We start from the raw sequence: 114,453 nt of genomic DNA, 5'->3' as shown, positions 1-114,453 counted from the left end.
CCGGTGTTCGCGGAGACGGCGTAAAAGACGGCGACGTGTTCTGCGGTGGTCATCGTGGCGAGGAAAGCCCGAACCGCATCTGACGGGCTAAGCCAGGTCCGCTGCTCGCGGGCGGAACCCGGTCGATGTTCGTAGCTGCCGATACGTACGGCGATGGTACTGATGCCAAATTTGTCCGCGTAGAGCCGGCACAGGGCTTCTCCCGCGACTTTCGAAACTCCGTAGAAGCCATCGGGACGGGGTGGCATGTCCGATGAGACCGGATCGCCGGCTGAGTACATACCCGTCAAACGGTTGCTGCTGGCGTAGACCACTCGAGGCACTCCGGCACGTCGGGCAGCCTCGAGAACGTGATACGTGCCGACGATATTCACCTCCGCCAAGTCATGGAAATCCGCCTCATCAGGAATTCCCCCGAGGTGGATCACGCCATCCGCGTTTTCGAACAGCTCCTCCAATGAGTTCAGGTCACTGAGATCCGCGGTGGCCACCACCTGCAGACATCCCGAACGACCGTTGACTTGTCCGGTGGACTTATCGTAGCTTTCAACGCACTGACAACGTTGTCTATGTGGGGATGGGCACGCGCGATGAAGGGCGACTTGGAAGAACAATGACTAAATTCACGATCAGTAGGATGCGGGCAGCGACGTCTGCATTGACGCTGGCGGGCCTGACGCTTTCGGGCATCATGGCCGGCGTGGCACCAGCCTCTGCAACACCCGGGGTGGGAAGTGAGGAGTTTCGACCTGCTTACCACTACACGCCAGCGAAAAATTGGATGAACGATCCCAATGGAATGGTTTTCCACAAGGGGGTTTATCACCTGTTCTACCAACACAATCCCTCCGGCAACACCTGGGGGAACATGTCGTGGGGTCACGCGACGTCGAAGGACCTGGTTCACTGGCAAGAGCAGCCCCTTGCACTGTCCACCGACGCGCAGGAGGATGTATTCTCCGGCAGCATTGTGGTGGATAAGGACAACACAACAGGCTTCGGGACCAAAGAAAACCCCGCCTTGGTGGCCATCTACACCAGCGCCTACAAGGAAGCTTCCCCGCATCGGGGCTTGCAGGCCCAGTCCCTGGCCTACAGCCTGGATGATGGCCAGACCTGGACCAAATACTCAGGAAACCCGGTGCTGAACCGCAATTCTGCCAACTTCCGGGACCCCAAGGTCTTCTGGTACGACAACCCGTCCGGCGGTGGCTACTGGGTCATGACCGTCGTCGAATCGCAGGATCACAAGGTGCTCCTCTACAAGTCCGGCAACCTCAAGGACTGGACTGCCCTGAGCGAATTCGGGCCGGCCAACGCTACCGGCGGCCAGTGGGAATGCCCTGACTTGTTCCCGCTGGCGGTGGATGGGGACAAGAACAACATCAAGTGGGTCATGGTGGTCAACATCAACCCCGGCGGTGTTGCGGGAGGATCGGCCGGTCAATACTTCGTGGGCAACTTTGACGGCACCACGTTCACCTCCGAAACCACCGAACCAGTGGCCGAGGTACCCGCCGGCACGGTCATGGCAGGCTTCAACGACGGCACCTACAACGGATGGACCATAAACAACGAACCAGGCAACTGGAAGAACGGTCCTTTCGGGGACGCTCCCGCGCCCGGATCCCTGCCCGGCCAGAGCCCGGTGACCGGATTCGGCGGAACAGGACTGATCAACTCATTCAACGACGGCGACTGGCCCCTGGGTTCCATGCAGTCACCAACCTTCACCGTGACCGACGACTACCTTAACTTCCTCATCGGCGGCGGTAAGCACCCCCGCGTCTCCGACAAGTTGGACAACACCCCGCCCCCGGGAGAGCTGAAGTTTGACGGCTTCGAGGTTCCCAATGGCACAACGCTGGCCGATGCAGGCTGGACGGGGACAGGCGACCTGACCCCCAATTACCAGCCGGCCACCAGCGGCGGGGACTTCTACATCGGCGCCAAGCGAATCAACACCTTCGAAACAGGCGCCGTACCCGGTGATGACCGCCAAGGCACCCTGACCTCCCCCGAGTTCCCCATCACCAAGGACTTCATGTCCATGCTGGTGGGAGGCGGCAACCGAACAGCGGACTCAGGCCAGACCCTGGCCGTCCAGTTGCTGGTCAACGGCAATGTAGTCCGCTCCCTGGCCGGTGATAACGCGGGATTGCTGAACTGGAAAGGCTGGGATGTCTCGGAGTTCGCCGGCGAGAAGGCACAGCTGCGAGTCGTTGACGAAGCTACCGGCGGGTGGGGCCACATGACTCTTGATCACGTCATGCTCACTGACACAGCCGCCGTCGCCAGGTCCGATGAAGAAACGGTGAACTTGGTTGTCAACGGACAAGTGGTCCGTACCGCTACCGGCAACGACAGCGAAAGCTTGGATTGGGCCTCGTGGGATACCAGGGAATTCGTTGGCCAGCAGGCACACATCAAGGTTGTCGACAACAACAGATTCGGATGGGGGCACATCCTCGCGGATGAGTTCACAGCCAGCTCCACAGCAGCGAAGTCCAAGCTGGAGTCTTATCACTGGCTGGACTACGGACGCGACTACTACGCGGCCGTTTCGTTCTCGAACATGCCCGACAACAAGCGGGTCATGCTGGGCTGGATGAACAACTGGGATTACGCCAACACCATCCCCACCAACCCCTGGCGCAGTGCCATGTCGTTGCCCCGGGAGGTGCAGCTGACGCAGACACCTGATGGACCACGCCTTGCCCAAAGCGTGGTCAAGCAGGTGGACAAGCTCGCGACAAAGCCCAGCTACACGGACAAGAAGGGCGGTGCCATCAAGGCCGGAACAACCCCGCTGCCCTCTGCCACTTCAGGTCAGGTCCAGCGCGTGGACATCACGTTCGCACCCGGCACGGCGAAAAAGTCAGGCATCACCGTACTGGGCGACGGCAACTCCTCCACCGCCATCGGCTATGACTCCATCACCGGTAAGGTCTTCGTTGACCGCACGACATCGGGAAACACCGCTTTCCACCCGACCTTCGCTTCAGTTGAGGACGCCCCTGTCGCACTGGACCAAAAGGGCAATGTCACCCTGCGGGTGTATGTAGACCGCTCATCGGTGGAAGTGTTCTCCGGCGACGGTCTCCGGACCATCACCGATCAAGTATTTCCGAACGCCGGCGCTGACCGGATGACCCTCTTTGCAGAGGGTGGAACAGCGCAACTGAAGTCCCTCACGGTGACCCCCATGGAAGGAGCAATGTTCCTTCCCGGAAAGAAGTAACGCACTACCCGTAGCGGGGGACGGCGGCCGGCTTTCGCCTGGCCGCCGCCCCTGCTTCTACGGTTGGATCAGTGGGTTCAGCCAGGTCAGGGCGGAACCGTCGCCCTCTATGTGATCGGCAAGTTCGGCGTTGAACTCCCGGCCGTAATCGGCCCCGATGTGCTCTTGGAAGGCCTGCTCGTCCCGGTACACCTCGAAGACGAAGTACTCCCGCGGGTTGGTTTCCCGCGTGTACGGCAGGAACATCACATTTCCCGGTTCGTTCCGGACGTGTTCCGTCAGCGTTGCCATCATTTCCGCGACCCGGGTTTCACTGCCTTCTTTGACGGTGAACTCTGCATACAGTGTCTTGGTCATGGCCAGTCCTTTGCTCGGTTGGTTTCGGATTGCTCAGCTATTTGCCTGCGTCAGCTTGGGGCCGGATTTCGCCGGAACCCCGCTCTATCAGTTCGGTTGGGATGACATACGTTTGGGCAGGGCTCTGGTCGCCATCGATCCTTGCAAGGATCCGCTCAGCCGCAAGCTTGCCGATGCGTTCGGGATGCTGGGCGATCACTGTGATCCCGGGGTCCATCATGTCGGCCAGGGTGAAATCATCAAATCCAATGAGGGCAACCTTGTGATGCAGTCCAAGGGCTTTCAGAGCCCGCATGGCCCCGAACGTCACCAAGTTCTGACTGGAAAATATCGCCGTCGGCGGGTTCTCTGAGGTAAGCAGCTCGTGAGCGGCCCGGCATGCGGTTTCCTCGTCATGCAGGTTTTCACGAACGGCGACCCCGGACGTGGAAACGCCTGCTTGTCCCACGCCATCCAGGAACCCTGTCCGGCGCCTCCCGGCAGTCTGAATATCAGTCCGGTCGCCAAGGTAAGCCAGCCGGGTATGCCCATGCTTGATGAGATGGGCCGCCGCCTTTGCCGCACCAATTTCGTTATCAGTCACTACCGCGTCGGCCTCAATGCCCGCGGGCTCACGGTCAACGAATACCAGTGGCAGATCGCGGGAGTGCTCCGGAATCATGTACGCCTGGCTCTTGGCGATGGTAGTCAGCACAAGCCCATCGACCCGGCGGCCCAGGAAAGCCGAAATGAGTTTCCTCTCCCGGTCGGGATCGTCATCCAGGCTTGCAGCGAAGACGGCAATGCCGCGCACAGCCAAGGCGTCTTCCATGGCCCTGTGGATCTCCCCACTGAATGGGTTGGAAACGCTCGGAAGCAGCAAGCCGATGGACTGGGTCTTGCGTCCGGAACGCTTCAGGCTGCCCGCCGTGATGTCCAGTTGGTACTGCAGCTGTTCCGTCGCCCGTATGACCCGCTGGCGGGTCGCCTCGGAGACGCCCGGCTCATCGTTCACGACGCGGGAAACTGTCTTAATCCCAACGCCCGCGAGATCGGCAACATTCTTCATGGTGGGGCGCTTGCGTCCGGAGTCGGACTGGTAACGATTAGACATCGTTGTCAACTTGCTGCTCCTCAACTCGATTAATACTTGACTCTATCGTGTGAGCTTGCTTACATGTTCCATGACAACGTTGTCAGCCGCAGAAATGCGCCGCCAACAGCCACAAAACCAGGAGTTTCAATGTTGAGTTCCAGAGTCACGCGGTCCACCCGGAACCGTCTTCTTGCCGTCGGCGCAGTCCTGACCCTCGGCACACTTAGCCTGACAGCCTGCGGAGGCAGCTCCTCCCCTTCATCCAGCGGAGGCTCCGACGAGAAGATCGGTGTTTCGCTGATCGTCAAGACCACCTCCAACCCGTTCTTCGTTTCCATGCAGGACGGCGCGAAGAAGGCCGCCGAGGCGGACGGCGTCGACCTTAAGCTTGCGGCCGGCAAGGCCGACGGCGACGAGGACACCCAGATCCAGGCCATTGAGAATGCGATCTCCAAGGGTGACAAGGGCATTCTGATTACCCCCAACGGCCCCTCGGTAGTGGATGCCCTGAAGAAGGCCAAGGACGCGGGCTTGTTCGTCATTGCGCTGGACACCCCGCCGGACCCGGCCGACGCCGCTGACATCACGTTTGCCACGGACAACTTCAACGCCGGAGAGCTCATCGGCAAGTGGACCGCCCAGCAACTGGCGGGCAAGAAAGCTGTCATCGCCCTCATCGATCTCTTTGACGACAAGGTGGTCTCGGTGGACTACAACCGCGACCAGGGCTTCCTGACCGGCCTCGGCATCGACACCGCGGATAAGAAGAAGAACGGCGACGAAGCCAAGACGGGAACGTATACGGGCGGCAAGGGCGGCGACTACGAAATCGTCGGCAGCCAGGCTTCCCAAGGAGCCGAAGACGGTGGACGTACCGCGATGGAGACCCTGCTGGCCAAGAACCCCAATGTCAACGTTGTCTACACGATCAACGAGCCCGCTGCCGCAGGTGCTTTCGAGGCCCTGAAGTCCGCGGGCAAGGAAAAGGACGTCCTGATCGTCTCCGTTGACGGCGGCTGCTCAGGTGTAAACAACGTCAAGTCCGGTGTGATCGGCGCAACGGCTCAGCAGTACCCGGTCAAAATGGCCGAGCTGGGCGTAAAAGCCATCGTAGATCTGGCAAAGACCGGCAAAAAGCCCGCCAACTCAGAGGGCCTTGACTTCTTCAACACCGGCGTCGAGCTCGTCACTGACAAGCCCGCAGACGGCGTGAAGAGCATCACCACCACCGAAGCATCCCAGATCTGCTGGGGCAAGTAACCCGTTCCTAGGCGGGGAGACGCTCCAACCAGCGTCTCCCCGCATGCCCAGCAGTTACAGAACATGGAAGTTCAGGAGCAACCCAAGTGACCCAGCAACAGACCGCCGGCCCCCCGAGCGCGGGGCATGCTGACCTGGCCGAGGAATTCCTCGACCGCCAGACGCCCCTCAGCAGAATCCGCAACCTCCTCCACCGATACCCAGCACTCAGCCCGGCTATTGTGCTGCTGATCGCCGTGGTGGTCTTCGGGCTCCTCAATGATCGCTTCCTGCGCGTTGAGAACCTGTCCCTGATTACTCAACAGGTTGCCGTGGTGGGCACCTTGGCGATCGCCCAGACGCTGATCATCCTCACAGCAGGCATTGACCTCTCCGTAGGCGCGGTCATGATCCTGTCCTCAATGGTGATCGCACAACTTGCGGTCAGCAACGGCATTCCAGGGCCTGTTGCGCTGCTGGCAGGCCTGGTCGTCGGCCTTGGTTCAGGAGCATTAAACGGCTTCCTGGTCACAAGATTCCGGCTGCCACCGTTCATCGTGACGCTGGGAACATTGAACATCTTCATCGCTCTGACGCTGCTCTACTCTGGCGGAAGCACCGTGCGCGGCTCCGCGATGCCAGGAATGCTCACCTGGCTGGGAAGCACCTTCCCGATCGGCCCCGTCCGGATCTCCACTGGTGTGGTCATGATGCTCCTCCTCTACGTGGCCGTAGCGTTCATTCTGGGCAAGACCGCCTGGGGACGGCACGTCTACGCCGTGGGCGATGACAAGGAAGCAGCCCGACTGGCCGGCATTCCCGTCAACCGCGTCCTGATGAGCGTGTACCTTGCTGCCGGTGCAGTCCTCGCCGTCGGCGCCTGGATCCAGATCGGCCGTACCAATGCCGCCAGCCCTAACGCCGGCGTCGACCTGAACCTGGACTCCATCACCGCCGTCGTGATTGGCGGCACCAGCCTCTTCGGCGGCCGTGGCTCCATCTGGGGCTCGCTTCTCGGAGCCCTGATCGTTGGCGTCTTCCGCAATGGCCTCTCCCTCGCTGGCCTGGACGTGCTCTACCAGACCCTCGCCGTAGGCATCTTGATCATCATTGCCGTGTCCGTCGATCAATGGATCCGAAAGGTCAAGTCATGACCACCACAGATTTTGAAGCCCCCCGCACCGAAACCCGCGAGCCCATCCTCAAGGCCAGGAACCTCGTCAAGACCTTCGGCCGCGTCGTCGGTCTCGACGGTGTCAGCTTGGACCTCTACCCCGGCGAGGTTCTGGCCATCATCGGCGACAACGGCGCCGGTAAGTCCACACTCATCAAATGCCTCACCGGCGCCGAAGTTCCCGACACCGGTGAACTCTTCGTCTCCGGACAGCAGGTTCACTTCAAACGGCCGCAGGACGCCCGCGTCCACGGCATCGAAACTGTTTACCAGAACCTGGCTGTTTCGCCGGCCCTCGATGTTGCCTCGAACCTGTTTCTCGGCCGGGAAGAGCGGCTCCCCGGACCGTTGGGAAGCCTGTTCCGAATCCTCGATACCAAGGGCATGCGCAGGAAAGCCAAGGAAGAGCTGAGCCGGCTTGGCATCTCCACTCTCCAGGACGTCACCGTGCCGGTCGAGAATCTCTCCGGTGGCCAGCGCCAAGCCGTCGCCGTTGCCCGTGCAGCGGCCTTCGGATCCAAGGTGGTGGTTCTCGACGAACCGACGGCTGCCTTGGGAGTCCGCGAATCCAACCAGGTGCTCCAGCTGGTCCGGGACCTCCGCGACCGAGGGCTGCCGGTCATCCTGATCAGCCACAACATGCCTCATGTGTTCGACGTTGCAGACCGCATCCACATCCAGCGCCTCGGCAAATGCGCGGCAACCATCACCCCGCAATCACACACAATGACCGACGCCGTCGCCATCATGACCGGCGCGGCCAAAGCCTAAGCGCCACACCGGGCCTTCCGTCCGGGCCTTCCGACCGGGCCTTCCGACCCAACGGAAACCCTATTCTCCGTCCGCAGACCTGCCAACAGGTCTGCGGACGGACCCATGCCTCCCCCGTCCCACCAGCAACCCGACGAAAGAACCGAGATGCACAACCTTCACCCAGGCGACTTTGCCCATAACCAACCGGACGTCCTCGTCATCGGCGAAGCCCTGGTCGATATTGTGAACACCCGGGAAGGAACCATCAGCTACCCTGGCGGTTCCCCCGCCAATGTCGCCTACGGCCTGGGCCGCCTCGGGGTACCGACCGGGCTCCTCACAGCGATCGGCGAGGACGAACACGGCACCGCCATCACCACCCACCTCCACAGCGCAGGTGTCCGGCTGCTTCCCGGATCAACATCCCTGGAGCGCACCGCCACGGCCACCGCAACGCTGGCAACGAACGGCTCGGCCAGCTACGAGTTCGACATCCGCTGGGAACTTGCACCCGTAGCACCGGCCACGATCCCGAAAGTCCTCCATACCGGATCCATCGCCACGTTCCTGGCCCCGGGAGCCGCTACTGTGCGCACGCTTCTGGAACAAAGCCACGACTCCTGCCTGGTCACCTACGACCCCAACATCCGCCCGGCCCTCCTTGGCAGCCATGCCGAAGCCAAGCAGATTTTCGAGGACCTGCTCCCCCTCACCGACGTCATCAAACTCAGTGACGAAGATGCGCACTGGTTGTACCCCGCATCCTCCCTGGACGACGTCGCCTCCCGACTCCTGAATCACGGGGCCCGGCTGGCCGTCATCACCCGAGGCGCTGAAGGTGCGCTCCTGGCCACACCCGGAGCACGCCTCAACGTCCCATCAGCGAAGACCCACGTTGCAGACACCATCGGCGCCGGCGACTCCTACATGGCGGCCCTCATCTTTGAACTGTTGGCCAGAGGCGAAAAGGCGTTTGCTTCACCAGCCCTCGAAAGCATCGGACAGACCGCAGCCTTGGCCGCAGCGATCACCGTCAGCCGGCCCGGCGCCAACCCCCCGACCTCCGACGAACTTCAAGCGCGTCTGGAAGGACTCAAACAGCAGCCGCTCGCTGCCGTATAGAACTCCCCATGGCACTGCTGCGGGACGACGCCTACGATGGCAGAGGACCGCTCGGTCCCTTCAGTCACTTTTTTGGGGAAAAGGACCTTACCCATGCCGTTGCCGCGACCTGCCGCCGACCATCCGTTCCACAGAACACGGCAGGGGGTGTGGGCCATCCTGGCGGCTGTCGCTTTGGTGGCCGCGGGTCTCTTCGCCGGGATCGCGCCCGCCTCGGCCGCGACCTACACCTTCAAGGGCGTGGTCAAGGGAAAACTGACAGCCACCGCAACGGCCACTGCGCTGGGCGACGTTTGGGTGGGTGCGTACACCAATGACGACCGGGCCGACTTCGTTGCCGGTGCGTGGTCTGCTCCCGATGGCTCCTACAGTTTCACGGTGCCGGCTTCCGGCAGCTACAAAATATGGACCACCTGCAGCAGCGGGCCCTGCTCCGCCACGTACGCCTCAGAGTGGAACTCGAACCAATCAAGCTCCTACGGTTCCACACCGGTTGCCGTTACCGATGCTGCCCCCACCACCACGTACAACCCGCAATTGGAAGCCTTCGGCAGCATGACCGGCCGGGTCACCAACAAGGCCGGCCAGCCGCTGACTGCGGTGTCCGTCTCAGCATCACCCAACAACGGCGGACAAGTGAGCAGCACCAAGCCGGACGCCAACGGCTACTTCACCCTCACCAAGATCCCGCCCAACCAGGCCTACATCAGCGTTCGGGATGAGTCGGGCCAGCGCCTCTACCTGGAGCAGTACTGGACCGGCACCGGCACCGTGGACACTTACACGGTTGCTACCGTCCCCGCCGGAGTCGCATGGACCAACGTGAACTTCGTCCTCAAGGATGAAACCCTCATGGAGGCCACTGTCGTCGACCCGGCGGGTGCGCCGATTGCCGACGTCGGCTATATCCCGTGGGTCTACAACGAGGCAACGGCAGCCTGGGAAGGGCCCCAGATGGGTCCGCTGACCTCAAATGCGCAGGGCAAGATCTACTGGCGCATGACAGTCGGCAAGAAGTACAAGCTCTGCGTTTCGGACACGGTCTACGAGGGCGCGCCCCGCGATAAGCGGTACAAAGCCGAGTGCTACGACAACACGCCCACCAAGGACACGGCAACCGTTCTGACAGCGACTTCTGCCGGCCAGCGGGTAAAGCTCACCATGCAGCTGGACGTAGCAGGGCTGTCGCTGACACCCGATAGGCCCTACGTTTACGGTTCAGCCCAGGCGGGACAGAAACTGACGGTCGATCCCGGCGTTTGGGGACCGGCTCCGGTGACCCTCGCCTACCAGTGGCAGCGCTCCAAGGATAATTCCGAACTACAGGACATCGCCGGCGCCACCACCACTGTCTACACCCCCACCGCGGCTGATGCCGGGTACGACATCTGGGCAAAAGTCACCGGAACCAAGACCGGATACGCCCCGCACACCACCTCGGTCCACGGCGGCAAATCCGGAGCCGAGGCTGTCACATCTTCCAAGCCCTTTACCCTCCTGGGCACGCCCAGCGCGGGGAACACCCTGACCGTTGACCACGGCACCTTGAACCCCGCCCCTGATTTTGGCCCGTATTACGACTGGTTCGTCAACGGTGTGCAGGACTACCGGACAAACGGGCCCACGTTCCTTCTGCAAACCTCCGACGCCGGCAAAAAAGTCACCGTACGACTCAGCGTCCACGACTGGCCGCTCCAGCCCTATTACGGCCAGGCCTCTGTCACTGTTGCGGCGGGCACGTTGACCGCTCCGGTTCCCACGGTGTCCGGAACGGCGAAGGTCGGTTCTGTCCTGACAGCTGTTCCCGGGACGTGGGGTCCTGCCCCTGTGACGTTGGCTTATCAGTGGTTCCGGAGCGGCGTCGCGATCGCCGGGGCTACGTCAGCTACCTACTCTCTGGCTGCCGCCGATCTGGGTAAGACCATGACCGTTCGGGTCACGGGCACCAAGGCCGGGTTTACGACTGCGGCGAAGACTTCCGCTGCGACTGCAGCCGTCGCGGCGGGCACCTTGACGGCACCGGTGCCGACGGTGTCCGGGACAGCGAAGGTTGGCTCTGTGCTCACGGCGGTTCCCGGGACGTGGGGACCTGCCCCCGTGACGCTCACCTACCAGTGGTTCCGGAGCGGCGTCGCGATCACCGGGGCCACGTCAGCTACGTACTCGTTGGCTGCCGCGGATTTGGGTAAGACCATGACCGTCCAGGTTACGGGCGGCAAGGCCGGGTTTAGGACGGCGGCGAAGACTTCCGCTGCAACTGCGGCCGTAGCGGTGGGAACGTTGACCGCGCCGGTGCCGACGGTGACCGGGACAGCGAAAGTTGGTTCGGTGTTGACGGCTGTTCCCGGAGCGTGGGGTCCTGCCCCTGTGACGCTGGCGTACCAGTGGTACCGGAGTGGCGTCGCGATCACCGGGGCCACGTCAGCTACGTACTCATTGGCTGCCGCGGATTTGGGTAAGACCATGACCGTTCGGGTCACGGGCTCAAAGAGCGGGTTTACGACGGCGGCGAAAACCTCCGCAGCCACTGCCGCCGTCTCGGTGGGAACGTTAACCGCGCCGGTGCCGACGGTGTCCGGGACGGCGAAAGTTGGTTCGGTCCTCACGGCTGTGCCAGGCGCGTGGGGTCCTGCCCCTGTGACGCTGGCGTACCAGTGGTACCGGAGCGGCGTCGCGATCACGGGCGCCACCTCAGCTACGTACTCATTGGCTGCCGCTGACCTGGGCAAGACCATGACCGTCCGGGTCACGGGCTCAAAGACCGGATTCACGACGGCGGCCAAGACTTCCGTAGCGACTGCTGCCGTGGCGGCGGGCACGCTGACCGGGCCCACTCCCACCGTCGCAGGCACGGCAACCGTGGGCAGCACGCTCACCGCGACACCCGGCGCCTGGGGTCCTGCCCCGGTGACGTTGACCTACCAGTGGTTCCGCGGAAGTACTGCCATTTCGGGCGCCACCGCCCAGACGTACAAACTGGTCGCCGCCGACAAGGGAAGTGCCATTAAAGTACGCGTGACAGGCACCAAGACTGCGTACACCGCACTGGCCCGCTACTCAGTTGCCACGGCCTTGATCGGCTGAGCATCAGCGTACCTAACTGACGTTAGTGACGGGATCCAAGAGACGACGACGGCGGCAGCACCGCCGTCGTCGTCTTCCTGTCGGGACTCGATCAAGGACCGCAAACCGTTTCAGGAGGCAGAGATGAACATGCCCGATGCTTCACGGCTCGCGCAGCTTGGAGACACACTCGCTCGATGGCAGGTGGATGGAGGCCCCGTCCACCTCCATCCTGGTGACCTCGGCTGGTATTCGCGGCTCGGTCCCGACGAGACGGCATCAGCGATACGGATCTGGGCGGACGGTGCGACACCGGCCGCCATCGGTCTTCTCGATGGCCCGCAGCTCCTTCGTCTGGCGATCGACCCGACGCGACGCGACGACGCCGGCCTTGCACGGCGGATCGCAGACTCGATCGAAGACCCTGAAGTCGGCGTATTCGCCTCCGGACAGGCGACGGTGGAGGCACGAGGCGCCAGCGCTCTGACGCGAATCCTGGGACAACGAGGCTGGCAAGAGGACGAACCGTGGATTCCATTGCGCTTGGATCTCTCCGCACCTGTCCAGCCGACCTGCACCCTGATCGAGACCATCGACGAGGACCGGGCCGGAGAATGGGTAGGAGTGCACTGGTCCGCGTTCCGGGGCACTCCACTCGATGATGTCGTGAGGCAGACGCTCGTCAACCGCTGGCTGGCGATGACCGCCGGGCCCTTCGCAGGGACATCGCGCAACCTCGTCGCCTTCGACGCGCAAGGCAGGGCGGTCGCGGTGACAACAGTATGGTCTGCCGGACCGGGGCGTCCCGGCCTTATCGAACCTATGGGCGTGCACCGGGACCATCGTGGGCGCGGTTACGGGGTGGAGATCACCCGTGCCGGAGCAGCAGTGCTGCGGGAGATGGGTTCATCCAGCGCCGTGGTGGCCGCCGAAGGGGCCAATACGGGCGCGTTGGCGACCTACCTCGCGGCCGGGTTCGTCCCTGCCACGCCTGTCGTGGACATGTCACGCGGTGAGCTTGAGCCACGCGCATAAAGCTGTCGGCGCAGCCAAGGGCCAGTGCGTGCAGCTCGTCGGGACCTGATGATTGCCAGTCCGACAACGCTGCCTGCTGCTCGGGATGGCGTATTTCGGCCTCAGGGGGTAGGAGTCCACTGCGGCGTCTACCGACGACATCCCGCATCCTCTCGGGACCCGAAGTGCGATACATTCGGTTGACGTCATCCTGCCGTCGATTGGAGCTCAACATGCTACCCGCAGCCAGCGTCTGGGCCTTCGCCCTTGCGGCGTTCGCGCTCATCGTCGTCCCGGGTCCAAGCGTGCTCTTCGTGATCGGACGCTCGCTCGCCCTCGGACGAAAGAGCGGCGTCCTAAGTGTGGTCGGCAATGCCCTTGGCATGCTCCCCGCCGTCGCCCTCGTGTCCCTCGGTGTGGGTTCCATCGTCGCTGAATCGATAATTGTCTTCACAGCCATCAAGTTCATCGGTGCTGCCTACCTGGTCTATCTCGGCATCCAGGCCTTTCGTCACCGCAACGACCACACCGACACCTCCTCCACAGCCAGGACTTCGCCGTCCTCTTTCCGGCTCCTACGCGAAGGATTCACGGTCGGCGTGACCAACCCCAAGACCATCGTCTTCTTTGTCGCAGTCCTGCCCCAATTCGTCGACTACGCCCACGGCGCCATCCCCCTCCAAATGGCGGCCCTCGGAATGATCTTTTTCACGATCGCCCTTGCCAGCGACACCATATGGGCCATGGCCGCAGGCACCGCGCGCACCTGGTTCGCCCGGAACCCAAAGCGCCTCGCCCGTATGAGCGCCGGCGGCGGCGTCATGATGATCGGCCTCGGCGGAAGTCTCGCCCTCACCGGCAACAAAACATAGGCAGCTCAAAGGGCACGGCTGGTCACGGTAGGCGTGCGCCAACGTGAACCCTTACTCCACCGTCACCATCACCGACGGCCAGCCCGAAGCTCCGTCAGGCACAGGGTCGGCGCGCTTTTCGGTCTGGGTTTCACCGGTGGCGTCGGTAGCCCGGGCCTTGACGTAGTGCATGCCGGGTGTGGCATCCCATTCGTAGGACCATTGGCGCCACGTGATGGTGGAGGCTTCGTCGGAGAGGGTTGCTTCCACCCAATCGCCGTCGTCAATCTGGACTTCCACCTTGGTGATTCCCCGGGTCTGGGCCCAAGCGGTGCCGCCCACAGCTACCTTCCCTGCTTTCAATTTCGCAAAGGACGTGGGTACGTCCACTCTTGCCATGGTTTTGATGGGGCCACGTTCCGACCAGCCGCGCTCCGTCCAGTAGGCCTTGCTGTCCGCGAAACGGGTGACCTCCAACTCCACTACCCACTTGGTGGCCGAGACGAATCCGTACAGTCCCGGAACCACCATGCGCACGGGGTATCCGTGCTCCACCGGAAGCGGCTCACCGTTCATGCCAATCGCCAGCATGGCATCGCGGTCATCCTGGAGGACCTCCAGAGGAGTGGAAGCGCTGAAGCCGTCGATGGAGCGTGAGAGCACCATGTCCGCGCCGTCCTTCGGCTTTGCCCTTTTCAAAACTTCGCGGATGGGTAGGCCCAGCCACTTGGCGTTTCCGGCAAGCTTTCCACCCACCGGGTTGGACACACAGGTGAGGGTGACGTGCGATTCGATCAGATCGGCGTCGAGCAGGTCCTGGAAGGTGAGGGTGACCTCTTCCTCAACCATTCCGTGCACCCGCAGTGACCAATCATTGACGTTGATCTCCGGGACGCTCAGCGCCGTATCAATCCGGTAGAAGTCGTTGTTCGGTGTCAGCCAGGGTAAGACTCCCGGAACCGGGGACTGGACACCCGCCGGCACAGGAGGCGCGGCCTTGATTGGCGCAGGCAGCCGGAGTGCATCCCGGGCCTGGGCGACATTGTTGCGAGCGGCACCCAGGAGCCGCCCACCGGTCGCCGCGATGCCGGCGGCGACGGCGGTGATCCCGGCCGCAGCAAAGAAGCGACGGCGGCTCGTGCCGGTTCCGCCTCCTTGGGTATCGACGTCGGCGGCTATGTCGGCAGGCGCTTCCGGCCATGCTTTCAACCCCCACAACGGCACAATGAGTCGGCGCAGGACGATCAGCCCGGAGATGGTTCCCAGGACGGAAGGGATGGCGTCGGCGGGTCCAACCCCGGCTCGAGTCAGGACGCTGGCAACAATTACCACGCCCATGAACAGCACACCCAGGACGCCCAAGGCCCACTTCCGGTAGGCCACTACACCCAGGACGCAGGCCAGCAGGACGATGGTCAGGCCCATGCCCACGAACAGTGCGGCCTTGTCATTAGTGCCGAACGTGGCGATCGCAAAGTCCTTCATCCACGACGGCGTGAAGTCGATGAACGTCGATCCCAGCGCAAACACCGGGGTTGCCCTGGCAGTGAAGAAGGCGCCGATCAGCTCGGCGACGGCGAGCACGACGGCGGCCGACACCACGCCTGCCAGCGCTGCCATGGTTTCGGGGCCTTTGGTCCGGAGTCCGAGCTTTTTCATGTCAGTGGTTCGTAGCGGCCGGGATCAGGGATGGGTGCCAGCAGCCTCCTGACACACAGGGGCACTTTGAACATCTGTTCATAATTTTCCTTGAACAGATGTTCAAGATGCACTAGCCTGCTTCGTATGACCCAAGCCACATTTTCCGATTCCGCCTCCACCCTTTTCATCAACGGCCGGTGGGAGCCGGCAGCGTCCGGCGCGGTGCGCGAGATCCACAACCCGGCCGACGGCGAACTGGTCGCCACGGTGTCCGAAGCCGACCGTGAAGACGCCGAGCGCGCCATTTCCGCAGCCCGCAAGGCGTTCGATTCCGGAGTTTGGGCGAACGTCCCCGCTCCTGAGCGCGGCGCGTTCCTGCTCAAGGTTGCCGCGGAACTGCGCGAACGCCGCGAGAAGTTTGCCCGCGCCGAATCGCTGGACACCGGCAAACGGATCATCGAAAGCCGCATCGACATCGATGACATCGCCGCCTGCTTCGAATATTTCGGACGCCTCGCCGGGCAGTCGGCGGGCCGGGTGGTCGACGCCGGGGACCCCGCCGTCGTCAGCAAAATCGTCTACGAACCCGTCGGAGTCTGCGGTTTGATCACGCCGTGGAATTACCCGCTGCTGCAGGCTGCGTGGAAGATCGCCCCCGCACTCGCCGCCGGTTGCACTTTCGTCCTGAAGCCTGCCGAACTGACCCCCTCCACCGCAATCCTGGCCATGCAGTTACTGCAGGACCTGGGCCTACCCGACGGCGTCGCCAACCTGGTGACCGGCCCCGGAGTAAAAGTGGGCGCACCGCTGTCGGAGCACCCGGACATTGACCTGGTTTCCTTCACCGGCGGCCTGGAAACCGGCAAGCGCATTGCCGCGGCCGCCGCCGGCACGGTAAAGAAGGTCGCGCTGGAACTCGGCGGAAAGAACCCCAACGTCGTCTTCGCTGACGCTGACTTCGAGGCCGCCGTCGACAATGCGCTGAACGGTGCCTTTGTGCACTCAGGCCAGGTCTGCTCCGCCGGGGCGCGGCTGGTGGTGGAGGAATCCATTGCCGAGCGTTTCGTCGACGAACTGGTCCGCAAGGCCAAGGACATCCGCCTCGGCGGCCCGTTCGATGAATCTGCCGAAACCGGACCGCTGATTTCAGCGGCACACCGGGAGAAAGTGGACGCCTACGTCCAGCGTGGTGTAGCCGAAGGCGCGCGGCTGCGGTGCGGCGGCGCGGCCCCCCAGGGCGAAAAGTTCGACGCCGGCTTCTACTACCAGCCCACCGTCCTGGACCGCGTCACCAGGGGAATGTCGGTAGTCATCGACGAAGCCTTTGGCCCGGTAGTAACAGTGGAAACCTTCCGCACCGAGGACGAAGCCGTGGCCACCGCCAACGACACCATCTACGGGCTGGCGGGTGCCGTCTGGACCCAGGATGCCGGCAAGGCCCAGCGGGTAGCGGGCCGCTTGCGGCACGGCACGATCTGGATCAACGACTACCACCCCTACCTTCCACAGGCCGAGTGGGGCGGCTTCGGCCAGTCCGGCGTCGGACGCGAACTCGGCCCCACCGGTCTGGGTGAGTACCAGGAAGCCAAGCACATCTACCAGAACACCAGCCCCCAGGTGACCGGCTGGTTCGCAGACCACGGCAAGGAGAAATAGATGCACGTTGACACCATTGAGAACCTCAGCGAGCGCGGGTTCGATTACGTCGTCATTGGCGGAGGATCTGCCGGAGCTGCCGTCGCCGCCCGGTTGAGCGAGGACCCTTCCGTCACCGTGGCCTTGGTGGAAGCGGGCCCGGATGACCGCAACCTGCCGGAGATCCTGCAGCTGGATCGTTGGATGGAGCTGCTGGAATCCGGCTACGACTGGGACTACCCTGTTGAGCCGCAGGAAAACGGCAACTCCTTCATGCGCCATGCCCGAGCCAAGGTCATGGGCGGCTGCTCCAGCCACAACTCCTGCATCGCGTTCTGGGCTCCCCGCGAAGACCTGGACGAATGGGAGTCAAAGTACGGCGCCACCGGCTGGAATGCTGCTGCCGCGTGGCCTTTGTACAAGCGCTTGGAAAGCAACGAGGACGCAGGTCCGGAAGCTCCACACCACGGACACGACGGCCCGGTGCACTTGATGAACGTTCCCCCACACGATCCTGCCGGCGTCGCGCTTCTTAATGCCTGTGAGCAGACCGGAATCCCCCGGGCAAAGTTCAATGACGGCACCACCGTGATCAACGGCGCCAACTTCTTCCAGATCAACCGCCGCTCGGACGGGACGCGTTCCTCCAGCTCGGTGTCCTACATCCACCCCATTGTGGATCGCGAGAACTTCACGCTGCTGACCGGCTTGCGGGCCCGCCAACTGGTGTTCGACGCGGACAAGCGCTGCACCGGCGTCGACGTCGTGGATTCGGCCTTCGGCCGCACGCACAGGCTGGACGCACATCGCGAGGTCATCCTGTCCACCGGTGCCATCGACTCGCCCAAGCTTCTTATGCTTTCGGGCATCGGCCCGGCCGAACACTTGGCCGCGCATGGCATCGAGGTCCTGGTGGATTCCCCAGGCGTCGGCGAGCACCTGCAGGACCACCCGGAAGGTGTGGTGCAGTTCGAAGCCAAGCAGCCCATGGTGCAGACCTCCACCCAATGGTGGGAAATCGGCATCTTCACTCCCACCGAAGAGGGCTTGGACCGCCCGGACCTGATGATGCACTACGGTTCCGTCCCCTTCGACATGAACACCCTGCGCTACGGCTACCCCACCACGGAGAACGGCTTCAGCCTGACTCCGAACGTTACCCACGCGCGTTCCCGCGGCACGGTTCGGCTGCGCAGCCGGGACTTCCGGGACAAGCCCATGGTGGACCCCCGCTACTTCACCGATCCCGACGGCCACGACATGCGCGTCATGGTGGCCGGCATCCGCAAGGCCCGGGAAATCGCGGCGCAGCCGGCCATGGCTGAATGGACCGGTCGGGAGCTCTCCCCTGGCATCGAAGCGCAGAGCGACGAAGAGTTGCAGGATTACATCCGCAAAACGCACAACACCGTGTACCACCCGGTCGGCACCGTCCGCATGGGACCAGTGAACGACGAAATGTCGCCCTTGGATCCCGAACTGCGGGTCAAGGGGGTGACCGGATTGCGTGTGGCCGATGCCTCCGTCATGCCGGAACACGTCACCGTCAACCCGAATATCACCGTGATGATGATCGGCGAGCGCTGCGCCGATTTCGTCAAGGCCGATCTCATCAACAGCCGAACGGAGGAATCCACGACGGCGGAAGCCGGCTTCAGCTTGTCTGTCGCCTGAACAGGCACCCTGTTTTTAGACCCACGCAACAAACAATGGGGGAAACAGCCGGAGGCACAGCGTGGTGCCCGGCCTTTGATTTCGACTGCGACCAATGGCGGCCGCAGGTTATCACCATTCGTGCACGTCTGAACTAGGAGTTCGCATGTCAGAACCCAGCAAATTAGGACCCTGCAAGAGCGATGCAAGCGGCATGGACGAGTTTGGCTATGCCCAAACCCTGGACCGCAGCATCGGTAAGTTCGCCAGCTTCGCCGCCGGCGTCAGCTATATCTCCATTCTCACCGGCGTTTTTCAACTGTTTTACTTCGGATTTTCGACGGCGGGACCCGCCTATGCCTGGTCGTGGCCCATCGTCTTCGTAGGCCAACTAATGGTCGCTTTGTGTTTCGCGGAATTGGCCGGGCGTTATCCGGTGGCCGGGTCGGTGTACAACTGGGCCAAGAGGCTCTCGACTGGAACGTGGGCCTGGCTGGCGGGCTGGTTGCTGCTGCTCTCCTCCATCATGGCTCTGGGTTCCGTTGCCTTGGCCCTCCAAATCACCCTCCCGCAAATCTGGAGCGGCTTCCAGCTGGTCGGCGACGGAACAGGGCCTTACGACTTCGCCGTCAACGGGGTCATCCTGGCCAGCATCATGATCGGTATTTCCACGCTGATCAACGCGTTCGGCGTGAAACTCATGACCATGATCAACAGCGTGGGCGTGTTCGTGGAACTGGTTGCGGCCGTCCTGCTCATTGCGGCGCTTCTCTGGCACTCCGTGCGGGGGCCGGAAGTCCTCCTTGATACCGCCGGATTCGGTGAAGAACATCCCTTGGGCTTCTTCGGAGTGTTCCTCATTGCTGCCATGGCTTCGGGGTACGTCATGTACGGCTTTGACACCGCCAGCTCCTTGGGCGAAGAAACCAAAGACCCCAAGAAGACTGCTCCCAGGGCGATCCTTCGCGCCGTCACGGCTTCCTTCCTTTTGGGAGGCCTACTCCTCCTCGGCGGAATCCTGGCCGCGCCCGATCTCTCCGATCCCAAGCTGGGGGCGGCTGACGGCGGACTGCAGTACATCGTGCTTTCAGTACTCGGCGGCCCGTTCGGCAAGGCCTTCCTGGCCTGCATCGTGGTAGCCGTAGTGGTCTGCACCCTCGCCGTCCATGCAGCAGCCATCCGGATGATGTTCGCCATGGCCAGGGACAACAACCTTCCCTTCAGCCGTCAGCTCAGCAAAGTGCACCCCACCCGGAAAACGCCCACCGTTGCTGCCATCGTCATCGGCATAGTTGCCGTCATCCCGCTGATCGTCAACATCTCCCAGCCGGCCATCTTCACTATTCTGTCCAGCATCAGCATCGTGCTGATCTACCTGTCCTACCTGCTGGTGACCGTGCCCATGCTGCGGCGCCGGTTCTTGAAGAAGTGGCCCCTGAAGGACGACGGATCAGAACCGGGATTCAGCCTCGGCAAATGGGGGCTGCCTGTGAACATCCTGGCCGTGCTGTGGGGCGGCGCCATGACGCTGAACCTCGTGTGGCCGCGGCCGGAGATTTACAACTCGGTGCCGCCGTTCGAGTGGTACCTGCAATGGGGAGGCGTGATCTTTGTTGGCACGGTCATCATCGGCGGGACGCTGCTCTACCGTCTCCGCATCAGGCACAAGACCGGGGTCCTGGCCGAGCACGCCGCCCTGGTCACTCCCGAGGACTCTCCCCAAGTGGTAACCCAGAACTCCTAGCCCGCTACTTAGACGAACGCCGATTTCCCTGTCACCGCGCGGGCCACGATCATGGAGTTGATCTCGTAACTGCCCTCGTAGGTGTACAGGATTTCGGCGTCGCCAAAGAGCTTGGCCATCTCATAGTCCGTGGTGATTCCGTTCCCGCCCAGCAGGGAACGGCCCATCGCAACTGAGGAACGCGCCAGCCGGGTAGTGGTGGCTTTGCACATGGCCGCCTGCACCATCTGGAGTTTCCCGGCCTGCTGGATCCGGGCGAGCTCGACCATCATGGACAACGACGCGTTGGCGTTGCCCAGAATGTCGGCAAGCTGCTGCTGGACCAGCTGGAAGCGAGCCAGCTCTTTGCCGAACTGCTTGCGTTCCAAAGCGTAAGAACGGGCAATATCAAAGGCTGCCAACTGAATCCCCGCAGCCTGCCACCCCACCCAGGCCCGGGAATCGCGCAACAGGTCATTGGCTCGGGAAAACTCAGTGGCCCCCGGCAGGAGGTTCTCCAACGGAATACGCACCTCGTCCAACACGATGTCCGCATTCTGCATGATGCGCAGGCCGATCTTGTTGGAGATCTTGGTGGCCGAGTAACCGGGGCGGTCCGTCTCCACAATGAAGCCCTTGATGTGGCCGTCGGATTCATCCCGTGCCCACACCAATGCGAAGTCGGCAATCGTCCCTGCCCCGATCCAGCGTTTGGCACCGCTGATGACCCATTCGCCGCCGTCGCGCCGCGCCGTCGTCGAAAGTCCTCCGGCGATGTCCGAGCCGTGATCCGGTTCGGTGAGGGCGAAGGCGCCAAGCTGGGTGAAAGCTTCCAACCCAGGCAGCCACCTGCGCTTCTGCTCAGGGGATCCAAGCTCGTCGATCATGCCCACGATGAGTTCATTGTGGATGCCCACCAGCGCCGAGAGTGAAACATCCGCCCGGGCCACCTCGGTGTACATGAGGCCCTTGAAGAGCTTGGTGGAGCCGTCTGTCTGGAGTCCACCGAGCCCGAACTTGGCCATGTCAGCCAGCAGCCCGAACGGGAACTCCTCCCGGTTCCAGTACTCGAGGCTGGCCGCCCGGATCCGCGTTTGCAGGAACTCCCTGATCTCCAAGTACCGCAAGCGCTCCCCGGCCGGGAGCAGGTCCACTACGTGCATCAAGTCCGCCTCCGGATAAGGAGGGAGGACGCGTTCTGGTGCCGCACCGCTGGTAACGGTGCCGGTAGCTTTGTCGTCGAGCATTAGACCCCTTCGTCATGTCCCGCACAGGCTCTTCCAAACCCTTGGATGTCCTAGTATATTGCAAGGTGATGTGGATCACTAGGCGGGATGTCCGGCAAAGGTGCCAGGGAAGCCCGAAGGCGAAAGGCGGACTATGACAGTCACAGAGGACTTCCGTGCGGCCCGCGACCGGCTGCTGGAACTGCGTGAGGACTACAAGCTGGCGCACGCCGAATTCGAGTGGCCGCGGTTTGAGGAGTTCAACTTCGCTTTGGACTGGTTCGACCAGATCGCGGCGGACCCGGCCCGGGGCAGCAAGCCCGCCTTGGTCATCGTGGAACAGGACGGGAGCTCCACCCGCCGCAGCTACAAGGACCTCGCGGAACGCTCATCCCAGGTAGCCAACTGGCTGCGGAGCCAGGGCGTCCAGCGTGGAGACCACATGATCATCATGCTCGGCAACCAGGTTGAACTGTGGGAACTCATGCTCGCCGGCATCAAACTCGGCATCGTCATGATCCCCACCACCACCCTCATGGGCGCCCGTGATCTCCAGGACCGCGTTGAACGTGGCGGTGCGGCCTGGGTGGCCGTCGGAAGTGCCAACATCGGCAAGTTCGCCGACGTCGAGGGTGAATACGCCCTGATCGAGGTCGGTTCGGAGAGAATCGACGCGGACGCCAAACAGTACGCAGATGCGTACGACGCCGGCACGGACTTTACGCCCGATGCCCCCACTAAAGCGGACGAGACACTGCTGCTCTACTTCACCTCCGGCACCACGTCACGGGCGAAGCTCGTGGAGCATACCCACACGTCCTACCCCGTGGGCCACTTGTCCACCATGTACTGGATCGGCCTGGAACCGGGCGACGTCCACCTGAATGTCGCCTCCCCCGGCTGGGCCAAACACGCCTGGTCCAACGTCTTCACGCCGTGGATCGCTGAGGCCACGGTCTTCATTTACAACTACCAGCGCTTTGACGCCGCCGCCCTCATGGAGCAAATGGGCCGCGAAGGCGTCACCAGTTTCTGCGCGCCTCCCACGGTGTGGCGCATGCTCATCCAGGCCGATCTTACGCAGCTCACCAGCCCGCCACGCAAAGTGGTCTCGGCTGGGGAGCCTCTGAATGCCGAAGTTATCGGGCAAGTGGAGAAAGCTTGGGGAGTCACCATCCGCGACGGCTTCGGCCAAACCGAATCCACGGTCCAGATCGCCAACACTCCGGCCCAGCCGGTGAAGATCGGCTCCATGGGCCGCCCGCTCCCGGGGTACGACGTCGTCCTGGTGGATCCGAACACCGGGACGGAAGCCAACGACGGCGAGCTCTGCTTGCGCTTGGACCCCCGGCCCGTGGGATTGATGAAGAGCTACTTCGGCGACGAAGATAAAACGGCCGATGCCTTCCGCGACGGCTACTATCACACGGGCGATATGGCGAGCCGGGACGCCGACGGCGTGATCACCTACGTCGGCCGGGACGACGACGTTTTCAAGTCCTCCGACTACCGCTTGTCCCCGTTCGAACTTGAAAGCGTCCTGATCGAACATCCCGCAGTGGCGGAGGCCGCCGTCGTGCCTTCACCTGACGCTGTGAAGCTGTCGGTTCCGAAGGCGTTTGTGGTTCTGGCTGCCGGCTACGAAGCCGGACCGGCAGTCGCGGAGGACATTCTGAAGTATTGCCGCGAGCATCTGGCACCGTTCAAACGCATCCGGCGGCTGGAATTCGGCGAGCTTCCCAAGACGATCTCCGGCAAGATCCGTCGTGTGGAACTGCGCGGCTCGGAAGTCGCCCGGCATGGTGCGGGGCCGCTGCCCTCCGGTTTGGGCGTGGAGTACACCGAGGAAGAGTTCCCGAATCTGAAAGACTAGCCACCCGGAAGATCAGGCCAACCAAGCAACCGAAGGAGGCCCATGGGCACGCCACTCCCCCGCGATCCCATCGCCGACGCCCAGCGCAACTGGGAGCGGCATGGCTGGGGCGACGTCGCCGCGCCCATGGCCGCCATCACCGCGATCATGCGGACGCAGCAGATCCTGCTGGCCCGCATCGAAACGGTCCTCAAACCGTTCGGGCTGACCTTTGCACGCTACGAGCTGCTGGCGCTGCTGAGTTTCGCCCGCAGCGGCGCGCTGCCTATGAACAAGGCCAGCGCGCTCCTGCAGGTACATCCCACCTCGGTGACCAACGCCGTCGACCGCTTGGAAAAAGCCGCCCTGGTAGCGCGTTCCCCGCATCCAACCGACGGACGCACCACCCTGATTGAGCTCACCGCCGAGGGCCGCACCCTCGCCAAGAAGGCGACGGCGGCACTCAACGCGGAGGTTTTCGGCAAGTCAGGCTTCGGGCACGACGACGTCGATCACCTCATTCGCGTGCTGGGCACCTTCCGCAGGGATGCCGGGGACTTCACCGAGGAGTAACGCCTCTGCCTTTCTATGTTCTGGAGGGTCGGTGCCCGGGCATGGGCGGGGCTTTCGATTGGTAGGTATGCCCAGTGGGCGTGCTGATTTCCAAGGTGTGCACGTCACCGGGCATGGCTTTGGTGCTCCAGCCGGGGCTTTCCTTGGTGTGGTTACAGGCTTCGCACAGGCCTGCACCATTCGCCAGGCTGGTTCTCCCTCCAGAACGCCAAGGAACCACATGGTCAATATGCCGGATGGGCGCATCGCAATACGGAGTCCGGCAACTATCGTCACGGGTTTCGATGAAGCGCCGGAGCCCACCCGCGAAGAGCCGGGCCTTGGAATCGGTGGCCAAGAGCTCCCCGGTAGCTGGCGCGGTGTAGAGCCGACGAAGCCATACGGTGAACTCTGCGCTCAGCGCCGCCGCGTGATCTTGGGTGGTTTGCCCTGACGCGAGCAGTTCCCTTCCCCATTCGGCGGGGACGATTCCGTAGCCCTTGAGCCGGGCTGGTTCGCTGTCACCCTGGAACAAGGTGCGGTCGGTCATAACGAGATCCAGGTTGATCCCCGAAATCCCGCCCGGGGTGCCCGTAATGCGTTCGGTCAAGGTGTCGGCCATGAGCTGGCCCCGACTTCGAGCATCCCCAGTGGAACGGGCCGAATCAGCCGCTCGAGTCAGCGCGGCGTAGACCGCTACTCCCTGGGCAACCGGAAGCAAGGCCGTCAGGTACGTCATGGTGTCCGGGGCAGGGCGCAGGCTGACAGTCCGTTCGGCGGCAGCACGGCTGGCCCGCCCGACTACCGACCGCGGATCCCGCCGATATGCGGCAGCTTTTGCGGCAGCAGTGATCGCTTTGTCGCCCTTGCCGTCAAAGGTCCCGGTGTCGGGGGCGAGCTCCTGGTCCACAGCACAACGGTCCTCGACAGACAGGCAGGCCGTTTCCTTAACAAGAAGCGTGGCACGCCATTCATTCAAGTGCCCCGATTTCAGGGCCGCCAAGGTGCGGGGCATCTCCGTGACAAGGGCTTTCGCCAAGCCCAGGAGGCGGGACCCACGGTTTGGTGACTCGCGCCGGGCCAACGCAACCTGCGCTCCCACGCCCTGGCCGCGCTCCGAGGAAGGGACCCCTGCCTCGGCCTGCTCCTGACGTTGAGCCAGATCAAACGCCACAGCAACCCGCGCCTGCAAAGCGGAGATCGCAGACTTCATCTCCTCCAGGACCCGCAACTGTTCGATCAGGTCGCTGCTAACAGTGCTGGCGGGCGCAGTGCCGGGCCGAACGGAATCCACAACGACGGGAGCGCGCCCGCGCGCCACCCCGGTGCCCGCCCGCCTCTCCCCACTTTGCTCCATGTCCTAACTCTGGCAGCAGGCACCGACAAAATAAGGTCAGCGTTCACAGGGGAGCCCCATAGCCTTTGCGCAGCAAGGGAGTCCCTCGGAGGACCTCCCTCAAGCGGGACTCCCTCCCCCGCTGTGAACCTGATGTTCTGGATCCATGACCACAACCTTTCCCACCGCCAAGACCCGGCGTCTGCCGTTGGTGACCTACGTCCTGGCAGCCGGAGTGTTCCTGATGGGAACCACCGAGTTCATTGTTGCGGGGATACTGCCGGAGATCGCCAGTGACCTAGGCACCTCCGTGGCAAGTGCGGGACTCATGATCACGGTGTTTGCTGTCGGCATGATCGTGGGCACTCCCACGATGTCCATCCTGACCCTCAAGCTGCCACGCCGGCTGACGCTGAGCCTCGCGCTGGTGGTGTTCTCTGTTGGTCACGTCATCGTGGCGCTCACCTCCGATTTCACGCTCATTCTTGGCGCACGTTTCCTGACGGCGTTGGCGACAGGCGCTTTCTGGGCGGTAGCCGCCGTCGTGGGTGCCAAAGCGGCAGGCGCTGCGGCAGCCTCGCGGGCGCTAGGGGTGGTGTTGGGCGGCGGGATGCTTGCCAACGTGGTGGGTGTTCCCCTTGGGGCGTTTGCCGGTCAGGTGATTGGCTGGCGGGGACCGTTCTGGATACTCGCTTGCCTGGCCCTGGTGGGTGCAGTTGCCGTGTACCGGTTGGTTGCCTCGGATCTTGTTTCCGGACCCACCCCGTCGGTGCGTGCTGAGCTGGCGAGTATGCGGGACTCGAGGGTTTGGCTTGTCCTGGCGGGCTGCGCGATGGTGTGCGGATCTTCCTTGGCCGCCTACACCTTCATCTCTCCGCTGCTCACCGAGAACACTGGGCTTGCCGCAGCCGCGGTTCCGCTGGTGCTGATGGCGTACGGCGTCGGGGCGTTCATCGGATCCACTCTGGGTGGCCACTTCGGGGCACACCACCCGTACCCGGCCCTGTTCATCTCAGCAGGCATGACATTCCTGGTTCTCGGTGCCCTCTTTCCGTTCTCCCACTACGCCGTGACGACAGTGGTCCTGATCTTCCTGCTGGGCCTCTTCGGCATGGCAACCAACCCGATACTGATCGGCAAGGCAGTTGGATACGCCGGGCATGCGCCAACCCTGGCCTCGGCGCTCAGCACATCGGCATTCAATCTGGGCACGGCAGTGGGTTCCTGGATGGCCGGCTTCGCACTGGAGTCCGCGCTGGGAGCCAGCGGTCCGGTGCTGGTGGGCACTGGGGTCGCCGCGCTCTACTTCCTGCCGCTCACGGTGCTGATGCTGAAGGATCGGAAGGAAGGTGCTTTGGCGTGAAGTGCAGCAGCACCGCTACAGGTCGTGACCATCGGTGAGGGAAGCCCGGCCATTCAGGACTTCCCGAGCGTGCTGCCACTGACCCTCACCATTGAAGAGTTCGCCGGCCGGGAACAGATCGCTGATCTCCTCGAGATTGGCCAATGACCGGGGGACACAGTGAACCTCAACACGCCAGCAACTGGGCCCCTCCCCCTAGGAGGAGAGTTGCGGCCATGCCGGCGGCGACATTTCCGGACTGGCTGGAAATCCACGCTAGCGGCCTGTAGACAGGTCAGAAACGGTCGTTTTTGAATGGAACGGCGTCTTCGCTGGCCGCCCACGATGCCAACAGCTGCAGACGCTCGGCCGACGGCGATCCGGGTTCTGCAGCGTAGATGGTCAGGGTCAATCCGGGTTCTGCGGCCATCTCCAGGCCCTCGAAGGCGAGCGTCATCTCGCCAACGATTGGGTGGTTGAACGTCTTGAACCCCGTGCCGTGATGGCGGACGTTGTGGGCGCCCCAGCGGGTGCGGAACTCCTCGCTGCGGGTGCTGAGTTCACCAATGAGATCGTGAAGCTCTTTGTTGTGCGGGTCGCGCCCAGCCTCTGTGCGCAGGATGGAAACGGTCACTTCCGCAAAGGCATCCCAGTCCGGGTAGAACTCGTGGGCACGATCATCCAGGAACGTAAACCGTGCGATGTTGGGTGCCTGGCCCGGCATGTCGTAACAGTCCTTGTAGAACGCCCGGGCCAACGGGTTCACGGCCAGCAGATCCATCCGGCCGTTCCGAACAAAGGCGGGACCTGCGGTGACAGCATCAAGCGCCCATTGCAGGCTCTGATGCGGCACGTAGGACTTGGCGCTGCGTCGCCTCGGCGGCCGCGCAACCGGACTGGCGGAGTGAGCGAGATCGAACAGATGGGCCCGTTCCGCGTCGTCCAAGCACAACGCCCGCGCCAGGCTTTCAAGCACTTGTGGCGATGCACCGCTGATGGCACCGCGCTCCAAACGGGTGTAATACTCAACGCTCAGTCCGGCAAGAGTGGCCACCTCACTGCGCCGCAATCCCTTGACCCGTCGATTCGAACCGGCCGGCAGCCCCACCTGCTCAGGGGTTACCTGGGCACGCCGGGAGATCAGGAATTCGCGTACTTCTGCCCGATTGTCCATACCTTCACCCTAGTTCCGGGCCGTCGCGCGAGGGAGTCCCTGAGAGAGCCTCCCCCGGCTTATGCAGGCTCGGCCTTCCGGCGGGACACCAACACGGGACTGTGGGCATGGTGAAGGACAGCGTGCGCCGTGGAACCAATGGTGCCCTTGATGACCCCGTGCCCTTTGGTCCCCACCACCGTCAGGCGTGCTCCTTGCGAAGCTTTGACCACAGCCCGAGAGAAGGAAGCATCCACCAGCAACTCTCCGGCCACCTCGATCCCGGGTGCTTTGTGGCGGGCCTGGCTCATGACGGAATCCAGGAGGGCTTCTGCGTCGGGATAGTCTTCAACGGGATCGCGCAACCGCCGGTACCCGGCAGGTTCGTGGAGCACATGCACGATCTTGAGGTCAGCCCCTGCTGCTTCAGCGAAATGGCACGCATCCTCAAGTGCTGTCGGTGATCCCGAGTCATCTACAGCCAGCAACACAAAGCCTTCAGGGTTGTCGTCCGCACGGATCACGGCCACTGGGCACTCTGCCGTTGCTGCCATCTCCAGGCTGACGGATCCCACCAGCAAACCCATGAACCCGCCCAGTCCCCGGCTTCCGAGCACCAACATCGCAGTGCCGGCCGAAACGTGGGCCAGGTGATCGCGGGGCATCCCGTGCAACAGGGTGGTGTGGACTTCCAGCTCGGGGACGGTCTCCTTGGCGAGAGCCGCACCTTCCTCCAGGACTTTCTGAGCGGCCCGTTCCAGACCGCTATCGGCAACCCCAGGAACGGGTCCCCTGTTGTGGGACAGCAGGACCCACAAGGAACAGTGCACTACGTGGAGGGAACAGTCCCGCAGGATCGCATGTTTAGCGGCCCACTGAACGGCACGGTGTGATTCTTCGGATCCGTCATAACCAACCACGATCGTCTTGGATGCACCCTCGTTCGTCATGGCCAGAGCCTACGCCGGCCCCGGGAACGGCACCATAGCGTCACGCCCACCGCCACAAGGCAGCACGCTGCTAGGCTCCGATGCTGACACTTCAGGAGGAAACACCGTGGGCTTTGCCGAAGAACTCAGGAACCAATCAGCCGGGGATTGGGACGCCGCCGTTAACCATCCATTCGTGGACCAACTGCTGGACGGGTCCCTTCCCGATGAGCAGCTGCGCCATTACCTGGTGCAGGATTACCAGTTCTGCGATGCCTTCACCGCTCTCTTGGGTCAAGCCGTAGCCTCGGCACCGTGGCTGCCTTCCCGACTGGTGTTCGCTGGTGTCCTCGGGGCCTTCGCATCCGACGAGAATACGTACTTCCAGGATTGCTTCAATGAACTGGACGTTCCGGAAACGGACAGGACAACACCAGCACTCGGGCCGGCCACACGCGATTTCGACGACCTGATGCGGAAGGCCCTCGCCACCCGCTCCTACCCGGAGGTCCTTGCTGTTCTGCTGGTTGCCGAATGGCTGTACGGAGATTGGGCCGCGCGCGCCGGAGACCCCACCCAGTGGCCCGCCGAACCCAAGCATGCCGAGTGGATCCGCCTCCACAACAACCCCGAGTACAACGCGTGGGTGACGTGGCTGCGCGACGAGTTCGACGCCGTCGAGCCTTCACTGCCTCAGGAGCGGAACCGCGTTGCTGCGGTCTTCGCGGAGGCAGTGCGGCTGGAGCGGGCGTTCTTCGACGCAACGCTGACCTCCGCCGCTGTCAGCTAGCCCTGCTTCCGGACGGTGTAACTGAGCTCCACCAAGCCTTGGTCGTAGCTGTTCACGTCCACGAGTTTCAGAAGGGCGGGGTCGTGTCCGGCGGGGAACACGCCCCTGCCGGCGCCCTGGCCTATCGGCATGACCACCAACCGGACCGCGTCCACCTCGCCTGCCGCGAAGAACGTCTGACCCAGGGACAAACTGCCCCATAGGACAATGTCCTTGGCGGACTCGCGCTTGATGCGGCGGATCGCCTCGATCGCGTCGCCGGATTCAACGTTCGACGGCGGGAAGTCGCCCCACGGGGCTTCCTTCAAGTGGCGCGAAAACACGTGGCGGCGCAGGCCATTCAGGGCTGGTGCGATGATCTCGCCCTCCGACGCGGGCGTCGGCCAGAACTCCACGAAGTATCTGTAGGTGTTGGCACCCAGAACCATGGCTTCCACGCTGCCAAGCCATTCGAGTTGGGCCCGGTCAAACTCGGCCGTTCCGCCTTCCAATAACTCGTAGGCCTTGAACTCGTTGTTGGTGTCGGCGGCGAAACCGTCGGCGGTCACAAAATCCTGCACGATCAGCTGTCCCATGACTCACTCCTCGACTGCGGGTGGTGGCCCGCAGGAGCCTACGCCGCGAAGTACGGGCGGACAACCCTTTGGCGGGTCTCCTGTTCATCGGAGCCACGGCAAGACTCCGGAGTTCCCGTCAGCTCGGTCCAGTGCCAGCTGTCAGGGCAGTCATCGTTGTCGCAAAATTGCCAGGTCATGGGGTCCCTCATTGTCGTCTGTTCGTGTGTCCATAGAAAGGACACGCGAGCAGCCGGAACGTGACGAGGGAAGGACCGTGAGCTGCGTCCTACTCAGCCTGCGGAGGTGAAGGCGAAGATCAGCGCCGAGCCCAGGGACAGGACTCCTATGCCGTAACCCACCACCAGAGCGGCAATGGCGAAGCCCCGTCCCCGTTCGCCGCGCTGCTGAATCTGGTTCAAGGCCACATGGCCTGCCCCAACGACGAAGACCGCGATGACGGCCATGCCCGCGAAAAACAGCCCGACGAGGGCAAGTACGGCCATGGCTGCGGCAACGAGGGCCTGCCGGTTGATCGGCTGGGTGGATGCTTCAGTGTGGTTAGCCTGAACGATCTCCGTTGACATGTTCTCTCCCCATTTGTAAGTGACCCGAGTCTATCCCCGACACTCCCGAAAACACGCGCAAATTACCGGTGTTTGAACTCCGGTTGGCGCTTCTCACTGAAGGCGGCCATGCCCTCCTTTTGGTCCTCGGTAGCGAAGAGCGAATGGAAAACTCTCCGTTCGAAGACAACCCCTTGGGACAGTCCCATCTCGAAGGCCGCGTTGACGGCTTCCTTTGCCACCATGGCGGCGGGCTTGGACTTGGACGCGATGACTTCTGCTGCCTTGACTGCTTCGTCGATGACCTCAGCGGCGGGAACCACCCTGGAGACCAAGCCGGACCGTTCGGCTTCGTCCGCATCCATGAACCGGCCCGTCAGGACCATGTCCATCGCTTTGGCCTTGCCCACGGCGCGGGTCAGCCGCTGAGAGCCGCCCATGCCCGGGATGACGCCCAGGTTGATCTCCGGCTGGCCAAACTTGGCGTTATCTCCGGCGATGATGAAATCGGCCATCATGGCCAGTTCGCAGCCACCACCCAAGGCAAAACCGGAAACCGCAGCTATGACTGGAATGCGCAGGCGGGTGAGGTCCTCCCACCGCCGGAACCAATCTGCCGCGTACATGTCCATGTAGCTGTTGGAAGACATTTCCTTGATGTCGGCCCCGGCTGCGAATGCCTTGGCGGATCCCGTGATCACCACGGCCCCCACTTCAGGGTCGGTATCCATGGCGGAAACTGCATCCACGAGCTCATTCATGAGTGCGGTGTTCAGCGCATTCAACGCCTCCGGCCGGTTCAGGGTCACCAGTCCAACCCGGCCCCGCCGTTCCACCACAATGTTCTGGTACTGCTCCGTCATGCTCTCCCTCTCCGCCAAGCCCAACAAATCACAACCACTCTGTTCCAACCTCTCACACGGACTTGTCCCGAATCTCCGTGATGATGCCGGAGAAGTCCCTGCCGGCGCCCTCGCCGGCAGCGAAGGCATCGTAGATTCGCGATGCCAACGGCCCCATCTCCGCCGCTACTCCTGTACTTTCCAACGCATTCAGTGCCAGGCGCAGGTCCTTGGCCATCAATGCTCCGGCGAAACCCGGCTGGTAGTCGCGGTTGGCGGGGCTGGTGGGTACCGGCCCCGGAACGGGGCAGTTGGTCGTGAGCGCCCAGCACTGCCCGGACGCGTTGGAGGCGACGTCGAACAACGCCTGATGCGTGAGGCCCAACTTCTCGCCCAACACGAAGGCCTCGGCAACAGCAATCATGGACACCCCCAGGATCATGTTGTTGCAGACCTTGGCGGCCTGCCCGGCACCGTGGTCCCCGCAGTGGACAATACGTTTGCCCATCAATTCCAGGATCGGCTGCACGGTCTCAAAATCCTCCGGAAGCGCACCCACCATGAACGTCAAGGTGCCCGCCTCGGCGCCCACCACGCCGCCTGAAACCGGGGCGTCAACGGACCGGTGACCCGCTGCCACGGCCAGCGCCGCGGCTTCCCGGGCTTCGTCCACATTGATGGTGGAGCAGTCCAGGAACAGGGTGTTCGGCTTCGCAACTGACAGCAGCCCCGGTCCTCCCACCCCACGGTAGGCATCCAGGACATGCTTGCCGCTGGGGAGCATGGTCAGCACCACGGCCGCTTCCGCTGCAGCCTCATGGGCGGAGGACGCCATGGGAATCCCGTGCGAGACAGCCGCTTCCACGGCCGCCGGAACGGGATCGTACCCAATAACGTCGTGTCCGGCCTTGATCAGGTTGGCCGCCATCGGCCCGCCCATGTGGCCGAGACCGAGGAAAGCGATGAGTCCCGTTTCCGGGCCTTGGATATCTGACATGGCTGCATTCTCTGTCATACCGTCTCCTTCGACTCGCTGCCCAGCCCGGCCAGACCCAGTTCCCGTTCGCCGAGCGGCTCAAAGTAGCCCTCGACGTCGGACGGCTGGACGTCAGCCAGGGCAGGCGGCTTCCATTGCGGATTCCTGTCCTTGTCCACTACCTGCGCGCGGATGCCCTCCCGGAAATCAGGACCGGCCAGGCAGCGAAGCCCCACGCGATACTCCTGATCCAAAGCCTCCTCCAGGGAAAGCCCCCGCACCCGTCGCAGCGATTCCAAGGCGACTTTCACCGATGTTGGAGACTTCGCCTCAATCGTGTCCGCCGCGGCAGCAGCTTCGGCCCCGGCAGAGCGCAGGCTCCGGACAATCTCTTCAGCGTCGTCATACACGTACGCGGCGTCGATCCATTCGCGCTGCGCCGCCAGTGCCGAGTCCGGCGCGGCTTGCGCGAAACGCCCGACGGCGGCTTCCGGCGTCGAGCCTTCCAGCGCTTCCGCCAGGGCCTGCAGGTTTTCGGACGGCACAAAGTGGTCCGCGAGTCCCAGGAACAACGCATCCGAGCCGGACAGGTGTGCTCCCGTCAGGGCCGCGTGGGTTCCCGCCTCCCCCGGCGAGCGCGACAGCAGTAGCGTTCCACCGACGTCGGGCACAAAACCGATGGTTGTTTCCGGCATGCCGGTACGCGTCCGTTCGGTGACCACGCGCACCGAGCCATGGGCCGAGATGCCAACGCCACCGCCCAAAACCAGCCCGTCCATGAACGCCACGTACGGTTTGGGATAGTCGGCAATCAACGAGTTCAGCCGGTACTCGTCCGCCCAGAACTCCGCAGTTTCGGTTCCACCGTGCAGCATGTCCTTGTAGATGGCCACAATGTCGCCGCCGGCACACAGCCCGCGGTCTCCCGCGCCGCGCACCAGAACGGTGGCAACGGCGTCGTCGTCGGCCCACTCCGTAAGCTGCCGGAACATGGCTTGCACCATTCCCGCATTCAGGGCGTTGACGGCTTTCGGACGGTTCAGGGTCACGATGCCCAGGTGGCCCCGACGCTCAAACAGAACTTCGTCTTCAGTCTCTGGAGTCCCCATCAGCTGCCCGCCGGCATGATGAAGCTGGCGCCTTGGCGGATGCCGGACGGCCAGCGCGACGTCACGGTCTTGGTCTTGGTGTAGAACCGGAACGCGTCGGCGCCGTGCTGGTTGAGATCGCCGAAGCCCGAGGCTTTCCAGCCGCCGAACGTGTAGTACGCAATCGGCACGGGAATCGGCACGTTGATGCCCACCATGCCCACCTCCACGCGGCTGGCGAAGTCGCGGGCGGAGTCGCCGTCGCGGGTGAAAATCGCGACGCCGTTGCCGAACTCGTGCTCGCTGCAGAGCCTGAGCGCTTCGTCGTAGTCAGCTGCGCGCAGCACGCTCAGGACAGGTCCGAAGATCTCTTCCTTGTAGATCTTCATGTCCTTGGTGACGTTGTCGAAGAGGGTGGGGCCAACCCAGAAGCCGCCGTCGTAGCCGTCCACGGTGAGTCCGCGGCCGTCGGTGACCAAGGTTGCTCCTTCGTCCACCCCGGACTGGATGTAGCCCTCAATGCGTTCCTTGGCAGAGGCTGCCACGACCGGCCCGAAGTCCGAGTCCTTGTCCAGGCTGTGGCCAACCCTCAGGTCCTTGACGCGCTGGGTCAGCTTGGCCACCAGGGCATCGGCAGTTTCTTGTCCCACCGGCACGGCTACGGAGATGGCCATGCAACGTTCACCCGCGGAACCGTACCCGGCACCAATCAGTGCGTCGGCTGCCATGTCCAGATCGGCGTCGGGCATGATCACCATGTGGTTCTTTGCCCCGCCGAAGCACTGTGCACGCTTGCCGTGCGCAGCTGCCGTGGCGTAGATGTACTGTGCGATGGGAGTTGAGCCCACAAAGCCGATGGCTTTCACGCGCGGATCTTCGAGCAGTGCGTCCACGGCTTCCTTGTCACCGTTGATGACGTTGAAGACGCCGTTGGGAACCCCGGCTTCGCTGTACAGCTCGGCCAGGCGAAGCGGAACCGACGGGTCCCGTTCCGAGGGCTTGAGGATGAAGGCGTTCCCGGCTGCGAGCGCCGGGCCGGACTTCCACAGCGGAATCATGGCCGGGAAGTTGAAGGGCGTGATGCCCGCGACCACACCGAGGGGCTGGCGGAGCGAGTGGACGTCGATCCCCTGTCCGGCGTTGTCCGAGAACTCGCCCTTAAGGAGGTGCGGTGCGCCGGCGGAGAACTCCACCACCTCGATGCCGCGCTGGATGTCGCCCTTGGCGTCCGCGAACGTCTTGCCATGCTCGGAGGACAGGAGCGTGGCGAGTTCGTCCATGTTCTCGTTGACCAGGTCCACGAACTTGAGCAGGATGCGTCCCCGGCGCTGCGGGTTCATGGCCGCCCATTCGAGCTGGCCCTTTTCGGCATTTGCGACGGCGTTGCGGACCTCGTCGGCGCTGGCCAGCGGAAGCCGGGCCTGGACTTCGCCCGTGCAGGGATCGTAGACATCGCTGAACCGGCCGGACGTGCCGTCGATCCTCTGGCCGTCTACGTAGTGTGAAAGCTCGCGCACCATGGTGGAATGCTCCTTTGCATCGTGAATGACTGCCGTGCCGCCGGGTGCTGGGACCACTGCGGGGAACACGTGACCAACTGTGATCCAGGTCATCTCTAAACCCGAATATACTCGGACTTCCTACTAATTTCCAGAGGGTTGTTTTGAGGGCGGATGGCTTCCTAGTGGACTTCCTTCATCCCCTTGTACGCTTCGAGTGCTTCCGCCCGGGTGGTTTTGAGGTCCACAATTTCCCCGGGGTATTCGGGCGTTCCGAATTCGGGGATCCAGTGGGCGATGTACTTCCCTTGGGGATCGAACTTAACCCGCTGGGCCTCAGGGTTGAAGATCCTGAAGAAGGGCGAGGCGTCTGCTCCGGAGCCGGCCACCCACTGCCAGTTGGCGGGATTCGACGCCGGATCTGCATCCACCAGGGTGTCCCAGAACCACTGCTCACCGAGCTGCCAATGGATACCCAGGTTCTTCACCAGGAAGCTGGCGGCCACCATGCGTACGCGGTTGTGCATCCAGCCGGTGTGCCATAACTGGCGTTGCCCGGCGTCCACCATGGGGAAACCTGTGCGGCCCTGCTGCCAGGCCCGGAACTCCTCCGGCGCACTGTCGTGGCCGGGATTTTTACCGTTCCCTCCGCTGCTGCCGGGCCACGCCCACGGGAAGCGATCAAACTCGGAGCGGAGGTTCGCGGTGGCGAGCTCCGGGTTGTGGAAATACTGGTGCCAGCAGAATTCACGCCACCCCAGCTCAGAAGCAAAGATCGAGGCGCTTTCGGACCGCTTGGAACCCAGGGCATGCCACACCTCAAACGGGCTCAGCTCACCCCACCGCAGGTAAGGCGACAGGCAGCTGCTCCCATCGGTATCCGGACGGTTCCGGCCCTCGCTGTAGTTAGAGAGCCCCTTCTCCACGAACGCAGCGAGACGCTGGTGGCCGGCAGCCGCTCCAGGCGTCCACATCCCGGCCAATCCCCCGGACCAGTCCGGATGGGTGGGCAGGAGATGCCAGGAGTCCAGCTTTTCATCGGCCGGCAGCTTGCCCGTGTAACCATGCCCCTTCGCGGGCACGGCCAACGGCTCGCGGAATTCCTGTGCGGACACCGTCCGCCAGAAAGGTGTGAAGACCTTGTATTGTCCACCCGTTTTGGTGGTCACGTTCCATGGCTCATGAAGCAGGGAAGCCTGAAAACTGGCTACGTGGAGCCCGGCCCCGCCCGCCCAGGTCTTGAGTCCGGCGTCGACCGTTCGCTCAGCCGCACCGTACCGGCGGTTCCAGTAGAGCGCGCCCGCACCAACCGCCGTCGCGGTTTCCTGCACTGCCTCCGCGGCGGGTCCGCGGCGGAGCAGCAGCGGTATGCCGAGTTTGTCCAGTTCTTCACGCAGCGCTGTCAGCGAATGGTGGAGCCACCACCGTGCGGCGCCGCCATGGGCGCGGATTCCCGGCGATTCTTCGTCGAGGACGAACAGGGCCACGGCTTCGCCGTCGTCAACGGCGGCCCGCAAGGCCGGATTGTCGGCGACCCTCAGGTCGTCCCGGAACCACACGATGGACGGTTTCATCAATTCCTTTCAGCGCACACCCCGGAAACAGGAACAGCCCATGCCCCCTCATGAAATCCTAGGGGCACGGGCTGGACGCAGGCTGTTGATTAAATCAGGCGATGGACGGAACAGCTTCCTCGGAGAAGTCGGAAAGAACCGGGCTGTTGGTTTCGGACTCGCTCCACAAAGGAACACTGTTCATGACGTAGTCCCTTGCGGCCGCACCCACCATGCTCATTCCGGGATAGATTCTGCGGCCGTTTTCCTTGATGGGCCTGAGACCTTCAAGGCCAAGGGCTGTCTTAAAAGCGGAGTCGGGAATGGGGATTTTACGTCCAAGAACACACCAGCTGATGTACAGGCCATAGAAAGTATCAAAATCCAAGCCGTTCTCAGTGTCGTCCTCAAACACCACGCAATCTCGGATAAAGCTGCTGATTTGGGTGTCGGTCATTACGGGGCCTCCGGCGTCGGAAGAAAAGCGGGCCGCCGGGCTGCATCAGCGAATGTCCTGTTCCCATTATAGACCCCTTATACCGCGGAGTAGCTGGAATACAGGTTAACTCTGGGTTGCGGACACGAATTTCCCCCACTCCGGACCGAGGCCCCGGACGGCTCTGGTGCCGGCACCCTCTCCAGCGTAGCGTCGACTATATCCACGCAAACGGCCGGTCCCCACAGCAGTCGCCGGCCACAGCAGCCGGAACAGCCAGTGGCAAGGAGCACCAAGTGGTTGGTTGGAATGCTGACACCGCGGCCGGGCCTTTGGGGTCGGGCACGGTCACTTTGGTGGAAGGTTCGTCCTTCTGTATTTCCTCCTCCAACGGAGACATCCATCCCGACCTGCCCCACGGCGTCTTCCATCTGGATACCCGCATTCTTTCGCGGTGGGAACTGACCATCAACGGCCAGGTGGTGGAGCCTTTGGCCGCCGAAATCCGGGAACCCTACCGCGCACTGTTCGCAGGCCGGGTTCCCCGCTCCGATGGCTATGCGGACAGCCCCCTTCTGGTGGAGAGACTCAGGGAAGTCGGGACGGGCATCTTTGAGGAAATCACAGTCCGCAACTACTCCAAGCACCCTGTGGAGTGCCAAATTCTCCTGACCGCCGAGTCGGATTTTGCGGACCTTTTTGAAGTGAAGGAAGCCCGCATCACCCGCGAATGGAAGGAAACCCGCGTCCCGGAGGGTGATTCCCTGGTGATCCGTGGAAAGTGGGAGGGAATCCGCAAGGGCGTGGTGATCCGGGCTGAGGGCGCCGGCGCAGGAGCCCGGGCATTGGGCTTCACGGCTAAGATTCCGTCCTCGGGGAGCTGGAGCACCCGCGTGAGTGTTGTTCCCGCCGGGGATGGCACAGGAATGCCGTTCGCCCACCCGTCCCGCGGCGACATGTCCCCCAGCGATCGCCGTCGGCAGGAATGGGTAGCCAAGATTCCCCGTCTGCAGGTGGGAAACCGTTCCATACAACGCACTCTCAGCCGCAGTTACGAAGACTTGGGGGCGCTGCGGATCCAGGACCCGGACCATCCGGACAGGGTGGTCGTGGCCGCCGGAGCACCGTGGTTCATGACGTTGTTCGGCCGGGACTCACTGTGGGCATCCGAGATGGCGTTGCCGGTTGACCCGTCGCTGGCGTTGGGGACCCTCCGTACCCTCGCTGACCGGCAAGGAAGGGTGGTGGACCCTGCCAGCGAGGAGGAGCCGGGGAAGATCCTGCATGAAGTCCGGCTCGATGTTTCCAGCAGCCTGGCCTTGGGCGGCAAGTCCGCGTACTACGGGAGCGTGGACGCCACTCCCCTTTTTGTGATTGTCCTGGGCTCCGTCAGCCGGTGGGGCTTCGCCAAAGACGTCATTTCGGAGCTGCTCCCCAACGCGGACCGTGCGCTTGACTGGATCAGGGACTACGGCGACCGCGATGGCGACGGTTTCGTGGAGTACGGGCGGCCCAACCAGCACGGGCTCATCAACCAGGGGTGGAAGGATTCCTGGGACGGCATCAACTTTGCCGATGGCACCATTGCTGAGCCACCGTTGGCGCTGTGCGAAGTCCAGGCGTACGTGCATGGCGCCTATATGGCGCGCGCCTGGATGGCGTACGACGACGGCGACCTCACCTTGGCGGCCGAACTCCGGGAACGCGCGGACCGCCTGAAAAAGAAGTTCAACGAAGAGTTCTGGCTCCCGGACAAGGGCTACTACGCGGTGGCATTGGATAAGGACAAACGGCCAGTGGACGCGTGTGCTTCGAACATGGGGCACTGCCTGTGGTTTGGCCTGGTGGATGAAGACAAGGCACCGCTGGTGGTGGAACGGTTGATGTCTCCGGAGATGTTCAGCGGATGGGGCGTCCGGACCCTGGCCTCGGACATGGGCGCCTACAACCCGGCCAGCTACCACAACGGGTCAGTGTGGCCGCACGACAATGCGCTGATAGCGGCAGGGCTGCTCCGCTACGGATTCGTGGAGGAAGCCCAGCGTATTGCCACTGCGCTTCTTGACGCTGCGGAGTCCTCGGGCGGAAGACTGCCGGAACTCTTCTGCGGCTTTCCCCGCGAACAGTTCAGGGAACCGGTACCTTACCCAACGGCGTGTTCCCCACAAGCCTGGGCCGCCACCACTCCCATCCAGTTGATCACCGGACTCATGCGGTACGACGCCCACATCTCCCTGGGAGGGCTCTGGCTGGACCCGGTCCTGCCGGCGTCCTTTGGCGACCTGCACATCAGCAACGCCCCCATGGGAAGCGGACGCATCACCATTGACATCGATGGCTCGTCGGCGCAGGTGGAGGGACTTCCCGAGGGCATGACCCTCCACCGCGCACAACGGCCGTGGATCACGGAGCTGGTGGAACGGGCGGAGCTTCGGCGGGCTGAACCCCTTAGCTAGGCATCGATCACCATGTCAGTGCGTGCCGTGGAGCAGCACGGCAGGAACTTGCCGGCGTCGATTTCCCGTGCCCGGATCCCGCCCTGATGGTTCATCTCGACCTCACCGGAAAGCTTGACGATCTTGCACGAGCCGCACATGCCTTCCTTGCAGTTGGCGCCGATCCTGACGCCGGCACGCTGGGCGGGGCCAAGAATGTGCTCGCTGGGGTCGACGCGTACATTAATGCCCGTGCGCATGAAGGACAGGGTGAGGCTGCCCGTTCCCACCGTGTCAAAGCTCGAGGCATCAGGAGTAACAGGCTCCTGCTCCACGTCCGCACCGCCGTCGGAGGCATCCGATCCGGACCCGTCCGGATCGGAAGTTTCCAGCGGCAGGCCCGTGGCCTTCAACGTTCCTCCTGCGTCGTAGCCGGGCTCGTAGAGTCCGAACGCCGTGGGCTGGCTTTCGTAGTAGTCCTCGGCGGAATCGGCGATCTCCTCCGCGATTTCCTCCGCAATATCGGCCGCCAGGGCGAGTTCCGCCTGATATTCGAGGATGGTCTGGCGGTCTCCGGTGAAGAATTCCATGTGGATGGAGGTGTCGTCGACGCCTACCTTCCCCAGGAGTTCGGTGGCCGTGTTCAGGTACCCTTCGGGGCCGCAGGCATAGACCTGCCGGCCGTTGGCATCGGGAGCCACCTGGTCCAGCATGGCCGCCGTCAGCCTTCCGCTGAGCCCTTCCCAGTCGTCGGGTTTGCCGCGATCGCCCAGGGAGTAGAAGACCTTGATGCGCGAGTCCACGGAGGCGATGTAGGCGAGCTCCTTGTTGAAGGCAAAGCCCTCGGCCGCCGCTCCGTGGTAGAGCACCACGACGTCGGCCTCCCCCGGCAGCGAGTGAATGGTCCGCACCATCGACATGATGGGCGTGATCCCCGCCCCAGCGGCCAAGAGCAGGTAGCGTGCCCGCCGGTCGGCGTCCGGCAAGTGGAACGCCCCCACCGGACCAAGCATCTCCAAAACAGTCCCTGGTTTGATGTTCTCGTGCACCCACGGTGAGACCAAGCCCGTGGGATCGCGCTTGACCGTGATGTCGAAGGTCCACGGTTTGGTGGGCGCGCTGGACAGAGAGTAGCTGCGGTCCGCCGGATCCTGGTCCTCGCCGTTCACGGGGAAGGCGACGTTCACGTACTGTCCAGCACGGAAAGCCAGGGGCGCACCGTCGGAGCGACGGAACACGAAGGTCATCATGCCGCCCACTTCGGGAACAATCTCAACGCATTCGGCCATGAACTCCTGCGGATGCCACGGGCCCAAAGCGCGGGCCGCGCTGGCCGGCCCCTCGGTGCTGCCCATCACCCTGTTCCACGGCATCTCAAGGCCGCGGATGCGATGTGGTTCCTGGACTACCGTCTCAGTGAGGAGTTCGGTCATGCCAAGTGCTCCTGGACACGCTGTACGTACCAGTTGATGAAGGCCTCCACCTGGTATTCGCTCTTCATGTAGGGGCCGGGCTCGTAGGCGGGGCTGCCGGCGCCCGTCTGGCACAACTCCACGAACGCCTTGTCCTGCAGGTTGGTCTGCTTCCAGGTGTAGGTGAGCTTTTCCAGGTCGTAGTCCACGCCTTCCACGGCGTCATCGGCCACCAGCCAGGTGGTGCGGACCAGTGACTGGTGTTCGTTGATGGGGAAGACACCGAAGGTGATGACGTGGTCGCTCTGGAAGTGGAACCAGCTGTTGGGCTGCAGGTGCATCGAGCAGCGGCCCAAACGGAAGTCCCGCAAGTCACCGAGCAGCTTCTTGGAAAGCCGGCGGCCATCGGGCGAGAATGACTCGCCCTCGCCGTCGAGCGATTCGCGTGAGATGCGGATTCCCGCAATGCGGGTATCGAGCTCCTCCACCACCTCGTAGGGAAGGCCGTAGCGGCGGCAACGCTCCTCCAGCGAGGCTTGTGCTTCCTTGTTACGGTCCCATACTTCTTCAAGGTGGGCCGGGATCAAGCCCTCCGTCAGGCCCCAGGTGGGGAAGAGGGAACAGGCCAGCTCAGGGTGGCCATCGCAGTGGTAGCACTCACGGTTGTTCTCCATGACGAGCTTCCAGTTGCCCTCTTCAACGATGTTCTGCTGGTAGGCAATCTTGGTCTTGGAGAGATCGTGGGGAGCAAGGTACGGTTCGAAGATTTTGGAAGTTTCGTCAAAATCTGCCGGCGGCTCGTCTGCGATGCAGACGAAGATGAGTCCGGCAACCACGCGGCTGTGAGCGCGCTTGAGGCCGAAGCAGCCCTTGTCGAACTTGGTCTCGCCCGGCGCCGAGGCGTGGATCAGGTTGCCCTCCGGGGAGTACGTCCAGGAGTGGTAGCCGCAGACCAGGTTTCCGGTTGACCCGGCGGGCTCGGTCAGGACACGGGCACCGCGGTGGCGGCAGACGTTGTGCAGGACGTTCACGCCACCGTCGTCATTGCGCAGCACGATCAGGGAGTAGGGACCATAGTCGACGGTGACGTAGTCGCCCGGCTCCGGCAATTCGGCGATGCTGCCGGCAAAGATCCAGTGCTGGCCAAAAATGGCTTCCATATCGATCTTGAAGATCGTGGCGTCGGTGTAGAACGGCGCATCGAGGGAATATCCCTTGCGCCGGAACTCGAACAAACCGCTGATCTCCGCCAGCTGCTCTGCAGGCAAGGATGAAGCGAGTTTTCCGCGTGAGTTGAGGGGCACGACTGGAGCAGACATATGTTTTCCTCCCGGGAGGCATGGGTCAGAGTGTGTTTCGTGGGGAGCACTGCTGCGTTGGGTGCGAGCGGCGTTGTCGAAAACCTTATAGTCATGAGATTAGGGATCATTGAAGCGCAACAAAAGCGCAAGATTCAGAAGATAACCGTGCACAATAGGTGCATGATCGATGCGAGGCTCATCACACTCAGGGTGTTTGCCCGCTGCGGCACCATTGGCGCCACAGCGGAGCTCACCGGTTACTCCCCGTCTGCCGTCTCCGCGCAGCTGCGGGAGCTCCAGCGCATGCTGGGAATGCAGCTGCTGACCAAGGATGGACGGGGCGTGCGACTGACCGCCACCGGCCGCTTTCTTGTGACTGGATCGGACACCCTCATTGCCGAATGGGAGAGCCTGCGAGCAGCAGCCATGGAGGCCGGCGACCAGGTGCAGTCACATTTCGGGCTGGGCGGATTCTCGACGGCTGCCGCGCAGTTGCTGGCGCCCTTGGCGGCCACCTTGCGCTCCACTCGCCCCTTGCTGGAGGTCCAAGTACTCGAGGCCAACCCGGCCCGCTGCTTCGACTTATTGGTGGCAGAACGAATCGATCTCGCGGTCATCGTCGCCATGCAGTCCGAAACCTACGGCGAGGACGATCCCCGGTTCGAACAGACCGTGCTGCTGGACGATCCCCTGGACGTGATCATTCCCGCTGATCATCCATTGGCACAGCGGGAAACAGTGACGCTCGAAGAGCTTGCCTCGGAACCCTGGATCACCGAAGCCGCCGGCTCCACCTACCACTCCCTCTTCACGGCAGCATTCACGGCGGTGGGGCTGACACCTCGGATTGCGCATGAGGCCGTTGAGTGGGAAACCCAAATAGCGTTCGTGGGAGCGGGGCTGGGCGTGGGCCTGCTGCCGCGACTGGCCCCCCTGCACAATACGGAGAACGTGGTTCGGCTGCGTATCACCGGCAAGGGTAAACCCACCCGCCGCATTATCGCTGCGGTGCGCAGGGGCAGTATCGCCTCACCACTCATCCAGGAGTCGCTCGGCATTCTTCAGGAGAGCGCTCATCGGATCCTCACGGCCCGCCCCGAGGACGACCGCTGACTTCCGCACCGGGCAGTGGCAGTTCAGGCCCAGACCTGGTAACCCGTGGATTTATCGAACAGCTTCCGGGTGGAGAGTCCCTCTGCCGCAATCCAGAGCACCGAATCATCATCGGCGGCTTGCTCCACCAGACCGGTGAGGACGTGATGGCCCGAAAGCCAAACCTCCACCGTGTGGCCGATCAGCTGGGACCAATCCATGCGGAGGCCACGGCCGTGAACGGTCTTGACCAGAGCAAGGTCCGTCATGGCCTTCACCAGCCGCGCTCTGCGAGGCGGTGGGGCTGAGGAATGTCGTCGACGTTGATGCCCACCATGGCTTCGCCCAAGCCGCGGGAGACCTTGGCGATGACATCGGGATCGTCGTGGAACGTGGTGGCCTTCACGACGGCGGCGGCGCGCTCTGCGGGGTTGCCCGACTTGAAGATCCCCGAGCCAACGAACACACCGTCGGCGCCGAGCTGCATCATCATCGCAGCATCAGCCGGGGTGGCGATGCCACCGGCGGTGAACAGCACCACGGGGAGCTTGCCGGTGGCGGCAACTTCCTTGACCAGCTCGTACGGGGCCTGCAACTCCTTGGCCGCAACATACAGCTCGTCCTCGGGAAGGGCGGCAAGCTTTGCAATCTCCGAACGGATCTTGCGCATGTGCCCGGTCGCGTTGGAAACATCACCGGTACCGGCCTCACCCTTGGAACGGATCATCGCCGCGCCCTCGTTGATACGACGCAACGCCTCACCCAGGTTGGTGGCACCACAGACGAACGGGACGGTGAAGTTCCACTTGTCGATGTGGTTGATGTAGTCCGCCGGGGTCAGGACCTCGGACTCGTCGATGTAGTCAACACCGAGGGACTGCAGGACCTGGGCTTCGACGAAGTGGCCGATGCGGGCCTTGGCCATGACCGGGATGGACACGGCGGCGATGATGGCATCGATCATGTCGGGATCGGACATGCGGGACACGCCGCCCTGGGCGCGGATATCGGCCGGGACACGTTCGAGCGCCATGACAGCCACGGCACCGGAATCCTCGGCGATGCGGGCCTGTTCGACGTTAACGACGTCCATGATGACGCCGCCCTTGAGCATCTCAGCCATGCCCCGCTTAACGCGGCTGCTGCCCATCAGCGGGATGTGTTCGAAGAGGAGGGGTCTTGTCGTCACGCGATACTCCAAGGGCTGAAGGCTGTGATTGCATCACAAGCGCCCGGATAGACCAGCGGCAACCGCGGAAGTCTGATATCCGGATGATATATTAGTTGGAGTGTTCAGTATGCAACCGGCCAACCAGAGAGTCAACAGCCGGGAAGGCGCAGGCGGCGCTAGGCCGCGAAAAGCGCCTGACGCACTGCCTGCTCAAACCCACTCACGTGAACCCGGGCCAACTCAGCCGCCTTCTCCTCATCGCCGTCAATAACAGCCCGGAGCAGATCCAGGTGTTCGCGCACGTGGTGCTCCAGATTGGGCAGCCGGTCCAGGACCATGCACCAGATCCGCGTGGCCAGGTTGTCATAGCGGATCAGGACGTCTTCAAGATGGGGATTCGCAGCAGCCGCGTAGATCCCCTGGTGGACACTGGCATCGAGCCGCAGCGTTTCCACTACCGAAGCAGCGCTGACATCGAAAGCTTCCACCGCCTGCATGACATCCCGCAGATGCTGCCTGGTGGCAGGTGAAGCAACCCGGGCCGCCCTTGCGGCAGCCAGTGGCTCCAACTGCGCCCGAATCTCGGAGATGAAAGCCAGGTCCGTTACTTCCACGCGGGTGGCGAACGTGCCCCGCCGCGGATAGGTGATGACCAGCCGGTCCAGTTCCAAACGCTTCAAGGCCTCGCGCACCGGCGTCCGGCCTATCTCCAGGTCCTTGGCAAGCTGATCGTCGTTGAGGAGGTCGCCGGGCTTGATGTCCAGCATCAGGAGGCGATCCCGGAGGCGTTCGTAGGCGAGGTCAGCCAAAGACTTCCTCGTGTCTTCGCCGGCGATTGCCAGAGTTCCAAAAGCCACAGCGCCATCCCCTTCTTCACAACCGAAAAACCTATTGACCTGCCTGAGTCACCAGTATACGCTGAATCCCAATCCTAATATATCAGTTCAGGACCCAGGAATATATCTAAAGGAGGCGACATGACCCTCATGGCGACAGACTCACCGGTAAGCACACTACCCACGCCCGAATTGCTCAAAGAAGAGCAAGCACAGAAGTTCGTACTCACATTGTCGTGCGTCGAACGCGCCGGGATCGTTCAGGCAGTCACCACCTTCCTGTTTGAGCGCGGCTTCAACATCGAAGAACACCAACAGTTCGACGACGGCCTCCGCCAGACATTGCACCTGCGGACCGCTTTCTCGGGCCCGCTGTCCTACTCGCCGGAACGGCTTGAAGAGGAGTTCAGCGCGATTGCCGACCGTTTCGAGATGAAGTTCAGCTTCCATGACCAGACCAAAAAGCGGGTCCTGGTGATGGTGTCCAAGTTTGGGCACTGCTTGAACGACCTCATCTTCCGCTGGCGCGGCGGCAGCCTTGGCGGCGACCTCGTCGTGGTTGTTTCCAACCACGAGACCCACCGGGCCATGGCTGAAGCCGCAGGCTTGCCTTTCGTCTACATTCCCGTCACCCCTGACACCAAGGCAGAGGCTGAACAGCGCCTTCTGGACCTGGTGGAGGAGTACAACGCGGACCTCGTGGTGCTGGCACGCTACATGCAGGTCCTCTCCGACGATCTTTGCCGCGCCCTTGAGGGCCGCGCCATCAACATCCACCACTCATTCCTGCCCGGCTTCAAGGGCGCCCGCCCCTACCACCAGGCCTATGACCGCGGCGTGAAGCTGGTGGGTGCCACTGCCCACTACGTCACCGCGGACCTGGACGAGGGACCGATCATCGAGCAGGAAGTCATCCGCGTCGATCACAGCTACGGCCCCACGACCCTCTCAACCGTGGGCCAGGATGCCGAAGCCCTGGCATTGTCCCGCGCCGTCAGGTGGCATTGCGAACACCGCGTGCTGCTGGACCAGACCAGCACCGTGGTTTTCCGCTAAGCCACCCGTCGCCCCAAACCCCACACAAACTTCAGCAGGAGAATCCCCATGGCATCCACGCCCCGCATTGTCATCATCGGAGCCGGGATCGTCGGCACCAACCTCGCCGACGAACTGGTCACCCGCGGATGGAACAACATCACTGTCCTGGACCAGGGACCCTTGAACATGCCCGGCGGCTCCACGTCCCACGCGCCGGGCCTGGTCTTCCAGACCAACCCGTCAAAGTCCATGGCCCTCTTTGCCAAGTACACGGTGGAAAAACTCCTGTCCCTCACCGAGGACGGCCAAAGCTGCTTCAACCAAGTGGGCGGCCTTGAAGTTGCCACGAATGAGACGCGCCTGGCTGACCTGAAACGCAAGCTCGGCTACGCACAATCGTGGGGCATCGACGGCAAGATCCTCACCCGCGAGGAATGCAAGGAGCTCTACCCCCTGATCAATGAGGAAGACATCCTGGGCGGCCTCCACGTTCCCACCGATGGCCTGGCGCTTGCCGCCCGCGCCGTGCAACTGCTCATCAAGCGCACCGAAGCTGCCGGCGTGAAGTACATCGGGAACACCGAGGTCACCGGAATTGAGCAGTCGAACCGCCGCGTAACCGGCGTCGAGACCGCCGAAGGCGTCATCCCGGCGGACATCGTGGTTTCCTGCGCCGGCTTCTGGGGCGCCAAGGTGGGCGAGTTGATCGGGATGTCCGTTCCGCTCCTGCCGCTGGCACACCAGTACGTCAAGACCACGCCGGTTCCCGCCCAAAAGGGCAAGAACGAACTGCCCAACGGCGCCCAGCTTCCCATCCTGCGCCACCAGGACCAGGACCTCTACTACCGCGAGCACGGCGACCGTTACGGCATCGGCTCCTACGCGCACCGCCCCATGCCGGTGGATCTGGATGAGCTGGGCAGCTACGAGCCAAGCAGCATCAGCGAGCACAACATGCCCTCCCGCCTGGACTTCACCCTGGAAGACTTCCTTCCCGCGTGGGAAGCAAGCAAGCAGATCCTGCCGGCACTGCGGGAAAGCGAGATCGAGGATGGCTTCAATGGCATCTTCTCCTTCACCCCGGACGGCGGCTCACTGGTGGGCGAGTCCAAGGAAGTGGACGGGTTCTTCGTGGCCGAGGCCGTGTGGGTTACCCACTCCGCCGGCATTGCCCGCGCCGTGGCCGAACTGCTGGTGGACGGAAAGTCGCAGATTGATCTGGGAGACTGCGACATCCACCGTTTCGAAGAGGTCCAGCTGACCCCCGAATACGTCAGCGAAACGTCCCAGCAGAACTTCGTGGAAATCTACGATGTGATGCACCCGCTCCAGCCCAAGCTCTCCCCCCGCAACCTTCGCGTCAGCCCCTTCCATGCCCGCCACAAGCAGTTGGGCGGCTACTTCCTGGAAGGCGCCGGCTGGGAGCGCCCGTACTGGTTCGAAGCCAACGCCGAGCTCCTCAAGGAAATGCCGGACGACTGGCAGCCCCCGGCCCGTGACGCTTGGTCTGGAATGTTCAGCTCGCCCATCGCCGCAGCCGAGGCCTGGAAGACCCGTACCGCAGTTGCCATGTATGACATGACGCCGCTGAAGCGCCTTGAAGTTTCCGGCCCGGGAGCCCTGAAGTTGCTGCAGGAACTGACCACCGGCGACTTGGCCAAGAAGCCCGGCGCGGTCACGTACACGCTCCTTCTGGACGAGGCCGGCGGCATCCGAAGCGACATCACGGTGGCCCGCCTCAGCGAAGACACCTTCCAGTTGGGCGCCAACGGCAACATCGACACCGCCTACTTCGAGCGCGCAGCCCGGCACCAGACCCAAAACGGCACCGCCGGCGACTGGGTCCAGGTCCGCGACACCACCGGCGGCACCTGCTGCATCGGTTTGTGGGGTCCGTTGGCCCGTGACCTCATCGGCACTGTCAGCAACGATGACTTCAGCAATGACGGCCTGAAGTACTTCCGCTCCAAGAAGGTCACTATTGGAGGCGTCACCGTCACCGCGATGCGCCTGTCTTACGTAGGCGAACTCGGCTGGGAGCTCTACACCAGCGCGGACAACGGGCAGCGCCTCTGGGATGCTTTGTGGAAGGCCGGCCAGCCGTTCGGCGTCATCGCCGCGGGACGTGCCGCCTTCAGCTCCCTGCGACTCGAAAAGGGCTACCGCTCCTGGGGCACGGACATGACCACCGAGCACGATCCCTATGAAGCGGGTCTTGCGTTTGCAGTGAAGATGACCAAGGAGAACTTCGTTGGCAAGGCCGCACTGGAAGGACGCACCGAGGAAGGCTCGGCCCGTCGCCTGCGCTGCCTGACGGTCGACGACGGCAGGAGCCTGGTGCTGGGCAAGGAACCGGTGTTCTATAAGGACCAAGCAGTGGGTTACGTGACCAGCGCCGCTTACGGTTACTCGGTCCGGAAGCCGATTGCCTACGCGTACCTGCCCGCTGCAGTATCAATCGGAGACTCCGTGGAAATCGAGTATTTCGGCCGCCGCATCCAGGCGACCGTGACCCAGGATCCGCTGTACGACCCCACCATGAGCAGGCTCCGCGGCTAACACCCCGAAGTTCGCCACCGCATGCGGCCCGGGCCCCTTCCTCCTTCGCGGCCGGGAGGGTCCGGGCCGCAGCTTTTGCCCCTCAGCCTTCTCCCCCAGTTCAGCCTTTCCCCAGTTCAGCCAGGACGGCACATGATCAGCTCAGAAACCATCAATGACTACCTTTCCCGGCTCGCCTCACGTCAGCCGACCCCCGGTGGCGGCGCAGCTGCGGCCCTGCATGCAGCACAGGGTGCTGCCTTGGTGGCCATGGTGGCCAGATACACCACAGGACCAAAATATGAGCAGCACGCGGCACTCGTCGCCAGGATCACCAGCGCAGCCGACCACTTGATCATTGAGGCATTGCGTCTGGCGGACGCCGACGAACACGCGTTCCAGTCCGTCATCGATTCCTACAAGCTGCCCTCCGACACCGAGCAGCTCAAGGCAACAAAGGCCGACGCCATCCGGGACGCCCTGGTCCAGGCCGCCCACACACCGGCCCAGCTCATCAAGGTTTCCGGTGAGGTGGTGGACCTCGCCACCGAACTTTTCGACGTGGCCAACCCCAACGTCATCAGCGACGTCGCAGCGGCAGCAGATGCAGCCCGCGCTGCCGCCACCACTGCCCGGGTCAACATCGACATCAACGTGGTGGCCATCAAAGACACCGCAGCCCGCACACGTTTAGCGGACCAGACGGATGGCCTTGAGGACAAAGTTGTCCTGGCCGCCGACTCCCTGGTCAAGCGTGTCCGCGAAAGGATCCTCTCATGACCACTGCAGTTCTTTCCGGCAAGGGACTCGCTTCCCTGATCCGGCAGCAAGCCCAGGACGAGGCCCGCAGCCTGGGCTCCGATGGAATGCGGCCCACCCTCGCTGTTGTGGTGGCTACGGAGGACGAGTCAACGCTCTGGTACGTCCGTTCGATCGAGCGTTCAGCAGAACGCGCAGGAATTGGATGCAGGATTGTTGATCTTGGCCACGACGCCAGCGAACAAGCATTGGCCAGTGTCCTGGCCGACCTCAGCGCGGAGCCGACCGTCCACGGCATCATCCTCCAAACTCCCCTGCCTGCCGCCGTTCGGGCAGACCGGTTGGTGGGGCTCATCTCCCCGGAGAAGGACATCGACGGCGCCAATCCCCTCAGCCTCGGCCGCCTGGCTGTTGGCCAACCGGCATTCGCGCCGGCTACCGCGCGGGCGGTGGTGGAACTGCTGGACCACTTCGAGATCCCGGTTGCGGGCCGGAACGTCACCGTCGTCGGACGTTCCGCCGTGGTGGGCAAGCCGCTGTCCCTGCTCCTGTTGGAGCGGGACGCGACCGTCACCATCTGCCATTCCAAGTCGGGACCGCTGGAACGCCATACCCGGCCCGCCGACGTCGTGGTTGTTGCCGCCGGGCGCACCGGGCTGCTGAAGGGCAGTGATGTCTCACCGGAGACGGTAGTGATCGACGTCGGAACAAACGTCCTGCCCGACGGTTCGCTGGTGGGAGACGTCGACGAAGCCAGTGTCACCGGAGTCGCCGCCGGCCTGAGTCCGGTTCCGGGCGGTGTGGGGTCGGTGACCACAGCACTGTTGCTGCTTCACACAGCGGAAGCCGCCCGGCAGCAGTCCCCCACCGCGCTGCTGACTGCTTCCAGTTCCCGGATCTGAAGGGTTTCCCATGCATTCCAAAGCTCCACGCGAGAACATTGATGAGTCGAAGCTGACCGTCAGCAAACCCAAGACCAAGGCCGTGGGCATCCCGGCTGTTGCCAATGCCTTAAAAATTTCGCTGGAACAGATGGGGCCGCTCCGCAGCGTCCAGACCCTGCTGGCAGTGAACCAGTTGGACGGGTTCGACTGCATGGGTTGCGCCTGGCCTGAGCATGAGAAGCGCAATGCCGCAGAATTCTGCGAGAACGGTGCCAAGGCCGTAGCCGAGGAAGCCACCCGCCGCCGCGTCACGCCGGAGTTCTTCGCTCAGCATTCCGTTGCCGAGCTCAAGACCCGCGATGATTTCTGGTTGGGCCAGCAAGGCCGGATTACCCATCCGATGTTCCTCGATGAAGGCGCAACGCATTACACACCCATCGGCTGGGATGCAGCGTATGACCTCATGGCCGAGGAGCTTCGGGGGATGGACCACCCCGATCAGGCGGTGTTTTACACCTCCGGCCGCACGTCCAATGAAGCAGCATTCGTGTACCAGTTGCTGGTTCGCGGCATTGGTACGAACAATCTCCCGGACTGTTCCAACATGTGCCACGAGTCCTCCGGCTCAGCGCTGGTGGAAACCATCGGCATTGGCAAGGGCTCTGTCAGCCTGACGGACCTGGAAACGGCGTCACTGATTTTTGTTGCAGGCCAGAACCCCGGCACCAACCACCCGCGTATGCTCAGTGCCCTGGAAAAGGCAAAGAAGAACGGCGCGGTCATCGTGTCCGTCAACCCCCTTCCCGAGGCCGGGCTCCTGCACTTCGAGAACCCGCAACATGTGGCCGGCATGATTCAAGGGACCCAGCTGACGGATGACTTCCTGCAGATCCGCGCCGGCGGGGACCAGGCCCTTTTCCAAGGTCTTGGCAAATATCTGGTGGAAGCCGAAGCCGCCGGACGGAACACCCCGGGACTGCAAACGGTGCTGGACCACAACTTCATTGAGAACCACACGGTGGGCCTCAACGACTACCTGCGTTTCCTGGAAAAGGTGGAGTGGGATGACATTGTGGAGGCATCGGGCCTGACTCTGGAGCAGATCCAGGCAACCGGAGAGCGGATGCTCGCATCCAACGCCACCATCGTGTGCTGGGCCATGGGACTGACCCAGCACAAGCATTCCGTTCCTACCCTCCGCGATGTGGTCAACGTCCTGCTGCTCCAGGGCAACATCGGCAAGCCCGGCGCAGGCGTCTGCCCGGTGCGCGGCCACTCCAACGTCCAAGGTGACCGAACCATGGGCATCTTCGAAAAAATGCCGGAGACGTTCCACGACCGGCTGGACCAGGAATTCGGGTTCCGCTCTCCGCGGGAGCACGGCTTTGACACCGTGGCAGCCATCCGGGCAATGCGCGACGGGAAAGTCCGTTTCTTCATGGGAATGGGCGGCAACTTCGTCCGGGCCGCCCCCGACTCGGAGGTTACCGAGCTGGCCTTGGCCAACACCCGGTTGAGTGTCCAGATCTCCACGAAACTGAACCACTCCCACTTGTCCACCGGACGCCGGGCATTGATCCTGCCCACTCTGGGACGCACCGAGAAAGATACCCAGCGCACAGGCGACCAACGGGTCACCGTGGAAGATTCCATGAGCGCCGTTCACGCATCACGGGGACGCCTCAAGCCCGCCAGTGACCACCTCCACTCCGAAGTGGCGATCGTCTGCAACCTTGCGGACAGGCTGTTCACAGACGGCCACCAACGCCTGCCCAACACACCGCAGGCCTCATGGCTGGCCATGCGGGACGACTACACCCTGATCCGGAAACACATCGAAGCCGTGTTTGACGGTTTTGAGGACTTCGAGGCGCGGATCCAGCATCCTGGCGGCTTTGTGCTCCCCCACCCGCCACGCGATGCCAGGAAGTTCGACACCGCGTCCGGGAAGGCGCACTTCACAGGCAACGAACTGGAGTTCATTAAGATCCCTCCCGGCCAGTTGGTCCTTCAAACCCTGCGCTCCCACGACCAGTACAACACCACCATTTACGGCAAGGACGACCGCTACCGCGGCATCCACGGTGGCCGTCGGGTGGTGTTGATCAACGCGGAGGACATCACCGAACTGGGATTTGCCGACGGGGACATGGTCCACTTGATCTCCGAATTCCAAGGAACGGACCGCCGGGCCGAGAACTTCCGTCTCGTGGCCTATTCGACGCCCAAGGGGTGCGCCGCCGCCTACTACCCGGAAACCAACGTCCTGGTGCCCCTCGATTCCGTAGCGGATACCAGTGGGACACCCACATCGAAGTCCGTGATCATCAGGCTGGAGAAAGCCTAGACAACGCTGTACAGCATGAGCTGTGTCACATAGGATGACTGATATATCTATAGACGTTCATCTGAATATCAGCTGTCCGGTTGTCCGTGAATGGTGCTTCGGTGGCCTGAAACCTGGGGAGGTATTTCTTCACCGAAGCACCACTTTCGGACCATTGGGCAGCATATTCCAGCACTAGCCAAAGAACAGGGAGTGACCATGTCAGGAAACAGAGCAGTCGCCTACAAGGAACCCGGTGTCGTGGAGATCATCGACACTGACTACCCAACGTTTGAGCTTAAAGACGGGCCGGGCGTCAACCCCGCAAACGTGGGGCGGAAAGTGCCACACGGCGCGATCCTCCGCACCGTGACCACCAACATCTGCGGTTCGGACCAGCACATGGTCCGTGGCCGCACCACAGCTCCACAGGACCTGGTGCTCGGCCACGAAATCACCGGCGAAGTGGTGGAGGTGGGACCAGACGTCGAGTTCATCAAGGTGGGTGACATCGTCTCGGTGCCGTTCAATATCTCCTGCGGCCGCTGCCGGAACTGCAAGGAGCAGAAGACCGGGATCTGCCTCAACGTCAACCCCGACCGCCCCGGCAGCGCCTACGGCTACGTGGACATGGGAGGCTGGGTGGGCGGCCAGGCAGAGTTTGTGCTGGTTCCCTACGCTGACTGGAACCTGCTGCGCTTCCCGGACCGCGATCAGGCGCTTGAGAAGATCATGGACTTGACCATGCTCTCCGACATCTTCCCCACGGGTTTCCATGGCGCCGTCACCGCCGGCGTCGGCGTGGGTTCCACGGTGTATGTCGCAGGTGCCGGGCCCGTGGGCCTTGCTGCCGCCGTCGGCGCCCAACTGCTGGGCGCCGCCGTCGTGATAGTGGGCGACATGAACGAAGACCGACTGGCGCAGGCGCGCTCCTTCGGCTGTGAAACCGTCAATGTGTCCAATGGCGACCCCAAGGAACAGATCGCGCAGATCCTCGGTGTTCCCGAGGTGGACTGTGGCGTGGATGCTGTGGGCTTCGAAGCCCGCGGTCACGGCAAGGACGCCTCCCACGAGGCCCCCGCCACCGTGCTGAACTCCCTCATGGACATCACGGCCGCCGGCGGATCCCTGGGCATCCCCGGGCTCTATGTCACCGGCGACCCGGGCGGAATCGACGAAGCCGCGAAGCACGGCTCCCTCTCGCTGTCCCTTGGTACCGGCTGGGCCAAGTCCTTGTCCTTCACCACTGGACAATGCCCGGTCATGAAGTACAACCGTCAGTTGATGATGGCCATCCTGCATGACAAGGTCCAGATCGCCAAGGCAGTCAACGCCCAGGCGATCCCGCTCGAGGACGCTCCCCGCGGCTACGCTGAATTCGACGCCGGAGCGGCAACAAAGTTCGTCCTGAACCCCAACGGTTACGTGAAGGCCTGATACACCACGGGCTCAGGACGCACCACGGGCACCGGGGACTGCGCGGCATCAGTACGGGAAGGCCGGGCAGTCCCCGGTATCTGCGTTAAAACAACAGCACCACCTCAGGAAGCGAAGATCATGCTGACTCAAGACGTCGCCGCCGGCACTTCCCTTTCCCGGCGGCACGCACCCACCTGGGCCGAAGCCCGCCATGTGGCCTACCACTGCGGCGGCCCGCTCCCTGCCTTGAGCGCCACTCTCCGTGAAGCTATCGGACGAACCCTGACCAGCGCAGTCACCGCACAACGGAATCTGCCCCACTACGCATCGTCAGCCATGGACGGCTGGGCCATCAACGGCAGCGGTCCATGGACCCTTACCTTGCCAGGGCGGCAACTCGACGCCGGAGAAGCCAGCGTCATTGCCACCGGCGGGCTCGTACCCACCGGCGCCACAGCAGTCCTGCGCAAGGAAAGCGGCCACGTCTCCGGGGACGGATCCGGCATCCAACGCCTCACACTGACTCCTGACGCGCCACCGGAAGAGGCACGTCCCGGCCGGCACATCCGTCCAGCCGGAGAAGAAGCCTTACGCGGCGACGTCCTGATTCCCGCCGGCACACTCCTCAACCCTGCGCACATCGCCCTGGCCGCCGTCGCGGGCCACGATGACCTCCAGGTGCAGCGCAAGCCGAGGGTCGCCGTCGTACTGACCGGTTCGGAAGTCGTGACCTCGGGCGAGCCGGAACCGGGACAGGTCCGCGACGCGTTCGGACCGCAACTGGATGCCGTCATCCTGCAGTTGGGCGCGGAGCCCGCCGGCCAGCTCAGGATTGGCGATTCGTATGAGGAATGGCTGGCAGCGTTGGGAAATGCTCCTGAGGGCTTACCGCCGGACGTAACCATCACCACCGGCGGGACAGGCAAATCCGGGACGGACCATTTCCGCGATGCCCTTGCTGCGCTCGGCGGCAGGCTCCTCCTGGACGGCATTGCCATGAGACCCGGTCACCCTGCCGTGTTGGCTGAACTTCCCGATGGCCGATTTGTCATCGGCCTCCCTGGGAATCCTCTGGCCGCCATGATGGCGCTCATGACCCTCGGCGAACCCCTGCTGGCCGCACTGGGAAACCGGAGCCTTCGGGCAGCCCGCCGGGTGACGTCCGGGGCGGACATCGATCCCTGCCCAGGGCGGACGCGGCTGATGCCGTGCACTTTTATCCACGACCTCGCATTCCCCACTTCCCGCACGGGTCCGGGGATGATGCGTGGGCTTGCCTGGGCCGACGGCTACATGGCTGTTCCCCCCGAAGGGGTGGCAGCCGGCGCGCCTGTTTCCGTCCTGCCGCTGCCGTGGACGGCTCCCAATGCGTAGATGACGCGGGTCCCAAGAAGTGAAAGGGTCCGTGCAAAACTCCGTCTAGGATGAGGAAAGACGAGCGTGCAGGCCGGACAGTGCTACCAGCCCAGGTCCGGCCTGCCTGGACAACGACACGAGGCATCATGGCCGCACGCAGCAACCCGGAGATCGACAAGGACGCAGACGCCCAAGGCGGCGGCGTCCAATCTGTGGACCGTGCGCTCCAGATCCTGGAAATCCTGGCCCGTGAAGGCGATGCCGGAGTCAGTGAAATCGCGGAAGAAATGGGCATCCACAAATCCACCGTGTCCAGGCTGGTGGGCTCCTTGGTGAACCGGGACATCGTCCGGCAGAACAGTGAACGCGGCAAGTATCAGCTGGGCTTTGGGATCCTCCGCCTGGCATCTTCCATTCCCGGCAGGCTGAGCGTGGTGCATGAAGCACGGGAAGTCCTGGAAGCACTGGCGGCCGAGTACAAGGAGACCGTCAACCTGGCCGTCCTGCGATCGAACTATGCCGTCAACGTGGATCAGGCAATGGGACCCTCAACCCTGGCCACCTACGACTGGGTGGGCAGCCTGACGCCGTTGCACGCCACGTCCAGTGGCAAGGTTCTTCTTGCCGCACTGACCGCCGACGAACGCAACCAGATCCTCAAGGCCGTGGGCCTGCCCGCGCGTACGCCGCGGACTGTAACGAACCGCGGGGAGCTCGAAAAGCAACTGCTGGACGTGGCCCGCAACGGGTACGCCACAGTCCACGAAGAGTTTGAAATTGGCCTTACCGCCATCGCAGTGCCCATCTTCAACCATGCGGGAAGCGTTATTGCCGCCGTCAGTATTTCCGGACCAGCATTCCGTTTTTCGCCGGAGGACCAGCCAGGGCTTATTGAGGGCCTTCGGGAAGCAGGACTGACTATCAGCACCCGGATGGGATACAGGCAGCGCTAACGCTAGCCACACACTGCGGACGCGCTATTCGCAACGCACCCCATGATACGCAACGCTTTACTTCTAGCCAATTGATATATCAATCTGCTGTTAAAGAGCGTGGATCCCTTGACTTTGGATGTGACGGAGCGCACTCTGTTGCATAGCGCGGATGTTGTTGATTCCTGCGGAACACGGCTTGGAGCAGTCAACCGCCACCGTCCCACGAACCAGAAGAGGTGCATCATCCCTATCGCCTGCCCGATCCGTGACCGCGCACCCGGGGAGGCGCCACGGCCCGCCATGACCATCGGATCGGAGGAAGACCCAACCTTCCCACCGACCCATTCACCAAGGCCTCGTAGAAATGCAGGCTCATGACACGCCGAGCAAAGGACCCGCTCATGGCTACAAACAGTGACACAAAACCGCTGACGCCCGAGGAACTACCTGCCGACGATCACGTTGCAGGTACCCCGGGCGCAGCCAGCCCAACCAACCCAGCCCACGCGGAGAACCCTGAAGCAGTCATCAGGGTCTCCCCCGACGACACCAACTTGGCAGCCCTCAACGCTGAGGACGGAGGCGCAGACCCCCTCTCCGATTCTGTAGAACACGAACAGATCATGGAAGAGCTGCGCCACGCCAAGACCGAGCAGGCCGTATCGGCCCGCCGGAACCGCAAACTTACCCTCGACAAAGTCACCTTCGGGATCACGGGCGCCATCGCCGTCGCCTTCGTGGTCTGGGGCTTTGTTGGACGGGACAGCCTCTCCGATACCTCCAAGGGCGCCCTGAACTGGGTCATGGAGTACACCGGGTGGCTCTTCATGGTCCTCGCCTCACTGTTCGTCGTTTTCGTCCTGTGGCTTGCCCTCGGCAAGTTCGGCAACATCCCCCTGGGCAAGGACGGCGAAAAGCCCGAGTTCCGAACCATCTCCTGGGTGGCCATGATGTTTGCCGCCGGTATGGGCATCGGCCTTATGTTCTACGGTGTTGCCGAACCGCTGTACCACTACATCTCACCGCCACCCGGGACCGTGGACGGTCGCACACCCGCGGCCATTCAGACCGCCATGGCTACCTCGATCTTCCACTGGACCCTGCACCCGTGGGCCATGTATGCAGTAGTAGGCATCGCCATGGCGTACGGCACCTACCGATTGGGCCGCAAGCAGCTGGTCTCCGCTGCCTTCACCTCACTGTTCGGCATCCGAATGGTGGAAGGTCCGCTGGGCAAGTTCATCAACATCCTGGCCATCTTCGCCACGCTCTTCGGAACTGCTGCCTCGCTGGGCCTCGGAGCCCTCCAGATCGGCAGCGGCATGACGTCCAACGGCTGGCTGGGTGAAATCGGTACCCCGGTGCTGGTGGTCATTGTTGCGATCCTGACGTTCTGCTTCGTGGCATCAGCTGTTTCAGGCATCAGCCGCGGCATCCAGTGGCTGTCCAACATCAACATGGTCCTGGCCGTTGTTCTGGCCCTGATCGTGTTCGTAGCAGGCCCCACCTTGTTCATCCTCAACCTGATCCCCTCAGCCGTGGGTGACTACGCCCGGGACTTGGCTGAAATGTCCTCGCGTACCGAAGCCGTGGGAGACGACTCCCTGCGTAGCTGGATGACCAGTTGGACCATCTTCTACTGGGCATGGTGGATCTCCTGGACGCCCTTCGTGGGAATGTTCATCGCCCGCATCAGCCGTGGCCGCACCATCCGCCAGTTCGTCACCGGTGTCCTGCTGGTGCCGAGCGTCGTGAGTGTCATCTGGTTCGGCATCTTCGGCGGCGCCGCCTTCCACGTGCAGCAGGAAGCGGACAAGGCCGGCACCCCCGGGCTTGTGACCATGGTGGACGGCGCGCCTTCCATCAATTTCGATGGCGCCCTCTTTGACCTCGTCAAGAACCTGGGCATGCCCGGCTGGCTGACCGCAGCCGTCATTGTCCTGGCCATGGTCCTGGTGGCGATCTTCTTCGTCACTGGTGCCGACGCAGCGTCCATCGTGATGGGATCCCTCAGCTCCAATGGTGCTGAGCACCCGCGTCGAGGAGTGGTGATCTTCTGGGGAAGCCTCACCGGCGCAGTGGCAGCGGTCATGCTGCTTGCCGGCGGCGATAAACCATCGGAGGCGTTGTCCGGCCTGCAGAGAGTGACCATTGTGGCTGCCCTGCCATTTGTGATCGTCATGCTGCTGCTCTGTTTCGCCCTGGTCAAGGACCTTCGCCGCGATCCCCTGCAATTGCACAAGCGCCTGGCCACCTCAGTGGTGGAACGAGCCATCAGGACGGGCGTAGAGCAACACGGCGGTGTTCAGTTTGATCTCGTCACAAGGCACGACTGCGCTGAAAAATGCACGGAGTCCGACTGCTCGGGAGGAACACCCACGGGAACCATCCCCCTGGTTGGCAAGCCACCCCAGGACTCCAACACCAAGTAATCCAGCTTTGGTCAATCCCCTTCACACATCAGAGAGGCTGATCCATGCCCAAGACATCTGAAAAAGGAACGATTCGTTTCAGCAAGCAAACCAGCGATGACGTCACCCTCACCCTGGACGCTTCCCAACCCATGACCGTCCGGATTGAGGTGGACAGTTGCCCCTGCGGATCGGAACACACCAGGGCCGGCTCCTACGTCGACAGTGACTTCGGCCGCTGATCGGAGACACCCCGCACCACAGCAAAGCAGGCGCCGGATTCCGGCGCCTGCTTTTTTGTTGACTGCTGGTTGGCAGCTAAGGCCTATTTGGGCATCAGCACCGAGTCGATCAGGTAAACCGTGGCGTTGGCGGTCTGGACGCCACCGCAGATCACGTTGGACGCTCCGTCAACCGTGAGGGCATCCTTGGTGCCGGCAACCGTTACTTCGCCACCCTGGACAGTCTTGTGGGTGCCGACGATCTGGTCCGGGGTCAGCTGACCGGGGACTACGTGGTAGGTGAGAATTTTGCTCAGCAGGGCATCGTCCGTCTTGAGCGTCTCGATTGTTGCGGGGTCGATCTTGGCGAAGGCATCGTCAACCGGTGCGAACACCGTGAATTCGCTGCCGTTCAGGGTGGAAACCAGGTCAACCTTAGGGTTGAGCTTGCCCGAGACCGCGGCGGTCAGGGTCTTGAGCAGCGGGTTGTTCGATGCTGCTACGGCTACCGGGTCCTTGGCCATGCCCGTTACCGAACCGGCACCGTCCGGAACCTGTGCGGCGTAACCGGCGCAGCCGGGGCCCACAAGGTTAGCGGCCGGATCCATGGCGGCGCTGCTCATGGCGGAGGCCGACGGCGAAGCAGACGGCATGGCTGAGGACGTCTCCGGAGCGGCAGATGCCGAGGAAGGCGAAGTGGAGGTGCTGGAACCACCACAGGCAGTGAGACCGAGAAGGGCGGCTGCAGTGAGGCCAACGAAGGCGAGGGCGGGGCGCTTTGTGGACAACATGTCATTCTCCTTGTTTTTGGAACCAGGGCGTTGGGTCCATTGGGTGGTGGGACACTGGCTGCTGATGCTGCTTTTGCTTCACCGGCGGTTTGTGTCTCACCAGCTATTCGGAGGGTGGGACGGGGTGGATGGGTGCGGATTGAAAAAGTTTTTTAAACCAGCCCGCCACACCGCGTCCGCCCTGTTCCGTGTTTGTCCCGCCGGGGCGGGTCATCTGTGGTCTCCGCAGATCCAGGTGGCCCCAAAGCGCGCAGAGGAAAAGAACCACGCTGATGATGGCCGTGCTGGGAGTGATGCCGTCAACGAGGAGAACCACCACTCCCCCCACGCCGCTCACGGCACTCAGCACGGTCCTCGGATGGGTGAAAGAAGCTCGGCTCGAGGCGTTCACCCGTTCAAGACGCCCCAGCCACATCACAACCGGCAAGAGCGCACACGCAACAGCCACAAGCCATAAGGGCCGGCTCAGCCACCACTCCGCACTGCCGGGAGTAGGCAGGTGCATCTGTATCACCAGCAGCAGACCCGCAATCGACACCATCACCGGCATGTGCCAGAGATAGATGGTCATCGCCTTGGACCCCACCAGCGCCACGAAGGACATGGCGCTGGACTTTTCGGCCCACACCCTGATGCGCCTCTGAGCCAGGGACAAGAGCATGAGTTGTGCGACTGCCAGTAGGGCAAGGGCCCCTGTTGGTGGGTTCAGGTTGCTGAACATGTCCCCTGAGTACCAACCAGAGGCGAAGAGGTACATCATCAGCATCAGCGCCAGCCCCGAGGTCCACTTCCGCACCGCAGCGGATAGCCGGCCCACCGACCCATCGGCAAGCCAGAAGCCCAGTTGCTGGATGAAGAGCCACACAAAGGCAAGGTTGGCGTACCCGAGGGCAGGAAGTTCCAGGCTCAAACGCCCCGCATCTACCGCGGCGATAGCCAACCCCAACCCCAACAGCGTACTGAGACGCGCCTTCCCGTGGGCGAATGCCAGCAGGGGAACAAGCGCTGAACATCCGAGGTAGACGGCCAGGAACCACAAAGGCTGGCTAATCCGGTACCCGGCCGTTTCAACAATCCCTGAAGGTACCCCTGCCAACGTCAGAACCACCAGGCCCACTCCTGCCGATGCCACCAGCACCACTGCGGGGACGAGGAGCCGGACCACCCGAAGCCGGATATAGTCGCCGGCAGTGCCACCCCGAAGCTGCATGCGACGCCATTGCGAGATTGAACTGAACCCGCCCGCAATGAAAAACAGCGGCATGACCTGGACCGCCCAGGACAAAGAGGCGAACCAAGGATTTCCGTCCAAGGCATTCTCGAAAACGGGCCCTTGGGGACCTATGCTCACTCCAACCATCAGGGCGTGAAGTGCAACTACCACCAGAAGGCAGAAGCTTCGGATGACATCCACGCTCACATCCCGCGCCGACTTATCCGCTGGGCCACGCGGGTCCCTGTTGTTCGAAAACCCGACGGTTCCCAGGGCCGTTTCCGCCGGTAAAACTGCTGGTGCAGTTGCGTTGCTTTTCATGTCTTCGACGCTACGGAGCGGCGAACCCGATCACGATGGTGTGGGCCACCCACTTAAAGGTAGAGCTGGCTATACCGACAGGACTCCAGCCGCTGCGGCAGACTTGGGGTCATGATCAAACCCCGTTTTCGGCGATGGCTGCGTGCCTACGGTTATCTTGTTGGCGAGCTGTTCACCAGCATCATTTCCATGGGCATGTTCATGGTTTCTGCGCTCCTCATTCCGCTGTTCCTCTTCAGTGGAGGATGGCTCGTTGCGCCCAGGGCGGTAGCCGGCTTGCGCTGGTGGGCGGCATTGGCCCGCCGTCGAACATTCAGCTACGCAGCTGCGCCCGTAACCGAAAGCTACGCTCCCATTCCCAACAACCCGTCGTTCGAAGAGCGCCTCCGCTTGGTCTTTTCCCGCAGCACTGGCCGGGACTTGTTATGGTTGGTGGCTCATGGGCTGGGAATGCCGATAGTGGCGCTCTTGTGTATCGGATTCCCTTTTGGCGCCTTGAACTCGCTGCTCATTCCCACCTACTGGTACCTCCTTCCTGTGGATCAACCAGTGGTTAGCCTCTATCCAGTAACGTCGTGGGGCGGTGCTTGGTGGATGCTGTTGATCGGAGCCGGGTACGCAGTAATCTCCTGGTGGTTGATCCCGGGAGCCGCCGCTGGGCTTGCCTGGGTGCAGGGGAAGATGCTGTCTCTTCCTGCGAGCTCGTACCTGGCCGAGCGGGTGACGGCGTTGACTGCCAGCCGTGCCGCTGCGTTGGATGCGCATTCAGCAGAGCTCAAAAGGATTGAGCGCGATTTGCATGACGGCGCGCAAAATCGCTTGGTGGGCGTGGTCATGATGCTGGGGCTGGCGGAGCGAACTCTTGAAAAGAGTCCCGACGACGCACTCCCCCACGTCCGTAGGGCCCAGCAAGCGGCCACCGAGGCTCTGGCGGGGTTACGGACGGCGGTTCACGATATTCACCCGCCGATCCTGGAGGAACTTGGCCTTGAAGGCGCGCTCTCTGCGTTGACGGGACGTTCAGCGATCCCTTGCAATTTGATGGTCTCGGATCTGCACCGAGTACCGGCTGCACTGGAATCAGCCAGCTACTTCATCGTTGCCGAAGCCTTGACCAACGCCAATAAGTACAGTTCCGCCACCCGAATGTCCGTGGTGGTCAAACGGGACCCCTCTGCTGATCGCCTCCTGATCTCGGTGGAGGACAACGGCCATGGCGGAGCCGTGGAACGTCCGGGTGGCGGGCTTGCAGGAATTCGACGCAGGGCGGCTGCTTTTGAGGGCGTCCTGGATTTTCAGAGCCCGGCCAACGGACCAACAACGGTAAAGGTGGAGCTGCCGTGCGGGTTGTGATTGCCGAGGATGACGCGCTCCTCCGGGAAGGCTTGTCACTTCTCCTCAAGAGCGAAGGCTTCGATGTGATCGCTGCCGTGGACAACGCAGTCGACTTCCTGGCTGTCCTGGACGATGCAGACGCCGCCGTTCTGGATGTGCGGATGCCTCCCACATTCACCAATGAAGGCCTTGTGGCAGCACGTGAAGCTCGACGCCGCAGGCCCGGTTTTCCGGTGTTGGTCCTTTCCGCGTATGTGGAGGACCGCTACGCCGGTGACCTGTTGTCCGAGGGGGCGGCCGGACTCGGTTACCTGTTGAAGGAGCGGGTGGGCAAGGTTGCCGAGTTTACCGACACCCTTCGGCGGGTTGCCGGCGGCGCAACCGTCATGGACCCTGAAGTGATCTCCCAGCTGATGAGCCGCCGCGGTGCCGGTGATCCGGTGGGCACTCTGACCCCAAGGGAACGCGAAGTCCTTGGCCTCATGGCAGAAGGACTGGACAACGTCTCCATTGGAGCCCGCCTGGTGGTCACTGAAACTGCTGTGAGCAAGCACATCGGCAATATCTTCCAAAAACTGCAATTGTCCGCCATGGACCGGGGGCATCGGAGAGTGTTGGCAGTGCTCGCATACCTCCGAAGCTGAGCTCGTGAAAGTTCAAAGCCGTTGCCTGCATCCAGCCCCGATGACAGGATGTCCGCATGGCTATCGAGGTTCGCCCCGCGACGGTGTTCGATGACGTGAAGACCTTGGTGGGGCCGAAGAGTCCCGACTCCAACGTGTGCTGGTGCCTGAGCTACAGGATCCCGTCGAAACTGAACCAGGAACTCCAAAAACAGGAGCGTGGAAATTACGTCAAGAAGCTGGTCTCAGAGGACCCGCCTCCCGGTGTTTTGGCGTACGACGGCGACGAAGTAGTCGGGTGGGCAGCGGTCCACCCGCGTGCGGACACCAGTTTCGCGAAGAACCGGAAGATCCCCCATGTTGACGACGCCGAGGTGTGGTCGGTGTGGTGCATCCGGGTGCGGCCGGGGCATCGCGGCAAGGGCATTTCCCATGAACTCCTGCGAGGGGCCATCGACTTCGCAAAGAGCCACGGCGCTCCCGTGCTTGAGGGTTATCCCGTGGACAACAAGGGCGGCAAGGTGGATCTGACCATGGCGTATGTTGGTACCCGCAGGCTCTTCGAGAAGGCCGGCTTCAAGAAGGTCGCCGAAACCACCTCGGTGCTGAACGGCTTCCCCAGGGTCCTGATGCGCCTGGATCTCAACTAGCGCCCTGCAACCTTGCCGTCATCCGGTGCGCTTCCTCCAACAGCAGCCTGCCCAGGAACTCCTGGCGGTCCGGACGGAACCTGGGCTCAATCCCGGTCAAGGAGAGAGCCCACGCCGGCCGGCCCTGCTGGTCGAACACCGCGGCTCCCATTCCCCAACTGCCTTCAAGGATGAGGCCCGGATTGACGGAGTAGCCAGCCAGCCGTGTATTTTCCAAGTTATCCCGCACCACCTCCGCGGGGTGCCCCGCGGCAAAGTCGCCGGCATGCGAACCCCAGTCCTTCAGCAGTGATTCCTGCTCGTCCGGGGGCAGGAAGGCCATGATCGCGGTCCCCGCAGAAGCCACCCCCAGCGGGAAGCGCACCCCTTCGTGCAGGACAAACGACCTCACGGGAAATGAGCCCTCTTCGCGCAGGACACAGATGGTCTCGTTCCCCCGGCGGATGGAGAAGAACGCGCTCTCTCCCGTTTCCGCTGCCAGTCTGCGCAGCGACGGGCGGGCAATGTCTTCCATGGGAAAACGGGCCGCAGCAACGGAGCCCAGCAGGAAGATTTCCGGCCCCAGCACCCACTTGCCGGCGTCGTGCTCCAGCAAACCTTCGGCAGCCAACGAGGTCAGCAGCCGGTGCACTGTTGGCCGCGTCAACCCGGATTCGCGCACCAGGCCAGCAAGGGACATACCTTCCGGCTTGCGGCCCACCAGCCGCAGCAACTGCGCCACCCGGCCGACAACCTGCGCTCCTTGTACCGCCACAGCACCCTCCCGAAGATTTCATCCATAATATGGACACCCTTGAGCCTAGCGTCCACACCATGAGTAGCCAACACCGCGCTCCGTTGCATACATCCCTCAAGGAACCTAGGCTCAGTCTTAAGCGAAAGAGGTCCACAAAGTGGACGCACCATCTAAAGCTCGACGAGGAGTTCGGAATGTCCACCATGTACGCGAGCGCAGCCCAAGCGCTGCAGAACCTGATGGCAGACGGCCTGACCATCGCCGTCGGGGGCTTCGGCCTGAGCGGAATCCCCGCAGACCTGATCGATGCCGTCCGGGAATCGGGTGCCAAGGACCTCACCATCGTTTCCAACAACATGGGGGTGGATGGCAAGGGTCTCGGCGTCCTGATCGAGGCCGGCCAGGTCCGGAAGGTCATAGCTTCCTATGTGGGCGAGAACAAACTTTTCGCCGAGCAGTACCTTGCGGGGAAACTCGAGGTCGAATTCACGCCGCAAGGCACCCTGGCTGAACGCCTCCGCGCCGGCGGCGCCGGCATCCCCGCCTTCTACACGCGCACCGGTGTGGGAACTTTGGTTGCCGAAGGCAAGCCCCTGGAAGAGTTCGACGGCGTCACGTACGTCCGCGAGCGCGCCATCACCGCCGACGTCGCGCTGGTTCACGCCCACACGGCCGACACGGACGGCAACCTGATCTACCGCTACACCGCCCGCAACTTCAACCCTGTGGTGGCTACTGCCGGGAAAGTCACCATCGCCGAGGCCGAAGTCATTGTGCAGCCGGGCGGGCTGGACCCCAACCACATTGTGACCCCCGGCGTTTACGTGCAAGGGCTGGTCCTGGCCACCGCACGGGTTAAGGACATCGAACAGCGCACGGTCCGGCAGCGTGCCGAAGCCCTCACGGTTTAGAAGCAAAAGGAGCATTCACCATGGCATGGACACGTGACCAGATGGCCGCCATCGCGGCCGAAGAACTGAACGACGGCGACTACGTTAACCTCGGCATCGGCATCCCCACGCTGGTGGCCAACAACCTGCCCGACGGCGTGCGGGTGGTCCTCCAGAGCGAGAATGGCCTGCTCGGCATGGGCCCGTTCCCGTATGAGGGCGAGGAAGACGCCGACCTTATTAACGCAGGCAAGCAGACCGTCACCATCACCCCCGGCGGCAGCATCTTCGACTCCGCTACTTCGTTCGGCATGATTCGCGGCGGTCACGTGAAGGTGGCCATCCTGGGTGCCATTCAGGTCTCCGGGTCCGGCGACCTCGCCAACTGGACCATCCCCGGCAAGATGGTCAAGGGCATGGGCGGAGCCATGGACCTGGTGGCCGGAACACCGCGTGTGGTGGTACTCACCGAGCACAATGCCAAGGACGGCACGGCCAAGATCGTCCGCGAATGTACTTTGCCGCTGACGGGCCTCCGGTGCGTTGACCGGATCATCACGGACCTGGCCGTTTTTGACATCGAAGAAACGCACGACGGCGGCACCCGCCTTCTGCTGACCCGCCTCGCCCCGGGCGTCACGGTGGAGGAGCTCCGCAGCAAGACGGACGCAGAGTTCACGGAAGCGCTCACCTCTGAAGAACACACGCTTGAAGGAGCCAACGCATGAGCCTGAAAGACCAGTTCGGCAAAGACATCCTGCTCACTGGATGGGGACACAGCAAGTTCGGCAAGCTCACGGATGACACCTTGGAGTCGCTGATCGTCCAGGTGGCCGGCGAAGCCATTCGGAATTCGGGACTCAACCCCAAGGACATTGACGAGATCTACCTCGGCCAGTTCAACTCCGGCATGCAGCCTTTGGGCTTCACGTCGTCCCTGGCCCTCCAGCTTTCAGCGGACTTGGCCAACGTTCCGGCTACCCGCACTGAGAACGCGTGCGCTTCCGGATCGGCTGCCTTCCAGCAGGGCGTCAAGGCTGTCCTCGCCGGAACCGCGCGCAACGTGCTGGTGATCGGCGCAGAGAAAATGACCGACGCCGGAGCGGATGTGGTGGGGGCAGCCCTCCTGGGCGCTTCGTACGAGATGGCGGGCAAGGCGTCCTCCACAGGATTCACGGGCCTGTTCGCGGAGGTGGCCAAGCATTACGGGAAGCGCTACGGTTCCGGCATCGACGCCGAGAAGTACCCCGGCGGCCTCGGCGATGTCCTGGGTTCCATTGCCGCCAAGAATCACCGGAACGGCATGGACAACCCGTACGCCCAGATGCATCGCGACTTCGGCGAGGAATTCTGCCGGACCATTTCCGAGAAGAACCCCATGGTGGCCGAGCCTTTGCGCCGCACGGATTGTTCGCCGGTCTCGGACGGTGCCGCCGCCGTCGTGCTGTCAACGTCGGCGACCGGCGGCGCTACGGCACCTGTGCGCCTTGCCGGGTTTGGTCACGCGAACGACTTCTTCCCCGCGGAGAAGCGGGATCCCACCGAGTTTGCCGCCACCAGGGCTTCGTGGGAGCGTGCGCTGGGCATGGCTGGTGTGGGCCTTGAGGGCCTGGACTTCGCAGAGGTGCACGACTGCTTCACCATCGCCGAGCTCATCATGTACGAGGCCATGGGGCTCACACCTCGCGGCGAAGGGGCGCGCGCTGTCCAGGAGGGTTGGGTATACAAGGACGGGAAGCTGCCCGTCAACGTCTCCGGCGGGCTCAAGGCCAAGGGACACCCCGTGGGCGCCACGGGCGTGTCGCAGCATGTCATCGCGGCCATGCAACTCACGGGCACTGCGGGGGACATGCAACTTCCGAACGCACGGCGCGGTGCCGTGCAGAACATGGGCGGCGTCGGCATCGCCAACTACGTGAGCGTGCTGGAAGCCGTGTAGTTACCGGTTCCGGATCAACGTCGCGATCTCCGTAAACCCGAGCCGCTCTGCGTTCTGCAGGGCGGTTCGGCCTTGGGGGTCGCGGATATCCGGGTTGGCACCGGCTGCGAGAAGTTGCCGGACCACGTCCTGCTGGTTCGGTCCCCCGTTGTTGAGCAGGATGGCTTCCTGCATGGCAGTCCAGCCCAGGTTGTTGATGTGGTCTACGGGCACACCTGCTGCGATCAGAATCCGGACAGTTTCCGTATGCCCGTGCTCGCTCGCAGGGATCAGCGCAGTGCCGCCGTATCTGTTGGTGCTGCGAACATCCGCGCCCGCGGTCAAGGTCAGCTGCAGGACCTCGTTGAAACCCTCCGCACCCGCGTAGAGGAAGGCGGAGTCCTGGATATCTTGGCATTGACGTTTCCGCCGGCCGCGATGAGTTCACGAACCCTCGCAGCGTCATTGGCTTTCGCGGCGAGGATCAGGAGTCGGTCGGTTTCCCTCTGGGCCTCGGGTGACAGTCGGGGAGGCACAGCAGCCGACGACGCCGGGCCGGGACTTGGGGTCGACGCTGCGGTCGAGTGGGGGGCTGCGGGAGTCGGGACCGGACCGCCGGACGGTAAGGCCGCCGTCGTGCCCGGACTGGCTGTGACGGACGGCGGGGGCGACGGCGCGCAGCCAGCCATGAGCCCGGCGACCAGTACGCTTGCACCGATCACCGAACCGGCCAGGCCGCGCGCCTTCATGGAACTCATACCGTCGAGGCTACTTTGCTGCCGCGGCCAAGGCTTCAGCACCGGCCGTGGCGCAGGCTTCGTCGAGTGCGCCGTCGGGTGCTCCGCCGACTCCGATGCCGGCCACCGACACGCCGTTGACCTTGAGCGGGACGCCGCCGGCCAGGAACAGGGTGCCGGGGAGGTCGGCGATGGACGGGCCGTTGCCGTTGATGCGCTTGGCGAGCTCGCTGGTGGGAGCACCGAAGGCTGCGGCCGTGTAGGCCTTCTGCTTGGCGGCTTCGATGGTGTGCTCGGCGGCGTTGTCACCGCGAAGGAGTGCCTGGACAGTGCCGAAACGGTCAACCAGGGCCACGGTGACGAACGGCAGTTTGTCCGCCTGGCACTTGGCTAGCGCGGCGTTGACGGCGGCGCTCGAAGCACCCACGGAGATACGGTTCTGCGCTACGACGTTCTCCGGTGCCGGCTGTACTTCTGCGGCAACTTTCACGGGGGCGGCCTGGGCGGCAGCCGGCGCGGCTGCGGGTGACACTGCGTTGGCCACGGCAGTCACACCACCGGTGAGCAGCAGCGCTCCGGCAGCGGCGGCGGCGATCATCTTACGGGACTTCTTCACGGGGTTCTCCTAGTGGTGGGCATCGGGTGCAGTGGTTCGTATCGGGTACATCTCCATGCTTCCGCGGACGCCCTCAACGCCACATCGCCCGGTCGCCGTTCCCGGGCTCAGCCTTTCCGTCATCGGTATCAGCCAAAAGGTGGAGAGACCGATGCCCGCGCGGGATCTAGCATGGGAAGATGCCAACTGCCCCTCCACAGCCGGCGCCGAGCATTCGCTTCGACGGTCGCATCGATGCTGTGGTGCATCTGGGCTTCGCCGTCCTGATGGTCGCTTCAGCGGTCCGCTACGTCATGCGGCACTCCCCCGCCGACAACCTCTGGACAGTGGCTTTGGCTGGAACCGTCTGTGTCCTTTACACGGTCACAGCAGTGCTGGCCCGGCGACGGGAACGTGGCCGGCGGCAACCCGGCCAGCCTCGCCGGCTATGGATTCCGTGGATGATCGTCCTGGTGGCGGCGTGGGCGGCGCTCGTCATCGCCGCCCCCAGCTTCGCGTGGTGTTCCTTCGCTATCTTTTTCCTTACCCGGACCGCTTTCCGCGGGTGGGCCGCCTATCTGGCGGGGGGCGCGACGGCGGCCGCCACCGCCGTCGGACTCTTCCGGATGAGCGATTGGACAGACATCGCGATGCTGCTGGGTCCGCTCGCCGCGGGCGCCCTGCTCACGTTGATTTACGACAAGATTGAGCGCGACCAGGAACGGCTTGCCGCCGGCGAGAGGCAAGCCGGAGTCGCCGCCGAGCGCGAGCGTGTTTCCCGGGAAATCCACGACACCGTCACCCAGGGCCTGGCCAGCAGCCTTCTCCTCCTCGAAGCAGCCCAACGCTCCTGGCCCGCTCCTGCTTCGAACCAGGATGTGCGCAAAGCTGCGGATCTGTTGCGACGCAACCTCGCCGATACCCGCAGCCTGGTACACGAACTCTCCGCGCCCGGCCTGGAATCCGGGCCCCTCCCCGAGGCCCTGGAGCACGCAGCACGGCAATATGTGGAGACCATCCGCGTCCAAGTCACCGGAGATCCGCGGCCTCTCCCTTCCGAGGTGCGGCACGCCCTGCTGCGCGTCACCCAGAGCGCAGTGGCCAACATCAAACTACATGCCCGCGCGAACCACGCCAGCGTGACCCTTGGGTACCTTCCGTCTGCGGTTACCTTGGACGTGTACGACGACGGCCGCGGCTTTGATCCCGGAACGGTACCTCCGCCGTCGGAAGCCGGAGGATACGGGCTTCGGGCCATGCGGCAACGCGTGGAACAGTTGGGCGGAGAATTGTCTGTGGAGAGCACGCCTGACGAGGGCACCATCATCGCGGCGCAGCTGCCGGTCGGGCCGCCCGCACAACCGGATAATGGCTCAAAGGAGGAGGCCCTGTGACCCGCATTTCCGTGCTTCTCGTGGACGACCACACCGTAGTCCGGAGCGGACTCACGGCGCTGTTGGGCACCCAAGCCGATATCGCCGTCGTCGGGGAAGCCGCCTCCGGTGAGGAAGCGCTGGAAGCGGCGCAGCAGCATGCCCCGGACGTCGTCCTCATGGACCTGGCCATGGGTGCCGGGATGGACGGCATCGAAGCCATCAAACAGCTCCGCCAGCGAACCCCCAAGCAGGCGATCATTGTGTTCACCACCTACGACTCGGACGCAGACATCGTCCGTGCCGTAGACGCCGGCGCCATGGGTTATCTGCTCAAGGATGCTGCCCCGGAGGAGATCTTCGCGGCGGTTCGAGGAGCTGTGCAGGGAAAGAGTGTGATGAGCGCTCCGGTGGCCTCCCGGCTGTTCCAACAACTGCGGAACCCGGACGAAATCCTCACCCCGCGCGAGGCCGAACTGCTCAGCCTGCTGACCGAAGGCCTCAGCAACCGTGACCTTGGAAAACGTCTCTTCATCTCGGAGGCAACAGTCAAGACCCACCTCGCCCACATCTACGCCAAACTGGGCGTCGAGACGCGGGCAGCGGCCATCGCCACAGCTATCCGCCGCGAGGGGATGCGGTAGGAGACGCGGTTGGCTACTCTGGCCCTATGTCGGACGCAGCGGATCGCAAAATGTTCAAAACCCCGGGAACGGCTTTGATCGTCCGGGGAGTCCTCGCCATTGTTTTTGGCCTGTTGATTATTGCTTTGCCCAGCGCTACGGCGTTCGTGGTGATTGTCATGTTCGGGGTCTTCGCGATCATTGACGGCATCACCAGCGTGGCGCATTACTTCTACGACCCCGCAGGCCGGTCCCGCTGGACCATAGTGGGCGGCCTGATCTCCATTGCTGCCGGCATCCTGGCCATTGCCTGGCCGGGAATTACGGCCGCCGCAGTGGGCGTCCTCATCGGGCTGTGGGCCTTGGTGTTGGGTCTCTCGCAAATCGTCCTGTCCCTGGCCGCCAGGAATTTCGTCCGCAACTGGGGAATCTGGTTCCTGACCGGCCTCATCACCACCGTTTTCGGCATCTTTGTGCTGGTGAATCCGGGCTTGGGCTTCCTGAGCCTGGTGTGGATGTTGGCAGGGTTCGCGATGGTGATGGGCCTGCTGCTCATCGCCTCCGGCATCGGGCTGCGCAAACTGGCCAACACGGAGCCGCTGTATGGCCACTAAGGTCGCGGTAAAAAGCCGTCAGGGGATGCGCTCAGCGCCAAGTTCGGTAAGTTAGTGGCTGTGAAGATAGCTACCTGGAATGTGAACTCCCTCCGCGCCCGTGCAGACCGCGTTGAAGCCTGGCTTGAGCGAAGCGACTGCGATGTCCTGGCCATTCAGGAGACCAAGTGCAAGGACGAAAACTTCCCGTGGGAGCTCTTCGAGCGTATGGGCTACGAGGTTGCCCACTTCGGTGTGAACCAGTGGAACGGTGTTGCCATCGCCTCCCGCGTGGGGCTGGAAGATGTTGAACGCACGTTCCTGGACCAGCCGGCGTTCGGCAAGGCCGGCAAAGATCCCGCGCAGGAAGCCCGCGCCATCGCCGCTACCTGCGGCGGCATCCGCATCTGGAGCCTCTACGTCCCCAACGGCCGTTCCCTGGACGACGAACACATGCCGTACAAGATCAAATGGCTGGATGTCCTTCAGGGCCATGCCGCTGAATGGGTCAAGTCCGATCCCACTGCGCAGATCGCCCTCATGGGTGACTGGAACATTGCCCCGTTCGACGACGACGTGTGGGACATCGAACTGTTCCGCACCAACAACTACACCCACGTCTCCGAACCAGAGCGCGCCGCCTTCCACGCGTTCGAAGCCGCAGGATTTACCGACGTCGTCCGTCCCTACACTCCGGGCCCCGGCGTGTACACCTACTGGGACTACACGCAGCTGCGCTTCCCCAAGAAGGAAGGCATGCGGATCGACTTCTGCCTCGCATCCCCGGCACTGGCTTCGCGGGTCACCGGCGCCTCCATTGACCGCGAGGAACGCAAGGGCAAGGGCGCTTCGGACCACGCTCCCGTGATCGTGGAGCTCGCAAACTGAGTACACATCACTAACGAAAGGGGCAGCTGATATGACTGGAAACCTGTATCGGGGCCAGGCAGGGCTGCCCTTCTCTTCATCGCTGCGCATTTACGAGCCCCTCGAAGCGTTCCCGCCCGAACAGCAGCGCCAGCTCGTGGCGAAGGGCAGCAAGAGCGGTTCCCGGGCCGCCGTCGAAAATGCGGAGCTGCAGGCCTCGCTGGGCCGCATCACACGTTCCGGCGGCGACCCGTTCCCCACCGGCAGCACCGACCTGGTGCGCATGACGCGGGTTCCCACCGGACGTCACGCGGCAACGCCGGACGAAGCTGGAACAGACCAAGCAGCCGCGGCGGACGGAGCTGCCGCGTCCCACCACAGTGCGGCATCGGCCCAGGAAGGGCACGACGCCGGACGGTTGCTTTACTGCCCCAGCCAACTGGTGATTCGGGCCGGCTTGGCAGCCAACGCGCTCATGGACGGTGTGCACAGTCCCTTGGCCGACCTCCTCATTCCCGTCTCGCAACGTGACAAGCACCAGGTCAGAATCGATCGAATCAACGCCGGGGAAGATGCAAAGCGCGTCCATACCCGGGCCTCAACGTGGGGTATCCCGTTCAGCTGGTTCTCGCTCTTCGCCGAGTCGGACCGCAAGGACGTAGTGGAGGCTGAAGGGCGCATTCTCACCGTCCGGGTGTGGACTCCCCTCACGGAGGCCCTGGACCGTGCACGCTTCGCCGTGGCCCACTTGGCTTTGGCTGCGCCGGACCTGGACATGCTGGATGACCTGACGCAGCTCACCGAATGGCTGGAACTCTTTCATATCCAGTCCATGGTGGAACTGGACTACGGCGCAGTGGCAGACAAGGTGTATCCGGACGAGTCCCCCATGGACGTGCGGCTGGGCATCGAATGCCTCGCCGAGGGCGACATGACCGGCGCGGCCGCTGCATACCGGAGGCTCGCCTCGCGCTGGATCCCCATCCGGCAGCTGGCGCGGGCCTCCTAGCCGGCGGCTTTATGCGCCGGGTGGGGCGGTTGTCTCGCGCACGATCAGCTCGTGGGGAGCCACTTCCGAATGCACGGCTTCCGGGTTGCCGTCCAACTCGTCCAGCAGCATTTTCGTGGCAAGCTCGGCCTGGTTGTCGGGGCGCTGGCCCACTGTAGTCAGGCCAATGGAGGCCGAGAAATCGTGATCGTCAATGCCGATCACTGAGAGGTCTTGAGGCACCCTGACGCCGTGGCGGCCGGCCTCAAAAATGACGCCCATCGCCATCTCGTCCGACGAACAGAAAATAGCTGTCGGTTTGCGTCCGGGCTGGTTCCATAGCCGGTTGAAGGCCTGCTGGCCGCTGGCAACGGTGAAATCGCCCCATTGGTCCCATTCGGGCCGGACCTCCAGTCCGGCGTCGGTCATGACTTCCTGGAAGGCGCGGATACGCACGCGGGGTACGTCGAAGTTCAGGTCCGTTTCGTCGTCGCCGTGGAGCAGGGCGATGTCCTTGTGGCCCAGGTCCAGGAGGTGCCGCACTGCGGTGGACGCGGCGTCGTAATCGTTGATGCCGATGTACGCACAATCCTCAACGTGCCCGCCCACCACAACCAGCGGGATATCGATCTTGTGGAGGTGTTCCAGCTCTTCCGCGGTCAAGGACATGCACAGCACCAACAGGGCGTCGATTTGTTTGTAGACCATGGTGGAACTGAAGAGCCGCTCACGGTTGCTCCCGTGGCCCCCCAGGTTGAACAGCGAGAGATTGTACTTGCGGGAATGCAGCTCACGGTCCGCACCCTCGATGGCCTTTGAGAAGAACCAACGGCTCACGAAAGGGGCCAGCACACCGATGGTGCGCGTACGGCCGGTGGCCAGGCCTGACGCTGACGACGACGCCACATACCCGAGTGAACTGGCTACTTCGAGGATTCTTTCGCGAGTGGCCGGAGAAACCCGAGGTAACCCCCGCACGGCCCGTGAGACGGTGGCCGTCGAGACTCCGGCGGCTGCAGCGACGTCCTCAATGCTGACGCCGGTATGGCCACCGCGTTGGGATCTACCCGTTGTTTTTGACACAGGCTCCCCTCTCCGGCCGCCGTTGCTCCGCCTACACCTTAAAGTGTCTGTTTGTGGTTTGAAGCCCTCGGTTACGCAGCCGCGTAATGCGCTGCGTAACCGAAGCTTCAAATTTCTAGCCCTTAAGGCCGCCGGACAGCAGGCCGCGCACAAAGTAGCGCTGCAATCCGAAGAACACCAGAAGCGGGACAATGATGGAGACGAACGCTGCTGCCGGGTTCAAGTAGTCCCTGGCTCCGCGGGTACCCGAGAGCTCCGCCAAGCGCTGCGTAATCGGAGCAACGTCCGCCGTGCCACCGGAGAACACCAACGCCACCAGGAGGTCATTCCAGACCCACAGGAACTGGAAGATCGCCAGCGAGGCAAGCGCCGGAACGGAGAGCGGCAGGATAATCCGCCAGAAGATGGTGCTGTGTCCGGCACCGTCCACCCTTGCTGCCTCGATGACTTCACCGGGAATTTCGGAGATGAAGTTGTGGAGCAGGAAGATGCCCAGCGGAAGGCCGAACATGGTGTGGGCGATCCACAGCTGCGCGTAGGATCCTGCCGGCAACTGCAGGGTCTGCGTGAAGAACTGCAGGAGCGGAATCAGCGCCATCTGGAGCGGAATGATCTGCAGGGCGAAGACGAAGATGAACAACGCATCGCGGCCCTTGAACTTTCCCCAAGCGAACACATAGGCGGCCATGGATGCCAGCACCAGCACGAAGATGGTGACCGGGATGACGATCGCTATGGAGTTGACGAAGTACTGGGAAAGGTTGGCTGACTGCGAACCCGCCGGGGTCAGGACGTCGGCGTAGTTCTTGAACGTGAACTGCCAGTCGACGAAGGCATTCCACCAGCCGTCGGACCGGGGACCGACCTGCTTGGCGGCAGGACGGAACGAGGTGACAAAGAGGCCGAACGTCGGCACAGACCATACGACGGCGATAATGACCGCTGCCGCCGTTGCCCACTTGGAGGTGAGCTTGGTCTTGACGCGCCGCATGATCGGCTGGGCGTCCTCTGTGGGGTCGGATCCAGGACGCTGCCGGGTGGCCTTCGAGGCCTCTTTCGGGGCTGGCGTGGCTGTCAATGGATCTCCCTTTGCTTGCGAAGGACTCGAGCGTTGTACACGACGATGGGCAGCACCATGAGGAACAGGATCAGGGCCAAAGCGGCACCACGTCCCGGCTCACCGGCGCGGAAGGCCTGCGTGTACATTTCGTTGGCGACCACGGACGTGTCGTAGTTTCCGGCGGTCATGGTCCGGACAATGTCGAAGACCTTCAGAGTAGCGATGGTAATGGTGGTCAGCACCACCACCAGGGCTCCACGGATACCCGGAATGGTGACGTTGCGGAACTGCTGCCATGCGTTGGCACCATCCAGGCGGGCTGCCTCGATGAGTTCCACCGGAACACCCTTGATGGCCGCGGACAAGATCACCATGGCAAAACCGGTCTGGATCCAGACCATCACGATGATGAGGAAGATGGTGTTTTCCGGGGCATCCAGCAGGAACTGCTTGGGATCCATCCCCAAGGCAACCCTGAAGAAGTTAATGACACCGGTCTGCTCGATGTTGGGACCACGGTAGTCGTACACGAGCTTCCAGATGATGCCGGCACCCACGAAGGAAATTGCCATCGGCATGAAGACCAGCGACTTCAGCACCCGCTCGCCGCGGGCCTTGTCAATGAACACAGCGTAGGCAAGGCCAAAGCTCGTCGACAGCAGCGGAACCAGGACTGTCCAGATGACCGTGTTCCGGAGCGTGGTCAGCGCCTCGGGCTGCGTGAACATCCACACAAAGTTGTCGAATCCGTTGGCATTTCCGCCGGCGTCCGTAAAAGCGAGCATTGACGTGCGGATGGCCGGATAGACCAGGCCCACGAGCATCAGGATGGCGGCAGGAGCAAGGAAGCCTGCCACCGTAACCTTGTCTTTGACTGATTTAGGAGCCCTGTCCACCAGCAACATGATGAGGCCGATGACCGCTGCGAATATCGCCAGGGCTATCACTACTTGTAGGAGTTTTTCTCCAATAAATTCCATACCCAACCTCCGGGGCGTGAGTGAATCACTAAGTACCGGGAAAAGCACTGCCTCCCCGGCTGGGCAAACCAGCCAGGGGAGGCAGCACTTTGGGAGTTAGCTCTTAGGCCAGCTGGATTCGATGCTGTTGGCAACCTCCTGGGAGGACGTGCCGTTGATCCACTGCACGATGCCCTTCCAGAAGGAGTTGGAACCTACGGCACTCGGCATCAGGTCCGAGCCGTCGAAACGGAAGACGGTGTCCGGGTCCTGGAGGATCTGGACAGTCAGCTTGTCGAGGTCGGACTGGGCGTTGGCGGGATCCAGGCCCTTGTTGGCACTGACCACGCCGCCGAGCTTGACACGGTTGTTGGCGAAGTCGGCACTGGCCAGGTATGCCAGGAAGGACTGGACCTCAGGGGTGTCCTTGTAGGCGCCCACCATTTCGCCGCCACCGGTGACTGCTTTGCCCTTGCTTTCGTCGATCGGCGGAGTGATGAAGGCCCAGACATCGCCATCTTCAGCAACATTGGTTCCTGCAGGCCAGTTGGCGGCCTGGAAGTTGGCCTGGTGGTGCATGGCGCAGGTGCCGTCAAGGACCGGCTGGCCGGCCTGGGCAAAACCGGTGCTCAGGATCGAACGGACGTCACCGAAGCCGCCGTTAACCATGTCCTGGTTGAGCAGGATGTCGCCGGCCTTGTTGAAGGAATCGACGATCTTGGGGTCGTTGAACGGAATCTGATGGGTAATCCACTGGTCGTAGACCTCGGGGCCGTGTTCGCGCAGAACCACGTCCTCGATCCAGTCCGTGCCGGGCCAACCCGTAGCCTCACCGGATTCGAAACCAGCGCACCACGGTTTCATGTTCTTGTCATCCGCGGCGATCTTCTTGGACAGTTCGATCATTTCGTCCCAGGTCTTGGGGACTTCCCAGCCCTTGTCCTTGAAGGTCTTGGGCGCATACCAAACAAAACCCTTGACGTTGGCCAGCATCGGAGCGGCGTAGAACTTGCCGTCAACGGTGCCGTACTTCTTCCAGTCCGGGGACCAGTTCTTGTCCACGAGGTCGGAAACGGTCTGCGGAGCGGGCTTCAGGTAACCGGCCCGGGCCTGGGTGGCAAGGAGGCCGGGCTGCGGGAAGATCCCGACATCGGGGGCGGTACCGGACTGGGCACGAACGCCGATCTGCGTTTCGAATTCCTTGCTGCCCTCGTACTTGATGGTGATGCCGGTGCAGTCTTCGAACTGCTTCCAGGATTCCTCGAGGTTGGTTGCCTCGATGTCTACGATCGTCGAATAGACGGAGACCGTCTTGCCGTCGTGCTTTCCGTAGCTTTCGTAAGCGGAGCAATCATCCGAGCCTGCGGTTGATCCCCCGCCGCCTCCATCTCCGCTACAGGCGGAAAGGGTAAGTGCCAGAACACCGGCGGCTGCGACCGGTAGCAGGTACTTGGTTTTCTTCATGCTAAAGACTCCTCGCTGAGTACAAGTGATTCGGCGGCGCAATTGATGTGGTGACGCTCACACTAGCTAGAACGGGCGCCAAAATGCAAGCGCTTACACCGAACGTAACCGCATCGATACCAAGTAACCTGCCGATCTCGAGGGGAAGGCTGCCGCGAGGCTCTGTTAAGGGGCATTTGAGTGGTCACCCCTGCCGGGCAGAGCCGGTTTCGATTTGGTTACCCAATATTGCCTATGGAAAAATAGGAAGTGTGGATGAACTTGAAGCACTGCAGACCATCGGCCGATTGATCAAAGAAGAACGCTTGGCCCAGGGATTGAGCCAGGTTCAGTTGGCCAAGCAGGCAGGTACCGCCATCAAGACCGTCCGGACCCTGGAATCAGGAACGCGGCGCACCCAGGAAATCAACCAGCGCAAGCTTGAGCATGCGCTGGGATGGCGTGCAGGGTCCGTCTCAGAGGTCCTCAAGGGAAAATCGACGTTTGCTCCGGAAATGATCACTCCCGACGACATGCGCTCGGGAGACGAACCACGGCAGGGACCTCCGCGCGTCGCCGTCCCTGCAGCTCCCATTGCCCGGGCGTCTCACCTTTCCGACGAAGAACTCCTCGCTGAGCTCACGTACCGGATGATGCACCGTAACAGAGGCTGAATTCGGGCCGCCTCATTTACCGGCCTGGCTCATTTACCAGCCTGGCGCCGTACCATCTCGTTGATCCAGCTGGGCGCAAACGGTGAGGTGCAGTTGGGCGGCGTGGGATAGTCCTTCAGGACCTCCAAACGCTCACCGATGTCCAGGGCCCTGGCCCGGTGTTCCGGAAATTCAATCCCGATCATGGCAAGGCATTGGTTCATGGCCCACTGGAGCCGGTCCGGCGAGTCCTTCATGGTGGCCTCGATAATGTCCAGCAGGACCACAATGTCCAGTCCGTCTGGCTTCTTAACAACACGTTCCGATGTTAGTGACCACCCTGCGCTGGCCACCACAGGATCGGCGTCGGCAAACCAGGCCACCCGCAGCGCTTCGGAGTGCGGACTCTTTTTGACAACGTAATTCACCAGCCAGTCGTGCACCTTGGGGGTCCGTGCTTCCCGGAGCATGCTGTCCAACTCGTCCCGCTCAAAGGCCTTGGGACGGCAGATCAGCAGGGACAACAGCCTGGCCGCGGTGTCACCCGTGGCCCACAATTCACGCGATAGCTCCTGCTGCGTTTTCAGTCGCTTCGCGACGGCGCGCAACTTGCTGAGGTTCACCCCGTGGTCGTCGCCGTGTTTTTCGTTGATTTCCCGCGCACGGGGCTCTTCCAGCGCCGCCAACTCGGCCATGAGCCCGGCCACCGTGGTGTCGAGCACCAACTCTTGGGCCGCCGTCGTTTCAGCCACCGTGGCCTCCTGTCCTTAGGGTGTGGGTTCAGGCTACCCGTTGCTGAAAGCAAGCGCAGCGCACGGTGGCGCGTCAACCGGTTGGACGGCTCAGGAACTAAGCGAACCCCTCACGATGCTCACACTGGAGTGGCCGGGATTTCCATCCAGCGGCTCATCAGAGACGTCGACGATAGGGAAATCGTCCAGATTCAGATCTGACGGAAGCGGGAACGTCCCTGAATCCGACCTCATGATTCCCAGACTGATCAGCCGCTTGAGGTCCGTGCCGATGAGCCAGACCTCCTGGTAGCCCTGTGCTTCATCTTTGCTTAGCTTCACTTCCAGGTTTCGTGATCCGTCCGCGGACTCAAGGACTGTCGCCGATCCTGTGGCAGTGTGCTGGGCGAGTGGGGACAACTCTGCCCGCGCCAATGGCGTTGCCGCTTGATTGAGGTTCCACAGCGTTCCACCCGCGATGACCAAGGCCCCCGCCGCAGCAACTGCCAACCAGGTCCCGCGGCGTTGCCACCCTAGGGGACGCTTCTTGACGGAACGTATGTCTGTGGGTGGTGCCGGGGGTTGCCCTGGTCCGGGCGGGTCGGTGTGGCCGGCTTTACTGGTTTCAGTCCCAGTCGCAGAGCCTGCAGCAGAGCCCGTTGCGGAGCCCGTTGCAGAGCGCAGGGGGTCTGCAACGGTTGCATCGGACAGACCCAGTTCCCGGTGAATCCCGCTCCACACGTTGGGGCCGGGCACCTCAAAGCTTGTGCTGTCCGGCGTGGTTTTCATGGCGTCCACGGCGCGGCGCAATGCGGCGTACTCCGCCGAGCAGGCATCGCAGCTATTGAGATGCCGTTGGCCCTCCTCATCGAGCCAAGCACCGTACAGCGCCAGGAGGCTCAACTCTTCCGGATCAATGTGCGGCACGGTCAACCTCCAGTCTGCTTCTTAGGTGGATCAAGCTGCGTCGAATGTGGCTCTTGACGGTACCAAGGGGTAGTTCAAGCCTGCGGGAAATCTGCTCATGCGTCAGGTCTTCGTAGAACGCTAATTTCATGATGGCGCCCTGCGGTTCACCAAGCCGGTCCAGCTCTCCGTCCAGAAGCAGCCTGTCGGCCACTACCTCAACCGCTTCCCCTGTTGTAGATGCCCCGCCAGTGTCCTGGACCTGGGCAACGGCAAGGATTCTGCGAACTTCCCGGTTTGAGGCAGAGTGTGCGTCCGCAATGGCGTGGCGTGCAATGCCCACTATCCAGGCCGGCAGTCGCGAGACCTCCGGGTGGAAGGTGTCGCGGTGTCGCCAGACCCTAATGAAGACCTCTTGCGTGACGTCGTCGGCTGCCGAACGGTCTCTCAAAGACCTCAAGGCGAGCGTGTGGACCAGCGGGGCGAACTCCCTGTAAGCGGCCACAAGTGCGGACTCATCCCCCGCCATGAATGAAGTGGTCAAAGCATCGTCCCACGCGGATGAAACCTCGTTTGGGGATACCAAAGGAGACTCCTTCCCGGCGTCAGCGACGAGGACCACGGCCGGGTTGGGGTACTTATTCAAGGACCGCGGTGACAATGACATTGTCGCTGTAGTCCATTCGTTCGTCCAGCCACCGGCCCCCGCACGTGACAACCTTGAGTTCGTGCGGACCCGTGCGACGGAACAGAGATTCGCCGTCGAAGGCGTCCTTGGCCATCAAAGTGACGGAAACAACCCGATATTTGAGTGCGGGAGCGCCCTCCCGTCCTACGGTGATCAAGGTTCCGGCCGGCAAGGACTTCAACTGGGAGAACGGTGCTTGATCGGAGGTGGTGTCGATGTGTCCGGCAAGGACAGCCGAGCCTTCCGCTGCTCCGGGGGCTGGCCCGAACCGATACCAGCCGGCCTCATAGAAGGTTTCCGGTATCTCCATAGCCCCACCGGGCGCGACCCCCACGGGTACTACGCCCATATCAATGGAGGTTCCGGCCACTTGGAGTGACACAGGAGGGGGAGTCGCCGCGGGCTGTGTTGGAGTTGCGCCCCGCAGCGAGACTTCGGCAGGGGGTCCGGAAGTCTCGGCGGGAGGCATCGACGGTTGAGTAGGCGACGGTTGAGTTTGCTGCATGCCGGGGATTGAGTCGTTTGCCTCGCTGGAGGCACTCCCTGCCGTCGACGGCGTCGGGGTCCCGCAGGCCGTCAGAAAGAGCACTGCCACGGCGGCCAGCGCTCCCATCCATTGGTGTGTACTGCGACGTCGCCCTGTACTGCTTTGGAGGCGGCGACTTCGGTGTGGCTCACTTGATGTCTTCATGCTTTTTCCTGGCGGTCTACGGCAAGATGCTGCGGCTGCCGTGGTTGATGCGGGGAACGTCCTGGCCATCGCTGCGGACGGCCAGGACGTGTTCCGCTTTTATGCCTTACGGCTCCTTCGCATGAGAGCTTCGGTGTTTGATGACCTCAGCGTTCTGGGACTTCAGTGTTCTAGGAACTTCAGTGTTCTAGGACTTGATCCCGGAGGTGACAGCACGAGCCCTACGATTCCCCAGAGCGATCAGTAGCAACGTTGCCGCAGCGAGGCCACCTCCCAGCATCAGCTGTTCTGTGGACACATCTCCTGCCGAGGCACCTGGAGACAAAGCGCCCGATGAGCCGTCCAGTGCGCCGGGTACCGATCCTGGTGCCGAATGCAGTCCGTCAATGGTCTGCACCGCCAATTGAAGATTCTGGTCAGTGAGGCTTCCCCACGCGTAGACGATGGTGTGTGTTCCTTCGGTCACTGTCACATCCGCAGGGCCAATGACAGGTGCCGTGGTGCCCGCTGCAGCCACGGCGGCTGAGACCGTACCAGGGTCCAGGGTGAGTGTTTGCTCGTTGGGGTTGGCCAGATTGCTAACAACGGCCGTGCCGCCAGCCAGCACATCCACAGCCGGTGCCGCTGCAGTGTGTCGGACGGTCAACTTGCCTTTGCCTGCATCGATGCGCGAGACGTCGTTCGTGAAGAAGTTCGCCGTTGGCTTTCCTGCCGCATCGAGGTTGGCGACGGCGGTGTAGTTGCCGCTTGCAGCCAAGGTCACCGTCACGGGCCCAATAACAGGGGCAGAGGCATCGGCGGCGTCCGAGGCAGTAATTGCGAGATCGTACGCTCCGGGCGGAAGTGCCAACGGGCCGGCCAGTGTGCCTGGAGTGAAGTCGTCCAAGGTTCGTGCTCCGTTGACCCAGACGTCAACGGTCAACCCTGGCACACCGTGCAGTACAGACAGATGTGCGTCGCCCTCCGCCGCTTGCGCGGGGACAGCCAAAACGATTGCTGCTGCCAATGCTGCGGCACTGGCTCCTGCTCCTGCCGAAAGTAATCTGCTGCGCATGTCCTTCTCCTCAATCGGCCCCCTATACGGGGGGAGGTTTGCTGATACCCCTACTACCGCCACAAAGCATGTTTCGGATGCGGAAGCGCGGGATTTTTTGGAATGTTTTCTCAGCCGATGACCCGCGTGGTCTGGCGGCTGCAGGAGCGCCGCAGGCGTGCTGGTCATTGGATCACAGCGAAGTCAGGGAATCCCCCGTGGACACGCCCTTGATTTTGCGTTAAATCAATGCCAATCTATATCGATCCAAGGAAGTCAGCGCGACGAACGGAGTGCGCCCCAGTAGTTCAACCCCGCGAGTAATAGGTGGAGCCGCGGGCTACCCAGGCCGTTGGCGCCAACGGCGCCGGTCAGTCAGCCGTCGTCGTCGGATCGTGCAAAAGAACGGCGAGGGATGAATGGCAATACGAGGACGACGATTCTACAGTGGAAGCCTTGACTATGACCTGGACCGCAATCGGCGGCCTGTAATTCGTGTGCATTCCGCCTTTCGCCGTCATCCGTTGGAATTGAAAGATCCACTGAGCCAAGACACGCAAAGCCCATCCACAATGGCGTAATTAGGAGCTTTTGTATGAAAACAACCAGGACTAGGTCTAAATTTACATCTCAAGCCGTTTTATATGTCACAGTGCTGGCACTCTCGCTGGGGTCCAGCCCGGCGGTCGCGGCCAACCATTCGGCACTACCTAAAGACAAAACACCTAGTGTCACCATTAACGCCGACGGCACAGTCCCGCCCGAACAGTATCCATTTCCGCATAACGCGAAGTATCCGCATGGGATCATGCCCAGCCTGGACCGGGACACACTGAACCGGGACATGCTGTCCATGTACACCAAATGGCGCGACCAGTACATCACCACTGACGGAGCGGAACCTGGTGAAGTGCGGGTCCGTGCGAGCGACTCCAATTACAAAGACGGAGCCCCCTCCGAGGGAGTTGGGTTTGCAATGCTGCTCTCGGTCTATATGGCCAGTCCGGATACGAGCGGCCGCTCGGACTTCGATGGTCTCTTCCGCTACTACATGCGCAATCTCTCCCCCGGCTACAACTTTATGGGCTGGAAGGTGGATAAAGAGGGAAACAACATCGATCCATATGCGGCACCGGACGGCGACTTCGACGCTGCGACATCCCTCCTGATGGCGCACAAGCAGTGGGGCAGTACGGGGGCCATCAACTATCTTGACGAGGCCAAAAAGATCATCCGCGACGCCATGGAGCACCTGATCTACAAGCCTTCCTACATCGTCAAGACCAGCCAGTCGTCCAGCACTGCCGTCATCAGCTCCTATGAGATTCCAGCGTGGTTCGAGCTCTACAAAGACGCTACAGGCGAGGACCGCTGGGACAAGGTGACAGATGCCGGCTACCGGATGTTTGATCACTTCTACAACCTCAACCCCTCAACAGGACTGGTGCCATACAAGTGGGTCCTGTCTTCTTCGGGTGCCCCCACTTACACCGGCACCAGCGGCCCTGACAGCAACTCCACAAGCTACGGGTTTGATCCCTCCAGGCTCCCTTGGCGGGTGGCGCAGGACTTCCTGTGGAACGGGACTGAGAACAGCCCTCTGGCCCACGACCTCCCGGACCGAAACGTGAAGTGGTTCATGTCCAAGATCAACGACAATCCCGACACTGCGCTGGGTACCTACAACATCGATGGGACAGCCAGGGCCACGTTCACATCGCCACGCAATATGACCGGTCCTATGGCCGTTGGCGCCATGGTGGACGCTTCAAACCAGGACTCTCTCGATCTGCTCTACGGTTACCTCCGCAAGCAGGAGCCTATGAGCGACTGGCCCGGCGGCTATTACCAGGACGCCGTCATGATCATGAGCATGCTCGTCCTGACCGGCAACATGCCCAACTTCTATGATTCCGCGCCCTATCCCACCAGCACCATGCCCGCCCCTCTGCCGGTAACGGATACAACAGCACCGGCTCAGCCCCTGAACGTCAGAGTGACCGGCACCACCTTGAACACCATTAACCTGGCATGGACTGCAGCAGCAGATGACCAGGGGCCGGTGATGTATGAGATCCGGCGCGACGGGAAGCTTTTCAACGTCACGCCAACGCTGGCCACCAAATTGGAGTTCCTGGACCCAGGAACTAGCTATTCGATCACTGTGACAGCCAGGGACGCGGCCGGCAACAAAATGGCCAGCGAACCCGTGACAGGGTCAACGATGGTGGACACGGCCGCCCCGGCAAAGACCACCGGGATCATTGCGCAGGCACGAACATTGTCGAGCGTGACGCTTAAATGGAACAAGCCGGCAGACAACGATTCCATCAATGAATTGTCCTACGACGTGTTTCGGAACGGCGTCAAGGTCAACGCCGGTCCGGTCTACTTCCCGAGCGACTACAAGGTAGAGAACCTGCCATCCGGAACAGCCCAGAGCTTCACCATCGTGGCCACGGACAAATCGGGAAACAGATCAACCAGTGAAGTCTTCACAACTTCCACCACTTCCACCGATGTGACCGCGCCGTCGCGTCCGTCGTATCTGGAGGCGGGAAGGACAACCACCGACACCATCCCCCTCAAGTGGACGGCGTCGATCGACGACGATCCCAACGGCTCCATAACGTACGACGTCTTCAACGGGGACACCCAGTTGAACGTCCAACCTGTGGCCGGTACCTCGTTTAACGTGACCAACCTCCACGCACAAACGGAGGTTTCCCTCCGAGTAGTCGCAAAAGATGCTGCCGGCAATACGCGGTCAAGCTACATCTACGACACCAGCACCAAAAAACTCAAAGGCAATTGACCACCCGGGGAATTTCAGATATCCGGCACATACCGCCCTAGCAAGTTCTCTGCCATTCCCCCTGCATTTCGTAGAAAGATGATAGGAAATACCGCCAATGACGGAACAACAAATACGCACAACAACAAACGGCCTCCAGAACACGGCATTGCTCGACGAGTTTTGCGCGGGCGAGCCCGGCGGGTTCATGGATTGTTACGTTGTGCTGAATGGCTCCGTTCTCCGCGTAGGAAACAGCGCCCTGGAGCGTTCCTGGGATCTTGGCCAGAGCATTCCCACGGTGGTGTCATTGAAGAACAAAGCCACAAACAAGGAATGGTTCGCCGCCGAGGAAACCTCTGATTGGCTACGTACTGTTGACCGGAGATATGCCTTCTACAATTCTTCATTGTTCACGGGGGACAGGCTAGGCATCGCTGTCAGGACAGTGCGGGATGACGATCACGGTGTTGCCAGGGAGCACTTGAAAGTGGAGGTGGACCTTACCTTCGAGGCTTCCGAGGTCCGGTGGACGCACATTATCTACCCCGGGGTTCCTATCCTCAGATCCTTCGTTAGCGTCACCCTGAACGATCGCGTGGAAGCGTGCGGCCCGGTCCCCGCCCAGGAAAGTGAAAGTGCTGGCTTGGAGGCGCCGCACCTGCGGGAACTCGAGGGAGGCTATCAGGACTGTTTCCCGCTGGAGCCCAGTCATTGCGGCTGGAAGAGCGTGGAGTTCGTTGATGTCACCGATGACATGGACAACCTTGTCATCGCCAGTACCGGCCTGTTTTCCAGGCGCGAACAACGCTTCATGAAGGGGAACCTCGTCTCCGTCCAGGATCATTTGTCAAAGGATGGCCTCACACTGATCAAGGAAGGACCCACAGCGCTGGGATATCTCGGCGGTGTGGAGAGTGACTTCTTCATCAAGGGACAGAACGTCTTTACTACAGGCTGGTCCTTCGGCCGGGGGGACCTGGAGAAATCCAAGACCCTCACCACATACGGCAGCAGCGTCGTGTTATGGAGCGGTGAGGAGACGGATGCTCTCTCCGCCCTGAACGAATATCACGGTGCCATCCACGTCTTTGATCCTGAGAAGGATGCCTTCGTCATGTCCAACACCTGGGGAGACCAATCCAGTGACGGACGACTGAGTGAACAGTTCCTGCTCGAGGAGCTTGAAGTAGCCCAAAAGACGGGCGTGACGCTGTATCAGATCGATGACGGCTGGCAGAACGGGACCACCGCCAATTCCATAAACCCCGGAGGGGCCTGGGGTAAGGGCTACTACGAATCCAACCCGGACTTCTGGAGAGTCAACCCCACACGCTTCCCGAACGGGCTTGAGCCCATCGTCGCATCCGCAAATGCAAAAGGCATCCGGATGGGATTGTGGTTCTCGCCCGACTCTCTCAATGACTTTGAGAACTGGGAAAAGGACAGCGACACCCTGATTGACCTGCACAAGCAATACGGCATCTCCGCCTACAAGCTTGACGGGATTGAGTTCACGTCCAAGATCGGCGAGGAAAACCTCACCAAACTCATGCAACGGGTGCTCACCGGCACCAACCGTGGCGTCTTCTTCAACATGGATGTCACGGCGGGAGTCCGCAGCGGCTACTACGGCCAGCTACAGTACGGCTCCTTGTTCCTGGAAAACCGCTTCACCGGGAAGTTCGGAGGCTGGCCCAACTACTACCCCCACCGCACCCTGCGGAACATCTGGATGCTGTCGCGCTACTACCCCACCTACCGGCTGCAGGCCGAGTTCCTCAATGTCCACAGGAACACCGATCTGTACCCGGATGACGCCTTGGCGCCATCCAGCTGCGGGCTTGAGTATGCGCTGGCGGTCACCTTGTTCGCCAACCCCCTGGCTTGGATGGAGCAGACAGGGCTGAACGAGGAGTCCGTTGAAACTCTGGGCCGCGTCATTCCCCGATATAGGGAAGTCCAAAGTGAGATCCTGTCCGGCCATGTCCTGCCCATCGGCAACGAGCCAAACGGCACCACATGGACGGGTTTCCAATCAATAACGTCCGATCATTCCGGGTACCTGCTGATACTCAAGGAACATAACTCCGAACCCGCACATTCCTATCAGCTGTGGGATCTGAGGGGCAAGGAACTGAAACTTGAGCCGGTTCTTGGCGCCGCACAGCAGAGCGGGGCTACCGTGGACGAGACGGGCAACACCGTCTTCCAGTTGGATGGACTCTTTGCCTACGCCCTCTACAAATACACCTGCTGACGCGGTGCAAACAGCCTGACGACGGAAGAACGCCGTGCCTGCATTATCTGGGATTGCAGGCACGGCACTTCCGGGATCACTCGGTCAGCGGACGCGCTCCGCCTTGGTAAACCTGGACCGCGCACCGGAAACCATATGTACCAGCACTGGGGTTTTTTGGCCGATGACCAGGTCCAATGCTTCCACCAGCTGTGATATCTCAGCGGCCAGTAGGTGCGGCGCAACTCCTTGCCTGGGTTGAATGCGGATGCGCAGGCCTGGCCTTCCCCGTACCTCATAGGTTGCCACCGAGGCGGCCGCGAGGTCGGTCCTCCCAGCCAGTGCCGCCCGCAGCGCTTGCTCGGCGACGCCGCCACCGATCCGTACTTCTCCGTTGATGTGGCTGTCGTCATCGCTGGCGACCAGGAGGTTGGCCCGGCCCTTACCTTGCTGCGAGAGCCAGGCGATCATGGCGATGATGATGGCCACCAGGACGGCCCCGGCCACAATCCACAACCAGCTTTCCTCACGACCGGGGAAGCGCGTTTGGCGGAAGGCATTTTCCATCCCTGCCCAGGCAGCGGCGGACCAGCCATGCCACCAAGCCGCAACGGCGGGCACGGTGGCCAGCAGCAGGAGAAGCACTCCAACGGCCAAGAGCTTCGCTCCAATGATGAACAACAGCACACGGTTAAGAGCCCGCGGTGTTCCGTTCACGCGCCAATCACCCCCGACGACGCCAGGTTGACCCGCACAGAAGGCATCGGTACGGGAGACATCTCTTCAAGTTCCGCTTGCACAGCTGCCAGCACCGCCTCCTCGCTCACCCGGCTGCCAGACGTAGGCCTCACATTGACCACTACCAGCTGCCGGGAAACGATCACCATGACCTGTTCTTGGGTAACGTTCGCAGCAGTTCGTGCCCGACGTGCCAGCGCTGAGGCGAGTACTTCGTCATCAACCACGACGGCGGTACGCGCGTCCCTGAGCAGATGCCGGGCACGCCTGCCGGGCAGCACTGCGAGCAGGAAGAAGAACAATCCCACCATGGCAACTACGGCGCCACTGGCACCAAGCAACAGTGGGGAAATACCTTCAGGGAGAGCGATGATGCGCCCAGCCGCAGTGGTGGGATCGATCAGCCACGGTGGTTGACCGATTGCCCGCACGCCTGCCTCGAGCAGGGCATAGAGGCAGAGAACAATGACCAGGACGGCGGCAATGGCGGCAGCAGCGGCCCGGGAAGAGTGGGTTTCACGGCGCAGGATTCGGCTCATTTCGGGGTCTTCGCCGGCCACCGGTCCAGCTCCTGCAAATCCCTCCAACTGAGCTTGCTGATCCCGGGTTTTACGGTCCTGGGTTTCCTGGTCCTGTGTCACTGAACGCGGCCTCCCTCCGTGATGTGGGCTCCGCTGATCCTGATGTCCACCCTGCTTAACTGGGATCCGCTGAGTCGTGTGACCGTTTCAAGAACGGCGGCCTTGGCAGCAACTGCACGGTCCCAGATGGAGCCGCCGAAGCCTTGGACGCGCGACGGGTCCCGCAGGACCTCGGTCAAAGCCGGGATGCTGATGGGTGCCACGATCGACAAAGCCAGCAGGCCGTCGTCGTCCGCCCAATCAGCGCGGATGTCGTGGGCCTCAACGCCGAGAGCCTCGGAGGCGGCGGCGCGCGCCAAGGATGTCAAAGCCTGGGTACTGATCCGGTTGTGGCCGGCCAGGCTGCTGGTGGAGTCCACAGCCTCAGCCACGCTCATGACGAAGAGCGCCGGCCCGTAATGGCGTCCAGGACGCTGCGGAGATCCAGTTTTCCGTCGGCGGCCCTGCCGAGCAGCGCTCCGATGCCCATGAAGAGCAGTGAGATCAGGAATCCCCACAGTCCAAAGGAAAGGGACATGAATGCTACGAAGGCGCCGATCGCGATTCCAACAACGGTCATGCTCACTGGAGTACCTCCCTTTCCATGACGGCTGGCTTGCTTCCGGCAGGTTTGACCGGCGGAGCCACGTAGACGTCATTGATCTCGATGTTGACCTCAATGACCTGGAGGCCCACAAGTTCTTCAACAGCGCGGAAAACGGCACTCCGGACCTGGTTGGCAACAGTGTGCAGGGGGTGCCCGTAGAGGGCAACGAGATTGATGTCCACGGCTACTTGGGTCTCGCCGACTTCCGCGCGCACGCCTGCTGCGTGGTCGGAACTCCCGACGGCGTCGCGGATCGCACCGAGCGCACGGGACGGACCCGAACCCAACGAGTAGACGCCCGGTACCGTGCGGGCCGCAATGCCGGCAACCTTGGCAACCGCCGCCTCGGAGATGATGGTGCGTCCAGTACCCAGGATCTCGCCCCCGGGCACAGGATCAAGCTGCACGTTCTGGTCTTCCATGGAGCACTCCCCTTCTCTTGAGTACCACCCTAGCGTCTAGCTCCGACGCTTTGGGAGAAGCGTTGGAGAGAAGGGAGTGCGCGCGGCGGCGACTACTGGCAGTTCTTTTCCATCCAGTCCTGGATAGGCTTCATCAGCTCTTCGAACTGCCCGTCACCATACTTGCTGAGGTCCGAGCCGGCTGCCTCCGTGAAGGCCCTCAACTTTTCGAAAGACGCCTTCAACTCTTCCCGCACTTTGCCCTGCGTCCGGGACGGTTCCTGCTTAGCTTTGTCGATGTCCTCCGGGTTGCCGCCCATAGCCCCGCCAACTGTGGTTGGGGGCAGAGCTGGTGCCCACTTCCGCAGCCGGAGCCGCCGACGACGCATTGGGTGACGACCGCGCAAGAGGTGCCGGCATCGAACAGGCACTGAGCGTGAGGGTGGCAGCGAGAAGGGCCGGTGAGGTCAGAATAGGCCCAGCGCCCTGCTGTGAACGGAGCAGGGTTATCCACAACGCCCCATTCGTGACTGTCTTGGGCTCCATTGCCCCACCTAGACTGGCCGACACACCGCCAAAACAGCTGCTGGGGAGCCTGTCATGCCACGCCTATCGTTTGCCACTTTTCTTGTAGTCCTGGCCCTTCTCCTCACGGGTTGCCAAGGCGCCTCTACGCCCAGCGGCCCACCCTCCGAAACAGGCTCGACGACGGCGTCTCCCACAATAAGCACTGCCGCTCCGGCAGCTTCGGCTACTCTGGGCACCCCGGGTAGCCCGCCAGCGTCCGCCGTGTACAAACCCGCGGATGCCAAAGGAAAAGCGCAGAACGTGCCGGTCCCCGTGATGCCCGAGTTGGCGAAGGAGAACTCGAAGGCCGGGCTGGAAGCGTTCATTGGGTACTGGTACGCGACGTACTCCTACGCAACAGAAACTGGCGATCTAACTGCATGGATAGCGTCCACAGACACGACTACAGAGTCTGGCACCGCGTACAAGAAGGCTGTAGAGCTCAATTACATAAATGGGCGCTGGGTAGTGGGCGGCCGGATAAGCACTCCGGTCATAGAAGTCCTCTGGAAAGAGGGGTCAGACCAACAGTCGGCAAAAGTGCAGGTGCTCCAAGAGCGCATTCAGTACTTCGATGCAGACGGTAGCTCGGGGCAGGAAATGACGCCCGCGTACAACACTGCCGAGGCGGTCATGCTCAGCTATCGGGACGGCAAGTGGCAGGTCACCGACAACGGACTGATTGTCGGTTAGCTGTGAAGCCATTTAGATGGAGCCATGTCTTCCTCGCCGCCATAACCGCGCACGCTGTTCTCGAAGGTCCCTCGGCGTTTGCAAAAGATGAACCTCGAGTCAGCATCGGAAAACACGACACGGCCATTAATATCAACGCGAAGTTCACCATCGATCCAGTAACCGGTAGGCCCTCAATGAATCTGGGTTCGCCTGCCGCCACGGAGGATCCAAATCAGTACATGGCCGATGTTCATTGCCGTGCCGATGGGCCCGACACCAAGGACCCCGGTTGCGATGCCCTCGAGTGTCCAGCCACCGCATCCAACAGCGAAACAGGCACCCCGGTCATCTGGAAGGAAGCCCCCAAAGCCATTACCAACCCAGGCTGGACAGACTGGATACCGGTCAGCGGACCCACCTGCCTCTACGACGCCCAGCCCGAGAACGTCCTGGCCAACATCGCCGCCCGCATCCTGACCGACTTCCAACAACTACCCGTCAACCCAGGAACCCTCGAAGCCCAACCGTTCCCGCACACCCTCAAAGGCGGACCCACCAACTTCTACACCACCACCGCAGAACAAGGCTTCGACATCACCATCCTCGGCCAAGCAGTCCACATCACCGCAACACCGGCCAACTACACCTACACCTTCGGCGACGGCACCGCGCTCGGACCCACCCCGGTGGCCGGCTACTCCATCCCCGAAACCGACTGGCTCAACAACGAGACCCGCACCAGCCACACCTACACCGAAACCGGCAACTACCAGGCCACCCTCACCACCAGCTTCACCGGCACCTACTCCGTCAACAACGGCCCACCCCTACCCATCAACGGAACCCTCCACATCACCACACCAGCCAAAACCATCCACGTCTGGAAAACAGAAAGAGCACTCGTCGCCGACACCTGCCAGGAAAACCCCAACTCCTGGGGCTGCCCAGGCGCGAAGACCGACTAATAAAGTGAGTGTGCGAAGCGCGTGAGCGGAGGTAGAGGGCAGTCTTCGAGCCGTCTCGACTTACTTTGAGCGGCTATGACCTTTGACACGCTGAGGATTACGGTGCGTCGGCTTCTGCGACGAATCAAGGCGAATCAAAGTGGGTGGCAGCGGTACACGCACTCGCTCATCGGGTTAAAGAAGAAAAGCACCAGTTCCAAAGAACTGATGCTTCCCAGTGGTGGCTCCGACCGGCGTCGATCCGGTGACCTTTCGATTTTCAGTCGAACGCTCTACCAACTGAGCTACAGAGCCTAGGTGACATGTCACCTTGAGAACCGAATTTCTTCGGCGCTCAGAGCGACCCTGACGGGACTTGAACCCGCGACCTCCGCCGTGACAGGGCGGCGCGCTAACCAACTGCGCTACAGGGCCTTGCGTTTGCAGTATCTCTACCGCGTTTTTTTCAAGGCTTCTAGCTTACCAGACTTTTTTCATCCGGTTTACCACTTCCTTGCGTACCCCCAACGGGATTCGAACCCGTGCCGCCGCCGTGAAAGGGCGGTGTCCTAGGCCGCTAGACGATGGGGGCCTGAACTCAATTCGGATTTCGCAAAAGAAAAGCGCCGCTTTACGCGTTCTTTCCGTGTCTCGCTCGTCCGAACTGGACTCTAAAACTTTAGAGCATAGATGGCGATATTCCCAAATCGAGGTCTGCTGGCCGTCCAGGGCTACCAGCTTGGGTTCCGTCGAGGGGCGTGATCTCACCTCTAAAAGCGCACCCAAAGAGTCGAGAGCTCACCCTTCAGCAACGCACCCAAAGAGTCGAAAGCTCACCCTTCGGCAACGCGCACCACATCAACCGCATCCGCACTCCGGAGGTGGTCCGCAAACATTGGCAGGATCTTGCCCTGACGCGTCCGAAAACCGCCAGCCGCGCCCGGAGCATGGCGGATAGATTTGGCTCTATGACAACCACTTCACCGGCCGAACCCGGCCAGCCTTCCCCGGACCTGCCCCAGCGCACCACCCCTGCGCCCGGAGCGGCCATGAGCAAGCTCGGCATCGCCGCCGTGATCGTCACCGTGATCCTTTGGGCTTCGGCGTTCGTGGGCATCCGCGCCGTCGGCCCCAGCTTCTCCCCCGGATCCTTGACGCTGGGACGTTTGGCAGTTGCCGCCGTAGTGCTTGGAATCGTGGTGCTGCCGACGCTGAAGGTGTGGCCGAGCGGCCGGGAGTGGTTGCCGATCGTGGCCTACGGAGTGATGTGGTTCGGTGGTTACAACGTTGCCCTGAACGCGGCGGAACACATGCTCGATGCCGGCACCAGCGCCATGCTGATCAACGTCTCCCCGATCCTGATCGCGATCCTTGCCGGGATCTTCCTCAAGGAGGGCTTTCCCCGCTGGCTGCTGATCGGCAGCGGGGTGGCGTTCTGTGGCGTTGCGATGATCGCGCTGGGTTCCGGACAACGCTCGACGGCGGACGTCGCCGGCGTGCTGTTGTGCTTGCTTGCCGCTGTGCTCGCCTCGGTGAGCGCGATCCTCCAGAAACCCGTGCTCCGTAAGTTCACCGCAGGGCAGGCAACGTGGTTCGGCATCATGGTGGGTGCCATCTGCTGCCTGCCGTGGACCGGGCAGCTGATTTCCGAAGTCCAGGCGGCGCCGCTCCCGGCAACGCTCGGCCTGGTCTACTTGGGGATCTTTCCGACGGCAATCGCTTTCACCACCTGGGCGTACGCTTTGTCCCTCATCTCGGCCGGAAAGCTCGCCGCCACCACGTACCTGGTTCCGGGTACCACCATTGTGATTTCGTGGGCAGTGCTACAGGAAGTCCCCACCATCTGGGGGCTGATCGGTGGCGTGGTGTGCCTGATCGGCGTGGGCCTGACCCGGCGCCGTACGCGCCAGCCGCTCCGTTAGCGGGCCATTCCCACCAAAAGTTCGCGGTGTGTGGGCGGATTGGCACCAGGGCGGCCGACCGCGATGGAGGCCGCCATGGAGGCAATGGTGCCGATCCGCTCCATGACGGTGGGCGCCAGTCCGTCGCTTCCCCGCAGGAGCAGCCCCATGATCAGCGCTGCCATATAGGAGTCGCCCGCGCCAATAGTGTCCGCCACTGTGGCCGGGACGGCCGGTACGTTGAGCTGTATGTGCCGCGTAGCCATGAGTGAGCCCTTGACTCCCTGTGTCACTACAACCAACCCGGTGCCCAGTGCGAGGAGGTGCTTCGCGGTGTCCTCAAGCGCCTTGCCCGGGTACAGCCAGCGGGCATCGGTGCCGCTGAGCTTCACGACGTCGGTCAGCGGGACTATTTCCTCGAAGAGCGCCAAGGCCTCCTGGTGGCTTCCGAGGAGGTCGGCGCGGATGTTCGGGTCGTACGTCACCATGCACCCACCCTGCGCCTGCTCCAGCAAGCTCCGCACCACGCTTGCGCCGGGCTCCAGGAACGTGGCGATGGATCCTGTGTGCAGGATCCTCGGAGCGTAGGGGAGGGCAAGAGGCGCCAAGGCCCAGTCAATGTCGAAGGTGTAGTCAGCTGAACCGTCCGCAGCTATCCGGGCTGTCGCCGTCGCGGTCTTGCCCGCAGACATGGAACCGGGCAACAGCACCACGCCCGCACTGTGCAGATGCGAAGCGATGGCGTCACCCCTGGCATCGCGGCCAATCGCTGTCAGCAGTCCGGTCTTGACGTCCAATCGGCCCAGACCGAAGGCGACATTGGCCGGCGAGCCGCCGGGATACTCCACCTGCCCATCGGCAGACTGCACGATGTCGATCAACGCCTCACCGACAACTACGACGTCGAGGGGTTCAGGCGCGAGGGAAGAGGTGCCGGTCATGCGGTTCCTGTGTCTGTCGAAAAGAGGATTGACTTTTAGTATCTCTCATCACACACCGCGCCGATGCTGCCTGAGCGGACTAAAGTCAGATCATGCCCGCGAATCTTCCACCCGGCTTGCCCATAGTTCCGGACGGCGAGCGCCCTTCATCGCCGCTCCGGGAACGGAATGCGGTGCACAGTCCTGTTGAGCACACCGCCGCGGACGAAGCCCACAGTGCCGCGCCTTTCGAAATGTCTCCCGAAGAATTTGAAGAGGCCGTCAGCGACGCCCTCCAATTGATCCCACCCAAAGCGGCCAGTGCCATGGACAACGTGGCCATCTTCATCGAAGACGACTACACGCCGCAACCGGGCGAAGATCAGGACACTGTGCTGTTGGGACTCTACGAGGGCGTCCCCTTGACTGAACGCGATTCCTGGTGGGAAGCCGGTTCACTGCCGGACCGGATCACCATCTTCAGGCAGCCGATCCTGGACATCTGCAGCACGCGCGAAGAAGTCATCGATGAAGTCGCCATCACGGTGGTCCACGAGATCGCGCACCACTTCGGGATCGACGACGACCGTCTGCACGAACTCGGCTGGGGCTAGCCTTATAGACATGGGGCACGACCACAACCACTCACACGGAATCACAGCAACCGGCAAGCATCGGAAGCGGCTCATCGCCGTCCTGGCCATCACCCTAGGCGTGGTGGGCATCCAGGTGGTTGGCGCCGTCGTGTCTGGTTCCTTGGCTTTGCTGGCTGATGCCGGCCACATGCTCTCTGATGCCGCGGGCGTCTTCATCGCGCTGATGGCGGCTTGGATTGCCACCCGTCCAGCCAGTGACCAGCGGACGTACGGGTACCAGCGGGCTGAAGTACTGGCTGCCCTGGCGAACGCATTGATCCTCATCGTGATCGCGGTGGTGATCATGATCGAAGCCATCCGCCGCTTCGGGGAATCCCCGGAGATCCATACGGACGTCATGCTGTGGGCCGCTATTTTGGGTGCCGTGGCCAATCTTGTCTCGCTCCTGATCCTGCAGGGCGCGCAGAAGGAAAGCCTCAATGTGCGTGGTGCCTACCTTGAGGTCCTCGGTGACCTTCTGGGCTCCATTGCGGTCATTGTGGCGGCCATCGTCATCATGACCACAGGCTTCAGCGCTGCCGACCCCATAGCATCGGTGTTGATCGCAGTGATGATCATCCCCCGCGCCTGGCATCTGCTTCGCGACGTGGTGGACGTCCTCTTGGAGGCCACGCCGAAGGGCGTGGACGTGAACATGATCCGCGAGCACATCATTGCCGTGGATGGTGTGGTGGAAGCCCACGACATCCACATCTGGACCATCACTTCCGGCGTCCCCGTGTTCTCAGCCCACGTTGTGGTGGAAGACGAAGTCCTCAACGCCAGTGGGGCGGACAGCATCCTTGACCAGTTGGGGTCCTGCCTCGGCCGTCACTTCGACACCGAGCATTGCACCTTCCAGCTGGAGCCGGTGAGCCACTCGGAACACGAGTCGCACCAGCACGCCTAGCTGGTCCCACCACCCGCGCCCTCAACCGCCACCGTCCCTGCGGCGCCGTCCACGGTAACGCGTTGACCCGTGCTGATTCGCGATGTGGCGTCCGGAACCCCCACGACGGCGGGGATGCCGTACTCACGGGCCACCACCGCGCCGTGGGAGTTGGGCCCACCCATCTCCATGACCAACCCTCCGGCCGTGAGGAACAACGGCGTCCAGCCGGGGTCCGTTGACGGTGCTACGAGGATTTCTCCGGGAGCCAAGTGCGCGCCAACGGGGTCCATGATGACTCTCGCAGGAGCTGTGACCTGTCCCGTCGACGCCGGACTGCCAGACAAGGTGCCCGGGCGCTGGGGCCCGCTGATCCCGGGTGCGGCTTCCGGTTCGGTGCCATCTGACATCAGCACCCTCGGTATGCGCCTCCGCAGCAGTTCCTGCCCATAGGCGGCGCGTCGCTCAGCAACCAATTCCTGCAGGTCATCTCCGGCCAGTGCGGTCTCGGCTTCGTCGAGGTCCAGGAAAAAAATGTCCTCGGGGCGTTCGATCCGGTGCGCTGCGGCAAGCTCATTGCCGATGAGAAGCAACTGCTTCCGCGCAACGGATAGACCCAGGACCAGGTTGTACTTGGGCAACTCGCGCAGTCCAGCGAACCTCCGTGTGCGATCCAACGCCATGCCAACCACCGCCGCGTGCAACGGGCTCTTTGTCCTGGCCCGCGCTACGAAACGCGCTACCTGTTCATCGGCGTCGCGGGCTGCCCGCGTGAACTGCTGGTCCGGCGTCTCGGAGCCGTCCGCGAGCCTCAAATAGTTGGTGACGACGCCAAGAATGTGGGTGGGATCGTCTGACCAGCGCGGCATGCCCAGGTCGATCTCGGCGACGGCCCGGTGCCCGAAGGTGCCCAGGAACGAGCTCAATCCTGTTTGGGCAACGGCGGGGAGCTTTTCGTCCCGATACAGTTCCGTCAGTTCGTCCGCCGTTCGACCGGTCATGGAGGCAACGGCGTCGGGGTCTTTCCTCATCTGCGCCGCAAGCTGCCACAGGGCCAGGTCCATCTCGGTAGTGACGTTGTTGGGAAGGCCACGGATCACCGTTTGGAGTTCGCTGTACGAAGCTCGATCCCCCAGGAGCTTCTTGGTCAGCGCCAGCATGGCGAAGCCCAGCGCGGGAAGGGGCAGCACCTGTGGGACGGTGGCAAAAACTTCTTCCCCGAGGATTCGCTGGACGTGGCCGATCCGCTGATGGGCTGTTGCTTGCTGCGGGACGGCCAAGGTGCTGCGCAGATCGGAGCGGAGTTTCTCCACGCGTTTCAGTGCCGATGCCGGGCGGAACAGGCCACGGAACAGCGACTCAGGAACCCGGTACTTGGCCGCAACCGGAGCAACGTGGCGAATCAGTTTCAAAGGAGTCCTGGTGGTCACTGTGAAACGTGGATCGTCAAAGAGGCCACGTATCAGAACGGCCGAGCGGGCCTCCATGAGGTCGAAAACCCGGGGCACGATCGCCCGGCCGACCCTGCTCCGCACCACCGCCGTGAGGTCGAAGAAGATGCGCTGCCCCGCCTCGTAGTACGGCGACGGGCCGGACCGGGGATCCGGAACATCGAATGCCGCGGTCCTGGCGACGGAGGAAGCGATGAGCCGGATCGCGGCCAAACCCATGGGGGTCAATGGTCGGGTGAGGCCCTGGGCGAGGCTGAAGTTCAGGAAGGCGTGCTCGCCCGGAACGGGAGGGACGCGCGTGGTTTGCGGGTACAGGGTAGTGATGGGCCGTGCTTGGGTGAGCCACAATTTTCCCTCATGGTCCATGGCCCACTCGGTGTCCTGCGGGGCTCCGTAGTGCGACTGGACCTCGCGTCCCAAGTCCACGAGTTCCAACACCTGGTGATCACTGAGGCAGGGCTGAGGGTATACATCGCCGGGTTGGTCCGGTGAGGACCCGGTGCTGCGTTCAATGCGTTCCGTGCCACCGCCAGGGATCGCCTTGATCTCCACTTTCCTGTCCCCTACGGTCCTTTTCACTATGGCACCGCGACGAACATCCACCACGTATTGATCCGGATTCACGGCTCCGGAAACGACAGCCTCTCCCAAGCCTGGGCTGGCGTCAATCACTGTCTCGTGCCGGTTTCCCGTCACCGGGTTGGCAGTGAACATGACTCCGGCGACAGCTGAGTCCACCATCTCCTGCACGACTACAGCCAAGGTGACCGATGCGTGATCGATCCCGTTGACGGTCCTGTAAGTCACGGCACGGTCTGTCCACAGGGACGCCCAGCAGCGGCTCACAGCCTCCAGGACAGAGTCAGCGCCCACCACGTTCAGGAAGGTGTCCTGCTGACCGGCGAAACTCGCGAAAGCCAGGTCCTCCGCGGTAGCTGAGGACCTGACGGCAACCGGGACGTCCTCCCCCAGCTGCTGGTAGGCGGACTGCACCGCTTCGGCGATACGGTAGGGAATGCCGGCGTCGAGCACCAAGGACCGCGCGCGGGCGGCAAGCCCGTTCAGCTGGTCCAACTGGTCCAACTGGTCCAACTGGTCCAACCGGGAAGCGTCCGCCTCCTTCAGTGCCGCAAGGACCTCGTCCAGGCCAATGGCCGAAAGGGCATGCCGGTAGGCATCGGTGGTCAGGCAGAATCCGGGTGGTACGGGCAGTCCGGCACGGGCAAGCTCGCCCAGGTTGGCTGCCTTTCCTCCCACCTCCGGAAGCATGGCCCCACTGATGCCGGCGATGTCCAGAATAAATTCCCCGCTGGGCTGTTGGACATCCATGGCGCAGTGGTTCCCGCGGCCTAAGCTGCGCCGAGCATTGGCCCAAACTTGTGACGGTCGGCCAGCCGGGGATCTTCACGATCCGGAACAACCAGCACAGGACCCTTGGCATGGTGGAGGACGCCGTCCGAGGTGGAACCGAGCAGCATGCCCGCGAACCCGCCGCGGCCGCGTGTTCCCAGAACCACCAGTTCGACGCTGCGGCTGATTTCCACCAGCACGTCCACCGGTGAGCCGTCCCGGAGGTCCGTCTCAATGGGAAGCTGCGGGAAGTGGCTCCTGAGCCACGCAACACCGGCGTCAAGCTGCACCCTGATATCCGCAAAGAGGGCATCGCGGTCCAACGGAGCCGGCACCCAAGCCAGGGAACCGCTGTACTGCGGAACAGCGCAGATGACTCGGAGCTTGGCTCCCATGCGCTGCGCTTGCTCGGCCGCTTCGAGCACTGCCACCCGGGCTTGCTCGGAGCCGTCGACGCCCACTGCGACTACGTTTTCCACCGCGCGGGGGCCAGCTTTGGCGTGCTCGGCTTTGATGTGCTTGTCTTCCGTGTTTTCGCCGAGACGGTCGGCGCAGTACAGCGGGACCGTGACGGTGGGGCATTTGGCGTGGGCAGGCAATGCGCTGCTGACAGATCCCAAAAGGCGTCCAACGAAGCCCCCGCGGCCCCGGCTGCCAAAAACGAGGAGTGCGGCATCTGCCGAGAGATCAAGGAGGACACCGGCAGCGTCGCCGTTCTCCACTGAAGCGTCAACCTCGATGGCGTAACCGGAGATCTTGTCCATAGCCTGTTTCACGATCGCGTCCGCCCCCTCGCGGATCACCGAATCATCCACAGTTGCATAACCGCCGTCCAGGCCTGATGCGGCAAAGATAGGTACGGAGTAGGCCGTCACGATGTGCAAGGGCAGCTGACGGCGTTCGGCTTCACGTGCCGCCCACACCAATGCACACTGCCCGTGCTCTGAACCGTCAACTCCAACGACAATGCCTCCTGGCGCCACTGCGTGGTCCTGGCCGTCCTGTGGCTCTTCATTGTGCCTGCTGTGCTGGTCCATGGGGCCCGCCTCTCCACCTGCTGCTTGATGTTCCGGCCATTCTGCCAGAGGTTCTCCGGCTCGGATTCCCTCCTGGCGTCAATGTCAATGGCCCGGGCAGAAGAAACCTGGAAATTCCTTCTCCCAATGCCAACTATTCTCGGTCGGCAACGCCGAATCAAGGTGACTTTGGGCTATGTGTATAACGGTCCGGGCTCGGTTCCCGGGTGCGCATTTTGCGCTGGGGATGAACAACGCGAACACGCGGACCCAGGAGGCTATCCATGGCAGAAAAAGTTCGGTAGTGTTCGAGTCACCGAATGGCCGGCAACCGTGTTCCACAGCACACTCCGGCCATTTATTGCGGCCGCTTGGGGAACTCGGACGCGACCCCATGCGATGCCTAATGGCACACACGTCAAGGAGGAACCAAGCAGTGTCACTCACGCCTGATTCCGCCACGGAACGCACCACCACCGTGGTCATCGGAGCCGGCTTGTCCGGCTTGGCAGTTGCCAGTGAGCTCAGCCGCTACGGCGTGGGCTCCATTGTGGTGGACGGGTTCGGCACGTTGTCCGCAACGGGTCCGTCAGTCCACACCGGAATGCTCCAACGCTGCGATGCAGCCGATCCCGCAGCCATGCAGGAGCGCAACGAGATCCTCCGCCACCTGCGGAACTACGCCGCAAGCCATCACCTGGATGTCCGCAGCACCACACGGGCTGTCCGCCTCGATTTCCTTGGCTCCGACCCTTCCCAACAGATCGGCTATGGACTGGCCGCCAGCATGACCACTGCCGGGCTCAGGACGGGGCTCCACGCCTCCGGCCCCCTCGAGTCCACCCGCCGCCAGTGGGCCGTCCACACTGCCAACGGTGTTCTTCTGGCCGACCATATTGTGGTCACGCGCTGCGCACAGAGCCAATTGCGCCGAATGCTGGCGGAACTCGGCATAGCGATCGGCCAAAACCTGGTGGCCGCAATGCGGGCCGTCGGGATGCACCTTGTAGGAGTCGGCGAGCTCATTACGCCCACACCGAAGGAAGTACTTCGGCAGGCAAAGGCTGTAGGCCAGGCGATATCGTCCAAGGTGGCCCTCCCTGCAGGGCCGGGCATCGCCACCGCTTAGCAGATCAAACCTGGCTGCGAACTATTCCGCACATAACTTAACGCCAAAGGCCGGTGCCCTCGAAGATGAACTCTTCGAAGACACCGGCCTTTGAACTGAAGCGTGAGGCTTATGCGCCAGCGCGTACGTAGGTCAGGGGACCCGTTGCGGTCAACCAGCTGATCGGGTGGATACCCGTCTGGTTGCCGTTGATGCCACCGCTGATGGCCTGGCCGTTGCCGATGTAGATGGCGACGTGGCCGGACTGGGCGATCATGTCACCGGGCTGGGGTGAGCTGACAACCTTGCCGTAGTTCATGAACTGCATGGGACCGAGGTCGCCAACGGGGATGCCTGCGGAGCCGAGTGCGCGCTCCACCATGGCGGTGCAGTCCTGCATGATGCCGATCTGGGCGTAAGCCGAGGCAACCATGGCGGCATTGACGCCACCAACAGCCGGAGCAGCAGCAGCCGCAGGAGCGGGAGCAGCAGCGGCCGGAGCGGCTGCAGCAGCCTTGGCAACAGGAGCCTTGGCGGCGGCAGTGGTGACTGCTGCCTTCTTGGCGACAGGAGCCGGAGCAACCGGTGCAGGCTTTTCGATAACCGGAGCTGCAACGGAAGCAACAGCGGGGCGCTCGAAGTTGACCGTAGCCGTAGCCAGGGCGGTAACAACCTGGGTGGGAGCGTCGGCCGAAACGGTCTCAGCGACCGTGGCCGGGCTGGAATCCCGCTGAACCGGAGCTTCAGCAGCGTGAGCTGCAATGGAGCCGGTCAACACAAGGCCCGAGGCTGCTGCGATAACAGCTGCCTGGCGGCCAGCGCCGGAAGCGTTGCTGGCAACTGCCTTGGAGATGGAGATGAACGGATTAGGACGTACGCTGTCCGCCTTACGACGGCCGCGAAGAATGCGTGAAGACATGAAAGAGCCTCTCCCGATGCCTGCGAGGTTAGCTGTCGGATTCGGATGGGAGTCACCCGGCCACTATCTCCCGCTGTTCAGCGGAAGCATCGTGACTTCACCCCAAGGCACGCTCGAAAGCGGCCCAAAATGGGTTCCCCGTCTCTGCCGTAAGGTTTGTCTGCGAACGGATTCCGGACTGCGGCAGAGCTAGGCAATCAGACCGGAAGTGCCCGCTACGTGGAACAGGCACAGGTACCACCGTACGCGATGATCACGCGGAAGTCACATTTAAGTAACGAGAAGTACGCTTCTGGCGTGTCGCAGTAACCGTTTCGAGATCTTCGCAGCTACGTAGAAAACCCCGTTATTCCGCGGGAGAAGGGCCCTCAGGGTCGTTCGAAGCAGCCAGTTTCCTGCGGGCAGTAACAGCCAGAAAAATAACGAGACCAACAGCAACAACCGCCAGGCCCACGATGCTCCATGGGAAGGGCTGGGAGGCGTCGGCCGCGGGCTCGCTGTTGCCGGTTCCCGACGCCGCAGAGCCCGGGGCCGCGGTTCCCGCCGTCGGCACCGCCGCTGAAGGTGTCGAAGCGGACGGAGCCGATGCGGACGGAGAGGCTGCCGCCGGGCCGCTGGCCGTCGTCGTGCTTCCTGCGGTGGCCGTGAAGGTAAAGGTGCCCTCGATGGGGTGCGAATCGCTGCTGACGACGCGCCAGACCACCGTGTATTCGCCGGCCGGAGCGCCTTCGCGCAACTTCTGGACCGCCTGGTTGTCGATGATTTCCACCGGGCCGTCGGCCCAGTTTTCGCCGCCCGCAGTGACCGTGACGCCCGAACCGATGGCGAGCGGCCGGTTGTTGAACGTGATGGAAACCGACGCCGGGACGTCCGTGACGCTGGTGCCACTGGCCGGCGTCGTGGATTCAGCGACGTCGTGGGCGGACGCCGGCGCCGCAGTAAACAGCAGGGCGGACGCGAAGGCAAGAGCAGCGACGACGGCGGCCAGAAGCGGGCGGATGGTACGCATGGGGCGGTTTCTCCTAGTGTTGGCTTCCTTACAGACTAGGCGAATCGTCCGGAGCGCCCGCACCGGACCGCATAGGATTTGAGGGCACACTCCCCCCGATCCCCGGAGTCTTTCATGCTTAAGCAAGGTTCTGCAGTAGACCGCTACTTCAAAATTACTGAACGTGGATCCACGTACTCGCGGGAAATTCGTGGCGGCTTCGCAACGTTCTTCGCCATGAGCTACATCGTGGTGTTGAACCCGCTGATTCTCTCCGGGGCGGATTCCAGTGGGGCATCCCTCGGCTTCACAGCCGTCGCAGCCACGACGGCCTTCGTGGCGGGCATCCTGACCATCCTCATGGGCGCGTGGGCCAAGCACCCATTCGCCGTTGCAACCGGGCTGGGCGTCAACGCCTTCGTTGCCGTCACGGTCGCCTCGCACCCGGAACTCACCTGGCCGGACATGATGGGCCTCGTGGTCCTCTCCGGCATCACCATGCTCATCCTGGTGCTGACCGGTTTCCGTACTGCCGTGTTCAAAGCCGTGCCGGAAGCGCTGAAAACGGCGATCGTGGTGGGCATCGGCCTCTTCATTGCACTGATCGGCCTGGTCAACGCAGGCTTTGTACGCCGGATTCCCGACGCCGCCGGCACCACGGTTCCCTTGGGCCTGGGCGTGGATGGCAAGCTCATGGGCTGGCCTACCTTGGTGTTCGCAGTGGGCCTCATCCTCACCATCGCCCTGGTGGTCCGCAAGGTCCGCGGCGCCATCCTCATCGGCATCGTGGTCTCCACGGCACTGGCAGCCATCCTCGAGTTCACCCTCCACATCGGCCCCAGCTTCGACGGCAAGAACGTCAACCCGCGCGGCTGGTCCCTCGTGGCTCCCACCCTCTCGGAGTGGGGCGCCCCGGACCTGTCCCTCATCGGCAAGGCCAACCCGTTCGGCGCGTTCCAGCACCTCGGTTTCATCGCTGCAGCACTGTTGGCGTTTGTGATCCTCCTCAGCATCTTCTTCGACGCCATGGGCACCATGGTGGGACTGGCCAACGAGGCCGGAACCGTGGACAAAGACGGCAACATCCCCAACGTCGACCGTGTCCTGCAGGTGGACGCCCTCGGCGCGATCGTGGGTGGTGGCGCGTCCGTTTCGTCCAACCAGATCTTTGTTGAGTCCGGCGCCGGCATCGGCGAAGGTGCCCGCACCGGCCTCGCCTCGATCGTCACGGGCGTGCTGTTCCTGGTGGCGATGTTCTTCACGCCCCTCATCAACCTTGTACCCTTCGAAGCCGTGGCTCCGGCACTGGTGGTTGTGGGCTTCATGATGGTCTCCCAGGTGGGCAAGATCGATTGGCAGGACTGGGGTGTCGGCATCCCTGCGTTCCTGACCATCTCCCTCATGCCGTTCACGTACTCGATCGCCAACGGCCTCGGTGCCGGCTTCATCTCCTACGTCCTGATCCGCACCTTCCAGGGCCGCGCCCGCGAAGTCCACCCGCTCATGTGGGCCGTGGCCGCTGCGTTCCTGCTGTTCTTCGGCATTGGAACCGTGGAGGAGCTGCTGGGCGTCAAGTAAGTCTCCTGCGGACCTAAGTCCGGAGTTTCAGACACCCGCCTGCTGGGAAAGCTGGTTTTCGTGTGCCCGTTCGGGTGTGCTTGAAGCATGGAAACCAGCATCACCCTCGCCGTAGACGTCAACCCTGGGCCGTGGAAGGGCCGCTTTGACGGAGACGGCACTGAACACCGCCGCTGGTGGCAGGCAGTAGCACCCCTGACGTCGCCCGCGCCCGCAACTGCCTCGCGTCCCGCCGTCGTGCTTGGTTTTTGCAGCGATGCCGGAGTGCGCCGCAACCAGGGCCGGGTCGGTGCTGCTGCGGCTCCCGCTGCCATCCGCACGGCGCTGGGTCCGCTGGCGTTCCATCTTGACCGGGACGTGTTCGACGCCGGTGACGTGGTGGTGGAGGAGGACTCACTGGAAGCCGGCCAAGAGCGCGCCGGACGCGCCATTACGGAACTGCTCGACGCCGGAAACCTCACCGTGGTGCTGGGCGGCGGCCACGAAACCGCGTTCGCCAGTTATCTTGGCGTGGCCGGTTCGGACACGGTCCGCGGCAAACGGCTTGGTGTCCTGAACCTGGATGCCCACTTTGACCTTCGCGACGAACCCACACCGAGCTCGGGTACGCCGTTCCTGCAGATGGCCCACGCAGAAGCCGCCGCCGGCCGCGAACTGCAGTACGCCGTCGTCGGAATTTCGGAGCCGAACAACACGCGCACCCTCTTCGACACCGCCGATCGCCTGGGAGTGAAGTACCTGCTCGATGAGCTGTGCACGCCGGAGGCAGTAGAGATTTTTGTTGCCGATTTCCTGGCCGGCGTGGACGTGCTGTACCTGACCATCGACCTGGACGTGATGCCTGCATCCGTGGCGCCCGGGGTCAGCGCACCCGCAGCCTATGGCGTGCCTTTGCCAGTGATCAACGCGGTCTGCCGGCAGGTTGCTGCGAGCGGGAAGCTCCTGCACCTGGACATAGCGGAGCTGAACCCGGAGTTTGATATCGATCACCGCACCGCGAAAGTGGCCGCGCGACTGGTGAACGCCCTGCTCGCCTAGCGTTCCCTTTTCCAGCCGCCTTCCTCCGCCTACTCTGTGGGGAGGGAAGGATGGCGATGCGCGGAACTCCTGTGCAGGACAAGTGGGCTTGGGTGGCAGGGCCGATAGCTGTGGCTCTGGGACTCGCAGCGCACATGGTGGCGGGCGGCAGCGCTCCTGCCCTACCCGTCCTCCTGGCCTTCGCCGCGTTGTGTGCGCTCGCCGCCCAACTTATTTCCCGTTGGGTGCACGGACCGCTGCTGCTGCTCCTCCTTTCCGGCTTGGCACAGCAGCTGCTGCACTTCGGTTTCGAGGCTTTCGGAGGGTACTTTCCCGGCAGCGGATTACTGGACCACTTGCACGGCGGCCCGGTCTTGGGGGATGTGCCAACCGGGGATGTGCCAACCGGGGCCGCGTCCGGTGGCGGCGACAGACACCTCCTCCTCTACACCCACATGGCAGCTGCGATCCTCACGCTGCTGGTGGCTGCGGGAGTGTCGTTCGCAGTGAGTCGCGCCAAGGCGTCCACAGCTCAACGGGCAGCAACCTTGCGCAACGTTGAGTAGCCCGGCGACTACCTGCGTAGCGCTGCGAAAGCCTGCGACATGAACTTTGATCCGGCCGCCGCCAGGCGCCTAGTGTCGTTGGCACGTGGTGTACCCGAGAGGCCAGGGAGCTGCCTGCAAAGCAGCGCACGCGGGTTCGAATCCCGCCACCACGTCTGAGTGGCCCCGAGACCGGAGCCCCTCCCTGCGTCGCATTTGAGGGCAATGTTCGCTCCAACATTGCCATCAAATGCCACCTCGCGGGAGCATGAGGTGAGGCGCAGGGACTTTGCTGACCGCAACAACACGGCCGCTCCTTTGCGCAGCGGAGGCGCAGCACCATGTCACCCAGCACTGAGCCGGCGGACGGTTTCCTGACCGACTACTACCAGCACGTGGCAGAGGACGATGTCCGCAGCTACACCCCTGAAACGCTGCTGGAACGGGCCCGCTACCATCGGTCTTTGGCTGAGCGGCGTGAGCCCGGGCAGGCCGTGATCGGGGTCCTGCATGAGCCCGACGCCAGCGTGGTTTCGATAGTCAGCGATGACATGCCCTATCTGCTCCCATCAGTCACCGCCGAAATCGCCAGGGACACCGCATCCATCCGGCTCCTCGTCCACCCAACCTTCACCGTCACCCGGGACCCAGCCACCCACCGCCTGACCACCATCCACAGCGCGCCGCAACGTATCGGGCTGCCCACCGGCGTCGAATCTTCAGCTGTCGTCATCAGTCCGCAGCTGGCCACCCCACATGATGGGCACGACGGCGGACCGCTCGCCGAAGCGTGGATGGCAATCGAAATCCCCCGGCTCCCGGACGATGCGGCTGCCGACCGCTTGGTGGGCCGGCTTCGGAGGGTCCTGCTCGACGTGCGGGCGGCCGCCGAGGACCATGCTGCAATCCATGAGGAACTGGCCCGCGAGGTGGAGGCCTTGGATGAGGTGGGAGGCCCGGGTGCTGAAGCCCGGGAGGCCATGGAGGCCCGTGAGCTGCTGCAATGGCTGGGTGAAGGGAACTTCGTGTTCCTCGGATATCGCGGGCGCCGGGGGCTGGGCGTGCTGCGGGATCGGGCGGACCACATGGACCAAATGGACTATATGGACCGGGAAGAGCCACCCGGAGGTTTTCCCTCCGGGAAACCCCGGCTGCTCACCCTCACCAAGTCCACCCAACGCTCCACGGTCCTGCGCCGCGCCTACCTGGACGAAATTACCGTGCAAACAGCCCGGACAACCGAACTGGGTACTGGCGGGCAAAGCACCGCCAGGCACAGCTTTGTGGGGCTCTTCTCCCCCAGTTCCACGTCACATTCAGCCCTGCAGATTCCCGTCATCCGTGACACGGTAAAGGAAGTGATCCGGGCGTTCGGCTATCCGCCCGGCTCGCATCACGGCAAGGAACTTCTGGCTGTGATCGAGGGGTATCCCCGTGATGAGCTGTTCCACATCGACTCCGGGCAACTGGCCGACCATGCCCGCGAGATCCTGCGCCTCCAGGAGCGTCACAGCACCAGGCTTTTCCTCCGGCCGGACTCCTATGGGCGGTTCATGACAGCGCTCGTGTTCCTGCCGCGCCACCGGTACAGCACGGCCGTGCGGCTCAGCATTGAACGTGAACTTCGGGAAGCCTTCGGTTCGGACGCCATCGAATTTGAGCTTCGTTTGGGCGAGTCCGCCATGGCCCGGGTGTTCTTCCGGGTGCTGTTGCCGCAGGCGGCTTCGACTCCCGGCGGGACGCCCGGCGTCGTGGATGCCGCAATCCTGGAGCCTCGGATCATCGCCGCTACCAGGACCTGGGCACAGGGCCTGGCTGAGGCGCTGCAGGCGCGCTATCCCTCGGAAGAGGCGGCGCGGCTCTCCCGTGAGTGGGCCGCCGCGTTCCCGGCAAGTTACAAGGCCGACTTTGAGGTGGAGGACGCTGTTGAGGACATCTCGGCGTTCGAGAGCTTCCCGGCCGCCGACGACGTGGAGCCCGATCCCCTGCTGACCGTTTATACACGGCCCGGCACCGCCGTGCTGACCGAGGACGCCCGGATCCGGCTGTATCTGACCCGCCCCAGGAGCCTCACCCAGATCCTCCCGTTCTTCCACAATCTCGGCTTGAAAGTCCTGGACCAGAGGCCTTTCGACATGCAGCGTGGAGACGGCAGGCAGTTCTTTCTGTACGACCTCGGGCTCAAGTACCCGCGTGGCGTGGATCCCCTGACGACGGGCGGATTGCTGGCGGGCGCGTTCTGCGCCGCCATGCGGGGCGACGCGGAGTCCGACGCCTTCGATGCATTGGTCATCCAAGAGGGCATCGGCTGGCGGAAAGTATCCATTTTGCGCGCTTACGCCAAGTACTTACGGCAGTTGGGAAGCACCAACTCATACGGCTTCATCGCAGACACGCTCTGGTCCAACCCCCGGGCAACACATGCGCTGCTGGAACTCTTCGAAGCGAAGTTCAACCCGGACCGTTACGCACCGGACCTGTTTGATCCTGAGCTCAACAACCGTTCCGGTGTCACGTCCCACGGCGACGTTTTCGAGGAGGGCACCAGCGGGCTAAGTCACCGGACGCAGGCAATCCATACCGCCAGGGCCGCCCTGGCCGAAGCCATCGATGCCATCCCGGTCCTTGACGCCGACCGTCTCCTCCGGACGCTCGCCAGCTTGGTGGAAGCGACCTTGCGCACCAACTTCTACCAGGACAAGCCGTACATCAGCATCAAACTCGATCCCTCCGGCCTCCGGGTGGCCCCACCGCCGCGGCCACAGTTCGAGATTTGGGTTTACTCACCACGGGTTGAAGGGGTCCATTTGCGTTTCGGGCTGATCGCCCGCGGTGGCCTCCGATGGTCGGACAGGCGCGAAGATTTCCGAACCGAAATCCTGGGGTTGGTAAAGGCGCAAACGGTCAAGAATGCCGTGATTGTTCCTACCGGGGCCAAAGGTGGCTTCTTTCCCAAGCGACTCCCCGACCCGGCGGAGGACCGCGCTGCCTGGCTCACGGAGGGCCAGGAAAGCTACCGGACGTTCATCCGCGGGCTGCTGGACGTCACGGACAACCTGGTACCGGATCCCGACGGCGGCAGCAACGGTCGCGTCGTCACGCCACCGCGGGTGGTGCGGCACGACGGCGACGACTACTACCTGGTGGTCGCGGCAGACAAGGGGACGGCTGCCTTCTCCGACATCGCCAATGCCGTTGCGGCGGAGTACGGTTTCTGGCTCGGGGACGCTTTCGCATCGGGCGGTTCGGTGGGCTACGACCACAAGCAGATGGGCATCACCGCCCGGGGTGCATGGGTGTCCGTCCGGCACCACTTCAGTGAGCTCATGATCGATTCCAGGGCCCAAGACTTCACTGTAGTGGGCATCGGCGACATGAGCGGTGACGTTTTCGGCAACGGCATGCTCCTGTCCAACCACATCAAATTGGTCGCCGCCTTCGACCATCGGCACATCTTCCTGGATCCCACGCCGGACCCTGCTGAGTCCTACGCGGAGCGGGAGCGGCTCTTCAGGCTCCCCCGATCCAGCTGGGCCGACTACGATCCCGCCAAGCTGAGCCCGGGAGGCGGTGTTTTCGCGCGGACGGACAAAACCATCATGATCACCGAGGAGGTCAGGCTCGCGCTCGGTTTGGCTGAAGGTGCAGAGGCTACGGGTCAGTTGGCAATGAGCCCGCCCGAACTTCTCAGGGCGATCCTCATGGCGCCGGTGGACCTTGTGTACAACGGCGGCATTGGCACCTACGTCAAGGCGTCCACGGAGTCCCACGCCGACGTCGGGGATAAAGCAAACGACGCCATCCGCGTCGATGCCAACCGGCTCCGCACCCACATCATCGCTGAAGGCGGCAACCTGGGCGTCACGCAACGCGGCAGGATCGAGGCTGCGCTGGCGGGCATCCTGGTGAACACCGATGCGATCGACAATTCGGCGGGCGTGGATTGCTCGGACCACGAGGTGAACATCAAGATCTTCCTGGACCGCATGATTTCGGCAGGCAGGATGACCGCATCGGAACGGACAGCGTTCCTGCAGTCATTGCAGGCGGAAGTAGGCCGGCTGGTGCTCAAAACCAACGATGACCAGAACGTCCTGCTCCTCAATGACAAGCAACTGGCCGTGGAATGGAGCCCCAGCTTCGAAAGGACCATGGACTGGTTGGAATCCGTAACGGATCTGGACAGGGAACTGGAGTCCCTCCCCAGTAACGGTGAACTGCAGGCGCGGGTCCTCACGGGCAAGGGCCTGACCACTCCCGAGCTCGCGGTGCTGGCCGCTTATGCCAAGATCGAGCTCGCCCGGGAGCTCACGGAAGGCGGACTCGCTGATGATCCGTGGTTCTCGCAAACACTGCGCGAGTACTTCCCCAGGCAGGTCGCGGAGCGGTTCGGCGAACATCTATCTACGCATCCGCTCCGCCGGCACATCGTTGCCACCGTGGTAGCCAACGACATGATCAACATGGGCGGAATCGCGTTCGCTTTCAGGGCCATGGAAGAAACCACGGTGTCAGCAGCCGCCGTGGCACGCGGGTTCGTGGTGATGCGTAAGGTCTGGGATCTGGACTCCGTGACCCAGGCAATCGCCCAACTGCCGGCAACTACGCCCAGCGAGCACGGTGCCGCAGTGGCTTTGGACATGCGACGCCTGCTGGACCGGTCGGTGCGCTGGTACGTTACCCATGACTTCCGCGATAAGCCCCTGTCCGATGCTTTGGCCCGGCTGGAGCAACCGATGTCCCTCATGCGGGCCAACTTCACTGGTTTCCTGCACGGCATCAATTTGGCACACTCCCAGAAGCGGCTCGCCCATACCGATGCCGTCGGCCTGCCCCACAGTTTGGGAATCCGCGCATCTGAGCTGCTGGTCAGTTACGGGCTGCTGGACATCTCGGCCATCGCAGAGGAACTCCAGGAGCCGGCAGACGCCGTGGCGGAGGTCTACTTCGCCGTCTTCGAACGGATTTCCGCCATCCCGCTGCTGGAACACATCACCATGCTTCCGCGGGACACCCATTGGGAGTCCCTGGCCCGGGCTGCGCTCAGGGATGACATGTACCTGGTCCTCGCCGACATGACCAAAGCGGTGGTCCGGCATACTCCGCGGTCCAGGGTGGCGGCCGATCCTGTGGAACGGATCGTGGATTGGGAGCACGGAAACATCGAGCAACTGGCGCGGGTCCAAGAGACCATCCGGGAGGCCATCAAGCCAGGTCCGGTGGATATCGCTGCTCTTTCAGTAGCTGTCAAACTCCTCCGCGCCATGGTTCGGACATGAGACCCACGTCACCTGACTGCCAGTCATCTTACATATCTTGGAGCTCACCGCCTATGATTGATGGGTCGCCCTCGCATGCGGCACGTAATAGGAGGCCCCCCAATGACCCCTGCAATGACTGCAGAACGCGAAATTCGCCTGTCCTTTTCGAAGGCAGACGAGATCCACGACGGACTCGACCGCGCCGTGGATGCCTTGATCGAAAACGCAGCAGCAGACGCTGCCTGCGGAATTCTGGTGACGCGCCACGAGCCCGGCACCTACACCGTGGCTCTGGACGAATCCGTTCCCTTCGGCCAGACCCGCGAAGTACTCGCTGCCTGATACCCCAACGTATTCCCGGCAGCGACGCAAAAACCGGGGCCCGTTCCTTTCCGCATCTACTACCCGCGGAAGGGAACGAGCCCCGGTTTCTGTTTAAGCTATGCCCGTCGGAGAGTCACGCCGTCGGATTTCATGAACAGTTCCTTGCCCTCTTCGGTAACGCCGGGGCCCGAATGCTCAAGCCACACCACGTTTCCGCTGCTGGAAATTTCCTCGATCAGACCGGCGGCGATCACGTGGGCGTACTTGACCACTTCCACCCTCTCGCCAACCTTCAGCGTCTTCCAATCGGAAACCGTAGCCGAGTGAGCGTTTCGCCTGGACAGGACTGCTCCGCGTGCCTTCATTGAACTTCTACCCCTTTGTGGATGTTCTCTGTTGTGTATTGAGTTGTGTGAACGGTTGACCGTCAAGCCCACAACACCGTTGTTGTGGACGTGACGTACACCATAAGTTCTACTACATTTGCCACGCCCCGGCGCTTGCGTTGCGAACAAAGACCGGGGCGTGACAAAGATGCCCATCAGATGAGCGTTTTATTCGACGTCAGGCCAAAATCCCGACGGCGGATTCGGCGGCCGCACGGATCGCCCCGGAACCAACCAAACGGTCAGCCGCTTCCAGTTCCGGCGACAGGAACCGGTCTGTGCCCGGCCCCTGGACTACTTCGCGAAGCACCTCAAGCACTGCCGTGCCGGCAGGACCCGGGGTGAGTTCGCCGTCGGACATTTGCGTCCGCATGTCAATGGCGCGGGCGCTCGTGACAAGCTCGACGGCGAGCACGCGCCGAAGGTTCTCCACGGCCTTGCGCAGCTTCCGGGCAGCGTGCCAGCCCATGGACACGTGGTCTTCCTGCATGGCCGAACTCGGGATGGAGTCCACCGATGCGGGCACAGCCAGGCGCTTGTTGTCCGAGACCAGGCCAGCCTGCGTGTACTGGGCGATCATCAGGCCGGAGTCAACTCCGGGATCTCCAGCGAGGAAGGCCGGCAGTCCGTGCGAGCGGGCAGGGTCCAGCATGCGGTCCGTGCGTCGCTCGGCGATGGAGCTGAGGTCCGCCACGGCAATGGCCAGGAAGTCCAGGACATAGGCCACGGGAGCGCCGTGGAAGTTTCCATTGGACGTAACGCGGCCGTCCGGGAGAACCACCGGGTTGTCGATCGCAGCGGCGAGTTCGCGGGAAGCCACAAGTGCGGCGTGGTCCACGGTGTCGCGCACTGCGCCCGCAACCTGAGGGGCACATCGCAGTGAGTAAGCATCCTGCACCTTGGTGTCGTTGATCCGGTGCGAAGCAACGATTGGCGAGTTGGACAGCACACGGAGCATGTTGTCCGCGCTGGCTGCCTGGCCGGGGTGCGGCCTCAGTGCGGCGTGGAGCTCCGGCAGGAACACCTGGTCGGTGCCCAGCAGCGCCTCGACGCTCAGCGCCGCGGTGACGTCCGCCGTCGCGAGCAACAAGCGGATGTCGGCGATGGCCATCAGAAGCATGCCGAGCATGCCTTCGGTGCCGTTGACGAGCGCCAGGCCCTCCTTCTCAGCGAGGGTGACCGGCTCGATGCCGTGCTGCGCGAGCAGCTCAGCAACAGGCGGCTTGCCAGCGGTTCCGTAGAGTTCGCCGTCGGGACCCGTTGCTTCGCCTTCGCCCATGAGGACCAGGGCACAGTGCGACAGCGGTGCGAGGTCGCCGGAGCAGCCCAGCGAACCGAACTCGCGGACCAGCGGGGTGATGCCGGCGTTGAGGACGTCCACCATGGTCTGCAGTACGACGGGACGAACCCCCGTGCGGCCGGAGGCGAGGGTCTTGGCGCGGAGGAACATGATGCCGCGGACCACTTCGCGTTCCACGGCCGGACCCATGCCGGCGGCGTGGCTGCGGATCAGCGATTTCTGCAGCTGGGTGCGGAGGTCGTTGGGGATGTGGCGGTTGGCAAGGGCACCAAAGCCCGTCGAAATCCCGTACGCCGGGACATCGCTGGTAGCGAGATCGTCAATGTGCGCACGGACCTTGGCGACGTTGTCCAGGGCGTCCTGGGAAATGGTCACCTTGGCGTCGTGGCGTGCGACGGCGACCACGTCTTC

Annotated in this window: 101 protein-coding genes, 4 tRNA genes, 1 pseudogene and 1 riboswitch (2 of these 107 only partly in view); of the genes and pseudogenes, 54 read left to right on the top strand and 52 right to left on the bottom strand. The window is 62.8% G+C overall.

What is annotated here, in order from left to right; all coding sequences use genetic code 11:
• Positions 1–494, bottom strand: partial view of an NAD-dependent epimerase/dehydratase family protein gene (locus ABQM86_RS03305; protein ID WP_369745918.1) — the 5' portion only. It extends 154 nt beyond the left edge of the window; only the first 494 of its 648 coding nucleotides appear in the window; it begins with the start codon at positions 492–494; its stop codon lies beyond the left edge, outside the window.
• A 143-nt stretch (positions 495–637) separates the two neighbouring features.
• Here ABQM86_RS03305 and ABQM86_RS03300 point away from each other — a divergent pair, with 143 nt between their 5' ends.
• The gene (locus ABQM86_RS03300) at positions 638–3,241 is read left to right on the top strand and encodes a GH32 C-terminal domain-containing protein (protein WP_369746621.1); all 2,604 of its coding nucleotides are present in this window, start codon (positions 638–640) and stop codon (positions 3,239–3,241) included.
• A gap of 57 nt (positions 3,242–3,298) precedes the next feature.
• Here the strand turns inward: ABQM86_RS03300 and ABQM86_RS03295 are convergent, their stop codons facing one another.
• Together ABQM86_RS03295 and ABQM86_RS03290 are read right to left on the bottom strand one after the other, a co-directional pair.
• Entirely contained in the window at positions 3,299–3,598 is a 300-nt protein-coding gene (locus ABQM86_RS03295) for a putative quinol monooxygenase (protein ID WP_207596083.1), read from the bottom strand.
• Positions 3,599–3,635: 37 nt separating this feature from the next.
• Complete coding sequence (locus ABQM86_RS03290; protein ID WP_280627959.1) at positions 3,636–4,646, bottom strand: LacI family DNA-binding transcriptional regulator; 1,011 nt, start codon at positions 4,644–4,646, stop codon at positions 3,636–3,638.
• 174 nt (positions 4,647–4,820) lie between these two features.
• Here ABQM86_RS03290 and ABQM86_RS03285 point away from each other — a divergent pair, with 174 nt between their 5' ends.
• The 7 genes from ABQM86_RS03285 to ABQM86_RS03255 all read left to right on the top strand — a co-directional run bounded on the left by ABQM86_RS03285 (position 4,821) and on the right by ABQM86_RS03255 (position 13,910).
• Positions 4,821–5,933: a substrate-binding domain-containing protein gene (locus ABQM86_RS03285; RefSeq protein ID WP_207596082.1), complete on the top strand. Its 1,113-nt coding sequence runs from the start codon at positions 4,821–4,823 to the stop codon at positions 5,931–5,933.
• 86 nt (positions 5,934–6,019) lie between these two features.
• Positions 6,020–7,066 (top strand): ABC transporter permease, encoded by a 1,047-nt coding sequence (locus tag ABQM86_RS03280; protein ID WP_207596081.1) that lies wholly within the window; start codon positions 6,020–6,022, stop codon positions 7,064–7,066.
• Positions 7,063–7,857, top strand: a complete 795-nt coding sequence (locus ABQM86_RS03275) for an ATP-binding cassette domain-containing protein (RefSeq protein WP_207596080.1) — start codon at positions 7,063–7,065, stop codon at positions 7,855–7,857. Before ABQM86_RS03280 ends, ABQM86_RS03275 begins: the two co-directional genes overlap by 4 nt.
• Positions 7,858–8,004: 147 nt before the next feature.
• A complete protein-coding gene (locus ABQM86_RS03270; RefSeq protein ID WP_369745917.1) occupies positions 8,005–8,961 on the top strand; it encodes a carbohydrate kinase in 957 nt (318 codons plus the stop codon).
• A 93-nt stretch (positions 8,962–9,054) separates the two neighbouring features.
• Positions 9,055–12,045 carry a carboxypeptidase regulatory-like domain-containing protein gene (locus tag ABQM86_RS03265; RefSeq protein ID WP_369745916.1) on the top strand — a complete coding sequence of 997 codons (2,991 nt, stop codon included), beginning with the start codon at positions 9,055–9,057 and terminating at the stop codon, positions 12,043–12,045.
• Positions 12,046–12,168: 123 nt separating this feature from the next.
• The gene (locus ABQM86_RS03260; RefSeq protein WP_369745915.1) at positions 12,169–13,059 is read left to right on the top strand and encodes a GNAT family N-acetyltransferase; all 891 of its coding nucleotides are present in this window, start codon (positions 12,169–12,171) and stop codon (positions 13,057–13,059) included.
• Between the two features lie 212 nt (positions 13,060–13,271).
• Positions 13,272–13,910 carry a LysE family translocator gene (locus tag ABQM86_RS03255; protein ID WP_207596076.1) on the top strand — a complete coding sequence of 213 codons (639 nt, stop codon included), beginning with the start codon at positions 13,272–13,274 and terminating at the stop codon, positions 13,908–13,910.
• Positions 13,911–13,961: 51 nt separating this feature from the next.
• Here ABQM86_RS03255 and ABQM86_RS03250 read toward each other — a convergent pair whose 3' ends face one another.
• A complete protein-coding gene (locus ABQM86_RS03250) occupies positions 13,962–15,548 on the bottom strand; it encodes a molybdopterin-dependent oxidoreductase (protein WP_369745914.1) in 1,587 nt (528 codons plus the stop codon).
• A gap of 126 nt (positions 15,549–15,674) precedes the next feature.
• On the opposite strand from ABQM86_RS03250, the gene ABQM86_RS03245 reads away from it, so the two are divergent.
• The 3 genes from ABQM86_RS03245 to ABQM86_RS03235 all read left to right on the top strand — a co-directional run bounded on the left by ABQM86_RS03245 (position 15,675) and on the right by ABQM86_RS03235 (position 20,562).
• Positions 15,675–17,186: an aldehyde dehydrogenase family protein gene (locus tag ABQM86_RS03245; protein WP_207596075.1), complete on the top strand. Its 1,512-nt coding sequence runs from the start codon at positions 15,675–15,677 to the stop codon at positions 17,184–17,186.
• Positions 17,187–18,839 (top strand): GMC family oxidoreductase, encoded by a 1,653-nt coding sequence (locus ABQM86_RS03240; RefSeq protein WP_369745913.1) that lies wholly within the window; start codon positions 17,187–17,189, stop codon positions 18,837–18,839.
• Between the two features lie 145 nt (positions 18,840–18,984).
• Positions 18,985–20,562, top strand: coding sequence for an APC family permease (locus ABQM86_RS03235; protein WP_207596073.1), 1,578 nt, complete (start codon positions 18,985–18,987; stop codon positions 20,560–20,562).
• A gap of 8 nt (positions 20,563–20,570) precedes the next feature.
• Here the strand turns inward: ABQM86_RS03235 and ABQM86_RS03230 are convergent, their stop codons facing one another.
• Positions 20,571–21,788 (bottom strand): acyl-CoA dehydrogenase family protein, encoded by a 1,218-nt coding sequence (locus tag ABQM86_RS03230; RefSeq protein ID WP_369745912.1) that lies wholly within the window; start codon positions 21,786–21,788, stop codon positions 20,571–20,573.
• Between the two features lie 133 nt (positions 21,789–21,921).
• Between ABQM86_RS03230 and ABQM86_RS03225 the strand changes: the two genes are divergently transcribed.
• Together ABQM86_RS03225 and ABQM86_RS03220 are read left to right on the top strand one after the other, a co-directional pair.
• Positions 21,922–23,640 carry an AMP-binding protein gene (locus ABQM86_RS03225; RefSeq protein WP_369745911.1) on the top strand — a complete coding sequence of 573 codons (1,719 nt, stop codon included), beginning with the start codon at positions 21,922–21,924 and terminating at the stop codon, positions 23,638–23,640.
• A gap of 42 nt (positions 23,641–23,682) precedes the next feature.
• Positions 23,683–24,192, top strand: coding sequence for a MarR family winged helix-turn-helix transcriptional regulator (locus tag ABQM86_RS03220; RefSeq protein ID WP_207596070.1), 510 nt, complete (start codon positions 23,683–23,685; stop codon positions 24,190–24,192).
• A 13-nt stretch (positions 24,193–24,205) separates the two neighbouring features.
• Here ABQM86_RS03220 and ABQM86_RS03215 read toward each other — a convergent pair whose 3' ends face one another.
• A complete protein-coding gene (locus ABQM86_RS03215) occupies positions 24,206–25,528 on the bottom strand; it encodes a DUF222 domain-containing protein (RefSeq protein WP_369745910.1) in 1,323 nt (440 codons plus the stop codon).
• Positions 25,529–25,673: 145 nt separating this feature from the next.
• Here ABQM86_RS03215 and ABQM86_RS03210 point away from each other — a divergent pair, with 145 nt between their 5' ends.
• Both ABQM86_RS03210 and ABQM86_RS03205 read left to right on the top strand, forming a co-directional pair.
• Positions 25,674–26,870: an MFS transporter gene (locus ABQM86_RS03210; protein ID WP_369745909.1), complete on the top strand. Its 1,197-nt coding sequence runs from the start codon at positions 25,674–25,676 to the stop codon at positions 26,868–26,870.
• Between the two features lie 24 nt (positions 26,871–26,894).
• The gene (locus tag ABQM86_RS03205) at positions 26,895–27,017 is read left to right on the top strand and encodes a cyclophilin-like fold protein (RefSeq protein WP_369745908.1); all 123 of its coding nucleotides are present in this window, start codon (positions 26,895–26,897) and stop codon (positions 27,015–27,017) included.
• Positions 27,018–27,144: 127 nt separating this feature from the next.
• Here ABQM86_RS03205 and ABQM86_RS03200 read toward each other — a convergent pair whose 3' ends face one another.
• Together ABQM86_RS03200 and ABQM86_RS03195 are read right to left on the bottom strand one after the other, a co-directional pair.
• Positions 27,145–28,023 (bottom strand): helix-turn-helix transcriptional regulator, encoded by an 879-nt coding sequence (locus tag ABQM86_RS03200; protein ID WP_280626338.1) that lies wholly within the window; start codon positions 28,021–28,023, stop codon positions 27,145–27,147.
• 59 nt (positions 28,024–28,082) lie between these two features.
• Positions 28,083–28,952: a universal stress protein gene (locus ABQM86_RS03195; protein WP_369745907.1), complete on the bottom strand. Its 870-nt coding sequence runs from the start codon at positions 28,950–28,952 to the stop codon at positions 28,083–28,085.
• A gap of 106 nt (positions 28,953–29,058) precedes the next feature.
• On the opposite strand from ABQM86_RS03195, the gene ABQM86_RS03190 reads away from it, so the two are divergent.
• Positions 29,059–29,721, top strand: coding sequence for a TenA family protein (locus ABQM86_RS03190; RefSeq protein ID WP_369745906.1), 663 nt, complete (start codon positions 29,059–29,061; stop codon positions 29,719–29,721).
• On the opposite strand, the gene ABQM86_RS03185 is transcribed toward ABQM86_RS03190, so the two are convergent.
• The 9 genes from ABQM86_RS03185 to ABQM86_RS03145 all read right to left on the bottom strand — a co-directional run bounded on the left by ABQM86_RS03185 (position 29,718) and on the right by ABQM86_RS03145 (position 37,256).
• Positions 29,718–30,296 (bottom strand): dihydrofolate reductase family protein, encoded by a 579-nt coding sequence (locus tag ABQM86_RS03185; RefSeq protein WP_207596063.1) that lies wholly within the window; start codon positions 30,294–30,296, stop codon positions 29,718–29,720. The two genes, ABQM86_RS03190 and ABQM86_RS03185, sit on opposite strands and share 4 nt — an antisense overlap.
• Before the next feature lie 38 nt (positions 30,297–30,334).
• Complete coding sequence (locus tag ABQM86_RS03180) at positions 30,335–30,475, bottom strand: hypothetical protein (RefSeq protein WP_207596062.1); 141 nt, start codon at positions 30,473–30,475, stop codon at positions 30,335–30,337.
• Positions 30,476–30,568: 93 nt separating this feature from the next.
• On the bottom strand, positions 30,569–30,862 hold the full coding sequence (locus ABQM86_RS03175) for a DUF4190 domain-containing protein (RefSeq protein ID WP_089593463.1): 294 nt from the start codon (positions 30,860–30,862) through the stop codon (positions 30,569–30,571).
• Positions 30,863–30,924: 62 nt separating this feature from the next.
• Positions 30,925–31,704 (bottom strand): enoyl-CoA hydratase, encoded by a 780-nt coding sequence (locus tag ABQM86_RS03170; protein ID WP_207596061.1) that lies wholly within the window; start codon positions 31,702–31,704, stop codon positions 30,925–30,927.
• 52 nt (positions 31,705–31,756) lie between these two features.
• Positions 31,757–32,698: a 3-hydroxyisobutyrate dehydrogenase gene (gene mmsB, locus ABQM86_RS03165; protein ID WP_369745905.1), complete on the bottom strand. Its 942-nt coding sequence runs from the start codon at positions 32,696–32,698 to the stop codon at positions 31,757–31,759.
• Positions 32,695–33,768: an enoyl-CoA hydratase/isomerase family protein gene (locus ABQM86_RS03160; protein WP_369745904.1), complete on the bottom strand. Its 1,074-nt coding sequence runs from the start codon at positions 33,766–33,768 to the stop codon at positions 32,695–32,697. The genes mmsB and ABQM86_RS03160 overlap by 4 nt, the downstream gene beginning before the upstream one ends.
• Complete coding sequence (locus tag ABQM86_RS03155; RefSeq protein ID WP_369746620.1) at positions 33,768–35,267, bottom strand: CoA-acylating methylmalonate-semialdehyde dehydrogenase; 1,500 nt, start codon at positions 35,265–35,267, stop codon at positions 33,768–33,770. The genes ABQM86_RS03160 and ABQM86_RS03155 overlap by 1 nt, the downstream gene beginning before the upstream one ends.
• 161 nt (positions 35,268–35,428) lie before the next feature.
• Positions 35,429–36,820 carry a deoxyribodipyrimidine photo-lyase gene (locus tag ABQM86_RS03150; RefSeq protein ID WP_207596058.1) on the bottom strand — a complete coding sequence of 464 codons (1,392 nt, stop codon included), beginning with the start codon at positions 36,818–36,820 and terminating at the stop codon, positions 35,429–35,431.
• 94 nt (positions 36,821–36,914) lie between these two features.
• A complete protein-coding gene (locus ABQM86_RS03145; RefSeq protein WP_207596057.1) occupies positions 36,915–37,256 on the bottom strand; it encodes a hypothetical protein in 342 nt (113 codons plus the stop codon).
• A 275-nt stretch (positions 37,257–37,531) separates the two neighbouring features.
• On the opposite strand from ABQM86_RS03145, the gene ABQM86_RS03140 reads away from it, so the two are divergent.
• Entirely contained in the window at positions 37,532–39,691 is a 2,160-nt protein-coding gene (locus tag ABQM86_RS03140; RefSeq protein WP_369745903.1) for a glycogen debranching N-terminal domain-containing protein, read from the top strand.
• Here ABQM86_RS03140 and ABQM86_RS03135 read toward each other — a convergent pair.
• Both ABQM86_RS03135 and ABQM86_RS03130 read right to left on the bottom strand, forming a co-directional pair.
• Positions 39,688–41,103, bottom strand: a complete 1,416-nt coding sequence (locus tag ABQM86_RS03135; RefSeq protein ID WP_207596055.1) for a ferredoxin reductase — start codon at positions 41,101–41,103, stop codon at positions 39,688–39,690. The genes ABQM86_RS03140 and ABQM86_RS03135 overlap by 4 nt on opposite strands.
• Entirely contained in the window at positions 41,100–42,401 is a 1,302-nt protein-coding gene (locus tag ABQM86_RS03130; RefSeq protein WP_207596054.1) for an SRPBCC family protein, read from the bottom strand. The genes ABQM86_RS03135 and ABQM86_RS03130 overlap by 4 nt, the downstream gene beginning before the upstream one ends.
• A gap of 162 nt (positions 42,402–42,563) precedes the next feature.
• Here ABQM86_RS03130 and ABQM86_RS03125 point away from each other — a divergent pair, with 162 nt between their 5' ends.
• Positions 42,564–43,496: a LysR family transcriptional regulator gene (locus tag ABQM86_RS03125; RefSeq protein WP_369745902.1), complete on the top strand. Its 933-nt coding sequence runs from the start codon at positions 42,564–42,566 to the stop codon at positions 43,494–43,496.
• Positions 43,497–43,519: 23 nt separating this feature from the next.
• Here the strand turns inward: ABQM86_RS03125 and ABQM86_RS03120 are convergent, their stop codons facing one another.
• From ABQM86_RS03120 to ABQM86_RS03110, 3 genes are all read right to left on the bottom strand, one after another.
• A complete protein-coding gene (locus tag ABQM86_RS03120) occupies positions 43,520–43,744 on the bottom strand; it encodes a hypothetical protein (RefSeq protein ID WP_337340800.1) in 225 nt (74 codons plus the stop codon).
• Positions 43,745–43,749: 5 nt separating this feature from the next.
• The gene (pdxS, locus tag ABQM86_RS03115) at positions 43,750–44,625 is read right to left on the bottom strand and encodes a pyridoxal 5'-phosphate synthase lyase subunit PdxS (protein ID WP_369746619.1); all 876 of its coding nucleotides are present in this window, start codon (positions 44,623–44,625) and stop codon (positions 43,750–43,752) included.
• A gap of 197 nt (positions 44,626–44,822) precedes the next feature.
• Positions 44,823–45,503, bottom strand: coding sequence for a GntR family transcriptional regulator (locus ABQM86_RS03110; RefSeq protein ID WP_089593453.1), 681 nt, complete (start codon positions 45,501–45,503; stop codon positions 44,823–44,825).
• A gap of 120 nt (positions 45,504–45,623) precedes the next feature.
• Here ABQM86_RS03110 and purU point away from each other — a divergent pair, with 120 nt between their 5' ends.
• From purU to ABQM86_RS03060, 10 genes are all read left to right on the top strand, one after another.
• Complete coding sequence (gene purU, locus ABQM86_RS03105; RefSeq protein WP_207596052.1) at positions 45,624–46,538, top strand: formyltetrahydrofolate deformylase; 915 nt, start codon at positions 45,624–45,626, stop codon at positions 46,536–46,538.
• 48 nt (positions 46,539–46,586) lie between these two features.
• The gene (locus ABQM86_RS03100) at positions 46,587–49,079 is read left to right on the top strand and encodes an FAD-dependent oxidoreductase (protein WP_369745901.1); all 2,493 of its coding nucleotides are present in this window, start codon (positions 46,587–46,589) and stop codon (positions 49,077–49,079) included.
• A 132-nt stretch (positions 49,080–49,211) separates the two neighbouring features.
• Positions 49,212–49,838: a cyclodeaminase/cyclohydrolase family protein gene (locus ABQM86_RS03095; protein WP_337340796.1), complete on the top strand. Its 627-nt coding sequence runs from the start codon at positions 49,212–49,214 to the stop codon at positions 49,836–49,838.
• Positions 49,835–50,719 carry a bifunctional 5,10-methylenetetrahydrofolate dehydrogenase/5,10-methenyltetrahydrofolate cyclohydrolase gene (locus ABQM86_RS03090; protein ID WP_369745900.1) on the top strand — a complete coding sequence of 295 codons (885 nt, stop codon included), beginning with the start codon at positions 49,835–49,837 and terminating at the stop codon, positions 50,717–50,719. The genes ABQM86_RS03095 and ABQM86_RS03090 overlap by 4 nt, the downstream gene beginning before the upstream one ends.
• A gap of 10 nt (positions 50,720–50,729) precedes the next feature.
• Entirely contained in the window at positions 50,730–53,048 is a 2,319-nt protein-coding gene (locus tag ABQM86_RS03085; protein ID WP_369745899.1) for an FdhF/YdeP family oxidoreductase, read from the top strand.
• A 198-nt stretch (positions 53,049–53,246) separates the two neighbouring features.
• Positions 53,247–54,464: a formaldehyde dehydrogenase, glutathione-independent gene (gene fdhA / locus ABQM86_RS03080; protein ID WP_207596047.1), complete on the top strand. Its 1,218-nt coding sequence runs from the start codon at positions 53,247–53,249 to the stop codon at positions 54,462–54,464.
• A 120-nt stretch (positions 54,465–54,584) separates the two neighbouring features.
• Entirely contained in the window at positions 54,585–55,820 is a 1,236-nt protein-coding gene (locus ABQM86_RS03075) for a molybdopterin molybdotransferase MoeA (protein WP_369745898.1), read from the top strand.
• Positions 55,821–55,948: 128 nt separating this feature from the next.
• Complete coding sequence (locus ABQM86_RS03070) at positions 55,949–56,755, top strand: IclR family transcriptional regulator (protein WP_207596045.1); 807 nt, start codon at positions 55,949–55,951, stop codon at positions 56,753–56,755.
• 383 nt (positions 56,756–57,138) lie between these two features.
• Entirely contained in the window at positions 57,139–59,169 is a 2,031-nt protein-coding gene (locus ABQM86_RS03065; protein WP_242703500.1) for a BCCT family transporter, read from the top strand.
• Positions 59,170–59,213: 44 nt separating this feature from the next.
• Positions 59,214–59,390 carry a hypothetical protein gene (locus tag ABQM86_RS03060; RefSeq protein WP_207596043.1) on the top strand — a complete coding sequence of 59 codons (177 nt, stop codon included), beginning with the start codon at positions 59,214–59,216 and terminating at the stop codon, positions 59,388–59,390.
• Positions 59,391–59,473: 83 nt separating this feature from the next.
• On the opposite strand, the gene ABQM86_RS03055 is transcribed toward ABQM86_RS03060, so the two are convergent.
• Together ABQM86_RS03055 and ABQM86_RS03050 are read right to left on the bottom strand one after the other, a co-directional pair.
• Positions 59,474–60,160, bottom strand: a complete 687-nt coding sequence (locus tag ABQM86_RS03055; RefSeq protein ID WP_207596042.1) for a fasciclin domain-containing protein — start codon at positions 60,158–60,160, stop codon at positions 59,474–59,476.
• A 103-nt stretch (positions 60,161–60,263) separates the two neighbouring features.
• Positions 60,264–61,694 (bottom strand): acyltransferase, encoded by a 1,431-nt coding sequence (locus ABQM86_RS03050; protein WP_369745897.1) that lies wholly within the window; start codon positions 61,692–61,694, stop codon positions 60,264–60,266.
• A 111-nt stretch (positions 61,695–61,805) separates the two neighbouring features.
• On the opposite strand from ABQM86_RS03050, the gene ABQM86_RS03045 reads away from it, so the two are divergent.
• The 3 genes from ABQM86_RS03045 to ABQM86_RS03035 are packed head-to-tail and all read left to right on the top strand — an operon-like array spanning position 61,806 to position 64,302.
• The gene (locus tag ABQM86_RS03045) at positions 61,806–63,047 is read left to right on the top strand and encodes a sensor histidine kinase (protein WP_369745896.1); all 1,242 of its coding nucleotides are present in this window, start codon (positions 61,806–61,808) and stop codon (positions 63,045–63,047) included.
• Positions 63,035–63,673 carry a response regulator transcription factor gene (locus tag ABQM86_RS03040; protein WP_207596039.1) on the top strand — a complete coding sequence of 213 codons (639 nt, stop codon included), beginning with the start codon at positions 63,035–63,037 and terminating at the stop codon, positions 63,671–63,673. Before ABQM86_RS03045 ends, ABQM86_RS03040 begins: the two co-directional genes overlap by 13 nt.
• Before the next feature lie 56 nt (positions 63,674–63,729).
• Complete coding sequence (locus ABQM86_RS03035; protein WP_280626317.1) at positions 63,730–64,302, top strand: GNAT family N-acetyltransferase; 573 nt, start codon at positions 63,730–63,732, stop codon at positions 64,300–64,302.
• Here the strand turns inward: ABQM86_RS03035 and ABQM86_RS03030 are convergent.
• Positions 64,295–65,056 carry an IclR family transcriptional regulator gene (locus ABQM86_RS03030; protein ID WP_207596037.1) on the bottom strand — a complete coding sequence of 254 codons (762 nt, stop codon included), beginning with the start codon at positions 65,054–65,056 and terminating at the stop codon, positions 64,295–64,297. The genes ABQM86_RS03035 and ABQM86_RS03030 overlap by 8 nt on opposite strands.
• 176 nt (positions 65,057–65,232) lie before the next feature.
• On the opposite strand from ABQM86_RS03030, the gene ABQM86_RS03025 reads away from it, so the two are divergent.
• From ABQM86_RS03025 to ABQM86_RS03015, 3 genes are read left to right on the top strand one after another with little or no spacing between them, the layout of a single operon-like run.
• Positions 65,233–65,949 carry a CoA transferase subunit A gene (locus ABQM86_RS03025; protein ID WP_207596036.1) on the top strand — a complete coding sequence of 239 codons (717 nt, stop codon included), beginning with the start codon at positions 65,233–65,235 and terminating at the stop codon, positions 65,947–65,949.
• 20 nt (positions 65,950–65,969) lie between these two features.
• Positions 65,970–66,656: a CoA transferase subunit B gene (locus ABQM86_RS03020; RefSeq protein WP_369745895.1), complete on the top strand. Its 687-nt coding sequence runs from the start codon at positions 65,970–65,972 to the stop codon at positions 66,654–66,656.
• The gene (locus ABQM86_RS03015; RefSeq protein WP_369745894.1) at positions 66,653–67,867 is read left to right on the top strand and encodes an acetyl-CoA acetyltransferase; all 1,215 of its coding nucleotides are present in this window, start codon (positions 66,653–66,655) and stop codon (positions 67,865–67,867) included. Before ABQM86_RS03020 ends, ABQM86_RS03015 begins: the two co-directional genes overlap by 4 nt.
• On the opposite strand, the pseudogene ABQM86_RS03010 reads toward ABQM86_RS03015, so the two are convergent.
• Positions 67,868–68,595 (bottom strand): annotated as a pseudogene (locus ABQM86_RS03010) (ankyrin repeat domain-containing protein). It lies immediately after the preceding gene.
• Between the two features lie 19 nt (positions 68,596–68,614).
• A complete protein-coding gene (locus ABQM86_RS03005) occupies positions 68,615–69,199 on the bottom strand; it encodes a heme-binding protein (RefSeq protein WP_207596033.1) in 585 nt (194 codons plus the stop codon).
• A gap of 179 nt (positions 69,200–69,378) precedes the next feature.
• On the opposite strand from ABQM86_RS03005, the gene ABQM86_RS03000 reads away from it, so the two are divergent.
• The 5 genes from ABQM86_RS03000 to ABQM86_RS02980 are packed head-to-tail and all read left to right on the top strand — an operon-like array spanning position 69,379 to position 73,643.
• A complete protein-coding gene (locus ABQM86_RS03000) occupies positions 69,379–70,572 on the top strand; it encodes a sensor histidine kinase (protein WP_369745893.1) in 1,194 nt (397 codons plus the stop codon).
• Positions 70,569–71,195 (top strand): response regulator transcription factor, encoded by a 627-nt coding sequence (locus tag ABQM86_RS02995; RefSeq protein WP_207596031.1) that lies wholly within the window; start codon positions 70,569–70,571, stop codon positions 71,193–71,195. The genes ABQM86_RS03000 and ABQM86_RS02995 overlap by 4 nt, the downstream gene beginning before the upstream one ends.
• 26 nt (positions 71,196–71,221) lie before the next feature.
• Positions 71,222–71,788: an HdeD family acid-resistance protein gene (locus tag ABQM86_RS02990; RefSeq protein ID WP_207596030.1), complete on the top strand. Its 567-nt coding sequence runs from the start codon at positions 71,222–71,224 to the stop codon at positions 71,786–71,788.
• A gap of 60 nt (positions 71,789–71,848) precedes the next feature.
• Entirely contained in the window at positions 71,849–72,655 is an 807-nt protein-coding gene (locus ABQM86_RS02985) for an exodeoxyribonuclease III (RefSeq protein ID WP_089597124.1), read from the top strand.
• Between the two features lie 31 nt (positions 72,656–72,686).
• Positions 72,687–73,643, top strand: a complete 957-nt coding sequence (locus tag ABQM86_RS02980) for a hypothetical protein (RefSeq protein ID WP_207596029.1) — start codon at positions 72,687–72,689, stop codon at positions 73,641–73,643.
• Between the two features lie 9 nt (positions 73,644–73,652).
• On the opposite strand, the gene ABQM86_RS02975 is transcribed toward ABQM86_RS02980, so the two are convergent.
• The 4 genes from ABQM86_RS02975 to ABQM86_RS02960 form a co-directional block, all read right to left on the bottom strand.
• Positions 73,653–74,705 carry a LacI family DNA-binding transcriptional regulator gene (locus ABQM86_RS02975; protein ID WP_207596028.1) on the bottom strand — a complete coding sequence of 351 codons (1,053 nt, stop codon included), beginning with the start codon at positions 74,703–74,705 and terminating at the stop codon, positions 73,653–73,655.
• 115 nt (positions 74,706–74,820) lie between these two features.
• On the bottom strand, positions 74,821–75,783 hold the full coding sequence (locus ABQM86_RS02970) for a carbohydrate ABC transporter permease (protein WP_089593429.1): 963 nt from the start codon (positions 75,781–75,783) through the stop codon (positions 74,821–74,823).
• Complete coding sequence (locus ABQM86_RS02965; RefSeq protein ID WP_207596027.1) at positions 75,780–76,745, bottom strand: carbohydrate ABC transporter permease; 966 nt, start codon at positions 76,743–76,745, stop codon at positions 75,780–75,782. Before ABQM86_RS02965 ends, ABQM86_RS02970 begins: the two co-directional genes overlap by 4 nt.
• A gap of 96 nt (positions 76,746–76,841) precedes the next feature.
• Entirely contained in the window at positions 76,842–78,188 is a 1,347-nt protein-coding gene (locus ABQM86_RS02960) for an ABC transporter substrate-binding protein (protein ID WP_089593427.1), read from the bottom strand.
• Positions 78,189–78,439: 251 nt separating this feature from the next.
• Here ABQM86_RS02960 and ABQM86_RS02955 point away from each other — a divergent pair, with 251 nt between their 5' ends.
• Complete coding sequence (locus ABQM86_RS02955) at positions 78,440–78,841, top strand: helix-turn-helix transcriptional regulator (RefSeq protein ID WP_207596026.1); 402 nt, start codon at positions 78,440–78,442, stop codon at positions 78,839–78,841.
• Between the two features lie 29 nt (positions 78,842–78,870).
• Here the strand turns inward: ABQM86_RS02955 and ABQM86_RS02950 are convergent, their stop codons facing one another.
• The 5 genes from ABQM86_RS02950 to ABQM86_RS02930 all read right to left on the bottom strand — a co-directional run bounded on the left by ABQM86_RS02950 (position 78,871) and on the right by ABQM86_RS02930 (position 82,890).
• Complete coding sequence (locus ABQM86_RS02950) at positions 78,871–79,515, bottom strand: DNA alkylation repair protein (RefSeq protein ID WP_369746618.1); 645 nt, start codon at positions 79,513–79,515, stop codon at positions 78,871–78,873.
• Between the two features lie 147 nt (positions 79,516–79,662).
• On the bottom strand, positions 79,663–80,478 hold the full coding sequence (locus ABQM86_RS02945; protein WP_369745892.1) for an anti-sigma factor domain-containing protein: 816 nt from the start codon (positions 80,476–80,478) through the stop codon (positions 79,663–79,665).
• A complete protein-coding gene (locus ABQM86_RS02940; RefSeq protein WP_369746617.1) occupies positions 80,465–81,079 on the bottom strand; it encodes an RNA polymerase sigma factor in 615 nt (204 codons plus the stop codon). The genes ABQM86_RS02945 and ABQM86_RS02940 overlap by 14 nt, the downstream gene beginning before the upstream one ends.
• A 16-nt stretch (positions 81,080–81,095) precedes the next feature.
• Positions 81,096–81,494, bottom strand: a complete 399-nt coding sequence (locus ABQM86_RS02935) for a class F sortase (protein ID WP_369745891.1) — start codon at positions 81,492–81,494, stop codon at positions 81,096–81,098.
• A gap of 529 nt (positions 81,495–82,023) precedes the next feature.
• The gene (locus ABQM86_RS02930; RefSeq protein ID WP_280626294.1) at positions 82,024–82,890 is read right to left on the bottom strand and encodes a DUF4397 domain-containing protein; all 867 of its coding nucleotides are present in this window, start codon (positions 82,888–82,890) and stop codon (positions 82,024–82,026) included.
• Between the two features lie 787 nt (positions 82,891–83,677).
• On the opposite strand from ABQM86_RS02930, the gene ABQM86_RS02925 reads away from it, so the two are divergent.
• Both ABQM86_RS02925 and ABQM86_RS02920 read left to right on the top strand, forming a co-directional pair.
• On the top strand, positions 83,678–85,684 hold the full coding sequence (locus ABQM86_RS02925) for a glycosyl hydrolase family 8 (RefSeq protein ID WP_369745890.1): 2,007 nt from the start codon (positions 83,678–83,680) through the stop codon (positions 85,682–85,684).
• Between the two features lie 97 nt (positions 85,685–85,781).
• Positions 85,782–87,923, top strand: coding sequence for an alpha-galactosidase (locus ABQM86_RS02920; protein WP_369745889.1), 2,142 nt, complete (start codon positions 85,782–85,784; stop codon positions 87,921–87,923).
• 84 nt (positions 87,924–88,007) lie between these two features.
• Here ABQM86_RS02920 and ABQM86_RS02915 read toward each other — a convergent pair whose 3' ends face one another.
• From ABQM86_RS02915 to ABQM86_RS02890, 6 genes are all read right to left on the bottom strand, one after another.
• Positions 88,008–88,619, bottom strand: a complete 612-nt coding sequence (locus tag ABQM86_RS02915; protein ID WP_207596024.1) for a hypothetical protein — start codon at positions 88,617–88,619, stop codon at positions 88,008–88,010.
• The gene (locus tag ABQM86_RS02910; protein WP_207596023.1) at positions 88,616–89,281 is read right to left on the bottom strand and encodes a DUF6286 domain-containing protein; all 666 of its coding nucleotides are present in this window, start codon (positions 89,279–89,281) and stop codon (positions 88,616–88,618) included. The genes ABQM86_RS02915 and ABQM86_RS02910 overlap by 4 nt, the downstream gene beginning before the upstream one ends.
• The gene (locus ABQM86_RS02905) at positions 89,278–89,658 is read right to left on the bottom strand and encodes a hypothetical protein (protein WP_207596022.1); all 381 of its coding nucleotides are present in this window, start codon (positions 89,656–89,658) and stop codon (positions 89,278–89,280) included. Before ABQM86_RS02905 ends, ABQM86_RS02910 begins: the two co-directional genes overlap by 4 nt.
• A complete protein-coding gene (locus tag ABQM86_RS02900) occupies positions 89,655–89,846 on the bottom strand; it encodes a DUF2273 domain-containing protein (protein ID WP_089593421.1) in 192 nt (63 codons plus the stop codon). Before ABQM86_RS02900 ends, ABQM86_RS02905 begins: the two co-directional genes overlap by 4 nt.
• The gene (locus ABQM86_RS02895) at positions 89,843–90,289 is read right to left on the bottom strand and encodes an Asp23/Gls24 family envelope stress response protein (RefSeq protein ID WP_207596021.1); all 447 of its coding nucleotides are present in this window, start codon (positions 90,287–90,289) and stop codon (positions 89,843–89,845) included. The genes ABQM86_RS02900 and ABQM86_RS02895 overlap by 4 nt, the downstream gene beginning before the upstream one ends.
• Positions 90,290–90,381: 92 nt before the next feature.
• Positions 90,382–90,588: a hypothetical protein gene (locus ABQM86_RS02890; RefSeq protein ID WP_369745888.1), complete on the bottom strand. Its 207-nt coding sequence runs from the start codon at positions 90,586–90,588 to the stop codon at positions 90,382–90,384.
• Between the two features lie 469 nt (positions 90,589–91,057).
• Between ABQM86_RS02890 and ABQM86_RS02885 the strand changes: the two genes are divergently transcribed.
• Both ABQM86_RS02885 and ABQM86_RS02880 read left to right on the top strand, forming a co-directional pair.
• Positions 91,058–91,528, top strand: a complete 471-nt coding sequence (locus ABQM86_RS02885; RefSeq protein ID WP_369745887.1) for a DUF6318 family protein — start codon at positions 91,058–91,060, stop codon at positions 91,526–91,528.
• 221 nt (positions 91,529–91,749) lie between these two features.
• Entirely contained in the window at positions 91,750–92,475 is a 726-nt protein-coding gene (locus tag ABQM86_RS02880) for a hypothetical protein (RefSeq protein WP_369745886.1), read from the top strand.
• A gap of 218 nt (positions 92,476–92,693) precedes the next feature.
• On the opposite strand, the gene ABQM86_RS02875 is transcribed toward ABQM86_RS02880, so the two are convergent.
• The 3 genes from ABQM86_RS02875 to ABQM86_RS02865 all read right to left on the bottom strand — a co-directional run bounded on the left by ABQM86_RS02875 (position 92,694) and on the right by ABQM86_RS02865 (position 93,046).
• Positions 92,694–92,769, bottom strand: a tRNA-Phe gene (locus tag ABQM86_RS02875).
• Positions 92,770–92,815: 46 nt separating this feature from the next.
• A tRNA-Asp gene (locus ABQM86_RS02870) sits at positions 92,816–92,889 on the bottom strand.
• Between the two features lie 84 nt (positions 92,890–92,973).
• Positions 92,974–93,046, bottom strand: a tRNA-Glu gene (locus tag ABQM86_RS02865).
• A 376-nt stretch (positions 93,047–93,422) separates the two neighbouring features.
• Between ABQM86_RS02865 and ABQM86_RS02860 the strand changes: the two genes are divergently transcribed.
• Positions 93,423–94,376, top strand: a complete 954-nt coding sequence (locus ABQM86_RS02860) for a DMT family transporter (protein ID WP_337340783.1) — start codon at positions 93,423–93,425, stop codon at positions 94,374–94,376.
• Here ABQM86_RS02860 and ABQM86_RS02855 read toward each other — a convergent pair.
• Positions 94,373–95,296: a carbohydrate kinase gene (locus tag ABQM86_RS02855; protein ID WP_369745885.1), complete on the bottom strand. Its 924-nt coding sequence runs from the start codon at positions 95,294–95,296 to the stop codon at positions 94,373–94,375. The two genes, ABQM86_RS02860 and ABQM86_RS02855, sit on opposite strands and share 4 nt — an antisense overlap.
• Before the next feature lie 92 nt (positions 95,297–95,388).
• On the opposite strand from ABQM86_RS02855, the gene ABQM86_RS02850 reads away from it, so the two are divergent.
• Together ABQM86_RS02850 and ABQM86_RS02845 are read left to right on the top strand one after the other, a co-directional pair.
• Positions 95,389–95,889 carry a metallopeptidase family protein gene (locus ABQM86_RS02850; RefSeq protein ID WP_207596015.1) on the top strand — a complete coding sequence of 167 codons (501 nt, stop codon included), beginning with the start codon at positions 95,389–95,391 and terminating at the stop codon, positions 95,887–95,889.
• Positions 95,890–95,899: 10 nt separating this feature from the next.
• Positions 95,900–96,820 (top strand): cation diffusion facilitator family transporter, encoded by a 921-nt coding sequence (locus tag ABQM86_RS02845; protein ID WP_207596014.1) that lies wholly within the window; start codon positions 95,900–95,902, stop codon positions 96,818–96,820.
• Here ABQM86_RS02845 and ABQM86_RS02840 read toward each other — a convergent pair.
• Together ABQM86_RS02840 and ABQM86_RS02835 are read right to left on the bottom strand one after the other, a co-directional pair.
• The gene (locus ABQM86_RS02840; protein WP_369745884.1) at positions 96,817–99,579 is read right to left on the bottom strand and encodes a PEP/pyruvate-binding domain-containing protein; all 2,763 of its coding nucleotides are present in this window, start codon (positions 99,577–99,579) and stop codon (positions 96,817–96,819) included. The genes ABQM86_RS02845 and ABQM86_RS02840 overlap by 4 nt on opposite strands.
• A 20-nt stretch (positions 99,580–99,599) precedes the next feature.
• Complete coding sequence (locus tag ABQM86_RS02835; RefSeq protein WP_207596012.1) at positions 99,600–100,637, bottom strand: universal stress protein; 1,038 nt, start codon at positions 100,635–100,637, stop codon at positions 99,600–99,602.
• A 415-nt stretch (positions 100,638–101,052) separates the two neighbouring features.
• On the opposite strand from ABQM86_RS02835, the gene ABQM86_RS02830 reads away from it, so the two are divergent.
• The gene (locus ABQM86_RS02830) at positions 101,053–101,745 is read left to right on the top strand and encodes an FAD-dependent monooxygenase (protein WP_242703497.1); all 693 of its coding nucleotides are present in this window, start codon (positions 101,053–101,055) and stop codon (positions 101,743–101,745) included.
• Between the two features lie 109 nt (positions 101,746–101,854).
• Here the strand turns inward: ABQM86_RS02830 and ABQM86_RS02825 are convergent, their stop codons facing one another.
• A complete protein-coding gene (locus ABQM86_RS02825) occupies positions 101,855–102,643 on the bottom strand; it encodes a hypothetical protein (RefSeq protein WP_369745883.1) in 789 nt (262 codons plus the stop codon).
• A 3-nt stretch (positions 102,644–102,646) separates the two neighbouring features.
• Positions 102,647–102,839: riboswitch (cyclic di-AMP (ydaO/yuaA leader) on the bottom strand.
• 150 nt (positions 102,840–102,989) lie between these two features.
• The gene (locus ABQM86_RS02820) at positions 102,990–103,652 is read right to left on the bottom strand and encodes a copper resistance protein CopC (RefSeq protein ID WP_369745882.1); all 663 of its coding nucleotides are present in this window, start codon (positions 103,650–103,652) and stop codon (positions 102,990–102,992) included.
• Positions 103,653–103,766: 114 nt separating this feature from the next.
• Between ABQM86_RS02820 and ABQM86_RS02815 the strand changes: the two genes are divergently transcribed.
• From ABQM86_RS02815 to ABQM86_RS02790, 6 genes are all read left to right on the top strand, one after another.
• Complete coding sequence (locus ABQM86_RS02815) at positions 103,767–105,209, top strand: NCS2 family permease (RefSeq protein WP_207596008.1); 1,443 nt, start codon at positions 103,767–103,769, stop codon at positions 105,207–105,209.
• Positions 105,210–105,296: 87 nt separating this feature from the next.
• On the top strand, positions 105,297–106,247 hold the full coding sequence (gene hutG / locus ABQM86_RS02810; RefSeq protein ID WP_207596007.1) for a formimidoylglutamase: 951 nt from the start codon (positions 105,297–105,299) through the stop codon (positions 106,245–106,247).
• 56 nt (positions 106,248–106,303) lie between these two features.
• Positions 106,304–106,792, top strand: coding sequence for a hypothetical protein (locus tag ABQM86_RS02805; RefSeq protein WP_242703496.1), 489 nt, complete (start codon positions 106,304–106,306; stop codon positions 106,790–106,792).
• An 84-nt stretch (positions 106,793–106,876) separates the two neighbouring features.
• Positions 106,877–106,947, top strand: a tRNA-Cys gene (locus ABQM86_RS02800).
• A 165-nt stretch (positions 106,948–107,112) separates the two neighbouring features.
• Entirely contained in the window at positions 107,113–112,050 is a 4,938-nt protein-coding gene (locus tag ABQM86_RS02795; protein ID WP_369745881.1) for an NAD-glutamate dehydrogenase, read from the top strand.
• A 102-nt stretch (positions 112,051–112,152) separates the two neighbouring features.
• Positions 112,153–112,374 carry a hypothetical protein gene (locus ABQM86_RS02790; protein ID WP_089593406.1) on the top strand — a complete coding sequence of 74 codons (222 nt, stop codon included), beginning with the start codon at positions 112,153–112,155 and terminating at the stop codon, positions 112,372–112,374.
• Positions 112,375–112,472: 98 nt separating this feature from the next.
• Here ABQM86_RS02790 and ABQM86_RS02785 read toward each other — a convergent pair whose 3' ends face one another.
• Positions 112,473–112,721 (bottom strand): hypothetical protein, encoded by a 249-nt coding sequence (locus ABQM86_RS02785; protein WP_207596005.1) that lies wholly within the window; start codon positions 112,719–112,721, stop codon positions 112,473–112,475.
• Positions 112,722–112,920: 199 nt separating this feature from the next.
• Positions 112,921–114,453, bottom strand: partial view of a histidine ammonia-lyase gene (hutH, locus tag ABQM86_RS02780; RefSeq protein WP_369745880.1) — the 3' portion only. The gene runs 60 nt beyond the window's last position; only the last 1,533 of its 1,593 coding nucleotides appear in the window; its start codon lies off the right edge, out of view; its stop codon occupies positions 112,921–112,923.

Source organism: Paenarthrobacter sp. AMU7 (assembly GCF_041200195.1).
Taxonomy (GTDB): Bacteria; Actinomycetota; Actinomycetes; order Actinomycetales; family Micrococcaceae; genus Arthrobacter.
The sequence above is the reverse complement of the archived record's forward strand: the minus strand, read 5'-3'. Positions and strand labels throughout refer to the sequence as shown.

Excerpts from the sequence above, each read along its gene's own strand:
- ABQM86_RS02825 (WP_369745883.1), bottom strand. The coding sequence starts at position 102,643 with ATGTCTTCACGCATTCTTCGCGGCCGTCGTAAGGCGGACAGCGTACGT.
- ABQM86_RS03240 (WP_369745913.1), top strand. The coding sequence starts at position 17,187 with ATGCACGTTGACACCATTGAGAACCTCAGCGAGCGCGGGTTCGATTAC.
- ABQM86_RS02930 (WP_280626294.1), bottom strand. The coding sequence starts at position 82,890 with ATGCGCAGCAGATTACTTTCGGCAGGAGCAGGAGCCAGTGCCGCAGCA.
- ABQM86_RS02855 (WP_369745885.1), bottom strand. The coding sequence starts at position 95,296 with ATGACCGGCACCTCTTCCCTCGCGCCTGAACCCCTCGACGTCGTAGTT.
- ABQM86_RS02935 (WP_369745891.1), bottom strand. The coding sequence starts at position 81,494 with ATGGGCGTAGTACCCGTGGGGGTCGCGCCCGGTGGGGCTATGGAGATA.
- ABQM86_RS02785 (WP_207596005.1), bottom strand. The coding sequence starts at position 112,721 with ATGAAGGCACGCGGAGCAGTCCTGTCCAGGCGAAACGCTCACTCGGCT.
- ABQM86_RS03170 (WP_207596061.1), bottom strand. The coding sequence starts at position 31,704 with ATGACGGAGCAGTACCAGAACATTGTGGTGGAACGGCGGGGCCGGGTT.
- ABQM86_RS03020 (WP_369745895.1), top strand. The coding sequence starts at position 65,970 with ATGGCATGGACACGTGACCAGATGGCCGCCATCGCGGCCGAAGAACTG.
- ABQM86_RS03095 (WP_337340796.1), top strand. The coding sequence starts at position 49,212 with ATGATCAGCTCAGAAACCATCAATGACTACCTTTCCCGGCTCGCCTCA.
- ABQM86_RS03055 (WP_207596042.1), bottom strand. The coding sequence starts at position 60,160 with ATGTTGTCCACAAAGCGCCCCGCCCTCGCCTTCGTTGGCCTCACTGCA.
- ABQM86_RS03245 (WP_207596075.1), top strand. The coding sequence starts at position 15,675 with ATGACCCAAGCCACATTTTCCGATTCCGCCTCCACCCTTTTCATCAAC.
- ABQM86_RS03050 (WP_369745897.1), bottom strand. The coding sequence starts at position 61,694 with ATGAAAAGCAACGCAACTGCACCAGCAGTTTTACCGGCGGAAACGGCC.
- ABQM86_RS03260 (WP_369745915.1), top strand. The coding sequence starts at position 12,169 with ATGAACATGCCCGATGCTTCACGGCTCGCGCAGCTTGGAGACACACTC.
- ABQM86_RS03210 (WP_369745909.1), top strand. The coding sequence starts at position 25,674 with ATGACCACAACCTTTCCCACCGCCAAGACCCGGCGTCTGCCGTTGGTG.
- ABQM86_RS02890 (WP_369745888.1), bottom strand. The coding sequence starts at position 90,588 with ATGGGCGGCAACCCGGAGGACATCGACAAAGCTAAGCAGGAACCGTCC.
- ABQM86_RS03015 (WP_369745894.1), top strand. The coding sequence starts at position 66,653 with ATGAGCCTGAAAGACCAGTTCGGCAAAGACATCCTGCTCACTGGATGG.
- ABQM86_RS03290 (WP_280627959.1), bottom strand. The coding sequence starts at position 4,646 with ATGAAGAATGTTGCCGATCTCGCGGGCGTTGGGATTAAGACAGTTTCC.
- ABQM86_RS02835 (WP_207596012.1), bottom strand. The coding sequence starts at position 100,637 with ATGGACCAGCACAGCAGGCACAATGAAGAGCCACAGGACGGCCAGGAC.
- ABQM86_RS03215 (WP_369745910.1), bottom strand. The coding sequence starts at position 25,528 with ATGGAGCAAAGTGGGGAGAGGCGGGCGGGCACCGGGGTGGCGCGCGGG.
- purU (WP_207596052.1), top strand. The coding sequence starts at position 45,624 with ATGACCCTCATGGCGACAGACTCACCGGTAAGCACACTACCCACGCCC.
- ABQM86_RS03120 (WP_337340800.1), bottom strand. The coding sequence starts at position 43,744 with ATGACGGACCTTGCTCTGGTCAAGACCGTTCACGGCCGTGGCCTCCGC.
- ABQM86_RS02925 (WP_369745890.1), top strand. The coding sequence starts at position 83,678 with ATGCCCAGCCTGGACCGGGACACACTGAACCGGGACATGCTGTCCATG.
- ABQM86_RS03000 (WP_369745893.1), top strand. The coding sequence starts at position 69,379 with ATGCCAACTGCCCCTCCACAGCCGGCGCCGAGCATTCGCTTCGACGGT.
- ABQM86_RS03230 (WP_369745912.1), bottom strand. The coding sequence starts at position 21,788 with ATGCTCGACGACAAAGCTACCGGCACCGTTACCAGCGGTGCGGCACCA.
- ABQM86_RS02820 (WP_369745882.1), bottom strand. The coding sequence starts at position 103,652 with ATGCGTACCATCCGCCCGCTTCTGGCCGCCGTCGTCGCTGCTCTTGCC.
- ABQM86_RS02805 (WP_242703496.1), top strand. The coding sequence starts at position 106,304 with ATGCGCGGAACTCCTGTGCAGGACAAGTGGGCTTGGGTGGCAGGGCCG.
- ABQM86_RS03295 (WP_207596083.1), bottom strand. The coding sequence starts at position 3,598 with ATGACCAAGACACTGTATGCAGAGTTCACCGTCAAAGAAGGCAGTGAA.
- ABQM86_RS03160 (WP_369745904.1), bottom strand. The coding sequence starts at position 33,768 with ATGGGGACTCCAGAGACTGAAGACGAAGTTCTGTTTGAGCGTCGGGGC.
- fdhA (WP_207596047.1), top strand. The coding sequence starts at position 53,247 with ATGTCAGGAAACAGAGCAGTCGCCTACAAGGAACCCGGTGTCGTGGAG.
- hutG (WP_207596007.1), top strand. The coding sequence starts at position 105,297 with ATGGAAACCAGCATCACCCTCGCCGTAGACGTCAACCCTGGGCCGTGG.
- ABQM86_RS03135 (WP_207596055.1), bottom strand. The coding sequence starts at position 41,103 with ATGACCGAACTCCTCACTGAGACGGTAGTCCAGGAACCACATCGCATC.
- ABQM86_RS03150 (WP_207596058.1), bottom strand. The coding sequence starts at position 36,820 with ATGAAACCGTCCATCGTGTGGTTCCGGGACGACCTGAGGGTCGCCGAC.
- ABQM86_RS02850 (WP_207596015.1), top strand. The coding sequence starts at position 95,389 with ATGCCCGCGAATCTTCCACCCGGCTTGCCCATAGTTCCGGACGGCGAG.
- ABQM86_RS03185 (WP_207596063.1), bottom strand. The coding sequence starts at position 30,296 with ATGGGACAGCTGATCGTGCAGGATTTTGTGACCGCCGACGGTTTCGCC.
- ABQM86_RS03220 (WP_207596070.1), top strand. The coding sequence starts at position 23,683 with ATGGGCACGCCACTCCCCCGCGATCCCATCGCCGACGCCCAGCGCAAC.
- ABQM86_RS03060 (WP_207596043.1), top strand. The coding sequence starts at position 59,214 with ATGCCCAAGACATCTGAAAAAGGAACGATTCGTTTCAGCAAGCAAACC.
- ABQM86_RS02980 (WP_207596029.1), top strand. The coding sequence starts at position 72,687 with ATGACTGGAAACCTGTATCGGGGCCAGGCAGGGCTGCCCTTCTCTTCA.
- ABQM86_RS03180 (WP_207596062.1), bottom strand. The coding sequence starts at position 30,475 with ATGACCTGGCAATTTTGCGACAACGATGACTGCCCTGACAGCTGGCAC.
- ABQM86_RS03085 (WP_369745899.1), top strand. The coding sequence starts at position 50,730 with ATGCATTCCAAAGCTCCACGCGAGAACATTGATGAGTCGAAGCTGACC.
- ABQM86_RS03130 (WP_207596054.1), bottom strand. The coding sequence starts at position 42,401 with ATGTCTGCTCCAGTCGTGCCCCTCAACTCACGCGGAAAACTCGCTTCA.
- ABQM86_RS03270 (WP_369745917.1), top strand. The coding sequence starts at position 8,005 with ATGCACAACCTTCACCCAGGCGACTTTGCCCATAACCAACCGGACGTC.
- ABQM86_RS03100 (WP_369745901.1), top strand. The coding sequence starts at position 46,587 with ATGGCATCCACGCCCCGCATTGTCATCATCGGAGCCGGGATCGTCGGC.
- ABQM86_RS02905 (WP_207596022.1), bottom strand. The coding sequence starts at position 89,658 with ATGAGCGTGGCTGAGGCTGTGGACTCCACCAGCAGCCTGGCCGGCCAC.
- ABQM86_RS02950 (WP_369746618.1), bottom strand. The coding sequence starts at position 79,515 with ATGGCCGAGTTGGCGGCGCTGGAAGAGCCCCGTGCGCGGGAAATCAAC.
- ABQM86_RS03250 (WP_369745914.1), bottom strand. The coding sequence starts at position 15,548 with ATGAAAAAGCTCGGACTCCGGACCAAAGGCCCCGAAACCATGGCAGCG.
- ABQM86_RS02840 (WP_369745884.1), bottom strand. The coding sequence starts at position 99,579 with ATGGATGTCCAACAGCCCAGCGGGGAATTTATTCTGGACATCGCCGGC.
- ABQM86_RS02895 (WP_207596021.1), bottom strand. The coding sequence starts at position 90,289 with ATGGAAGACCAGAACGTGCAGCTTGATCCTGTGCCCGGGGGCGAGATC.
- ABQM86_RS03065 (WP_242703500.1), top strand. The coding sequence starts at position 57,139 with ATGGCTACAAACAGTGACACAAAACCGCTGACGCCCGAGGAACTACCT.
- ABQM86_RS03275 (WP_207596080.1), top strand. The coding sequence starts at position 7,063 with ATGACCACCACAGATTTTGAAGCCCCCCGCACCGAAACCCGCGAGCCC.
- ABQM86_RS02960 (WP_089593427.1), bottom strand. The coding sequence starts at position 78,188 with ATGAAGAAAACCAAGTACCTGCTACCGGTCGCAGCCGCCGGTGTTCTG.
- ABQM86_RS03075 (WP_369745898.1), top strand. The coding sequence starts at position 54,585 with ATGCTGACTCAAGACGTCGCCGCCGGCACTTCCCTTTCCCGGCGGCAC.
- ABQM86_RS03175 (WP_089593463.1), bottom strand. The coding sequence starts at position 30,862 with ATGTCAACGGAGATCGTTCAGGCTAACCACACTGAAGCATCCACCCAG.
- ABQM86_RS02815 (WP_207596008.1), top strand. The coding sequence starts at position 103,767 with ATGCTTAAGCAAGGTTCTGCAGTAGACCGCTACTTCAAAATTACTGAA.
- ABQM86_RS03145 (WP_207596057.1), bottom strand. The coding sequence starts at position 37,256 with ATGACCGACACCCAAATCAGCAGCTTTATCCGAGATTGCGTGGTGTTT.
- ABQM86_RS03025 (WP_207596036.1), top strand. The coding sequence starts at position 65,233 with ATGTCCACCATGTACGCGAGCGCAGCCCAAGCGCTGCAGAACCTGATG.
- ABQM86_RS03265 (WP_369745916.1), top strand. The coding sequence starts at position 9,055 with ATGCCGTTGCCGCGACCTGCCGCCGACCATCCGTTCCACAGAACACGG.
- ABQM86_RS02860 (WP_337340783.1), top strand. The coding sequence starts at position 93,423 with ATGACAACCACTTCACCGGCCGAACCCGGCCAGCCTTCCCCGGACCTG.
- pdxS (WP_369746619.1), bottom strand. The coding sequence starts at position 44,625 with ATGGGCAGCAGCCGCGTTAAGCGGGGCATGGCTGAGATGCTCAAGGGC.
- mmsB (WP_369745905.1), bottom strand. The coding sequence starts at position 32,698 with ATGACAGAGAATGCAGCCATGTCAGATATCCAAGGCCCGGAAACGGGA.
- ABQM86_RS03200 (WP_280626338.1), bottom strand. The coding sequence starts at position 28,023 with ATGGACAATCGGGCAGAAGTACGCGAATTCCTGATCTCCCGGCGTGCC.
- ABQM86_RS03255 (WP_207596076.1), top strand. The coding sequence starts at position 13,272 with ATGCTACCCGCAGCCAGCGTCTGGGCCTTCGCCCTTGCGGCGTTCGCG.
- ABQM86_RS03035 (WP_280626317.1), top strand. The coding sequence starts at position 63,730 with ATGGCTATCGAGGTTCGCCCCGCGACGGTGTTCGATGACGTGAAGACC.
- ABQM86_RS03300 (WP_369746621.1), top strand. The coding sequence starts at position 638 with ATGCGGGCAGCGACGTCTGCATTGACGCTGGCGGGCCTGACGCTTTCG.
- ABQM86_RS03070 (WP_207596045.1), top strand. The coding sequence starts at position 55,949 with ATGGCCGCACGCAGCAACCCGGAGATCGACAAGGACGCAGACGCCCAA.
- ABQM86_RS02880 (WP_369745886.1), top strand. The coding sequence starts at position 91,750 with ATGGCCGATGTTCATTGCCGTGCCGATGGGCCCGACACCAAGGACCCC.
- ABQM86_RS02790 (WP_089593406.1), top strand. The coding sequence starts at position 112,153 with ATGACCCCTGCAATGACTGCAGAACGCGAAATTCGCCTGTCCTTTTCG.
- ABQM86_RS02965 (WP_207596027.1), bottom strand. The coding sequence starts at position 76,745 with ATGGAATTTATTGGAGAAAAACTCCTACAAGTAGTGATAGCCCTGGCG.
- ABQM86_RS03155 (WP_369746620.1), bottom strand. The coding sequence starts at position 35,267 with ATGGTGCGCGAGCTTTCACACTACGTAGACGGCCAGAGGATCGACGGC.
- ABQM86_RS03225 (WP_369745911.1), top strand. The coding sequence starts at position 21,922 with ATGACAGTCACAGAGGACTTCCGTGCGGCCCGCGACCGGCTGCTGGAA.
- ABQM86_RS03045 (WP_369745896.1), top strand. The coding sequence starts at position 61,806 with ATGATCAAACCCCGTTTTCGGCGATGGCTGCGTGCCTACGGTTATCTT.
- ABQM86_RS03235 (WP_207596073.1), top strand. The coding sequence starts at position 18,985 with ATGTCAGAACCCAGCAAATTAGGACCCTGCAAGAGCGATGCAAGCGGC.
- ABQM86_RS03090 (WP_369745900.1), top strand. The coding sequence starts at position 49,835 with ATGACCACTGCAGTTCTTTCCGGCAAGGGACTCGCTTCCCTGATCCGG.
- ABQM86_RS02920 (WP_369745889.1), top strand. The coding sequence starts at position 85,782 with ATGACGGAACAACAAATACGCACAACAACAAACGGCCTCCAGAACACG.
- ABQM86_RS02990 (WP_207596030.1), top strand. The coding sequence starts at position 71,222 with ATGTCGGACGCAGCGGATCGCAAAATGTTCAAAACCCCGGGAACGGCT.
- ABQM86_RS02845 (WP_207596014.1), top strand. The coding sequence starts at position 95,900 with ATGGGGCACGACCACAACCACTCACACGGAATCACAGCAACCGGCAAG.
- ABQM86_RS02795 (WP_369745881.1), top strand. The coding sequence starts at position 107,113 with ATGTCACCCAGCACTGAGCCGGCGGACGGTTTCCTGACCGACTACTAC.
- ABQM86_RS03195 (WP_369745907.1), bottom strand. The coding sequence starts at position 28,952 with ATGACGAACGAGGGTGCATCCAAGACGATCGTGGTTGGTTATGACGGA.
- ABQM86_RS03285 (WP_207596082.1), top strand. The coding sequence starts at position 4,821 with ATGTTGAGTTCCAGAGTCACGCGGTCCACCCGGAACCGTCTTCTTGCC.
- ABQM86_RS03125 (WP_369745902.1), top strand. The coding sequence starts at position 42,564 with ATGATCGATGCGAGGCTCATCACACTCAGGGTGTTTGCCCGCTGCGGC.